Source organism: Streptomyces sp. (genome assembly GCF_031181705.1).
Lineage (GTDB): Bacteria > Actinomycetota > Actinomycetes > Streptomycetales > Streptomycetaceae > Streptomyces.
In genome coordinates this window covers 55,611-137,900 of record NZ_JAPSKN010000001.1, presented here as the reverse complement: position 1 = coordinate 137,900, position 82,290 = coordinate 55,611, and the positions used below count along the sequence as shown (strand labels likewise).

At 73.2% G+C, this 82,290-nt stretch carries 71 protein-coding genes and 3 tRNA genes (1 of these 74 cut by a window edge); 39 read left to right on the top strand and 35 right to left on the bottom strand.

The features are described from left to right. Positions 1–514, top strand: a 514-nt coding sequence (locus RIN80_RS00630) for a shikimate kinase (protein ID WP_309093443.1), incomplete at its 5' end; no start/stop codon positions are given. A 61-nt stretch (positions 515–575) separates the two neighbouring features. On the opposite strand, the gene RIN80_RS00625 is transcribed toward RIN80_RS00630, so the two are convergent. From RIN80_RS00625 to RIN80_RS00575, 11 genes are all read right to left on the bottom strand, one after another. After that, the gene (locus RIN80_RS00625) at positions 576–1,433 is read right to left on the bottom strand and encodes an arylamine N-acetyltransferase (RefSeq protein WP_309093442.1); all 858 of its coding nucleotides are present in this window, start codon (positions 1,431–1,433) and stop codon (positions 576–578) included. A 101-nt stretch (positions 1,434–1,534) separates the two neighbouring features. Beyond that, positions 1,535–3,388, bottom strand: a complete 1,854-nt coding sequence (gene asnB / locus RIN80_RS00620) for an asparagine synthase (glutamine-hydrolyzing) (RefSeq protein ID WP_309093441.1) — start codon at positions 3,386–3,388, stop codon at positions 1,535–1,537. Between the two features lie 48 nt (positions 3,389–3,436). Next, positions 3,437–5,002: a carboxylesterase family protein gene (locus tag RIN80_RS00615; protein ID WP_309093440.1), complete on the bottom strand. Its 1,566-nt coding sequence runs from the start codon at positions 5,000–5,002 to the stop codon at positions 3,437–3,439. Positions 5,003–5,122: 120 nt separating this feature from the next. Continuing rightward, on the bottom strand, positions 5,123–6,385 hold the full coding sequence (locus RIN80_RS00610) for an FAD-dependent oxidoreductase (protein ID WP_309093439.1): 1,263 nt from the start codon (positions 6,383–6,385) through the stop codon (positions 5,123–5,125). After that, the gene (locus RIN80_RS00605) at positions 6,382–7,773 is read right to left on the bottom strand and encodes an FAD-dependent oxidoreductase (RefSeq protein ID WP_309093438.1); all 1,392 of its coding nucleotides are present in this window, start codon (positions 7,771–7,773) and stop codon (positions 6,382–6,384) included. The genes RIN80_RS00610 and RIN80_RS00605 overlap by 4 nt, the downstream gene beginning before the upstream one ends. An 8-nt stretch (positions 7,774–7,781) precedes the next feature. Further along, on the bottom strand, positions 7,782–9,875 hold the full coding sequence (locus RIN80_RS00600) for a molybdopterin oxidoreductase family protein (protein WP_309093437.1): 2,094 nt from the start codon (positions 9,873–9,875) through the stop codon (positions 7,782–7,784). Then, entirely contained in the window at positions 9,868–11,271 is a 1,404-nt protein-coding gene (locus tag RIN80_RS00595) for a nitrate/nitrite transporter (RefSeq protein ID WP_309093436.1), read from the bottom strand. The genes RIN80_RS00600 and RIN80_RS00595 overlap by 8 nt, the downstream gene beginning before the upstream one ends. Before the next feature lie 185 nt (positions 11,272–11,456). Further along, positions 11,457–13,025, bottom strand: a complete 1,569-nt coding sequence (locus RIN80_RS00590; protein WP_309093435.1) for a class I adenylate-forming enzyme family protein — start codon at positions 13,023–13,025, stop codon at positions 11,457–11,459. A 91-nt stretch (positions 13,026–13,116) separates the two neighbouring features. Continuing rightward, entirely contained in the window at positions 13,117–13,659 is a 543-nt protein-coding gene (locus RIN80_RS00585) for an SRPBCC family protein (protein ID WP_309093434.1), read from the bottom strand. A gap of 103 nt (positions 13,660–13,762) precedes the next feature. Further along, on the bottom strand, positions 13,763–14,746 hold the full coding sequence (locus tag RIN80_RS00580) for an NADPH:quinone reductase (RefSeq protein WP_309093449.1): 984 nt from the start codon (positions 14,744–14,746) through the stop codon (positions 13,763–13,765). Positions 14,747–14,851: 105 nt separating this feature from the next. After that, positions 14,852–17,485: an AAA family ATPase gene (locus RIN80_RS00575; RefSeq protein ID WP_309093433.1), complete on the bottom strand. Its 2,634-nt coding sequence runs from the start codon at positions 17,483–17,485 to the stop codon at positions 14,852–14,854. A 134-nt stretch (positions 17,486–17,619) separates the two neighbouring features. Between RIN80_RS00575 and RIN80_RS00570 the strand changes: the two genes are divergently transcribed. From RIN80_RS00570 to RIN80_RS00560, 3 genes are all read left to right on the top strand, one after another. Continuing rightward, positions 17,620–18,705: an alkene reductase gene (locus RIN80_RS00570; RefSeq protein ID WP_309093432.1), complete on the top strand. Its 1,086-nt coding sequence runs from the start codon at positions 17,620–17,622 to the stop codon at positions 18,703–18,705. Positions 18,706–18,879: 174 nt separating this feature from the next. Then, on the top strand, positions 18,880–20,130 hold the full coding sequence (locus tag RIN80_RS00565) for an MFS transporter (RefSeq protein ID WP_309093431.1): 1,251 nt from the start codon (positions 18,880–18,882) through the stop codon (positions 20,128–20,130). Between the two features lie 336 nt (positions 20,131–20,466). Continuing rightward, positions 20,467–22,425 (top strand): helix-turn-helix domain-containing protein, encoded by a 1,959-nt coding sequence (locus RIN80_RS00560; protein WP_309093430.1) that lies wholly within the window; start codon positions 20,467–20,469, stop codon positions 22,423–22,425. On the opposite strand, the gene RIN80_RS00555 is transcribed toward RIN80_RS00560, so the two are convergent. Further along, on the bottom strand, positions 22,413–23,582 hold the full coding sequence (locus tag RIN80_RS00555) for a transposase (protein WP_309093429.1): 1,170 nt from the start codon (positions 23,580–23,582) through the stop codon (positions 22,413–22,415). The genes RIN80_RS00560 and RIN80_RS00555 overlap by 13 nt on opposite strands. Before the next feature lie 401 nt (positions 23,583–23,983). On the opposite strand from RIN80_RS00555, the gene RIN80_RS00550 reads away from it, so the two are divergent. Beyond that, positions 23,984–24,691 carry a DsbA family protein gene (locus tag RIN80_RS00550; RefSeq protein ID WP_309093428.1) on the top strand — a complete coding sequence of 236 codons (708 nt, stop codon included), beginning with the start codon at positions 23,984–23,986 and terminating at the stop codon, positions 24,689–24,691. After that, positions 24,684–24,917 carry a hypothetical protein gene (locus RIN80_RS00545; protein WP_309093427.1) on the top strand — a complete coding sequence of 78 codons (234 nt, stop codon included), beginning with the start codon at positions 24,684–24,686 and terminating at the stop codon, positions 24,915–24,917. The genes RIN80_RS00550 and RIN80_RS00545 overlap by 8 nt, the downstream gene beginning before the upstream one ends. Before the next feature lie 57 nt (positions 24,918–24,974). Here RIN80_RS00545 and RIN80_RS00540 read toward each other — a convergent pair. From RIN80_RS00540 to RIN80_RS00530, 3 genes are all read right to left on the bottom strand, one after another. Beyond that, positions 24,975–25,048 (bottom strand) — tRNA-Pro (locus RIN80_RS00540). 44 nt (positions 25,049–25,092) lie between these two features. After that, positions 25,093–25,413 (bottom strand): hypothetical protein, encoded by a 321-nt coding sequence (locus RIN80_RS00535; protein WP_309093426.1) that lies wholly within the window; start codon positions 25,411–25,413, stop codon positions 25,093–25,095. Between the two features lie 695 nt (positions 25,414–26,108). Beyond that, a complete protein-coding gene (locus tag RIN80_RS00530; RefSeq protein WP_309093425.1) occupies positions 26,109–27,125 on the bottom strand; it encodes a LacI family DNA-binding transcriptional regulator in 1,017 nt (338 codons plus the stop codon). 111 nt (positions 27,126–27,236) lie between these two features. On the opposite strand from RIN80_RS00530, the gene RIN80_RS00525 reads away from it, so the two are divergent. Further along, positions 27,237–28,400, top strand: coding sequence for a Gfo/Idh/MocA family oxidoreductase (locus RIN80_RS00525; protein ID WP_309093424.1), 1,164 nt, complete (start codon positions 27,237–27,239; stop codon positions 28,398–28,400). Positions 28,401–28,694: 294 nt separating this feature from the next. Here RIN80_RS00525 and RIN80_RS00520 read toward each other — a convergent pair whose 3' ends face one another. Beyond that, positions 28,695–29,726, bottom strand: coding sequence for a LacI family DNA-binding transcriptional regulator (locus RIN80_RS00520; RefSeq protein WP_309093423.1), 1,032 nt, complete (start codon positions 29,724–29,726; stop codon positions 28,695–28,697). Between the two features lie 109 nt (positions 29,727–29,835). Here RIN80_RS00520 and RIN80_RS00515 point away from each other — a divergent pair, with 109 nt between their 5' ends. From RIN80_RS00515 to RIN80_RS00500, 4 genes are read left to right on the top strand one after another with little or no spacing between them, the layout of a single operon-like run. Further along, positions 29,836–30,993, top strand: a complete 1,158-nt coding sequence (locus tag RIN80_RS00515) for a phytanoyl-CoA dioxygenase family protein (protein WP_309093422.1) — start codon at positions 29,836–29,838, stop codon at positions 30,991–30,993. An 8-nt stretch (positions 30,994–31,001) separates the two neighbouring features. Further along, positions 31,002–31,778: an SDR family oxidoreductase gene (locus RIN80_RS00510; protein WP_309093421.1), complete on the top strand. Its 777-nt coding sequence runs from the start codon at positions 31,002–31,004 to the stop codon at positions 31,776–31,778. 41 nt (positions 31,779–31,819) lie between these two features. Next, complete coding sequence (locus RIN80_RS00505) at positions 31,820–32,824, top strand: Gfo/Idh/MocA family oxidoreductase (RefSeq protein ID WP_309093420.1); 1,005 nt, start codon at positions 31,820–31,822, stop codon at positions 32,822–32,824. Continuing rightward, a complete protein-coding gene (locus RIN80_RS00500) occupies positions 32,821–33,837 on the top strand; it encodes a Gfo/Idh/MocA family oxidoreductase (protein WP_309093419.1) in 1,017 nt (338 codons plus the stop codon). Before RIN80_RS00505 ends, RIN80_RS00500 begins: the two co-directional genes overlap by 4 nt. A gap of 47 nt (positions 33,838–33,884) precedes the next feature. On the opposite strand, the gene RIN80_RS00495 is transcribed toward RIN80_RS00500, so the two are convergent. The 5 genes from RIN80_RS00495 to RIN80_RS00475 are packed head-to-tail and all read right to left on the bottom strand — an operon-like array spanning position 33,885 to position 38,839. Then, entirely contained in the window at positions 33,885–34,904 is a 1,020-nt protein-coding gene (locus RIN80_RS00495) for a Gfo/Idh/MocA family oxidoreductase (RefSeq protein ID WP_309093418.1), read from the bottom strand. An 18-nt stretch (positions 34,905–34,922) separates the two neighbouring features. After that, the gene (locus RIN80_RS00490) at positions 34,923–35,825 is read right to left on the bottom strand and encodes a sugar phosphate isomerase/epimerase (RefSeq protein WP_309093417.1); all 903 of its coding nucleotides are present in this window, start codon (positions 35,823–35,825) and stop codon (positions 34,923–34,925) included. A gap of 1 nt (position 35,826) precedes the next feature. Beyond that, positions 35,827–36,738, bottom strand: coding sequence for an ATP-binding cassette domain-containing protein (locus tag RIN80_RS00485; RefSeq protein WP_309093416.1), 912 nt, complete (start codon positions 36,736–36,738; stop codon positions 35,827–35,829). A gap of 5 nt (positions 36,739–36,743) precedes the next feature. After that, entirely contained in the window at positions 36,744–37,820 is a 1,077-nt protein-coding gene (locus RIN80_RS00480) for an ABC transporter permease (RefSeq protein ID WP_309093415.1), read from the bottom strand. Then, positions 37,820–38,839: a sugar ABC transporter substrate-binding protein gene (locus tag RIN80_RS00475; RefSeq protein WP_309093414.1), complete on the bottom strand. Its 1,020-nt coding sequence runs from the start codon at positions 38,837–38,839 to the stop codon at positions 37,820–37,822. Before RIN80_RS00475 ends, RIN80_RS00480 begins: the two co-directional genes overlap by 1 nt. A 322-nt stretch (positions 38,840–39,161) precedes the next feature. Here RIN80_RS00475 and iolC point away from each other — a divergent pair, with 322 nt between their 5' ends. The 8 genes from iolC to RIN80_RS00435 all read left to right on the top strand — a co-directional run bounded on the left by iolC (position 39,162) and on the right by RIN80_RS00435 (position 50,607). Next, positions 39,162–40,139: a 5-dehydro-2-deoxygluconokinase gene (iolC, locus tag RIN80_RS00470; protein WP_309093413.1), complete on the top strand. Its 978-nt coding sequence runs from the start codon at positions 39,162–39,164 to the stop codon at positions 40,137–40,139. Positions 40,140–40,151: 12 nt separating this feature from the next. Further along, positions 40,152–41,030: a deoxyribose-phosphate aldolase gene (locus tag RIN80_RS00465; RefSeq protein ID WP_309093412.1), complete on the top strand. Its 879-nt coding sequence runs from the start codon at positions 40,152–40,154 to the stop codon at positions 41,028–41,030. Between the two features lie 14 nt (positions 41,031–41,044). After that, positions 41,045–41,938 (top strand): 5-deoxy-glucuronate isomerase, encoded by an 894-nt coding sequence (gene iolB, locus RIN80_RS00460; protein ID WP_309093411.1) that lies wholly within the window; start codon positions 41,045–41,047, stop codon positions 41,936–41,938. Beyond that, the gene (gene iolD, locus RIN80_RS00455) at positions 41,935–43,806 is read left to right on the top strand and encodes a 3D-(3,5/4)-trihydroxycyclohexane-1,2-dione acylhydrolase (decyclizing) (RefSeq protein WP_309093410.1); all 1,872 of its coding nucleotides are present in this window, start codon (positions 41,935–41,937) and stop codon (positions 43,804–43,806) included. Before iolB ends, iolD begins: the two co-directional genes overlap by 4 nt. 44 nt (positions 43,807–43,850) lie before the next feature. Beyond that, on the top strand, positions 43,851–45,344 hold the full coding sequence (locus RIN80_RS00450) for a CoA-acylating methylmalonate-semialdehyde dehydrogenase (protein WP_309093409.1): 1,494 nt from the start codon (positions 43,851–43,853) through the stop codon (positions 45,342–45,344). Between the two features lie 21 nt (positions 45,345–45,365). After that, positions 45,366–46,151 (top strand): GntR family transcriptional regulator, encoded by a 786-nt coding sequence (locus RIN80_RS00445; protein WP_309093408.1) that lies wholly within the window; start codon positions 45,366–45,368, stop codon positions 46,149–46,151. A gap of 83 nt (positions 46,152–46,234) precedes the next feature. Continuing rightward, a complete protein-coding gene (gene galE / locus RIN80_RS00440; protein WP_309093407.1) occupies positions 46,235–47,335 on the top strand; it encodes a UDP-glucose 4-epimerase GalE in 1,101 nt (366 codons plus the stop codon). A 188-nt stretch (positions 47,336–47,523) separates the two neighbouring features. Then, positions 47,524–50,607, top strand: a complete 3,084-nt coding sequence (locus tag RIN80_RS00435; RefSeq protein ID WP_309093406.1) for an EAL domain-containing protein — start codon at positions 47,524–47,526, stop codon at positions 50,605–50,607. 89 nt (positions 50,608–50,696) lie between these two features. Here the strand turns inward: RIN80_RS00435 and RIN80_RS00430 are convergent, their stop codons facing one another. Then, the gene (locus RIN80_RS00430) at positions 50,697–52,511 is read right to left on the bottom strand and encodes a glycoside hydrolase family 15 protein (protein ID WP_309093405.1); all 1,815 of its coding nucleotides are present in this window, start codon (positions 52,509–52,511) and stop codon (positions 50,697–50,699) included. Positions 52,512–52,701: 190 nt separating this feature from the next. On the opposite strand from RIN80_RS00430, the gene RIN80_RS00425 reads away from it, so the two are divergent. From RIN80_RS00425 to RIN80_RS00405, 5 genes are read left to right on the top strand one after another with little or no spacing between them, the layout of a single operon-like run. Beyond that, on the top strand, positions 52,702–53,526 hold the full coding sequence (locus RIN80_RS00425) for a glycosyltransferase family 2 protein (RefSeq protein WP_309093404.1): 825 nt from the start codon (positions 52,702–52,704) through the stop codon (positions 53,524–53,526). Beyond that, positions 53,523–54,797, top strand: a complete 1,275-nt coding sequence (locus RIN80_RS00420; protein ID WP_309093403.1) for a glycosyltransferase — start codon at positions 53,523–53,525, stop codon at positions 54,795–54,797. Before RIN80_RS00425 ends, RIN80_RS00420 begins: the two co-directional genes overlap by 4 nt. A gap of 9 nt (positions 54,798–54,806) precedes the next feature. Then, a complete protein-coding gene (locus RIN80_RS00415) occupies positions 54,807–56,156 on the top strand; it encodes a hypothetical protein (RefSeq protein ID WP_309093402.1) in 1,350 nt (449 codons plus the stop codon). A gap of 16 nt (positions 56,157–56,172) precedes the next feature. Next, a complete protein-coding gene (locus tag RIN80_RS00410) occupies positions 56,173–57,162 on the top strand; it encodes a glycosyltransferase family 2 protein (RefSeq protein ID WP_309093401.1) in 990 nt (329 codons plus the stop codon). Beyond that, positions 57,159–57,980: a polysaccharide deacetylase family protein gene (locus RIN80_RS00405; RefSeq protein ID WP_309093400.1), complete on the top strand. Its 822-nt coding sequence runs from the start codon at positions 57,159–57,161 to the stop codon at positions 57,978–57,980. The genes RIN80_RS00410 and RIN80_RS00405 overlap by 4 nt, the downstream gene beginning before the upstream one ends. A gap of 27 nt (positions 57,981–58,007) precedes the next feature. Here RIN80_RS00405 and RIN80_RS00400 read toward each other — a convergent pair whose 3' ends face one another. Genes RIN80_RS00400 through RIN80_RS00390 form a run of 3 tightly spaced genes read right to left on the bottom strand, consistent with a single transcriptional unit; the run spans position 58,008 to position 61,436 of the window. Further along, a complete protein-coding gene (locus tag RIN80_RS00400) occupies positions 58,008–58,832 on the bottom strand; it encodes a glycoside hydrolase family 16 protein (protein WP_309093399.1) in 825 nt (274 codons plus the stop codon). Between the two features lie 4 nt (positions 58,833–58,836). Then, on the bottom strand, positions 58,837–59,607 hold the full coding sequence (locus tag RIN80_RS00395) for a hypothetical protein (protein WP_309093398.1): 771 nt from the start codon (positions 59,605–59,607) through the stop codon (positions 58,837–58,839). Then, positions 59,604–61,436, bottom strand: a complete 1,833-nt coding sequence (locus tag RIN80_RS00390; RefSeq protein ID WP_309093397.1) for a glycosyltransferase — start codon at positions 61,434–61,436, stop codon at positions 59,604–59,606. Before RIN80_RS00390 ends, RIN80_RS00395 begins: the two co-directional genes overlap by 4 nt. Positions 61,437–61,626: 190 nt before the next feature. Here RIN80_RS00390 and RIN80_RS00385 point away from each other — a divergent pair, with 190 nt between their 5' ends. Further along, on the top strand, positions 61,627–62,502 hold the full coding sequence (locus RIN80_RS00385) for an alkaline phosphatase family protein (RefSeq protein ID WP_309093396.1): 876 nt from the start codon (positions 61,627–61,629) through the stop codon (positions 62,500–62,502). Positions 62,503–62,513: 11 nt separating this feature from the next. Here RIN80_RS00385 and RIN80_RS00380 read toward each other — a convergent pair whose 3' ends face one another. Both RIN80_RS00380 and RIN80_RS00375 read right to left on the bottom strand, forming a co-directional pair. After that, positions 62,514–63,599 (bottom strand): GNAT family N-acetyltransferase, encoded by a 1,086-nt coding sequence (locus RIN80_RS00380; protein WP_309093395.1) that lies wholly within the window; start codon positions 63,597–63,599, stop codon positions 62,514–62,516. After that, positions 63,596–64,675, bottom strand: coding sequence for an aminoglycoside phosphotransferase family protein (locus RIN80_RS00375; protein ID WP_309093394.1), 1,080 nt, complete (start codon positions 64,673–64,675; stop codon positions 63,596–63,598). Before RIN80_RS00375 ends, RIN80_RS00380 begins: the two co-directional genes overlap by 4 nt. A gap of 149 nt (positions 64,676–64,824) precedes the next feature. Between RIN80_RS00375 and RIN80_RS00370 the strand changes: the two genes are divergently transcribed. Beyond that, the gene (locus RIN80_RS00370) at positions 64,825–65,556 is read left to right on the top strand and encodes a TetR/AcrR family transcriptional regulator C-terminal domain-containing protein (RefSeq protein WP_309093393.1); all 732 of its coding nucleotides are present in this window, start codon (positions 64,825–64,827) and stop codon (positions 65,554–65,556) included. Here RIN80_RS00370 and RIN80_RS00365 read toward each other — a convergent pair. The 4 genes from RIN80_RS00365 to RIN80_RS00350 all read right to left on the bottom strand — a co-directional run bounded on the left by RIN80_RS00365 (position 65,519) and on the right by RIN80_RS00350 (position 68,851). Further along, positions 65,519–66,346, bottom strand: coding sequence for a DUF427 domain-containing protein (locus tag RIN80_RS00365; protein ID WP_309093392.1), 828 nt, complete (start codon positions 66,344–66,346; stop codon positions 65,519–65,521). The two genes, RIN80_RS00370 and RIN80_RS00365, sit on opposite strands and share 38 nt — an antisense overlap. A 115-nt stretch (positions 66,347–66,461) precedes the next feature. After that, on the bottom strand, positions 66,462–67,445 hold the full coding sequence (locus tag RIN80_RS00360) for an aldo/keto reductase (RefSeq protein ID WP_309093391.1): 984 nt from the start codon (positions 67,443–67,445) through the stop codon (positions 66,462–66,464). Positions 67,446–67,518: 73 nt separating this feature from the next. After that, the gene (locus RIN80_RS00355) at positions 67,519–68,196 is read right to left on the bottom strand and encodes an NUDIX domain-containing protein (protein WP_309093390.1); all 678 of its coding nucleotides are present in this window, start codon (positions 68,194–68,196) and stop codon (positions 67,519–67,521) included. 581 nt (positions 68,197–68,777) lie between these two features. After that, positions 68,778–68,851, bottom strand: a tRNA-Pro gene (locus tag RIN80_RS00350). Between the two features lie 98 nt (positions 68,852–68,949). Between RIN80_RS00350 and RIN80_RS00345 the strand changes: the two genes are divergently transcribed. The 3 genes from RIN80_RS00345 to RIN80_RS00335 all read left to right on the top strand — a co-directional run bounded on the left by RIN80_RS00345 (position 68,950) and on the right by RIN80_RS00335 (position 72,610). Further along, positions 68,950–69,483, top strand: a complete 534-nt coding sequence (locus tag RIN80_RS00345) for a DUF309 domain-containing protein (RefSeq protein ID WP_309093389.1) — start codon at positions 68,950–68,952, stop codon at positions 69,481–69,483. 199 nt (positions 69,484–69,682) lie between these two features. Continuing rightward, positions 69,683–70,453 (top strand): precorrin-6A synthase (deacetylating), encoded by a 771-nt coding sequence (cobF, locus tag RIN80_RS00340; RefSeq protein ID WP_309093388.1) that lies wholly within the window; start codon positions 69,683–69,685, stop codon positions 70,451–70,453. An 81-nt stretch (positions 70,454–70,534) separates the two neighbouring features. Further along, the gene (locus tag RIN80_RS00335; protein WP_309093387.1) at positions 70,535–72,610 is read left to right on the top strand and encodes an MDR family MFS transporter; all 2,076 of its coding nucleotides are present in this window, start codon (positions 70,535–70,537) and stop codon (positions 72,608–72,610) included. A gap of 110 nt (positions 72,611–72,720) precedes the next feature. Here RIN80_RS00335 and RIN80_RS00330 read toward each other — a convergent pair whose 3' ends face one another. Continuing rightward, entirely contained in the window at positions 72,721–73,470 is a 750-nt protein-coding gene (locus RIN80_RS00330; protein ID WP_309093386.1) for a cobalt-precorrin-6A reductase, read from the bottom strand. An 85-nt stretch (positions 73,471–73,555) separates the two neighbouring features. On the opposite strand from RIN80_RS00330, the gene RIN80_RS00325 reads away from it, so the two are divergent. After that, complete coding sequence (locus RIN80_RS00325; protein ID WP_309093385.1) at positions 73,556–74,359, top strand: HAD-IIA family hydrolase; 804 nt, start codon at positions 73,556–73,558, stop codon at positions 74,357–74,359. Between the two features lie 8 nt (positions 74,360–74,367). Here the strand turns inward: RIN80_RS00325 and RIN80_RS00320 are convergent, their stop codons facing one another. Together RIN80_RS00320 and RIN80_RS00315 are read right to left on the bottom strand one after the other, a co-directional pair. Further along, entirely contained in the window at positions 74,368–75,141 is a 774-nt protein-coding gene (locus tag RIN80_RS00320; RefSeq protein WP_309093384.1) for a sulfite exporter TauE/SafE family protein, read from the bottom strand. Positions 75,142–75,219: 78 nt separating this feature from the next. Beyond that, positions 75,220–76,407: a thiolase family protein gene (locus tag RIN80_RS00315; RefSeq protein WP_309093383.1), complete on the bottom strand. Its 1,188-nt coding sequence runs from the start codon at positions 76,405–76,407 to the stop codon at positions 75,220–75,222. 182 nt (positions 76,408–76,589) lie between these two features. On the opposite strand from RIN80_RS00315, the gene RIN80_RS00310 reads away from it, so the two are divergent. The 7 genes from RIN80_RS00310 to RIN80_RS00280 all read left to right on the top strand — a co-directional run bounded on the left by RIN80_RS00310 (position 76,590) and on the right by RIN80_RS00280 (position 81,080). Continuing rightward, positions 76,590–76,847 (top strand): WhiB family transcriptional regulator, encoded by a 258-nt coding sequence (locus RIN80_RS00310; protein WP_309093382.1) that lies wholly within the window; start codon positions 76,590–76,592, stop codon positions 76,845–76,847. After that, complete coding sequence (locus RIN80_RS00305; RefSeq protein WP_309093381.1) at positions 76,844–77,326, top strand: DNA starvation/stationary phase protection protein; 483 nt, start codon at positions 76,844–76,846, stop codon at positions 77,324–77,326. Before RIN80_RS00310 ends, RIN80_RS00305 begins: the two co-directional genes overlap by 4 nt. 53 nt (positions 77,327–77,379) lie before the next feature. After that, the gene (locus tag RIN80_RS00300; RefSeq protein WP_309093380.1) at positions 77,380–77,724 is read left to right on the top strand and encodes a DUF3140 domain-containing protein; all 345 of its coding nucleotides are present in this window, start codon (positions 77,380–77,382) and stop codon (positions 77,722–77,724) included. 2 nt (positions 77,725–77,726) lie between these two features. Further along, complete coding sequence (locus tag RIN80_RS00295; RefSeq protein ID WP_309093379.1) at positions 77,727–78,374, top strand: endonuclease; 648 nt, start codon at positions 77,727–77,729, stop codon at positions 78,372–78,374. A gap of 293 nt (positions 78,375–78,667) precedes the next feature. Continuing rightward, positions 78,668–79,492 (top strand): hypothetical protein, encoded by an 825-nt coding sequence (locus RIN80_RS00290; protein WP_309093378.1) that lies wholly within the window; start codon positions 78,668–78,670, stop codon positions 79,490–79,492. A 135-nt stretch (positions 79,493–79,627) separates the two neighbouring features. Then, positions 79,628–80,440: an SAM-dependent methyltransferase gene (locus tag RIN80_RS00285; protein ID WP_309093377.1), complete on the top strand. Its 813-nt coding sequence runs from the start codon at positions 79,628–79,630 to the stop codon at positions 80,438–80,440. A 112-nt stretch (positions 80,441–80,552) separates the two neighbouring features. Further along, positions 80,553–81,080 (top strand): NUDIX hydrolase family protein, encoded by a 528-nt coding sequence (locus RIN80_RS00280; protein ID WP_309093448.1) that lies wholly within the window; start codon positions 80,553–80,555, stop codon positions 81,078–81,080. 131 nt (positions 81,081–81,211) lie between these two features. On the opposite strand, the gene RIN80_RS00275 is transcribed toward RIN80_RS00280, so the two are convergent. After that, positions 81,212–81,285 (bottom strand) — tRNA-Pro (locus RIN80_RS00275). A 135-nt stretch (positions 81,286–81,420) separates the two neighbouring features. Here RIN80_RS00275 and RIN80_RS00270 point away from each other — a divergent pair. Beyond that, the gene (locus RIN80_RS00270; protein WP_309093376.1) at positions 81,421–82,119 is read left to right on the top strand and encodes a transketolase; all 699 of its coding nucleotides are present in this window, start codon (positions 81,421–81,423) and stop codon (positions 82,117–82,119) included. A gap of 32 nt (positions 82,120–82,151) precedes the next feature. Further along, on the top strand, positions 82,152–82,290 hold the beginning of the coding sequence (locus RIN80_RS00265) for a transketolase C-terminal domain-containing protein (protein ID WP_309093375.1). Its footprint extends 773 nt past the window's final position; the window shows 139 of its 912 coding nt (coding positions 1–139); it begins with the start codon at positions 82,152–82,154; the stop codon falls past the right edge of the window.

Genomic DNA, 82,290 nt, shown 5'->3' with positions numbered 1-82,290 from the left:
CCCGCTGGTCGTCCTGGTCGGCCCGATGGGCGTGGGCAAGTCCACCGTCGGGCAGCTGCTCGCCGAGCGGCTCGGGGTCTCCTACCGGGACACCGACGACGACATCGTCGCCGAACAGGGCCGGACCATCGCCGAGATCTTCGCCGACGAGGGAGAGGCCGCCTTCCGCGCGATCGAGGCGCGGGCGGTGGCCCGCGCCCTCGCCGGGCACGACGGTGTGCTCGCGCTGGGCGGCGGAGCGGTCGTCGAAGTGCGGACCCGGGCGCTGCTGTCCGGGCTGCCGGTGGTCTTCCTCGACGTCGACGCCGGCGAGGCGGTCCGGCGGATCGGCCGGGACCCGGGCCGGCCGCTGCTGGCCGGCGATCCGCACCGGCGCTGGCGCGCGCTGGCCGCGGCCCGCCGCCCTCTCTACGCGGAGGTCGCCCGGGCGGTGGTCGACACCACCGGGCGCGCTCCGGAGGGTGTCGTGGAGGCCGTGCTGGCCGCGCTGGCTCCGCACGCGGCGCGGGCCTGAAGGCCCGTATACGAGAATTCCCCGCCACTCGGCGGGGATTTCTCGTGTGGCCGGGCGGCGGTCACTGCCGGGCGGCGAGGAAGTCGTGCAGCAGCCGTTCCTCCTCGGCGGTGAGCGGGAGCCCGAAGGTGGTGCGCACCACGTCCACGGTCTCGTGCGGGCGCAGCACGCGCAGGCGCTGCTCACCGCTGCGGTACTCGGTGATGAACTCGTTGTTCTTCAGCCGGTACCGTTCCTCGTCGTTGGCCCGCTGGACCACGAGCTGCCCCACGAAGGGCGAGCCCGGGCGGGTGGAGCTGACGTAGTGGGCGGCCTGGAAGTCGACGGCGTACTGGGGTTCGGTGCGGAAGGCGTAGATGTCGAACCAGCCTTCGGGCCGCCGGTACTGCAGGAGCCAGTGGCCGTCCTCGGTCGTCAGCCGCCACGACCAGCCGGCGACGGTGCTCTCCGCTTCGGGCTGCAATGCGAGGGGTTCGATGAGCGCGGCGTAGCCGTAGCCGGGGTCGGCCAGCCACACGGTGTCGTCCGCCCGCACCAGCAGGGCCGTGTGGGAGCGGAACCGGCGCTTGTCGCTGCCCTCGCGGATGCGGACCAGGAGCCGGGTGACCGGGAAGCCGAAGCGGTCGAGCGCGGCGGCGAACAGCAGGTTCGTCTCGTAGCAGTACCCGCCGCGGCCCGCCTGGACGATCTTGCGCTGGACGGCGTCGATGTCGAGGGAGATCGTGCGCCCCAGGGCGATGTCGACGTTCTCGAAGCAGACGGAGTCCCGGTGGGCGCGGTGCAGGGCACGCAGCGTCGCGAGCGAGGCGTCGCGCGGCCCGCGGTAGCCGATGCGGGCGAGGTAGGCGTCGAGGTCGAGGTGTTTGCTGCCCCACTCCGGGGAGTCGTCGACCACGAGGGGCAGACCTGAGGTGTCCATGAGCGTCCTTCCGCCGGTGCGAAGGGTGGGCCGGGTCGCACGGCGGTGCGGCGCGCGGCCCGTCCGGGTGCCGCACGCCGCGCGCCGCGCCGGGGGGAGTGTCACCACTCCACGCGGACGTCGTACTCCTTCACCCACGCGTCGAACTCGACCAGCCGCTCCATCACGGCCCGCATGCCCCACAGGCCGCCGAGACCCGCGTAGGACTCGACGGGCCTGTCCAGCAGCTTGCGGATGCCCTCGGCCGGCACGAGGTCGAGCACGGGCGAACCGTCGAGCAGGGCCTCGACCTTGGCGCGCAGGGCCCGCACGTACTCCACGTCCTGGGTGGACGGGTAGGGGCTCTTCTTGCGTTCCAGTACCGACTCGGGCAGGACGTGGGCGGCGGCGGCGCGCAGCAGGCTCTTCTCGCGGCCGTCGAAGGTCTTCATCGCCCACGGCACGTTGAAGACGTACTCCACCAGCCGGTGGTCCGTGAACGGCACCCGGACCTCCAGGCTGGCGGCCATGCTGATGCGGTCCTTGCGGTCGAGGAGGAAGTTCTCCCAGCGGCTGATGTTGAGGTACGACAGCTCCCGCATCCGCGCCTCCTGGGCGGACTCGCCCTCCAGGCGCGGCACTTCGGCGAGCGCCTCGGCGTACCGCTTGGCGACGTACTCGTCGAGGCCGAGCCGGTCCCAGAGGCCGATCTCCTTCATGGTGTCCAGGCCGCCGAGCCGGCGCCAGGCGTCGTACCAGGGGAAGGTGTCGCCCTCCACGGCCTCCTTGTCGAAGAACCAGTTGTAGCCGCCGAAGAGCTCGTCCGCGGTCTCGCCGGACAGGGCGACCGTCACCTGCTCCTTGAGGGCCTTGCACAGGTGGTAGAGGGAGTGCTCCATGTCGCCGGTGGAGATGGGCAGGTCCTGGGCGCGCAGCACCCGCATGCGCACGTCCTCGTCGAGGACGTGGTGGTTCTCCAGCTCGACGATGACGTGCTCGGCGCCGGACTGCCGGGCCACGTCGACGGCGTACGGCGTGTCCGGGTCCATCCAGATGCCGTTGCCGCGGAAGTTCTCCTCGTTGTTCTTGAAGTCGATGGAGAAGGCCTTGATGCGTTCCTGCTTGCCCTGGTCGCGGAAGACCTTGGCGGCCAGGGCGGTGATGGCGCTGGAGTCGAGGCCGCCGGAGAGCAGGGTGCCCACCTTGACGTCGGCGATGAGCTGGCGTTCGACGATGTCCTCGAGGAGTTCGCGGACGCGGGTGACGGTGGTGTCGAGGTCGTCGGTGTGCGGGCGGGCCTCAAGCTGCCAGTAGGTGCGGGTGGTGTGGCCGCCGCGGTGGAAGCGCACGACGGTGCCGGGCACGACTTCGTGCATGCCCTTGAAGACGGCGTGGCCGGGGGTGTTGATGATGGCGAAGATCTCCGCCAGGCCCTCGCGGTCCACGACCGCCTCGGCGTCGGGGTGGGCCAGGATGGCCTTGGCCTCGGAACCGAACAGCACGCCGTCGCGTGTCGGGTAGTAGAAGAGGGGCTTGACGCCCATGCGGTCGCGGACCAGGAGCAGTTCCTCGGTGCGCGGGTCCCACAGCGCGAGGGCGTACATGCCGTTGAGGCGTTCGGCGAAGTGCTCGCCCCACTCCAGGTAGGCGTGCAGGACGACCTCGGTGTCGCTGGAGGTGCGGAAGGCGTGGCCGAGGCCGGCGAGTTCCTCCTTCAGCTCGCGGTAGTTGTACACCTCGCCGGTGTAGGCGAGGACGGGCAGGCCGTCGGTCTCGCCGGTGACGTGCATGGGCTGGCGGCCGCCCTCCAGGTCGATGATGGAGAGCCGGCGGTGGCCGAGGACCGCGTGCGGTGACATCCACACGCCGCGGTCGTCGGGTCCCCGGCACGCCAGCGTCTCCGTCATGGCCGACGCCGTCGCGCCGTGTGCCGTCAGGTCGTGGTCGTAGGCGACCCAGCCTGCGAGTCCGCACATCGAAGTCCCAGTCCTTTCGTTGCTGTGGTGGTGTATGGCCGGGGGTGTTCAGGGCCGCGGCACCCAGCCGGCGCGGTCCCAGTACGCCAGGTGGGCCTGGGCCGACACCGTGCCGATCCGTGCCACCCGCTCGCCGCCGAGGACCATCACGGTGGGCCGGTCGGGGGTGAACACCGGCCAGTCGGGAGCGTGTTCACTGCTCGGGGTCCTGCCGCGGGCGAAGGAGGCCACCAGGTCGATCAGCGCGTTCGAGATCCGCCGCTCCAGCGGTCCGTTCCCGTAGAAAGGTGCGTTGACCGGCAGCGCGAACGTCCCGAAGAGGAACTTCGCGACGGCCTCGTGCGGGGTGGTGCCGGCGTACGGCGGCCTGAGCGGGTGGGCGAACTCCATCAGGTACTGCGGGGAGGCGGCCGGGTCCCGCTCGCGGGCGTGCCGTTCGGCCAGCCGCACGATCTGGTAGCGGAACAGTCCGTCGCCCCACACCTGCGTCCACACCGACACCGGGTCGACGGGCAGGCCCTCCGCCCGCGACGCCCGGCGGTAGTGGGCGATGCAGTCCGCCACCTGCTCGTCGGTGACCTTGGCGGCGCCCTTCTCGAGCACCTCGCGGACGGCCGCGCGCAGTCCGGCCTCGTCGGCCGGGTGCGGGCCGGGGTAGGGGTAGCCGGGGCCGGTGGTGAAGAAGGAGCCCTCGGTGCGGCAGTAAATCGGCATCATGGGGACGCCGGGCGTGGGCAGCGCGTGGTCGTAGCCGCGCATCCACCGCCCGTCGACGACCGGGCCCCGGTACTCCCGGCCGCCCTCCACGAACCGCTCGGTGGGGCGGCCCGCGTACACCTCCTCCCAGGCGTCCCGCAGTTCGGCGGCCGGTACGCCGCGCAGCCCCGGGACGGTCGTGCCGAAGCGGCGTGCGAGGTGTTCGTAGACCCGGCGGGACTCCTCGGGGGTGGTCGAACTGGCGGGCTCCCAGACGTGTTTGACGCTGATCGGGATGATCCTGCGGATGATGTCGCGCAGTTCGGGCAGCAGGGCCAGCTGCCAGGTGCTGGAGCCGCCCGCCGAGGTGCCGGCGACGGTGATGTTCCCGGGGTCGCCGCCGAACGCGCCGGCGTTGTCCCGGACCCAGCGCACGAGCGCGGCCTGGTCCTGCAGGCCCCAGTTGGCGCAGGAGCCCGTGCGCGGGTCGGTGAGCTCCTCGTGCAGTCCCCAGCCGAACGCGCCCAGACGGTAGTTGAAGGTGATGACGACCATCCGGCCGTGGACGGCGGTGCGCGCACCGTCGTAGTCGGGCTCGCTGCCCGATCCGAGCATCCAGCCGCCGCCGTGGATGTAGACCAGGACCGGCAGACGGCCGTCCACGTCCGGGGTCCACACGTTGGCGTACAGGCTGTCCTCGCTGCTGTCGGGCAGGTAGTCGCCCTGGAGCGAGGGGGCGGCGAAGACGGTGGCGTCCCGTACGCCCTGCCACGGCTCGGGCGGCCGGGGCGAGGAGAACCGCAGCGGGCCCACCGGCGGAGCCGCGTAGGGCACGCCCCGGAAGACGGTGAGTCCGTCGGTCCGCTCCCCCGCCACTCGTCCCGCCGTCGTCCGGACGACCACTGTGCGACTGGGCATTGGTGAACCTCACTTCCCGCCTCGGCGTTGTCGGGGGCGGCGCGGCGCGCACCATGGAGCACAGGGATCGTCGCTCCGGTGCCGGGCCGGCCGCCAACCGCCGGTCACTACTCCGTCAAGTCAGGCCGCGTCCGCCGCGCGGGTGCGGTGCGGCGGGGCGACGGGGCCGGGCGCGGACAGCAACCGGTCGGGCGGAGCGGTCAGTTCGCGGCCGGTCAGGGCGCGCAGGGTGCGGTAGGCGGAGGCGTCGCCGGCGAGCACACCGCCGCGCAGGATCCGCCCCTCCGGGTCGAGTACGAGCTTGGCGTACGTGCCGGCGCCGTCGTCGCGCAGGACGTACTCCAGGGCGCCCTCGCTCTCGGCGTGGGCGTCGCCGAAGCTGGCCACGTCGACACCGAGGAGTTTCAGTTTGGTGGCGGTGTCGGGGTCGGTGAAGGGGGTCGTGGGGCGGCCGAGCAGCTGGTCGGCAACCAGTTCGGCCATCCGGTAGCCGGGGGCGACCAGCCCGTAGGCGCGGCCCCCCACGGCCGCGCACTCGCCGACGGCCCAGACGGCCGGGTCGGCGGTGCGGCACAGGTCGTCGACGAGGAAGCCGCCGCGTTCGCCCGTGGCGAGCCCGGCGGGTCCGGCCAGGTCGTCGCGGGGACGCACGCCGGCGGAGAACACCACCAGCCGGGCGTCGAGCGCGGTCCCGTCGGTGAGGCGGACCCCTTCGACCCGGCCGTCGCCGCCGGCGCGGATCTCGCGGACGGCGAGCCCGCAGTGCACCCGCAGACCCAGTCCGGTGACGAGCCGGGCGAGCACGCGCGCTCCCCCGTCGTCGAGTTGCACCGGCATCAGGCGGGGCGCCAGCTCCACGACGTGCGGCCGTACGCCGAGCAGCCGCAGCGCGTTGGCGGCCTCCAGGCCGAGAAGGCCGCCGCCCACCACGATTCCGGGCCCCTTCGCGCGTGCCGCCTCGCGGAGGGCGTCGAGGTCGTCGAAGGTGCGGTAGACGAAGCAGCCGGGCAGGTCGTGCCCCGGGACGGGCGGTACGAACGGACGCGAGCCGGTGGCGAGCACCAGGGCGTCGTAGCGGGTGCGCGTGCCGTCGGCGGTGGTGACCGTGCGGGCCCGCCGGTCGATGCCGGTCACCGGGGTGGCCGTGCGCAGCTCCACCAGGGGGTCGGTGAGGAGGTCGGGGCCGGCGAGGGTGAGGTCGGCGGCGGTCTTCCCCTCCAGGTAGGACGACAGGGCGACCCGGTTGTAGGCGGGACGGGGTTCCTCGGCCAGGACGACGACGCGCCAGGCGCCGTGCCGGTCGTGGGCCCGCAGGTGCTCGACGAGGCGGTGGCCGGTCATGCCGTGTCCGACGACCACCAGGGTGCGCGGGGTGCGGGTCATGGGTCGCTGTTCCCTCCGGTCGCGGATGCGAGCACCAGGCGCACGTCGTCCGCGCAGCCTCCGCAGCCGGTGGTGGCCCGGGTCGCGGCGGCGATCTCGGCCAGGCCGCGGGCGCCGTCGCGCCAGGCGCGCAGCAGATCGGCCTTGGTGACGTGGTTGCAGTGGCAGAGCACCGCCGCGTCCGGCAGTTCGACGCGGGCGGGTCCCTCGCCTGTCGCGGTGCCCAGCAGGAGCCCGAACCGGTCGGACGGCACCGGCAGGTCGCGCGCGTACAGCTGGGCGAGGGCGGCGGTGGCGCGCGGCAGTCCCACGAGGACCGCGCTCGCGACGCGCTCCCCGGACAGGGCGAGAGCGGCGTAGCGGCCCCGGGCGGGGTCGGACAGGGTGATGTGCCGGTCGGCCTCCGGCGGTTCGGGCGGGCCGAGGCAGGCCAGGTCGAAGCCGGGCGTCCTCGGTCGCAGCACGGGACGGCCGGCGTGGTGGTGCCTGTCGTGGCCGACGAGGACGTGGGCGAGGGTGTCGGCCTGTTCCCAGGCGGTCGTGGCGAGTCCGGGGACCTCGCCGCCGAACTCCGCGCAGTCCCCGACGGCGTGGATGTGCGGATCGCTGGTGCGCAGGTGCCGGTCGACGACCACCCCCGTGCGCACGGCCAGTCCGGCCCGCCGGGCGAGCGCGGTCTCGGGTGCCACACCGGTGCACAGCGCGAGCACGTCGGCGCACAGGATCTCGCCGTCGTCGAGGACCAGCTTGCCCGGCCGGTACTCCACGGCGGTGCACCCGAGGTGGAGGCGGGCACCGGCGGAGCGGAGGTGGCCGGCGAGCAGGGCACCGGCCGTGTGGTCGAGCCGGTCGTCCATGGGGTGCGGCCCGGGGTGCACGAGGGTGACGTCGCGGCCGGAGCGCAGCAGCGCGAGCGCGGTCTCGGTGCCGAGGATCCCGCCGCCGAGCACCACCACCGGCCCGCTCGTGAGCCGTTCGGCGTCCTCGGGGGTGCGCAGGGTGGTGGCGCCCTCGGTGAGCCGGCCGTCCTCGGTGAGCACGCCGGGCAGGCGCGGGATCCGCGGCCGGGCGCCGGTGGCCAGCACCAGCCGGTCGTAGTGGAGTGTCTCCCCGGTGCCGGTGCGCACCAGGCGGCGGGCGCGGTCGACGGCGGTGGCGGTGACGCCGGGCCGGACGCGCACCCCGTCGGGCGGGGCGGGCAGGTGCAGGTCCTGGTCGGTGAGGGTGCCGTCGAGGAGGGAGGTGAGCAGGGCCCGGTTGTAGGCCGGTCGCGGTTCGGCGCCGAGGACGGTGACCGGGCCCGGGTGGCCGAGCCGGGACAGACGCTCGACGAGCCGGTGCGCCGCGGGGCCGTGGCCCACGACGAGGACGTGCTGCGAGTCGGGCATGGCGGGCCTCACGACGCGTCGGTGCCGGGTTCGATCCGCACGGCGCAGACCTTGAACTCGGGCATCTTGCTGCGGGGGTCGAGGGCGGTGCTGGTGATCAGGTTGGCCCGGCCGGTGCCGGGATGGTGGAAGGGCAGGAACACCGTGTCCGTGCGCATGCTGCCGACCAGCCTGACCCGCGCGACCGTGGTGCCGCGGGCCGAGGTGACGCGGGCCGTGTCGCCCTCGCGCAGGCCCGCGCGTTCGGCGGTGTCGGGGTGGATCTCGACGAACGGCTCGGGGACGGCGTCGTTGAGTTCGGGCACGCGGCGGGTCTGCGCGCCGGACTGGTAGTGGGCGAGGACCCGGCCGGTCGTGGCGTACAGGGGGTGGCCGGCGTCGGGTGTCTCGGCCGGGTCGCGGTGGTCGACCTCGGCGAACCGGGCGCGTCCGTCCGGGGTCGCGAAGCCGTCGAGGAAGAGGCGGGGCGTGCCGGGGTGCGCTTGTCCGTCCGGGAGTTCGGGGCAGGGCCAGTGCAGGCTCTCCCCCGCGTCCAGCCGCTCGTAGGTGATGCCGGAGTAGTCGGCCTTGCCGCCGCGGGAGGCGCGCCGCAGCTCGTCGAAGACCTGGCGCGGCGAGGTCGGGTAGCGGTGGGCCGGCTCGCCGAGCCTGACGGCGAGGCCGTGCAGGACCTCCAGGTCGGTGCGCACGCCCTCGGGCGGCGGGTGCAGCCGGCGGCGGCGCAGCACCCGGCCCTCCAGGCTGGTCAGGGTGCCCTCCTCCTCGGCCCACTGGGCGACCGGGAGGACCACGTCGGCCGTCCGCGCGGTCTCCGAGGGCACGAAGTCGGCCACCACCAGCAGGTCGAGGGCCGCCAGCCGGTCGGCGACGTGGGCGGAGTGGGGCGCGGACACCAGGGGGTTGGAGCCGAACACCAGCAGGGCGCGGGGGCCGCCTTCGGTGCCGAGCGCGTCGAGCAGCTCGTAGGCGCTGCGGCCGGGGCCGGGCAGGGTGTCCGGGGTGGTGCCCCAGACGCGTGCCACGTGGGCCCGTGCCTCCGGGTCGGTGATCATGCGGTAGCCGGGGAGCTGGTCGGCCTTCTGCCCGTGCTCGCGGCCGCCCTGCCCGTTGCCCTGCCCGGTCAGGCAGCCGTAGCCGCTTCCGGCGACCCCGGGCAGGCCCAGGGCGAGGGCGAGGTTGATGAAGGCCGCGGCGGTGTCGGCGCCCTTGCTGTGCTGCTCGGCGCCCCGGCCGGTGAGCACGTAGGCCCGGCGCGCCTCACCCAGCAGTTCCACGGCGGCGCGCTGTTCGGCGACGGGGACGCCGGTGACCTGTTCCACGCGCTCGGGCCACCAGGTGACGGCGCGTCGCCAGGCCGCGTCGAAGCCGGTGGTGCGCTCCTGGACGTACTCCTTGTCGCACCAGCCGTCGCTCACGGCGATGTGCAGCAGGCCCAGTGCCAGGGCGAGGTCGGTGCCGGGCACCGGTTGCAGGTGCAGGGCGGCCCGCTCGGCGGTCCGGGTGCGGCGCGGGTCGATGACGATCAGCTCCGCCTTGCGCAGGTGCCGCATCAGCGGGGGCATGGTCTCGGCGGGGTTGGCGCCGGCGAGCAGGATCGTGTCCGCCGCGCCGAGGTCGGCGACGGGGAACGGCAGTCCGCGGTCCAGGCCGAAGGCGGCGTTCCCGGCCGCGGCGGCCGAGGACATGCAGAACCGGCCGTTGTAGTCGATCTGGCTGGTGCCGAGGGCGAGCCGGGCGAACTTGCCCAGCAGGTAGGCCTTCTCGTTGGTCAGGCCGCCCCCGCCGAACACGGCGAGCGCGTCCGGGCCGTGCGTGTCGCGGATCCGCCGCAGGCGCGCGGCGACCGTGTCCAGGGCGGTGTCCCAGTCGACCGGGGCGTGGCGGCCGTCCGCGCCGCGCACCAGTGGTCGGCGCAGCCGGTCCGGGACGCCGAGCAGCGCGGGCGCGGTCCAGCCCTTCTGGCACAGGTGGCCGTCGTTGACGGGGAAGTCGGAGGGCTCCACCACGGTCCCCGAGGCGTCGTGGCCGAGGCGGGTGCCGCACTGCAGGGCGCAGTACGGGCAGTGCGTGGCCACGCCGGAGCGCGGCGCCGTGTCAGGCACGGGTGACCTCCGAGGACTCGGCGGCCCCGCGCCCGGCCCGGCGGGGGTCCCGTGCCTCGCCCGGCACGGTGCCGTGCGGGGCGCGCAGGTACACCAGGCGGGTGACGGTCACGCACACCGCGTAGAAGGCGAGGAAGAACCAGAAGGCGGGCTCGCCCGTGCCCTGGCTGCCGTAGGAGGCCCGGAAGGCCAGGTTGACGACGACGCCGCCGAGCGCGCCGACGGCACCGGCGATGCCGATGACCGCGCCGGTCAGGCGGCGGGCGCGGGCGAAGGCCTCGGTCGCGTCGTGGCCGGCGGTGACGGCGGCCTCCGCCTGCCCGGCGAAGACGACCGGGATCAGCTTGTACGTGGACCCGTTGCCCAGGCCGCTGAGCACGAACAGCACCGTGAACACGGCGACGAACAGGGCGAGGGAGTGGTGGGCCGAGGCCACCAGCAGCAACAGCGTGCCGGCGCCCATGGCGAGGAAGTTCCAGAACGTGACCCGGGCTCCGCCGAAGCGGTCGGCGAGCCTGCCGCCGAGCGGCCGGGACAGCGAGCCGAGCAGCGGCCCGAGGAAGGTGTAGCCGACGGCCTCCAGCGGGGTGGAGCCGAACTGGTTCTGCAGCACCAGGCCGAAGGCGAAGCCGTAGCCGATGAACGAGCCGAACGTGCCGAGGTACAGCAGCGAGATCCACCAGGTGTGCGGGTTGCCCGCCGCCTCGCGCAGCGTGCCGGATCCGGCCGGGCCGGTGTCGACGTTGTCCATGCCGAGCGCCGCGAGCACGGCGGCCAGCGCGATCAGCGGCAGGTAGGCGGCGATGACGTAGGCGGGGTGGGTGTCGCCCGCGGTGGCGATGACCAGCAGTCCGACGAGCTGGATGACGGCGACGCCCAGGTTGCCGCCGCCGGCGTTGAGGCCGAGCGCCCAGCCCTGGTGCCGCCGGGGGAAGAAGTGGGCGATGTTGGTGGTGGAGGAGGCGAAGTTGCCGCCGCCGACGCCCGCGGTGGCGGCGATGAGCAGGAACACCCACAGGGGCGTGCCGGGCCGCTGGACGAAGTACAGCGCCAGCAGTGCCGGTACGAACAGCAGGGCCGAGCTGAAGACGGTCCAGTCGCGCCCGCCGAACCGGGTCACGGCGTGGCTGTAGGGCAGGCGCAGCAGCGCGCCCACCAGGGTGGGGGTGACCACCAGCAGGAACTTCTCGCTCGGGGCGAAGCCCAGGCCGATGGCCGGGGACATGAACAGCACCAGGACCGACCACATGCTCCAGATCGAGAAGCCGATGTGCTCGGAGAGGACGGACAGGACGAGGTTGCGTCGTGCGACGTGCTTGCCGGTGCGCTCCCAGAACTCCTCGTCCTCCGGATCCCAGTGCTCGATCCGGCGTCGGGAGGCGCGCAGTGCCGTCATCGGGGCAACTCCTCGGCTGGGGACGGCGGCCCGGCGCGTGGCGCACGGGCCGGACCGCCGTACGGGGGGTGACGGGCCGCCGTGCGGGGGGTGACGGGCCGCCGTGCGGGGGGCGTGACAGGGGCGCGGGCCCACGGGGGGGGATGGGCCCGCGCCCCGGGAGGGGGCGGCGCGGGGGCCGGGACTTACGCTCCGGTCCGCTCCGCCTTCAGCAGCCGGGCCAGCTCCAGCCGCTTGATCTTGGTGGTGGCGGTCTGCGGCAGGTCGTCGAGCTTCCACTGCACGGGCTCCGCCATCGCGGGCAGGCCGGCCACGGCCCGCTTCCAGGCCGCGAGGTCGAGCGGCTTGTCGTCGCGGGTGCACACCACGGGCAGGGGCTTGCCGTCCTCGTCCGGGACGATGATGACCTCGACGAGTTCCGGTATCCGGGCGAAGAGGGTGTCCTCGATCTCCAGGGTGCTGTCGATGCCCTCGATCTCGTCGACCTCCCGGTCGAGCAGGTGCAGGCAGCCCCACTTGGTGCGGTAGCCCAGGTCGCCCATGCGCCACCACTCGCCGTCGGCCTGCTTCTCCCACCGCTCGTGCTCGCCGAGGTAGGTGACGATCCGTCCGTCGGAACGGACCTCGATGTAACCGGGGTTGGACTTGGTGGGACGCTTGCCGTCCCGGCTGACGACCCGCACGCCCGTCATGCCGGGGAACGGGGAGCCCACGCAGCGGCCGTCGGCGTCCGCGCCACGCTTCTTCGAGTAGGTGCGCCCGGCGATCGGGCCGACCTCGCTCTGGCCGTACATCTGGACGAACTGCGGCTTCTCGCGGCGGGACGCGGTGAGCATCAGGTGCACGGTGCGCGGGTGGATGGCGTCGAAGGTGCTGCTGAAGTACTTCACGTTCGCCAGCGGCCGGCGCGGGTCGTCGACCAGCACCTCCCAGCGCAGGAACGTGTTCGGGTGCGCCTCGATCAGGCCCGGCGGGGCCTGCCCGAACACCTCGGCCACGACCTCCGGGTCGTCGTCCCGGAGGATGATCATCGGGTGTCCCTGGAGGATCGTGATGGGCATGGCGGTGAACATCCGCGAGTGCACGAACGACACGTGGATGGCCACCGGCTCGCTGCGGCCCACCAGGGACGCCACCGTGCCCTGGGGGCGGTAGCGCGCCTCGAAGGTGCGCCCGGTGTGCACCGCCAGCTTCGGCGTCCCGGTGGTGCCGGAAGTGTGGGTGACCAGCGTCGGGTGGTCCGGGGGCATGGTCACCGGCGCGACCCGGGTGGAGCCGGCCAGCGACGCGAGGGTGACGGCCTCGTCGTGGCTGCCGGAGGCGAGGAGCACCTGCCGGGTCAGGCCGAAGATCTCGGCGGGCAGGTGGTGGTCCAGCTTGTCCTGGTCGGTCACCAGGTACGGCCGGTCCACGCGGCGCACCAGCTCGCACACGGTCGCGCCGTCGAGCTTCGGGGACAGCAGGACCGGCACGGCGCCGATCCTGGCCGTGGAGCAGGCCAGGAGCGTGATGTCGAACCCGTTGGTCTTGTGGACGACCACGCGTTCCCCGGGCCGGACGCCCGCCGCCCACAGCCGCGAGGCCAGGTCGTCGACGAGGTCGGCGACCTCCGTCAGCGTCATGCGGCGCCCGCGCTCCGGAGCGACGTCGAGATCATGGTCGAGGATCACGGGATTCGCCGGGTGCCGAGCCGCGGCCCGGTCGAAAAGCGTACCCAGCCGAATTCCCTTGTTTCCGATGCGCTGGAGAAACATCTGCCCACCCTCTCATCCGCCGCGACTGTTCCTCAGCCGTGCGGCAGGCCGTTTCGAATTTCAGGCTCCCGTACGGATCGCCGGGGAAATGTCACCGCTTTTCGATGACATCCTTGATGCGCTTCAGCGTGGCGTCGAGGTCCTGTTCGAGCTTGGCGGTCCAGTCGGCGACGAAACGCTTGCGGTCGTTCTCGTCCAGGTCGGCGACGATCTTGTGGATGCCGGCCGTGGCGCGGCCCATGCGGAAGTGGTGGGTGAGCACGCAGCCCTCGTCGGCGGGCGCCATGTCGAAGCCCCAGATGCTCTCCTGGTCCTCGCGGGCGTGGGTGAGCATCATCCACTGGAAGGTGCGTCCGGGGTCGGCCGCGGTGATGCGGCACTCGGTGTGCCAGACGCCGCGCACCAGGGGCGCCCAGGCGACGACGTCCTCGCTGCGGAGGTTCTCGCCCCGGAAGACGGCGCCGACGGTGGAGGGTTCACCGGAGACCCACGTGCCGCCCCGGCATTCGGGGCTCCACTCGGAACTGCGCGGCAGATCACTGACGACGGAGTAGACCTCCAGCGGGGTCGCGGAAATGTGAATGTCGGCCTTGAGCTCGAAGAGCGGCGAGGTGTCGATGATTGACTGAGTCATGTGCAGAATTCTGTCGAGGCCGTCGGGCGCCGGTCAAAGGGCGGCTTTCTCATTTGTCAGGTCCGAATTCCCGCATTTCACCGGCGCCGCGCGCGGGGGTTCCTCAGCCCTCGGCGCCCACGCTCAGCACGAGTTTTCCGTGCACCTTGCCCTCCTCCAGCCGGCGGTGCGCCTCGGCGGCGTCGCTCAGGTGCAGCCGCTCGATCGCCCGGGGCCCGAGACGGCCGTCGGCGACCAGCCGGTTGATGGCGCCGGCGGCCTCGGCGAGCTCCCCGGCGGTGGCGTGCGAGATGGCGAACCCGTGGATCGAACGGTCCCGCAGGTACAGCGGCCCCACCGGCAGCACGGGCCTGGTGCGCAGTCCGGCGAGCAGCACGATCCGTCCCCGCCCGGCGAGCAGGTCCACCGCGGTCTCCAGGTCGTTGGTGCCGGAGGCGTCGAGGTAGAGGTCGGCGCCCCCGGGGGCGGCGGCCCGGATGCGCCCGGGCACGTCGGGGTCCCGGTAGTCGACGACGTGGTCGGCGCCGAGACCGCGGCAGTACCCGGCGTCCCGCGCGGAGGCGACGGCGACGACCCGGGCGCCCGCGGCGGCGGCCATCACCACCATGGCGCTTCCCACGTTCCCGCCCGCGCCGACCACGACGACGGTCTCGCCGGGGCGCAGCCGCCCGTGGGTGAACAGGCCGAGGTAGGCGGTCGCGGCCGGATGGGCCAGCGCCACGGTCTCGTACGGGTCGGCGCCCTCCGGCAGGTGGTAGAGCCGGTCGACGGGCACCACCACCCGCTCGGCGGCGGCCCCTTGGCGGCCGTCGTGGCCGAGGCTGTTGCACCACACCCGGTCGCCGGGGCGGAACCGGTGGACGCCGGCGCCGACCGCGGCGACGGTACCGGTGAGGTCCCGGCCTATGACGAAGGGGAAGGTGAGCGGGGTGCGCCAGGCGCCCGAGCGCACGAAGGTGTCGACGTGGTTGACGGAGACGGCCGTGACGTCCACCAGGACGTCGGTCGGCCCGGGTTCCGGCGTGGGCTGATCACCGTAACGGATGACGTCCGGAGATCCGAGCTGTTCAATGTAGGCAGCACGCATCATGGTCACGGATTCTGGCAAAGGGGCCCCGCCCCCGTCCGCGAGCGGCCCGGACACCGTCGCGGATCTGTCAGATCGGGACCGGGTCTGTCAGATCCGCCCCGCTCAGGCCAGGTTCAGCCGGGCCAGCTCCCGCCGCGAGCCGACGCCCAGCTTGGGATAGGCCTTGTACAGGTGGTGCTCGACGGTCCTGCGGCTGAGGAACAGCTGCGCGGCGATCTCCCGGCTGCTGTTGCCGTCGGCCGCCAGCCGGACCACCTGCAGTTCCTGCGGGGTCAGCCGGTCGAGGACGTTCTCCGCGGTCGCCTTCGCGCCCGTCGTCGCGTCGCCCGCCGCCCGCAGTTCCGCCCGGGCCCGCTCCGCCCAGGGCGCGGCACGCAGCCGTTCGAAGTGCTCCAGGGCCGACCGGAGCGACGCGCGGGCCTCGCTGCGCCGCCGGGCCCTGCGCAGCCACTCCCCGTACAGCAGCTCGGTGCGGGCCCGCTCGAAGGGCCGCCGGCCCTGTTCGTGCAGCCGGACCGCCTGCCGGTAGTCCTCCTCGCGCCCCTCGACCAGGGCCCGGCAGCGGTGCGCCACCGCCCGCGCCCACGGCTGGTCTCCGGCCCGCGCCCAGGCCTCGAAGGCGCGCATCGGCCGCACCGCCCGCTCGTGCCGCCCGAGCCGTACCGCGGCCTCCACCTGGTCGGCGACGGTGGCCATGGCCATCGCCGTGTGGCGCTGCGGCCCCGGGCCGACGGCGCTCTCCAGCCGGCCGAGCGCCGCCTCGTAGTCGCCGCGCGCCAGTTCGAGCAGGCTCAGGGCGCTCTCGCCGGCCACCCGGCCGGCGTCGGGCACGTCCCGCGTGAGGTCGCGGCAGCGCTGTTCGTCGCCCTCGATGGCCGCGATCCGCGCCGGAACGCCGTTCAGCCAGGCGACGCGCTCGCGCAGGCCGGTGTCGCGGGCGATCTCCACGGCCTCGGCCACCGCCGCCTCGGCGTCCCGGTGCGCCCCGGCCAGCACCTGGCGTTCCGCCAGCAGGTGCAGGGCCTGCGGCAGGGCGCCGATGAGGCCCTGCGCGCGGCAGCGGGCCACCTCCGCCGCGGCCAGTTCCATGGCCGCGGCGTCGTCCCCGAGCAGGACCGCGCTGTGCAGGGCGTGGGTGCGCGCCGCGTCCGAGCCGTCCCGGCCGGCGGCGACGGCGCGCTGCAGCAGGGGCAGTCCGCGGGCGTAGTCGTCGTCGACGAGGTGCGCCATGCCCTCCACCATCGGGTCGGCCTCCCCCAGGGACGCCAGCCGCTCGGCGGCCTCCCGCACCGAGTCCGCGTCACCGGCGAACCAGCCGTACGTGGCGCCCGTGCGGAGCATGACCGGGGCCAGGCCGGCGCCGGCCGCGTGCGTCCGCCGCAGCAGCAGGCGGGCGGCCTCCCGCTGGTGACCCGACTCGAACATCACGGCGGCCCGCACGGGGGCGAGCCGGGCCAGGTCCTCCGGTGCGGCGGCCGACTGCTCGGCCTGCTCGGCCAGGTCCCGGGCCTGGCCGGCGTGCCCGGCGTTGAGTGCGCAGGTCGCGGCGTCCGTGAGCCGGTGGACCTGGGCGCGGCGGTCGGGAGTGAGGCGGGCGGCCTGCTGGTGCAGGAGCGAGGCGGCGGCGTAGGCGCTGCGGTCGGCGGCCCGCTCGGCGGCGGCGACCAGTTCGGCCGCGACTCCGTCGTCGGGTGACGTGGTGGCCAGCGGCAGGTGCCGGGCCCGGCAGTCGGGGTCCTCCGCCGCCTCGGCCAGCGCCTGGTGGACGGCGATCCGCCGGGCCAGCACGGCCCCCTGGTAGGCGGCGGTCCCGATCAGCGGGTGGCGGAACACCACGGTGCTCTCGGTCACCTGGATCAGCCCCGCCCGCTCCGCGTCCTCCAGATCCTCCAGGCCCACGCCCAGCGACCGGGCCGCCTTCATCTGCAGCGGCAGGTCGCCCCGCCCCTCGGCCGCGGCGAACAACAGCGCCAGCCGCGTCTTCTCGGGGAGTCCGGCGATCTGGGTGCGGTACGACGACAGCACCCGGTCGGCGACCGTCACGGGCGTGAACCGGCCCGGGTCGTCGCGGCGGGCGGCCCCGAACTCGATGAGCGCCAGCGGGTTCCCCGCGGACTCGGCGATGACCTGGTCCCGCAGGGCGGGGGTCAGCCCCAGGTCGGCGAGGAGGCTCACCGCGTCGCCGGTGTCCAGCCGGGAGGGCCGCAGTTCGGCGAGCCCGGGCGCGGCGAAGCCCTCGTCCCGGGTCGCGAACACCATGGCCACCTGCTCGGCGGCGAGCCGGCGGGCGGCGAACAGCAACGCGTCGGAGGTGGCTTGATCCAGCCACTGCGCGTCGTCCACCAGGCAGAGCAACGGTCCCTGTTCGGCCAGGTCCGCCAGGAGCGTGAGCACGGCCAGCCCGGTCAGGAACCGGTCCTGGGTCCGGGTGCTGCCCATGCCGAGCACCGCCCGCAGCGCCTGTGCCTGCGGCTCGGGCAGGGCGTCCAGCCGGTCCTGCACGGGCCACAGCAACTGCACCAGCCCGCCGAAGGCGAGGTCCGCCTCCGGCTCGACCCCGGTGACCCGCAGGACGCGCATGCCGGCCGCCGAGGCCGACTTCGCCGCCCGGTCGAGCAGGGCGGTCTTGCCGATGCCCGCCTCACCCCGCAGCACCAGGGCACCGCTGCGTCCCTCGCGGGCTCCCGCGGCCAGATCCTCAAGCGCCGCCAGCTCGGTGGACCTGCCGTACAGCACGTCGGTGCCCCCACTCCCCGTGACGCGGCCCATCGGTAGGCAGGCCGTGCCGAAGTACGTATCCGGTTTCAGAAATCTTACTGATTCGGCCGGGCCGCCCCCCTTCCTACGGTGTGGAACAAGCCGGTTCCCCGATGGAGGAGATCGTGAGCCACCTTTTCGAACCGCTGCCCCTGGGAAAGCTGACGCTGCCCAACCGGCTCGTCATGGCGCCGATGACGCGCAGCCGGGCCAAGGACGGCGTGCAGACCCCGCTGGCGGCCGAGTACTACGCCCAGCGCGCCGGAGCGGGTCTCATCATCACCGAGGGCACGCAGCCCTGCGTGATCGGGCAGGGATACATCGACACCCCGGGTGTGCACACGCCCGAGCAGGCGGAGGCGTGGCGCCGGGTGACCGACGCGGTGCACGGCAGGCAGGGCCGGATCTTCGTGCAGGTCATGCACTCCGGCCGGATCGGGCACCCGAGCCTCTACCCGGACGGCGCGCTGCCGCTGGCCCCGTCGGCGGTGGCCTCGGGCGGGCAGATGTACACGCCGGAGGGCATGCTGGACCACCCCACGCCCAAGGCCATGGACCTGGAGGACATCGCCCGGGCCGTCGAGGACCACATCTCCGCCGCCAAGTACGCGATGGACGCCGGGTTCGACGGTGTGGAGCTGCACGGCGCCAACGGCTACCTGATCCACCAGTTCCTCGCCGACAACACCAACCTGCGCACCGACGCCTACGGCGGCAGCGTCGACAACCGCATCCGCTTCGCCGTCGAGGTCGCCCAGGCGGTCTCCGACGCCATCGGCCCCGAGCGGGTCGGCATCCGCCTCTCCCCCGCCAACACGAGCAACGGCATCGCGGAGAGCGACCCCGCCACGCTGTACCGGGCCCTGATCCGGGCCCTGGCACCGCTCAACCTGGCCTACGTCCACCTGATGGAGTTCGGCAGCCGTGACGTCACGAAGCTGATCCGGCAGGAATGGCCCGGAGTGCTGATCCTCAACCCGCACGCCACGGGCGAGGAGGAGGCGGTGACGCCCGAGGCCGCCCGGGCGGTGCTGGAGGAGGGCCTGTGCGACGCGGTGAGCATCGGCTCGCTGTGGCTCGCCAACCCCGACCTGCCCGAGCGGATCAAGGCCGGCGGCCCGTTCAACACCCCCGACCCGGAGACCTTCTACGGAGGCGACCACCGGGGTTACACCGACTACCCGACGCTGGACGCCTGACCGACCGGGCAGGCGGCAGCGGGGCACGCGGTCGGCGCCCGGCCCGGCCCGCCCCGCTTCCGTCCCGCCCGTTCCCCGGCTCCCTGGCCCGGCCGGCGCCTTCTCCCCCGAAGGGCTGCACGCCGGACCGGGCCAGGGTGGTCCAGCGACGAACGACCGCTCAGGGAGCAGCAGATGAGCAACTCACTCGCCGAGTCCGGCGCCCCGGGTCCCGCCGCGCCGGGCAGGAAACCTCACGAAACCGAAGCCCGCGGCCCGTTCCACGGAGCCGCGGCCCTCTGGCTTGCCCTCATGGCGGGCCCGCTGTCCTTCGGCATCGCGGGCCCGGCCCTGGTCCTGGACGACGCCGCGAGGGACCTCGGCGTCTCGACCGGCGCCGCCACCTGGACCGTGACCGCGTTCGGCTGGGGCATAGCGGTCGGGACGCCCCTGCTGGCCGGGCTGCTGGACCGCCGGGGCGCGCGCGCCGCGCTCACCGTCTGCGGTGTGCTCGTCCTGCTGGGGGCGGGCCTGGTCGCCGGGATACCCGTGCTGCCGGTCCTCGTCCTGGGCACCGCCCTGATGGGTCTGGGCACGGCCGGTCTCACGGCGACGGCCATGAGCCTCGCCGGCTCGCCGCGCGCCATGGGGCTGGTCACCGCCTCGCTCGCCGTGGTGGGTTCGACGGCCCCGCTGGCCGGTTCCCTCGTCAACGACGTGCTGTCCTGGCAGGCCACCCTCGCGCTGCCGGTGCTCAGCACGGTGGCCGTGCCCTTCGCCGTGGCCCGGTGCGCGAACGGCGCCCCGGTCACCCGGGAGCCGTTCGACCCGCTGGGCGCGGTGCTGCTGACCGCGCTGGTCACCGCGTTGGTGTTCGTGCCCCACCAGCCACTGGTGGCCGGTGTGTGCTCCGTCCTCGCCGCGGGACTGCTGGCGGCCCACGTGCGCGCGCGGCCGCGGGGCTTCGTGCCCGCGGTCCTGGTCCGCAACCCGGGCTTCCTGGTCTCCGCGGGCCTCGCGCTGTGCCTGGCGGTGGTCAACTTCGGCATGATGTACGCGATTCCGGAGCGGCTGGAGGACCACACATCGTGGTCCACCAGTGAGATCGGCGTCGCCATGGTGTGGCCGCTGCTGCTGGGCGGCGCCCTGTCCTGGTTCGTCGTGGCGGTGTCGGCGCGGACGGGACGCCGGACCGTGATCAGCGCGCTGGTCACCCTCGCCGCGCTCGGAGCGGTGCTGGCCTTCGTCGGCACGTCCGCCGCGGTCCTGCTGGCCGCTCAGGCCCTGACGTCGATCGCGGCGGCCTCGGGCCAGGGAGCGTTCGCGGTGCACGCCACCTCGGCCGTCCCCGACGACCAACGCCCCCCGGCCATCGGCATGTTCAACCTGTCCTATCTGCTGGGTGCGGCGTTCGGGCCCGCCATCGTCTCGCTCCTGGCGCTCTGACCGCCGGCGTCCGGTCCGGGTGCGCCGTCACACCCCGTGAGTGTGACGGCGCACACCGCGTTTCCCAGAGCACCTCCACATGCGTCAACTGGCATAATCGCCACAGGGGTTCGCGAAAGGACAGTGCGTCTGCCCGGTTGTCGGCCGGCACCGGTCCGGGCCGCAGGCCACCAGGTGACCATGTGGGGGGAGAGGCTGCGGCTCCCGGTTCGCGGGCACGGCTCGCGGAATGCACGCGGGAGTCCTCCCGTTGCGCCGGTAGGCCGCGGTCCGTGCGACTCGGCCGTCGTGCACCGTCACTGCCGGCGGTTGGGGAACGAGACACCGGAGGGCCTCGTGTCGCAGAAGAAGGACGCATCGGTGGCGGCCGTGCTGGCGCTGCTGGACCTCCTGGCGGGTGAGGGGCCGGCGAACCGCTTCGAAGCGGTGGTCGAGGAGGCCCGCAGACAGGGCGTGACCGGCGCGGACCTGCGCATGGTGGAACAGACCAGACGGCTGGCCCTGGGCATCCAGGCACGGCTGGAGCGCCGTCAGCAGTGGAGCGCCGCCCTCGCCACGCTCGTCGACACCGCGGCCGATCTGGCCAGTCCGCACACCGTCGAGGACACCCTCAAGATCATCACCCGCCGGGCGCGGCTGCTGCTCGGCGCCGACGTCTCCTGGGTCACCCTGCCCGCCGCCGAGGACGACGGGGGGCGGCTGCACTCGCTCGACGGCCACGTCACGATGCTCAACGCCCGGCTGCGATTACCGAAGGGAGCGGGACTCGCGGCCGCCGTACTGGCGCATCGCGCGCCGCTGTGGACCTCCGACTACCTGACGGACGACAGTTTCCGGCACGCCGACGAGCTCGATCAGTGGATCAGCGCCGAGGGGCTGCACGCCGTTCTCGCCGTGCCGTTGAGCCGCGCGGCCACCGCCGGGGCCCTGCACGTGGCGGACCGCAGTGTGCGCCATTTCTCCGCCGACGAGATAGCGCTGGTGAACATGCTCGCCGAGATCGGCGGTGTGGCGCTGGACCGGGCCGTGTACCTGGACGAGACGGTCGCGGAGATGTCGGCCCTGCGCGAGCGGGTGCTGCGCGCGGAGGCCGCGCGGGACGAGGCGCGCGCGCTGGCCGCGGCGCAGGGGGCGCTGCTGGACCTGGTGCTCGGTGGCTGTGATCCGCAGCTGCTGGTCGAGGAGTGCCGCCGCAGACTGGGTGCGCCGGTGCTGCTGTGCGGTCCGCACGGCACGGCGATCGCCGCCTCCGGGGCCCTGTGCGGGCGCACTCGCGAGGAGCTCGCACGCGCCGCGGAGGACACCGGGACCCTGCTGGATCCCTCACCCGCCCTCCTGGACGACGGCATCTGGTCCGTGCCGGTCCTGGCCGGCAGTCACCACCTGGGCGCCCTGTACGTGCAGGCCGGTCCCGCGCTCTCCGCCGACGCCACGGAACTGCTGCGGCACGCGGCCCGGGCCGCCGCCGTGCTGCTGTCCTTGCAGGAGGGCGGTGGCACGGTCGTGGAGGGGCAGTTCCGCGACGAACTGCTCGGGGACCTGCTGATCAGTGTGCCCCGGCCCCGGGACGTGCTGGAGCGGCGCGCCCGCCGGCTCGGCATCGGCCTGGATCAGCCGCACGTGGTCGTCGTCGCCCGCGCCGAGGGGGACCCGCAGGCGCATGCGGTGACCCGGGCGTCGTCGTGCGCGCTCCGCATGAACGGGCTCCAGACGACGCACGAGGGCGACATCGTGCTGCTGCTGCCGGGCACCGACCCGGGCGCCGCCGCCCGGACGGTGCACGACGAGCTGTCGTCCCTGCCCGGCGGTCCGCCCACGGTCAGCGGCTCCGGACCCGTGTCGGACCCCGGTGCGGTCCTCCACGGGTACCGGGAAGCGGCACGCTGCCTGGACGCGATGACCGCCCTCGGCGCCACCGGCACCTCGGCCTCGACCCACGAGATGGGGTTCGTGGGTCTGCTGCTGTCGGAACAGGTGGACGCCGAAAGGTTCATTCAGAGCACCATAGGAGCGGTGCTCGACTACGACGAGCAGCGCCTGACGGAGCTGGTCCGCACGCTGGACGCCTACTTCGACACCGGGGGGAGCCCCACGTACGCGGCCGAGAAGCTCCACGTGCACCCCAACACCGTGGCCCGCCGGCTGGAGCGCATCGGTGACCTGATCGGTTCCGACTGGCAGCGGCCCGAACGTGCCCTGGAGATCCAGCTGGCGCTGAGGATGTCCCGGATACGGCGGGTGCTGCGGGAGCGCGGGGAGCCGGCCGGGGACGCGGCCGGGGATCAGGACGCATAGTCGAGAGCGCCGTCGTCGGTGTCGCCCAGGGCCGCCAGGGCGTGCGCGGCCGACGCGAGGGTGACGTGCCGGTGCCAGCCGCGGTAGGAGCGTCCGGCGAAGTCGCGGATCCCGACCTGGTCGGCGCCCCGGGCGAAGTCCTGGTCGACCCGGCGGACCATCCCTCGCAGCCGCATCGGGAACGCGGGCGGAACCGACGTCAGGTCCGTCAGCCACACCTCCCGCGGCCGGCTCCGGTCGTTGTTCCCCACCCCGAGCAGGAGCAGGTCACACGGCCCCGTTCCGGTCCGCCGGCGCGACGGCCCGGGCAGCGCCACCCGTACGGCGGTGACGAGCCCGGAGCGCCTGACCGTCCCCATGCTGTCGTCAGGCCACACCACCGGCCGCTGCAGGCCCCGGCTCGCGCCCATGATCTGGCGTACCGGCCGGGGGACGGCGTCGAAGCCCTTGAGCGCGGGGTCCGTGACCGACAGCCGCAGGGCGTCGTCCACCCTGAGCATCATCGGCATGCCCCGGTCCAGGAGCCGCGACACGGTCGAGGCGACGTCAGCGCCGCGGGCGTCCATCACCACGGGGCGGGGAGGCAGCCGCCACGCGGCCGCCTCCAGGAAGGCCTGGAGTGCGCATTCGCCGAGGGTCTCGGCCGACGCGTCGTCCGGGATGGAGGCACGGCGCCGACGGTCCTCGGCGAACCAGGACGGGGAGAGCTGCAGGCGCCAGTTGACCGGCACGCTCGTCTCCTCGCAGACCGCCCATACGCCCACGGCCTGCTGGGCGTTGAGCATCTGGCCGTGTTCCGGGAAGAAGCGGCGCTCCACTCCGACGGAGTGCCGCCCGGCCTTGGGGATCACCATGGGGCGCACCACCCACGCCTGTGGCGGGGCCACACTCACCACGTACCGGGCCAGTGCCCGGCGCACCGGGCCCCACTCCCAACTCGAATCGCTGATGAAGTGGTGCAGGCTCTGTTCCGTCGCCTGCCCTCCGACAAGCGCGGCGATGTTGCGTATCGACTTGCGTCCCCTCACCTCCAGCAAACCACGTATGTACTCCATGCCCTTGCGACGTTGGTCGCTGCGGGGCAGGGAGGCGAACAGCAGTGAACACATCTCCGGCAGTGACACGGCGCACGGAGAGGCGTACGACGGCTCGTGCATGGTCGGACTCTGTGCTTGGTCAGGGCTCAGCACGACCACACTCATGAACGGACCCTCCATCGGGAGTAGACGAAGACGATCCGAAGGGCTGCCCGTCCACTGTGCGGGCAGGTGGGGCACGGGTCCCAGGTACACGGAGCACAGGACTTGTGACGGGCGGCGGTGGCCGGGCCACCATCGCGTCCCTCCGCCCCGGCGGCCCCATCCGGAACAGTCCGTTCAGGATGTGTCCAGACCACCGTCCGGTCCGCGGTGACCGTGTCCGGGGCCCCTTCCGGGGGGAGTTGACAGAGTGACACCGGCATCGGGCGCCGGGCGCCGCAGGCGCGTCACCATGGAATTCCGTGCCGCGGCACACACGACGGGGACCCCGGTGTGGTCCCGCTACCAAGGAGGACACCATGAGCGCTGCCCCGGAGCCACGACCCGTCACCGTCTGGTCGGATCTGGGGTGTCCCTGGGCCTCCCTCGCCCTGCACACACTGCGCACCACGGCCCGGGACCGCGGGCAGGACCTCCTGATCGACCACCGGGCGTTCCCCCTGGAGCTGTTCAACCACCAGCCGACGCCCAAGTTCATCGTGGAGCCCGAGATCGTGGTGATCTCCGCGCACCGTCCCGACCTCGGCTGGCGCCTGTGGTCGGGGCGGGAGTACGACTACCCGTCGACGATGCTGCCGGCGATGGAGGCGGTCCAGGCCGCGAAGGACCCGTCCGTCGGCGGCCTGCGCGGCAGCGACGAACTGGACGCCGGCCTGCGGCACGCGTTCTACGTCGAGAGCCGGTGCGTCAGCATCCCCTCGGAGATCCTCGACGTCGCCGCGCGGTGCGAGCACGTGGACGAGCAGGCGCTGGCCCGCGCCCTGGAGCGCGGCGCCGGCCGCGCCGAGGTCCACGAGCAGTTCCGCGTCGCCCAGGGACCGGATGTCCAGGGCAGCCCTCACCTGTTCGCGCCGGGAGGGTACGCGGCCCACAACCCGGGTGCGCACGTCGCGTGGACGAAGGACCCGAACGAGGGTGGCGTGCCGCGCCTGGACCGCTACGACCCATCGTGGGCCGGGGAGTTGCTCGACCTGCTGGCGGAGGGGAGGCAGCCCACCGGTGCCTGAGACGAGGGACCTGACCATCTCGGCGTCCGCGTACGACCGCCTGGCGGCGGTGGCCGCGGCCGAGGGCCTGTCCGTGCGCGCCTACGTGGAACGCATCGCGGAACGGACCGCGCACGAGCCGCCCGGGCTCGTGGCACGAGGGGCCGCGGCCGGGCCGGAGCCGGATCGGCGGCTGGTGGCGCTGGGGGTCGACGACTCATGGCCGGAAGCGTCTGACCGGCCATGAGCGCAAGGCCGTACCGGCAACACCCGGTACGGCCTTGCGACCCGCTGTCTCAGCAAGTCGGGACGACAGGATTTGAACCTGCGACCCCTTGACCCCCAGTCAAGTGCGCTACCAAGCTGCGCCACGTCCCGATGCGTCTCGCGCGGGGTGAACCGCGTGATCGCGCAGGTCAACCCTACCGCATACGGGAAGGGGGGTTCAGCCGCGCGGGCCCCGGGGCGGTGAGGTGCTCCGGGCGGGCGGCGCCGGGCCCGGGGTGGGCCGGCACGTGCTCGGCGGAGGGCAGGGGTTCGTCGCGGGGGCCGCGGCGGCCGCCCATCCGCGCGCCGGTCCAACCGGCCAGCCCCGCCGTCGACACGGCGACCGCGAGGACGGCCCACCAGGGCAGTTCCGCCTTGGTGGCGTGTCCGGCGCAGGCCGCCACCGCGAGGAGCGCCGTGACGGCACCCCCGGCCGCGTCGGCCCGCCGGACACGCCGGTCCCCAGCCTCGTCCACCCCGTGGCCCCCTTCGCACTCGGACGCCCGGGCATCCGCTGCCGGGCATATGCCGCACACCATAAGCGGGCTCCACAGGCGCGTCCGACCAGGGCGTACGGGGGGACGGGACACCGGCCGCGCGCTGACGCGCCGGCCGATGTCCGTGCGCGCCCTGTGTGGCGGCGCACGCCATCCCTTGCGCGCCGATCAGTGTCCGCTCCGCGCTGTCCTCGGCCGTCCGCCGCGCGCCGCGGACCGTGGCCAGGCCGACGGAGCCCAGGGAACTCACGCTCGCCGGCGCGAAGACGGTGAGGCGCCCTTCGCCCCGGTCCGCGGCGGGCAACCGCCCGCCGTGCCACGGCCGGAGACGGCGCCGAAGCGGCCCGTGCCGGAGGTCGAGCCGACGGCGGTGGCGCGGCTGCCGGGCGCCGGGCGTGATCGAGACGGTCGCGTAGATCGTCATACGGGGTGGGCCGCCGGACGCTTCACCACCGCGGTACGGGGTCGCACTGTCCCCCGGTCGTGCCGTGCGGCACGACCGCCGCACCCCGGTCCGGGCACGACCGCCGCACCCCGGTCCGGCGGCGCCTGCGTCCCGCTCGCCGCGGCCCGGGTCCGGCATGCCCCGCACGGCGGTCGGGCCGCGCCCGCGTCCTGCTCGCCGTGAGCCGGGGCCGGCGTGCAGCGCCACGGCGGTCGGGCCGCTCGCGCCCTCAGCCGCCGGGCGCCGTGCCGGCCGGCGGCCCGGTCGTCCCGCGGACCTGGAGCGTCGGCGCGGCCAGCTGGAGCCGCCCCTCTCCCCCGGGCCGTTCCAGCCGGTCGAGGAGGAAGCGGGCCGCCCGGCGGCCGACGTCGTACCCGGCGTTGTCGACCGTGGTGAGCCACAGGTGACGCAGCCGGGACAGGCTCGTGTCGTCGTAGCCGACGAGGGAGAGGTCGCGCGGTACGCGCAGTCCGAGTTCCTCGGCGGCGGAGAGGGCGCCCACGCAGGTGATGTCGTTGACGGCGAAGACGGCGGTGGGCCGGTCGGGGCGGCTGAGCAGGCGGACGGTCGCGCGGTAGCCGCCCTCCTCGGTCATGTCGCCGGCCTCGACGACGGCCCGGTCCGCCAGGCCGTGCGCCCGCATCGTCGCCTCGAAGCTGCGACGGCGCAGTTCGCCCACAGCGCCGAAGCCCGCGAGGTGCGCGATGCGGCGGTGGCCGAGGCCGATGAGGTGCTCGGTGACCAGCCGGGCGCCCCGCTCGTCGTCACCGGCGACCTGGTCCACGCCGGGCGGCACCGGCTCGCGGGCACCGGCCAGCACGACCGGCATCCGCTCGGCGACCGTGCCGAGGGCCGCCGGGTCGGGCAGGGTGCCGACCACGACCAGGCCGTCGACGCGCAGGTCGAGCAGCGGGTCGGCCGCATCCTGCCCGGTGCGGCGGTTCAGGCGGGCGTCGGCCAGCAGCATGTGCAGGCCGTGTGCGCGCAGGAGGGAGTTCAGGCCGTCGAGGAGGTCCACGAACCAGGGGTTGCGCAGGTCGTTGAGGAGGACGCCGACGGTGCGGGTGCGCCGTTCGCTGAGGGAGCGCGCGGCGGCGTTGGGCCGGTAGCCCAGCTCCCGGGCGGCCCGCAGGACGGCGTCCCGCTTCTCGGGGCGCACCTGCTCGGAGCCGCGCAGCACGAGGGAGACCAGCGACTTGGAGACGCCTGCCCGTTCGGCGACGTCTCGGATGGTCGGTGGTCTCATGCCGTGGACCGTTCCATGACCCCCGTGTGCTTGTCAAAGGGTTGACAGCGCCGGGAACGCGCACCGAGGGTGGCCCGGACAGGTTCTGGAACGGTCCAAAGAGGGGCTCTCATGGTGGACACGCTCGGCGTCGCCGTCGTCGGATTCGGCTGGATGGGGCGGGTGCACACCCAGGCGTACGCGCGTGTGCGGCACCACTATCCGCAACTGCCCCTCGTCCCGGAGCTGGTGACGGTCGCCGAGGAGGTGCCGGGCCGGGCGGAGGAGGCCGCCGCGCAGTTCGGGTTCGCCTCCACCACCCGCGACTGGCGCGAGGTGGCCGCCGACCCGCGGGTGCGGGCGGTCAGCATCACCGCGCCGAACTTCCTGCACCGCGAGATCGGCGTCGCCATGGCCCGGGCGGGCAAGCACATCTGGATCGAGAAGCCGGTCGGCCTGACCGCCGGGGACGCCCGCGCGGTGGCCGACGCGGTGGCCGAGGCGGGTGTGCAGGGCACGGTCGGCTTCAACTACCGCAACGCGCCGGCCGTCGAGGCGGCCCGGGAGCTGATCGCCTCCGGGGAGCTCGGCACGGTCACGCATGTGCGCGTGCGGCTGTTCAGCGACTACGCGGCCCACCCCGAGGGCGCGCTGACCTGGCGCTACGAACGGGAGCGCGGGGGCAGCGGGGTGCTGGGCGACCTGGCCTCGCACGGGGCGGACCTGGCCCGGTTCCTGCTCGGCGACATCACGTCCCTCACGGCCGACACGGCGATCTTCCTCCCGGAGCGGGCCCGCCCGGCCGGCGCGACGGCGGGCCACAGCCGGGCCGCGGGCGGTGAGCTCGGCCCGGTCGAGAACGAGGACTACGTCGGCTGTCTGCTCCGCTTCGCCTCCGGTGCGCGCGGCGTGCTGGAGGCCTGCCGGGTCTCGGTCGGCGAGCAGAACAACTACGGCTTCGAGGTGCACGGCACCGAGGGAGCGGTCTTCTGGGACTTCCGGCGCATGAACGAGCTGGGGATCAGCCGCGGCACGACGTACCAGGACCAGTCGGTCAGCACGGTCTACGTGGGCCCGGGCCACGGTGAGTTCGGCGCGTTCCAGCCGGGCGCGGCGAACGCCATGGGGTACGACGACCTGAAGGTCATCGAGGCGTACCGCTTCCTGCGGTCGGTCGCCGAGGGCACCCCCCACGGGGCGACGCTCGCCGACGCCGTGCACAGCGCGGCCGCGCTGGACGCCATGGCGCGGTCGGCGCACAGCGGTGCCTGGGAGCGGGTGGACGGGCCGGCGTGATCCCCGCCGCCAGGCCCGGGTCCGGAGCCGCCGGCCCAGCAGACCTTCGCCTGGAGCGGGACGAGCCACCTCCCCATGATCCCGGGGGCGGCCGTGGCGCGGCCGGGGGCGCCTGGCCAGGACGGCGGCACCGCCAGGTGGGAGGCGCCGAGAGCGGCGACCGCCCTCGCCCACCCGGCAGGGAGCGGCTCGCGCAGGGCCGCGCGGCAGGCGGCGGGGCGAGGTCCACATGGGCCCGACGGCCGGGGCCGGGGCGGGCCCTGCCCCGGCCCCGCGCCCGGTCCCGTCCCCGGATCACACGGCCGTCTGCGGTGGCATGTTGTACGGCGTCACCACCTGGATCGCCGACGGAAGCGTCGGGCCGGCCGGGGGCAGGGCGCCGTGCGCGCGCATGACGGTGTGGCAGGCCTCGCGCACGTCCTGGCGCAGGTCGTGGTGGAGGACGGCCGACAGCCGGTGCTCGCGCAGCAGCCGGGTGTTGTCGTGGTCCAGGTCGTGCGCGACGAACACGGCGCACTCGCGGCCGAGGTCGTCGAAGGCCCGCAGCGTGGCGATGTTGCCGCCGCCGATCGAGTAGACGGCGCGGATGTCCGGGTCGCGTTCCAGGGCGGCCCGGACCAGGTCGTACTGGGTGGCGTCCAGGCCCTGTCCCTCGGCGATCTCGACCAGCGTGCGCTCGGGGTGCCGGGCGCGCATGGCGCTGCGGAAGCCCATCTCGCGCTCCTCCTCGTTGCGGAAGAAGCCGCTGCTGAGGCTGGTGAGGATGTTGCCCGGCCGCTCCCCCAGCCACTGCCCCATGAGGTACGCGGCCGTCGCCCCGGCCGCCCGGTCGTCGATGCCCACGTAGGCGAGGCGGGCGCTGGACGGCAGGTCGGTCACCAGGGTCACGACCGGTATCCCGGCGGCGGCGAGCCGGCCGACCGCGGCGGTGACCTCGGGGACGTCCGGCGCCTTGAGGATCACTCCCTGCGAGCCACGCCGGGCGATCCGGTCCAGGGTCCGCACCAGCTCTCCGACCGGGCCGGTCTGGCGGAAGTGGAAGCGGGAGCGCAGCACCGCCGGGTGCAGCGCCGGCAGCTCGGCCTCCAGGGCGGCCCGGATGGCGGTGGTGAAGCGTTCGGGCGCCTGCATCACGAGGTCGACCATGAACGTCCGGCCGACGAGGCGGACCTGGGTGCGCTGCCGGTCCAGGTCCGCGATGGCCTGGTGGACCTCGCGCGCGGTGTTCTCGCGCACGCCTCCCCTGCCGTTCAGGACCCGGTCCACGGTCGCCTCGCTCAGACCCGCCTGACGTGCGATCTCGCGGATCGGGAAGGGGTGTCCCACGCCTCGGCTCCTTGAGGGGTTTTTGATGGCTCGCTGCTGGTTGTTCGAGGGGTTTGTACTGACAAGAATGACAGGGCTGCGTCGCTCCGTGACCCCTGAAGGGACGACGATGTCCTTCACTTCCGTACACCACCGTGCCTGGCTGTCCGAGCAGGACTGCGACCTCGACGCGTTCCGCGCGCTGGTCGAGCAGGCGACCGATCCCGCCGACTACCCGCACGCCGTGGCCGTCGAGCGGAACGTGCCGGTCTACGACTGCGGCCTCCTCGAAGGCGACCGCGTGGTCCAGGCCGAACTGGTGCGGGCCCTCGCCGACGGTCCCGGCATCGTCGTCTTCCGCGGTGCCTTCCCCGACCCGCAGGTCGTGGACCGGGCCACCGCGGTGTTCGAGGGGCTCATCGCCGAACAGCGTGCCTCGGGCGCCACGGCCGGCGATCACTTCGCCAAGCCGGGCGCCAACGACCGGGTGTGGAACGCGCTGGAGAAGGCGGCCCTGTACGACGCGGAGGTGTTCGCCGACTACTACGCCAACGACATCCTCGCCCTGGTCTCCACGGCCTGGCTGGGCCCCGGCTACCAGGTCACCTCCCAGCTCAACGTGGTCAACCCGGGCGGCGCCGCGCAGACGGTGCACCGCGACTACCACCTCGGCTTCCTGTCGAACGACGGCGCCGCCGCCTACCCCGCGCATGTGCACCGCCTCTCCCCGGTGCTGACCCTCCAGGGCGCGGTCGCCCACTGCGACATGCCCGTGGAGTCCGGGCCGACGATGTACCTGCCGCACTCGCAGAAGTACGCGCCGGGCTACCTCGCCTGGCGGCTGCCGGAGTTCCGGTCGTACTTCGAGGCACGGTACGTGCAGCTGCCGCTGGCCAAGGGCGACGCGGTGTTCTTCAACCCCGCGCTGTTCCACGCGGCCGGCACCAACCGCTCGGCGGACATCCGCCGCATGGCCAACCTGCTGCAGGTGTCGTCGGCGTTCGGCCGCGCGATGGAGACGGTGGACCGGCAGGCCGTGGCGAACGCCGTGTATCCCGTACTGCTCAGGCGCAAGGCCGAGGGCGCCGACCAGGCGTGGCTCGACAACGTGGTCGCGGCGAGCGCCGAGGGCTACCCCTTCCCGACCAACCTCGACAGCGACCCGCCGCTCGACGGACTGGCCCCGCTCTCCCAGGCGGACCTGATGCGGCGGGCGCTGCGCGAGGGGTGGACGCCGCAGGCGTTCCGGGCGGAGCTGCGGGCCGCCGCCGAACGACGAGAGAGCTGAGGAACGCCATGGGACTTCTCGACGACAAGGTCGTTCTGGTCAACGGCGGCAGCCAGGGGGTGGGTGCCGCGATCGCGCGGGCCGCGGCCCGCGAGGGGGCGGTCGTGGCCGTCACCGGGCGGCGTGTGGAGCCGGGCGAGGCGCTGGTGGCGGAGCTGACGGCCGCCGGGGCCAAGGCGATGTTCGTCCGCGCCGACCTCGCCGACGCCGGGCAGGCGAAGGCGGCCGTGGCCCAGGTGGTCGACGCGTACGGCCGGGTCGACTGCCTGGTCAACTCCGCGGGGCTGACGTCCCGGGGGACGCTGCTCGACACCACGCCGGAACTGTTCGACCAGCACATCGCGATCAACCTGAAGGCGCCGTTCTTCGCGATGCAGGCGGCGGTCGCGGACATGGTGGCGCGCCGGGCGCCCGGCACGGTCGTCAACATCATCACGTCGTCGGCGCACGGCGGGCAGCCCTTCCTCGCGCCGTACGTCGCGGCCAAGGCCGGCCTGATCGGCCTGACCCGCAACGCGGCGCACGCGCACCGCTGGGACCGGGTGCGGATCAACGGCCTCAACATCGGCTGGACGGCGACCGAGGGCGAGGACGCCACGCAGAAGACGTTCCACGGCGCCGGGGACGACTGGCGCGAGGAGGCCGCCGCGAAGCTGCCCATGGGCAAGCTGGGACAGCCCGACGAGATCGCCGACTTCGTGGTCTTCCTGCTGTCCGACCGGTCCGGCGTGGTCACCGGGTCGGTCATCGACTGGGACCAGAACGTCCTCGGCGGACTCGACTGAACACCCCCGCACGACACCCACCCTCTCCAGGAGCAACACCCATGCGTATCGGAATCCTCGGCCTCGGCCGCATCGGCGCCTTCCACGCCGAGACCCTCTCCGGCCTCGACGCGGTCGACTCCCTCGTCGTGACCGACCCGTTCGCCGACGCCGCCAAGGCCGCCGCCGAGCGGTTCGGGGCCGATGTCGTCGACTCGCCGGAGGCGCTGCTGGCCGCCGGGGTCGACGGGATCGTCGTCGCGGCCGCCACGGACGCCCACCCCGCGCTGATCCTGGCCGGGGTCGAGGCCGGGGTCCCGGTCTTCTGCGAGAAGCCCGTCGCCCGGACCATGGCCGAGGGCGTCGAGGTGCTCAAGGCCGTCCAGGGCACGGACGTGCCGATCCAGATCGGGTACAACCGCCGCTTCGACGCCGGTTTCGTCAACGCCCGTGCCGCCGTGCGCAGCGGTGAGCTGGGCACCCTGCACACGGTCCGCTCGACCACGCTGGACCCGGCGCCGCCGCCGGCCGCGTACATCGCCGCCTCCGGCGGCATCTTCCGCGACTGCTCGGTGCACGACTTCGACATCATCCGCTGGGTGACCGGGCGCGAGGTGAGCGAGGTGTACGCCGTGGGCGGCAACCGCGGCGCCGGGTACATCAAGGAGGCGGGCGACGCCGACACCACCGGCGCGATCCTCACCCTCGACGACGGCACGCTCGCGGTGGTCTCCAACTCCCGTCACAACGGCAGGGGTTACGACGTGCGCATGGAGATCCACGGCTTCGAGGACTCCATCGCCGTCGGCCTGGAGGACAAACTGCCGCTGCGCTCGGTCGAGCCGGGCGTGACCTTCCCCGCGGGCACCCCGCACGACTTCTTCATGGACCGCTTCACCGCGGCCTACCGCGCCGAACTGACCGCGTTCACCGAGGTCGTGGCCGGCACCCGCCCCTCCCCCTGCACCATCGAGGACGCCCTGGAGGCGGGCTGGATCGCCGACGCGTGCACCCTGTCGCTGCACGAGCGCCGCCCCGTGACGATCGCGGAGGTGCGCCAGGCATGAGCGGCCCGGGCCCGGATCCCCTGCGCATCGGTGTGCTGGGAGCCGCGCGCATCACCGAACGCTCCCTGATCGACCCGGCCCGGGCGACCGGCCACCGCCTCGTCGCGGTGGCCGCCCGCGACCGCTCCCGGGCCGAGGAGTTCGCCGCCCGGCACGGCGTGGAACGGGTGGCGTCCTCGTACGCCGAGCTGGTGGCCGATCCGGAGATCGACGTCGTCTACAACCCGCTCGCCAACGGTCTGCACGGCCCGTGGAACCTCGCCGCCCTCGCGGCGGGCAAGCACGTGCTGTCGGAGAAGCCCTCGGCGAGCAACGCCGAGGAGGCGGCGGAGGTGCGAGCCGCCGCCGAGCGGGCCGGGACGGTCTTCATGGAGGCCTTCCACTACCTCTTCCACCCGGTCACCCGCCGGCTGCACGAGCTGCTGGCCGCGGGCGAACTCGGCGAACTGCGCCGCGTCGAGGCGATGGTCGCGATCGCCGCGCCGCCGGAGGGCGACCCGCGCTGGTCGCTGCCGCTGGCCGGCGGCGCCCTGATGGACCTCGGCTGCTACAGCCTGCACGCCCTGCGCATGCTGGCCCCCTGGGCGGGCGGCGCGCCCAGGCTGACGGCGTCCCGGGCCGGGGAACGCGCGGGTGCCCCCGGTGTCGACGAGTGGCTGGACGCCGACCTGGAGTTCCCCGGCGGGGCGACCGGTGCGGCCCGCTGCCACATGGCGTACGGCGGGCTCGACATGAGCATCCGGATCGTCGGCTCCCGGGGCGAGGCGACGGCCCCGAACTTCGTCCTGCCCCAGCTGGACGACCGCGTCGTGGTCCGCACGGCGCGGGGCGAGCGCACCGAGCACCTCGGCACCCGCTCCTCGTACGCGTACCAGCTTCAGGCGTTCGCCGCCCGGGTGCGCAACGGGGCGTCCCTGCCGCTGGACGCCGACGACGCGGTGGCGACGATGCGGCTCGTCGACGCCTGCTACCGAAAGGCCGGGTTCGATCCCCGGCCGCGCACCCGGATCTGACGCGCCGCAGCCCGAAGGAGCCCCGGGGACGGCCCCGGGGCCCTTTCTCACGCGTACAGTTCGGGCCTTGCCACCAGGTCGACCTCCACCCGGCCGCCGTCCCGCAGCGCCCGCGCCCCCGCCTCGCACACCGCCGTCGCGGCGTAGCCGTCCCAGGCGCTCGGGCCGGTGACCACGCCGCGGCGGGTGGCGTCGATCCAGGCCTGGACCTCGCGGTCGTAGGCCGTCTCGAAGCGTTCCGTCCAGTCCTGGGCGATGGTGCCGCCCCAGCGGCCGGCCATGTGGGTGACCAGGGCGTGCCCGTCGCCGATGCGGGCGGTGCCGCGTTCGCAGACCAGCTCGGCCTGGACCTGGTAGCCGAAGCCGCAGTTGACGAAGATCTCGACGTCGCTGAGGGCGCCGCCGTCGGTCTCGAAGACGACGAACTGCGGGTCCTGCAAGCCGTCCGGGGCGCTGGCGGAGGGGGTGGGGCGCAGCACCGTGACGGCGGTGATCTCGTGGCCCAGCAGCCAGCGCGTCGCGTCGGCCTCGTGGGCGACGGAGTCGGTGACGAGCATGGAGCTGGTGAAGAAGGGCGGGCTGGCGACGTTGCGGTGCCGGTTGTGCAGCATCAGCGGACGGCCCAGCTGTCCGGTCGCCAGCAGGGCCTTCAGCTTGGCGTACTCGGGGTCGTAGCGGCGCATGAAGCCGACCTGGACGCGGCGGTGGCCGAGGCGCTGTTCGGCTTCGACGACGCGCAGGGCGGAGGCCGCGTCGGGGGTGAGCGGCTTCTCGCACAGCACGGGCAGATCGCGCTCGAAGGCGGCGAGCAGGGTGGCTTCGTGGGCCGGGCCCGGGGAGGCGATCAGGACGGCGTCGACGCCGTCCGCCGCCAGCGCCGCGGCCGGGTCGGTGTGGGCGGTGCAGCCGTCGACGCGGGCGGCGACGGCCTTCGCGCGCTCCGCGTCGACGTCGGCGACGGCCACCACCCGGGCCCCGCTGGTGACTTCGTGGATGCGGCGCACATGGTCGGCGCCCATCCTGCCCGTACCGACGACTGCGACTCCTACGGTGGCGCGCTCGGTCATGGCCGTCCTTTCGGGTCGTCAGGCGCCGCAGGACCTCAGGAACTTGCGGGTGCGCACCGCGATCGGCAGCGGCTTGTCCGGCTCGCAGGGGTACATGTCCTGCTCGACGATGGCGAAGAGGTCCACGCCGAGCTTCTGGGCGGCCGCGAGGACCGGGCCCAGCTCGGGGACGCCGGCGGGCGGTTCGCACATCACACCGCGTGCGACGGCCGGTCCGAACGGGATCTCGTTCTTGACGACGTCGGCGAGGATCTCCGGGTCGACCTGCTTGAGGTGCAGGTAGCCGATGCGCTCGCCGTAGGTCTCGATGAGCTTGACGCTGTCGCCGCCGCAGTAGGCGTAGTGCCCGGTGTCCAGGCAGAGGTTGACGTGGTCGGAGTCGGTCGAGTCGAGGAACCGCTCGACGTGCTCCTCGGTGTCGATGTGGGTGTCGGCGTGCGGGTGGACGACGATGTCCAGGCCGTAGCGGTCCTTCACCTCGCGGCCGAGGCGCTCCATGCCGGTGGTGAGGTTGCGCCACTGCTCGACGGTGAGCTCCGGGGGCTCCAGGATCTCGGCGGTCTTGTCGTCCCGCCAGAAGGACGGGATGACGACCAGGTGCTTGGCGTCCATGGCCTGGGTCAGGGCGGCGACCCGGCTGACCTGCTCCCAGGTGGAGTCCCACTCGGAGGGGCCGCGGTGCAGTCCGCAGAAGATCGTGCCGGCGGAGACCTTCAGATTCCGCCTGGCGACCTCCTCGGTGAGCCGGGCCGGGTCGGTGGGCAGGTAGCCGTAGGGGCCGAGTTCTATCCAGGAGTAACCGGCCTCGGCGACCTCGTCGAGGAAGCGTTCCCAGGGCACCTGCTGAGGGTCGTCGGGGAACCAGACGCCCCAGGAGTCGGGAGCGGAGCCGACCCGGATGCGGTCGAGCGCGAGCGCCATGTCAGGACTTTCCTTCCGAGGACGTGACTACGGGAGCGGAGAGGTCCCCCTCCTCGGGGAGCCCTTCGACGTCGACGCCGCGGACCTGCGCCAACTCGTGCTTGAGGGAGGCCAGTTCGGCGCCGCCGGCCATGTGGTTGGTCAGCTCTTCGAGGCTGACCTCGCTGCGGGAGGCGGACAGCTCCATCGTGCCCAGGCGCAGGACGCTGAAGTGGTCGCCGACCATGTAGGCGTGGTGGGGGTTGTGGGTGATGAAGATGACGCCGAGGCCCTTCTCGCGGGCGGCGGCGATGTACTTCAGCACCACACCGGACTGCTTGACGCCGAGGGCGGCGGTCGGCTCGTCCAGGATGAGGACGCGGGCGCCGAAGTAGACGGCGCGGGCGATGGCGACGCACTGGCGCTGGCCGCCGGAGAGCGTGCCGATGGGCTGCTCCAGGTCGTCCAGGACGATGCCCATGTTGCGCAGTTCCTCGTCCGCGGTCTTCTTCATCCTCTCGATGTCGAGCCGGCGCACGGGCCAGGGGCCCTTGGTCATCTCGGAGCCGAGGAAGAAGTTGCGCCACACCGGCATCAGCGGGACGACCGCGAGGTCCTGGTAGACCGTGGCGATGCCCTTGTCGAGGGCCTCGCGCGGGGTGGAGAAGCGCACCGGCTCGCCGTCGACGAGGAACTCGCCCTCGGTGTGCTGGTGCAGCCCCGAGACGATCTTGATGAGGGTGGACTTGCCGGCGCCGTTGTCGCCGAGGACGCAGGTGACCTTGCCGGGGTACACCTCCAGGTCGACGCCGTGCAGGGCGCGGATGTTGCCGTAGGACTTGCCCGCGCCGCGCAGTTCGACCAGGGGGCGGTCCCCCTCGGGCGGGGTGTCCTTCAGGACGGCACCGTGGGTGCCGGTTTCGTTGCTGGTCATCGCGGTCACCTCCGGGTCGCCGTGCGCTGGACCCACAGATTGATGAGGACGGCGCCGAGGAGCATCACGCCGAGGAAGGCCTTGAACCAGTCGGGGTTCCAGCCGGCGTAGACGATGCCCTGCTGCACCATGCCGAACATGAAGGCGCCGAAGACCGGGCCGATCGCGGAGCCGTAGCCACCGGTGAGCAGGCAGCCGCCGATGACGGCCGCGGCGATGTAGATGAGCTCCTGGCCCACGCCCTCGCCGGACTGCACGGTGTTGAAGGAGAACAGCTGGTGCATGCCGACGAACCAGGCGCCGAAGCCGACCAGCATGAACAGGGAGATCTTGGTGAAGGTGACGGGCACGCCGACGGCCCGGGCGGAGTCCTTGTTGCCGCCGACGGCGAAGATCCAGTTGCCGTACCTGGTGCGCAGCAGCACCCAGGTGGCCAGGGCCGCGAAGACCAGCCACCACACCACGGTGATCTTGACGTTGACGCCGCCGACCTCGAACGTCGAGGCGAACAGCTTCTGCGCCTGGGCGAAGCCGTCCATGTCGCTGATGTCGTCGGTGGCGACGTTGCCCGTGACGAGCTTGGTGATCGCCAGGTTCACGCCCTGGAGGATCAGGAAGGTGCCCAGGGTGACCAGGAAGCTCGGCAGGCCGGTCTTGACCAGCAGCCAGCCGTTGAAGGCGCCGATCGCGAGGGACACCAGCAGGGCGACGATGACCCCGACCCAGACGTTCATGGTCAGCTGGTAGCTGAGCATCGACGCGGTCAGCGCCGAGGTGACCACGGCGACACCGGCGGACAGGTCGAACTCGCCGCCGATCATCAGCAGGGCCACGGGCAGCGCCATGATCCCGATGGTCGACGACTGGTAGAGGATGTTCGCCATCGAGCTTCCGTCGCGCACCGGCGGCGCGGCGAACAGGAAGAACACGAGCACGGCGACGGCGCCGAGGAAGACGCCGACCTCGGGCCGGGCGAGCAGCCGCAGCGCCAGCGGGCGCTGGCGGGTCCGGCCGTCGGACTGCTTGGGGCCGGGGGCCGGCGGTGTGTCCACCGCCGGCGTGGCCTGCTGGGTCATGCTCATCACCGGGTGCCCTTCGCGGCGAACTCCCCGATCCGGTCGACGTTGGACTTGTCGACGAAGGCCGGGCCGGTCAGCACGGGCTGCTCGCCGCCGCCGCTGTAGTTGCCGTTGTTCTTGTAGAGCCACAGGCCGTCGACGGCCAGGTAGCCCTGCAGGTAGGGCTGCTGGTCGACGGCGAACTGGATGTCGCCGGCCTTGATCGACTTGATCAGGTCCTTGTTGAGGTCGAAGGTGGCGATCTTCGCCTTGCTGCCGGCGTCGGAGACCGACTGCACCGCGGTCAGCGCGAAGGGGGCGCCGAGGGTGACGACGTAGTCGATCGACGGGTCCTGCTTGAGCTTGGCGGTGATCGTCGACTTCACGGACGGCATGTCGGTGCCGTTGACGTTCTGCGGGTCGACCGTGCCCTCGAAGGTCTTGGCCACGCCGTCGCAGCGCTGCGTCAGGCCGACGTTGCCCTGCTCCTGCATGACGCAGAGGACCTTCTTGGCGCCGACCTCGTTCAGCTTCTTGCCGAAGGCCTCGCCCGCGACGGACTCGTCCTGGCCGAAGAACTCCAGCAGGTTGAGGTTCTTCCAGTCGCTCAGGCCGGAGTTGAGTCCGACCACGGGTATGCCGGCTTTCTCCGCCTTGCCGACGACGCCCCTGAGCGCGTCCGGCTTGGCGAGGGTGACCGCGATGCCGTCGACCTTCTGGTCGATGGCGTTCTGGACCAGGTTGGCCTGGTTGCCCGCGTTGGGGTCGGCGGAGTAGACGAGCTTGATGTTGTCCTTGGCGGCCGCGGCCTCGGCGCCCTTGCGGACGGTGTCCCAGAAGGTGTCGCCGGGCGCCTGGTGGGTGACCAGGGCGACGGTCATGCGCGGCGTGGTGGCCTTGCCGGCCGAGGCGTTCGCGCCGCCTTCCTCGGACTTCTTGCCCCCCGAACTGCTGGAGCAGCCGGCGAGGGTCAGGGCCGCTGCCGCGGCGACGGCGACGACGGGCGCGAACCTGCGGGAGCGGGGGTGAGAAGAGCGGTCCATCTTTCCTGGCACCTCACTGTGCTACTGCGGGGAAAGGAAGGGATCACGAAGGGATCCGTGGTCCCGGAGCCTTACGGAGTCCGGATCATGATGCCGCAAACCGACTGTTGCGATGGCACGGGATACAAGTCCCTGCCGCGCCCGCTGTCAATACTTTGTTAAGACATCATTTCACAAGCAGGTCAGAATGTAAGTACAAAGTATTGACAGCGCCGCCCTCCGGGACCTACACCTTGGGAGGCGTCAGGTCCCGTTCCGCCACGCCCCCACCGTGTCAGGGCGTCCCGGGACCCGCATCCCCAGCTTCCCCAGGAGGTCGCGCATGGCCGGGCCGGCACAGTATTTCGATGTGATCACGATGGGCCGCGTCGGAGTCGACCTGTATCCCCTGCAGACCGGCGTCCCGCTGGCCGACGTGGAGACCTTCGGCAAATTCCTGGGAGGTTCCGCGGCCAACGTGGCGGTCGCCGCAGCCCGGCTCGGACGCCGTACGGCGGTGATCACACGCACCGGCGACGACCCCTTCGGCACGTACCTGCACCAGGAGCTGAAGGGCTTCGGCGTCGACGACCGCTGGGTCACCCCGGTCGCCGCGTATCCGACGCCGGTCACCTTCTGCGAGATCTTCCCGCCGGACGACTTCCCGCTGTACTTCTACCGCCGCCCCAAGGCCCCGGACCTGGAGATCCACACCGACGAGCTGGACTTCTCCGCCATCCGCGGGGCCCGCGTCTTCTGGATCACCGGCACGGGCCTGAGCGAGGAGCCCAGCCGCTCCGCCACGCTCGCCGCCCTCGAGGCCCGTGACAAGGCCGGCACCACCGTCTTCGACCTTGACTGGCGCCCCATGTTCTGGCGCGATCCGGAACAGGCCCGCCCCTACTACCGCGAGGCCCTGCGCCACGCCACGGTCGCCGTCGGCAACCTCGACGAGTGCGAGATCGCCACCGGCGTGCGCGAACCGCAGGCCTGCGCGGACGCCCTGCTGGAGGCGGGCGTGGAGCTGGCCGTCGTCAAACAGGGCCCCAAGGGCGTGCTGGCCGTCCACCGGGACGGCGCCCGGGCCGAGGTGCCGCCGGTGCCGGTCGAGGTCGTGAACGGACTGGGGGCGGGCGACGCCTTCGGCGGCTCCCTCTGCCACGGCCTGCTCGCCGGCTGGGACCTGGAGCGGACCATGCGCCACGCCAACGCCGCCGGTGCCCTCGTCGCCTCCCGCCTCGCCTGCTCCTCCGCGATGCCCACCGAGTCCGAGGTCGAAGACCTCCTCGCCGGGGTGCCCGCGCCGAGCCCGAGCCACTGAACGGAGTCTTCCTTGAACATCGGCATCCCCGACCTCGCCCCGGTGCGAGCCCGGCACCCCGAGGCCGTCGCCGAGGCGGCCGCCCGCCGGGCGCGCCGCCCGCTGATCGGCGACAGCGGCCGGCTGATGATCGTGGCCGCCGACCACCCGGCGCGCGGCGCCCTGGGCGTGGGCGACCGGCGCCTTGCCATGGCCAACCGCGCGGACCTGCTCCAGCGCCTGTGCACCGCGCTGTCGCGGCCCGGCGTCGACGGGGTGCTCGCCACCGCCGACATCCTGGAGGACCTGCTCCTGCTCGGCGTGCTGGAGAACAAGGTCGTCATGGGCTCGATGAACCGCGGCGGCCTCGCCGGGGCCGCCTTCGAGATGGACGACCGCTTCACCGGCCACCGCGCCGAGGACATCGCCCGGCTCCGCTTCGACGCGGGCAAGCTGCTGGTCCGCATCGACTACGACGACCCGGGCTCGCTGACCACGCTGGAGTCCGCCGCGCGGGCCATCGACGCCATGGCGGCCCTGCGCCTGCCGCTGTTCGTCGAGCCGTTCCTCTCCCGGCGCGTCGACGGCAGGGTCCGCAACGACCTGTCCGCCGAGGCCGTCACCAAGTCGATCGCCATCGCCTCGGGCCTGGGCGGCACGTCCGCCTACACCTGGCTGAAGCTCCCCGTCACCGACGACCCGGACGACATGGCCGAGGTCCTGGAGACCTCCACACTGCCCGTCGTGCTGCTCGGCGGCGAGGTCGGCGACGACCAGGAGGGCGCCTACGAACGCTGGCGCAAGGCCCTGCGCCTGCCCACCGTCCAGGGCATGGTCGTCGGGAGGTCGCTGCTCTACCCGGCCGAGGGCAGTGTGGAGCAAGCGGTGGACACGGCCGTCGGCCTGCTGTGATCCCGGAGGATGCCATGACGTACCACCTTCCCGCCGGCAAGGCGCTCGGCGGCCCCTACACCGTCGACGTCACGCCCGAGAAGGCAGGCTGGGGCCATTCCGCCCTGCGCGTGCTGGAGCTGCCGCCGGGCGGCTCCCACACCTTCGACACCGGTGACAGCGAGTGGATCGTCGTCCCGCTGAGCGGTGCCTGCACGGTCGTGTCCGCCGACCACCTCGGCCAGGACACCTTCGACCTGCACGGCCGCCCCGACGTGTTCAGTGCGGTGAGCGACTTCGCCTACGTGCCGCGCGACGCCCGCACGACCGTGACCTCGGCGGGCGGCGGCCGGTTCGCGCTGACCGGCGCGCGCTGCACCCGCCGTCTGCCCGCCCGCTACGGCCCGGCCTCCGAGGTCCCCGTCGAGCTGCGCGGCACCGGGAACTGCTCGCGGCAGGTCAACAACTTCGGCGCGGCCGGGGTCTTCGAGTGCGACAAGCTCATCGCGGTCGAGGTGATCACCCCCGGTGGCAACTGGTCGTCGTTCCCGCCGCACAAGCACGACGAGCACCGGCCGGGCGAGGAGTCCGTGCTGGAGGAGATCTACTACTTCGAGTTCGCCGGGCACGACGGCGTCCCCGGCCTCGGCTACCAGCGCGTGACCCCCTCCGGCCCCGGCCGCGACACCGACGTGCTGGCCGAGGTCCGCGACGGGGACGTCGTCCTCATCCCGGACGGCTGGCACGGCCCCTCGATGGCCACCCCCGGCCACCACATGTACTACCTCAACGTCATGGCCGGCCCGGAGGCCGAGCGCGCCTGGCTGATCTGCGACCACCCCGACCACGCCTGGGTCCGCGACACCTGGCCCCACCAGCCGGTCGACCCCCGCCTCCCCCTCTACACCGCCCCGGAGACCTCCGCATGAGCGCCCGCACCCGCCGACTGACCACCGCCCAGGCCCTGGTGCGGTTCCTGTCCGCCCAGTACACCGAGCGCGACGGCGTGCGCCGCCGGCTGATCGCGGGCACCTGGGGCATCTTCGGCCACGGCAACGTCGCCGGGGTCGGCCAGGCGCTGGTCGAGTACGCCGAGGTGATGCCGTTCCACCAGGGCCGCAACGAGCAGTCGATGGTGCACGCGGCGGTCGGCTACGCCCGGCAGCTCAACCGCCTGTCCGCGCAGGCCGTGACGACCTCCATCGGCCCGGGCGCCACCAACCTGGTCACCGGTGCCGCCCTGGCCACGATCAACCGCCTGCCGGTGCTGCTCCTGCCCGGCGACTACTTCGCCTCGCACTCCGCCGACCCGCTGCTGCAGCAGCTGGAGCACCCGGTCGAGGCGGACGTCTCGGTCAACGACACGCTGCGCCCGGTCTCGCGCTACTTCGACCGCATCACCCGCCCCGAGGCGCTGATCCCCTCGGCGCTCCAGGCGATGCGCGTGCTGGCCGACCCGGCCGAGACCGGCGCCGTCACCCTCGCCCTCCCCCAGGACGTGCAGGCGGAGGCGTACGACTGGCCGGAGGAGTTCTTCACCGAGCGCGTGTGGCCCGTACGGCGTCCCGCGCCCGACCCGGTGGAGCTGTCGGCGGCCGTGGAGGCGATCCGGTCGGCCGCGCGGCCGCTGATCGTGGCGGGCGGCGGCGTCCACCACAGCGAGGCCGAGGAGGCGCTGCAGGCGTTCGCGGACGCCACCGGCATCCCCGTCGCCTCGACCCAGGCGGGCAAGGGGTCGCTGCGCCACGACCACCCCGCCGACCTCGGCGGCATCGGCCACACCGGCACGGCCGTCAGCGACGACCTCGCCCGCACGGCCGACCTCGTGATCGGCGTCGGCACCCGCTACACCGACTTCACCACCGCCTCCGGCACGCTCTTCCAGAACCCGGACGTGCGGTTCCTGAACCTCAACATCACCGGCTTCGACGCCCACAAGCTGGCGGCGCGCACGCTGGTCTGCGACGCGAGGACGGGTCTCGAACGGCTCCTTGAGGCACTCGCCGGTCACCGGGTGGGCCAGGAGTACGTGGCCGAGTACCGCGCCGGCAAGGACCGCTGGGACGAGGTCGTCGAGGCCGCCTACCGCGCCGGCGGCGACAGCGCCGTCCCGACCCAGACGCAGGTGCTCGGCGCGCTGGACGCCGTCGTCGGCGACGACGACGTGGTGATCAACGCGGCCGGTTCGCTCCCCGGCGACCTGCACAAGCTGTGGCGCGCGCGCAGCCCGCGCCAGTACCACCTGGAGTACGGCTACTCCTGCATGGGCTACGAGATCCCGGCCGCCATCGGCGTCCAGCAGGCGGCGCCGGGCACGCCGGTGTGGGCGCTGGTCGGCGACGGCACCTACCTGATGATGCCGACGGAGATCGTCACGGCCGTCCAGGAGGGCCTGCCGCTCAACATCGTCCTCATCCAGAACCACGGCTACGCCTCCATCGGCGGCCTGTCTCAGGAGACGGGCGGCGAGCGCTTCGGCACCGCCTACCGCTTCCGGGCCGCCGACGGCACCTTCACCGGCGCCCCGCTCCCCGTCGACCTGGCCGCGAACGCCGCGAGCCTCGGCATGGACGTGCTGCGCGCCAAGACGGTGCGCGAGCTGCGCGAGGCCCTGGCGACGGCCCGCGCCTCCGGCCGGCCGACGTGCGTGTACGTCGAGACCGACCCGGCGCCGACCGCTCCCCCGGCCGAGGCCTGGTGGGACGTGCCGGTGGCCGAGACCGCCGCCCGCGAGGCCGCCGTCGAGGCCCGCGAGCGCTACGACCGCCAGGTGGCCGGCCGCCGCCGCCACCTGTGACCCCCTTCGTTGCTCCCTGGCTCCCCGAAAGGCCCATGCGCACCATGAAGACCATCACCCACTGGATCGACGGCAGGCCCGTCGAAGGCACCTCCGGCCGGTTCGGCCCCGTCTACAACCCGGCCACCGGCGCCCAGGAGAAGCAGGTCGCCTTCGCGACCGCCGCCGAGGTGGACGCCGCGGTCGCCTCCGCCAGGGCCGCCTTCGACAGCTGGGGCCAGTCCTCCCTGGCCAAGCGCACGGCGGTGCTGTTCAAGTACCGCGAGCTGCTGGACGCCCACCGCGACGAGATCGCCGCGCTGATCACCGCCGAGCACGGCAAGGTGCACTCCGACGCCCTCGGCGAGGTCGCGCGCGGCATGGAGATCGTGGAACTGGCCTGCGGCATCTCCGTCCAGCTGAAGGGCGAGCTGTCCACCCAGGTGTCCTCCCGGGTCGACGTCGCCTCGATCCGCCAGCCGCTGGGCGTGGTCGCGGGCATCACGCCGTTCAACTTCCCGGCGATGGTGCCGATGTGGATGTTCCCGCTCGCCATCGCGTGCGGCAACACGTTCGTGCTGAAGCCGTCCGAGAAGGACCCGTCGGCCTCCTTCCGCCTGGCCGAACTGGCCGCCGAGGCGGGCCTGCCGGACGGTGTGCTGAACATCGTGCAGGGCGACAAGACGGCCGTGGACCGCATCCTGGAGCACCCGGACATCGAGGCGGTCTCCTTCGTCGGCTCGACGCCGATCGCGAAGTACATCCAGCTCAAGGCCGTCGAGCACGGCAAGCGCGTACAGGCGCTCGGCGGTGCCAAGAACCACATGCTGGTGCTGCCCGACGCCGACCTGGACCTCGCCGCCGACCAGGCGATCAACGCGGCGTACGGCTCGGCGGGCGAGCGCTGCATGGCCGTGTCGGTCGTGGTCGCGGTCGGCGACACGGGTGACGAACTGGTCGGCAGGATCGCCGAGCGGGCGAAGAACCTGAAGATCGGCCCCGGCACCGACCCGGCGTCCGAGATGGGCCCGCTGATCACCCGCGAGCACCGCGACAAGGTGGCCTCCTACGTGGCGTCGGCCGCCGAGCAGGGCGCCGAGGTCGTCGTCGACGGCACGGGCTTCTCGGTGGACGGCCACGAGGACGGCTTCTTCCTCGGCGTCTCCCTGCTGGACCGGGTGCCGCTGACCGCGGACGCCTACCGGGACGAGATCTTCGGCCCGGTGCTGTGCGTGGTCCGGGCCGAGACCTACGACGACGCCATCAAGCTGATCAACGACTCCCGCTGGGGCAACGGCACCGCGATCTTCACCCGGGACGGCGGCGCGGCCCGCCGCTTCCAGCTGGAGGTCAAGGCCGGCATGGTCGGCGTCAACGTGCCCATCCCGGTCCCCGTCGGCTACCACTCCTTCGGCGGCTGGAAGGACTCCCTCTTCGGGGACCTGCACATCTACGGCAACGACGGCGTCGCCTTCTACACCCAGGGCAAGGTCGTCACCACGCGCTGGCCGGACCCGTCCGACGGCGGCATCAACCTCGGTTTCCCGAGCAACTCCTGACGCCCCGAGGGGGATGCATCCATGGCGAAGACCGGTGACCGGACCCGGACGGCGACCGCCCCCGCGCCGGCCGGACTGGACTTCGCCCTGGACCGGACCACTCCCGTGCCGCTGTACCACCAGCTCGCGCAGCAGCTCCAGGCCGCGATCGAGCACGGCGCCCTCGCCCCGGGCGACCTGCTGGGCAACGAGGTCGGCCTCTCCGCGCGCCTCGGCCTGTCCCGCCCCACCGTCCGCCAGGCCATCCAGTGCCTGGTCGACAAGGGACTGCTGGTGCGGCGGCGCGGGGTGGGCACCCAGGTGGTGCACAGCCGGGTCAGACGCCCCCTGGAGCTGAGCAGCCTCTACGACGACCTGGAGGCGGCCGGGCAGGGACCGACCACACAGGTCGTGCGCAACGAGGTCGTCCCGGCCCCCTGCGACGTGGCGGCGGCGCTCGGCGTGCCCGAGGGCAGCGAGGTCGCGGCCCTGGAACGCCTGCGCCGCGCCCGCGGCCGCCCCGTGGCCCTGCTCCGCAACTACCTCCCGCCGTCCCAGCTCCGCCTCGACACCGCCCGTCTGGAGTCGACGGGCCTGTACCGGATGCTGCGCTCGGCGGGCATCACCCTGCACAGCGCCCGCCAGACGGTCGGCGCCCGCGCGGCCACCCGCGAGGAGGCGGCCCGCCTGGAGGAGACCGCGGGGGCGGCACTGCTCACGATGGAGCGGACGGCGTTCGACGACAGCGGGCGGGCGGTGGAGTACGGCAGCCACATCTATCCGGCGTCGCGGTACACGTTCGACTTCCAGTTGCTGGTGAGGCCTTGACCCCGCCCCGGACCCGGGTACAAGGTCGTACATATACACCGTAAACATACGGTACCCGGACCCATCCGAAGCGGGAGTCTGGCATGGCCCGCAGGAACCCGTCGCCGACCGCCCGAGGAGCGGGTGCCGCATGGGCGCCCTCGACCGTCCTCGTCACCGGCGGCGCCGGTTTCATGGGCAGTCACACCTGCGTCGAGCTGCTGGACCATGGCTACGAGGTGATCGTGGTCGACGACTACTCCAACAGCACGCCGCACGTCTTCGACCGGGTGGAACGGATCGCCGGCCGCTTCGTCGGCGCCGTCTACGAACTGGACATCCGTGATCGGCACGCCCTCTCGGCCGTCTTCGACCGACACTCCGTGGACGCCGTCGTGCACTTTGCCTCGCACAAGGCGGGGGGCTTGTCGACACGGATGCCCGCCACGTACTACGACACCAACGTCGGCGGCACCACCGCGCTGCTGCGGATCATGCACGAGCACGGGGTGCACCGGCTGGTCTACGCCTCCTCCTGCTCGGTCTACGGCGACGCCGGGAGCGGCCCGCACGACGAGACCACACCGGTCCGGCCCGGCACGCCCTACGCCTTCTCGAAGTGGATCTGCGAGGAGGTGTGCGCGGACGTGTGCCGCCGCCATCCCGAGTACACGGTGCTGTGCCTGCGCTACCCCGTCCCGGCCGGGGCCCACCCGAGCGGACTCCTCGGCGAGGTCCCGCGCCACGCCCCGGAGAACCTGCTGCCCTGCCTCGCACAGGTGGCCGTCGGCCGACGCGACAAGCTGTCGGTCTACGGTGCCGACTACCCCACCCACGACGGCACCGGGGTCCGGGACTACCTGCACGTCATGGACGCCGTCGAGGCGCACCGGGTCGCACTGGACCACCTGGCCGACGAGCCGGGCATGCAGGTCTACAACCTGGGGGCGGGTGCCGGCAGTTCGGTCCTGGACGTCGTCGACGCGTTCTCCCGGGCCTGTGGCAGGCCCATCCCGTACGACGTCGCGCCCCGCCGCCCCGGGGACGTCGCCGAGCTCATCGCCGACGCCTCGGCGGTGGGGCGTGCCTGGGGATGGCATCCCACCCGGGACCTGGCCGACGTGTGCCGGGACTCCTGGCGGTTCCAGCGGCTCAACCCGCACGGGTACGAGGACAGCGCGCCGCGGCCGGAGACGAAGGGGTAGGCCCCGTGCGGCCCCCCTCCGGCGGCACCCGTGCGGCGAGCCCCGCCCGGCGCCCGGGCCCGGCCTCCCGCCGGTTCTCCCGGTTCCGGCGCCCGGTGGCCGGACCCGGCGCGACGCCCGCCGTGCCGTCGCCCCCTGACGGCGGGACGGCCGGGTGGCCGGCCCGCCGGCTGATGGGGGGCCACCTCGTGGCGGTCGGCGTGCTCGCCGCTCTCGCCACGGCCGTTGTGGTGCCGCGCACACCGCTGTGGGCCGTCATGGGGCTGACGGGAGCGGCCGCCGTCGTCGCCGGCGTGTGCGTCCACCGGCCCGCGCACCACCGGCCCTGGCTGCTGCTCGCGGCCGGGCTGCTGGCCCTCGCCGCGGGCGACACCTTCTCCGCCCAGGAGATCCGCTTCCCCGCGCCCAACGCGTTCCCCGCCCCGGCGGACGTCTGCCGTTGGCTGGCCTACCCCCTGTTCGCCATGGGGCTGGCCGGGCTGGCGCACTACCGCCTGAGAGCCCGTGACCTGGCGGGCCTGCTCGACACCGTGGTCATCACCGCCGGGCTGGCCCTGCCCGTGTGGGTGTACCTGATGCAGCCGCTGGCCCGGACGGAGGGGCTGAGCTGGCAGCAGCGCGCGATCAGCATCGCCTGTCCGATCGGGGACGTCCTGATGCTGACGCTGCTGGTCCCGCTCCTCTTCCGTGACCGCGCAGCCGGGACGGACCGCTCCCTCCAGCTGCTCGCCCTGGGCGCGCTCGCCCTGCTCGGCTTGGACGTCGCCCACAGTGTCCTGCAGCTCAACGGCGCCTGGCAGCCGGGCACCCTGCCGGACTCCGGCCGGATCGTGTTCTACACGGCCTGGGGACTCGCCGCGCTGCACCCCTCCATGGCACGGCCGGCCGTCCGGGAGCCCCCGCCGCCGGCCCTGCTGCCGCCCCGGCACCGGCTGCTGCTGCTCGCCACCGGCACCCTCGTCCCGCCCGCGATCCTCGTCCACGAGGAGAGCCTGGGCCTGGCCTACGACGCGACCGTGCTGGCGGCGTTCTCCGGTGTGCTGTTCCTGCTGGTGATCCTCCGGCTGACGTTGATGGTCGTCGCGCACCGCCGGGCCATGACGCGGGAGCTGGCCCTGCGCACCGCAGCCGCGTCCCTGGTCGGCACGGTCTGGCCGGCGGAGATCGAACGGGTCTGCGACGAGGCGGTCACCGCCCTGTTCAGGCCGCCGGGCCGGCACATGACCCTGCTGCTGACGTCCGGGGAGGCCCGGGAGCTGTACGCGCGTCTGGCGCGCTGTCCCACCTGGGCCGAACGGCCCGGCGCCACGCGCCGCGGGTCCGCCGAGGCGGCCCGGGGCCGCACCGTCATGGTTCCCGTCGACGCGCTCGGGCCCGCAATCGCCGCCCGGCTCGGTGAGCTGCCGGCCGCCCTGCTCTGCCCCATGGTCCCGCCCGAGCACCCGGCCGGCAGCGAGCTCCCGGGCGCACTGCTGGCGGCGGGCTCAAAACGGCAGCTCGATGAGATGCGCGGCTCCCTGGAGCTGCTCGCCTCGCACGCGGGGCTCGCGACGGAACGCATCGCGCTGCGGCGGGAGGTCATCCGCAAGGAGAGCGAGGCGTACTTCCGCACGCTCGTGCACAACGCCTCGGACATCATCCTCATCGTCGACGACGACACCACCGTCCGCTACGCCAGCCCGTCCGCGCCGAGCGTGTTCGGCAGCGCCGAACTCACCGGCCTTCGCCTGCCGGACCTGGTGGATCCCCGGGAGCGCGAGCGGGTCGTGCAAACCCTGCACACCGTGCTGCACCACGGCCCGCAGGAGGCGCACGACAGTTGGCGGGTCCTGCGCGAGACGGGCGGCATCGAAGTGGAGGTGCGCTGCCGCGACCTGCGCCGGGAACCCACCGTGGGCGGGCTGGTCGTCACCCTGCGGGACGTCACGGAGCAGCGGCAGCTGGAGCGTGAACTCACCCGCAGGGCCTTCCACGACCCTCTGACCGGCCTGCCCAACCGCGCCCTGCTGCTGGAGCGGACCGAACGGGCGCTGCGCCGGGGCCTGAGGGAGTCGACGACGACCTGCCTGCTCTTCATCGACCTGGACGACTTCAAGATCGTCAACGACACGCTCGGACACTCGGCCGGCGACCGACTGCTGTGCGCCGTCGCCGAGCGGCTGTCGGGATCGCTGCGCCGCACCGACACCGCGGCGCGCCTCGGCGGCGACGAGTTCGCCGTGCTGATGGAGGGGGCGCAACAGCCCCTCGACGCGGAGGTGCTGGCCGACCACGTGGTCCGCACGCTGAGCCGGCCCTTCCGTCTGGACGCGGAGACGGTGAGCGTCTCGGCCAGCGTGGGCGTGGCCACGGCGCAGGACAGCGCGGACGCCGGTGGCCTGCTGGCACTGGCCGATCTGGCCCTCTACGCGGCCAAGTCGTCCGGCAAGCGCACCTGGCGCCGGTTCCGGCCCCAGCAGCGGATGCGGGCCGTGGAGCGCCACGAGTTGCAGGTGCGGCTCGACCGGGCCGTCAGCGAGGAGCAGTTCGGCGTGCGCTACCAGCCGGTGGTGGACATCGCGTCCGGTGCGGTCGTGGGCTTCGAGGCCCTGGTCCGCTGGCCGGAACTCGGCCCCGATCCGGTCCCGCCGGGGCAGTTCATCCCGCTCGCCGAGGAGACCGGCCACATCTTCGCGCTGGGCGCCTGGGTGCTGCGCAGGGCGACGGCCGACCTCGCCCGGCTCCAGCACCGCACGCCGGGGTTCGAGCCGCCGTACCTCAGCGTCAACGTGTCCGCGCGGCAGTGGCGGGACACCAGCTTCGTGGACGAGGTGTGCACCGCCCTGGACACGACCGGCCTGGCCGCGGGCACCCTGCAGGTGGAACTCACCGAGTCGGTGCTCATGCGGCGGACCGAGCAGATCGACGCGCAGATCCGGGCCCTGACGGATCGTCAGGTGCGCATCGCGGTGGACGACTTCGGCACCGGTTTCTCCTCGCTGCGCTATCTCCGCGACTTCCCCATCGACGTCCTGAAGATCGACAAGTCGTTCATCGACGGCATACCGCAGGACCCCCAGCAGGTGGCCCTGGTCGAGGGCATCGTCCGTCTCGCGGGCACGCTGGACCTCCAGGTGATCGCGGAGGGCATCGAGGAGGAGCCGCAGCGGGAACTGCTGGCGGGCCTCGGGTGCCGCTACGGGCAGGGCTTCCTGTTCGCCCGGCCGATGACGCTGGAGCAGGGCGAGGCCGCGCTGCGGCGGCGGAACGAAGGCCGAAGGCCGGCGGGCTGACACCGGGTACCGCCCGGCGGTGCGCCGCTGAGCGAACAGCTCGCCGTGTACCGCCCACCGTCCGGCCGTGTGCGCAAGGGCCGCCGGCTTCACTCCCGGGCGGCTCCCGGACCGCATCGGCTCCACGCGGACGCCGGTGACAGGCCGAACGCCGTCTCCACCAGGGCGACATGGCTGAACGCCTTGGGTGCGTTGCCCAGTTGGCGGCCGGCGTCCGGGTCCCACTGCTCGGACAGCAGGCCGACGTCGTTGCGCACGGCGAGCACCCGGTCGAAGACCTCCCGGGCCTGCTGCCTGCGCCCCGTGGCGGCGAGGGCGTCGGCGTACCACAGGGAGCAGGAGACGAACGCGCCGTCGGAGCCGGCCGGCCGGCCCGGCCCGGAGCCGTCCTCGTCGAACCGCCGGAGGAATCCGCCGTGCCCGAGCCGGGCCAGGGCCCGTACCGTGCCGCGCACCCGCTCGTCCCGGCCGGGCAGGAAGCCGACCCGGGGTATGAGCAGCGCCGAGGAGTCGAGGCCGGAGGCACCGTAGGACTGCACGAAGGACCGCTGGGCCGTGTCCCAGCCCTCCCGGCAGATCTGCCGGTGCACCTCGTCGCGCAGCGCCCGCCACTGCCCCGAGGAGCCGTTGCGTCCGAGCAGCTCGCCCATGCGCACGGCCCGGTCGGCGGCCACCCACACCATGACCTTGGAATGGACGAACTGGCGGCGCGGGCCGCTCGTCTGCCACAGCCCCTGGTCCGGCTCCCGCCAGTGCCGCAGCAGGAATCCCATGAGCGAGTCGACCAGTTCCCAGACATGGGCGGGCATCGGGATCCCCGCGCGCAGCGACAGCCACAGCGTGTCCATGACCTCGCCGTACACGTCCAGCTGGAAGAAGCCCACGGCCGAGGTGCCGAACCGCACGGGGCGCGAGCCGTCGTAACCCGTAAGCCAGGGCGCCTCGGTCTCGGGCAGCAGCCGCTGGCCCTTCACGCCGTAGACGGACTGCAGGCCGGCGGGGTCGCCGGCGACGGTACGCACCAGCCAGTCCAGCCAGGCGGTGGCCTCGTCCCGGTAGCCGCTGCGCAGCAGGCACGACAGGGTCTGGGTGGAGTCGCGCAGCCAGCAGAACCGGTAGTCCCAGTTGTGCTCGCCGCCGATGGTGCCGGGCAGGGAGGTGGTGGGGGCGGCGACGATGGCGCCCGTGGGGGCGTAGGTGAGGGCTTTGAGCGTGATGAGGGACCGCACCACGGCCTCCCGCCACGGCCCCCGGTAGCGGCACCTTCCGGCCCAGCGGCGCCAGAAGTCGACGGTCTCCTTCAGGGCGGTCTCCGCCGGGACGGACAGGGGTGGGGGTGGCGCGGGCCGGTGGGAGGGGGTCCACCCCAGGGTGAGAGCCAGCCGGCGCCCGGCCGTGACGGTGAACTCCCAGACGGTGGCGTCCTCGTCGCCCCGGTCCCGTACCGGGCCGTCACCGCCGAGCCAGACGGCGTCGGGGCCGGCGACCGCGACGGTGCAGTGGCCGACGTCCCGGACCCAGGGCACGATCCGGCCCTGGTGGAAGCGGAGTCGCAGTTCGCTGCGCAGGTCCACGGTGCCCGACACGCCCTCGACCAGACGGACGATGCAGGGCACGTCGGCCCGTGGCGGCATGAAGTCGGTGACGCGCACGATCCCGGTGGGCGTCCGCCACAGGGAGTCCATGACCAGCGTGTCGGCCCGGTAGGAGCGGTGCGCGCAGGTGCCGCCCGCAACCGGAGCGAGACGCCAGCGGCCGTTGTCCGGCGAGCCCAGCAGGGCCGCGAGGCAGGCCGGGGAGTCGAAGCGGGGCAGACAGAGCCAGTCGACCGACCCGTCCCGGCCGACCATGGCGGCCGTCTCCAGATCGCTGATGAGGGCGTAATCCTCGATGGGTGCGTTCATGATCGCGGGCTACGCCACCGTGCACTTTGCCGTTCCCACGCTACGCCGGTCGCAGCGTCCGGGACAGGGGCCCGGACGCGGACAGCACAGAGCCCTTGACCTGGGGAGCAAAAAGGGCAATATGTACGTATACGCCGTAAACGTATGGCGCCTTCTCTCCGGAGACGCTCCACCGGAGGACACCGGCATCATGAAGATCAAGCACTACCCGCCCGAGCGCCCCTCCCCCGCCACGCAGTCCGACGACCACGGCGCCTCCCCGGACCGGGCCACCCACCCCCTGCGCCGGGCCGGGGACCGCCCCCCGCCCCGGGCCACGGTGAGTCTGGTCGTTCCCGCCCGCAACGAGGCACGCAACATCCCCTGGGTCTTCGAGCAGATCCCGGACTGCGTCGACGAGGTCATCCTGGTCGACGGGGACTCCGTCGACTGCACGGTGCACATGGCGATCCGGTGCCTGCCGACGGTCCGCCACGTCGAGCAGAGCGGCCCCGGCAAGGGGAACGCCCTGCGCACCGGCTTCCTCTCCGCGACCGGCGACCACATCGTCATGATGGACGCGGACGGCAGCATGCTGCCCGGGGAGATTCCGCACTACCTGCACTTCCTCGACAACGGCTTCGACTTCGTCAAGGGCTCCAGGTTCATCGCCGGCGGCGGCTCGCTCGACATCACCCCCGTTCGCCGGCTCGGCAACCTGGTGCTCCTGGCCGCCGTCAACCACCTCTACGACGCCACACTGACGGACCTGTGCTACGGGTTCTGCGCCTTTCGCCGTGACTTCCTCGACGATCTCGACCTGCACTCGTCCGGCTTCGAGATCGAGACCGAGATGATCGCCCACGCCCTGCGCTCGGGCCTGCGCATCGCCGAGGTTCCGAGTCTGGAACTGCCGCGGCGCAGCGGCCATTCCCATCTGCACGCGATATCCGACGGCCGCCGGGTGCTGCGGACGCTCCTGTCCGAACGGCCCGGGGCCCGGACCGCCGCGCCGGCCGGACGGCGCCCGGCATGAGTGTCGCCCGCAGAGCTCCGGCCGGACCTCGCGCGGCGGCGGATCCGGTCCTGCCGGAGAGGGCACACACCCCCGTCGGGGTCGTCGACGTGGATCTCGCGCGGCCGTACGAGTTCCGTCCCCCCGCAGGGCCCGGACCGATCCGCCCCACGGCGCCGGTGCTGGCCCTGGTGCGACTGCACGGCCGCCCCCTGGGCCTGGTCGGCGCGGCCGGCGGGTCCCCCGAGGACCTGTGGCGGTCGGTGGCCGACACCGCCCGGCGGCGGTTTTCGCTGTCGCGTGACCCCTCTCCCGCCCGGGCGTCCGCGCCGGCCTCGCCGTCCATCAGCGTGATCGTCGCGACACACGACCGGCCCGGGATGCTCCGCGCGTGCCTGGAGTCCCTGCTGCGGGTGGAGTACCGGAACTTCGAAGTGATCGTCGTGGACAACGCCCCGGGCGACGACGCGGCCGAGCGACTGGTCCGCGGCACCTACGGGGGACGGGTGCGCTACGTACGGGAACCGGTGGCGGGCCTGGCCCGCGCGCACAACCGGGGCCTGGCCGCCGCCCGCGGCGAGATCGCCGCCTTCACCGACGACGACACCCTGGTCGACCCGGGCTGGCTCGCAGCGCTCGCGGAGGGCTTCGCCCAGGACCCCCGCGTCGGGTGCGTGACCGGGCTCATCGTCCCGGCCGAACTGGAGACGCCCGCCCAGGCCGCCCTGGAGCGACACGGCGGCTTCGCCAAGGGGTACACGCCGCGCGTGTGGTCCCTGCACCACCCGCCGCGGGACCCGTTGTTCCCCTTCACGACGGGGCGCTTCGGTTCGGGCACCAACATGGCCTTCCGGATCGCCACCCTGCGGGCGCTGGGCGGCTTCGACCCGGCCACGGGCACCGGGACCCCCGCGCGCGGCGGGGACGACCTGCTCGCCTTCTTCCGGGTCCTGGCCACCGGGCAGGCACTTGCCTACCGGCCGCAGGCCCTCGTCTGGCATCGCCACCGCCGCACGCAGGACGCCCTGCGCGCACAGGCGTTCGGCTACGGAGCCGGGCTCGGCGCGTACCTCACCGGCGCCCTGGTCAACGAACCCCGGATGCTTCCGGCCCTGTTGCGCAGGCTGCCCCGGGGCATCCGGTACGCCCTGGTCCAGGCGCGCGGCAAGGCGGAGGCGGCGACGAACACCGCGCGGTCCCGAGAGCTGTCCCGCCTGGAACTGTGCGGGCTGCTGTACGGGCCGGTCGGCTATCTGCGCAGTCGCCGCCGCAACCGCAGCAGCCGGCCCTGAGGAGAGAGCGTGCACACGGCCCAGGAGACGGCCGACCGGCCCGAGGACACGGCTACGCCGGATCGGGGACGGTCGCTGACCACGGTGGTGCGCGCCGGGATCGCCCGCGTCCTGCCCAGCGAGCCCCTGGTGCGCAACGGCCACCTGCTGGCGGTCGGTTCCCTGGTCAACGCGGGAGTCGGCGCGGTCTTCTGGCTGTTCGCCGCCCACTGGTACGACGACGAGGTCGTGGGCGTGAGCTACTCCGCGCTGTCCGCGTCCCTGCTCCTGGCCAACATCGGCCAGCTCAACCTCAACGACTTCCTGATCCGGTTTCTGCCGTGCTCCGGACGGCAGACCCGGAAGCTGCTGCTCACCTGCTACGCGGTGACCGCCTCGTGGAGCGCCCTGGTCTGCCTCGTCTTCGTCCTCCTCGTCCCCGCGCTCTCACCCGAACTGGCCTTCCTGCGGGATCCCCTGGTCGCCGTCTGGTTCGTGGCGGCGACCGCCGCGTACACCATCTTCGTCCTGCAGGACGGGGCGCTGACGGCGATGCGCCGCCCCGGCTGGGTCGTGGCCGAGAACATGGTCTTCGCGTTCGTCAAGATCCTGCTTTTGGCCGGCGGCGCCTTCCTGGCCCTGCGGACCGGGATCCTGCTGTCCTGGGCGGGAGCTCTGCTCGTCTCCCTCCTCGTCGCCAACTGCCTTCTGCTGCGGTGGGCGGTGCCGCGCCACGAGCGGGAGCACCCCGACGCCGTGCGCCCGCCGCGGCTGCTGAGCTACGCGGCGGCCGACTACGCCGGCAGCCTGTTCCGCATGGCCGCCTACACGCTCGTGCCCCTGATGGTGCTGAACGCCCTCGGGGCGAAGCAGAGCGCCTACTTCTCGCTCGCCTGGATCATCGGCTACGTGCTGTTCCTCGTCGTGCGCAACATGGGCAGCTCGCTGGTCGTCGAGGTGGTGCGCCGCCCCGAACGGCTCGCGGAGCACGGGGCGCGGGTGCTGCGCCACTCCGGGATGATGCTGGCCGCCGGTGTCGCCGTGATCGTCGCGGGGGCCCCGTGGATCCTGGAGCTGTTCGGGCCCGGCTACGCCGAGCACGGCACCACCCCGCTGCGGCTGCTGGCCCTCGCCGCACTGCCCAACCTGGTGTTCAGCGTGGCCGTCGACGTACTGCGGGCCGGGCGCCGCATGCGCCCGGTGGTCGGACTCCAGATCGCCCTGTGCGTGCTGGTTCTCGGACTGGTCCAGCTGCTGCTGCCGGTCCTCGGGGTGTCGGGCGCCGGAGTCGCCTGGCTGGCTGCGGAGTGCCTGATCGCCGCCCCCCTGCTGATCTGGCGGTCCCGCTGGCTGGTGCCCGCCTCCGGGAGCACGCCATGATCTCCGGGAGAACGTCGTGAACACCGCCTTGAGCCTCTCTGTCGTCGTGTGCGCCTACACGCTCGATCGCTGGGAGGAGCTGCAGGCCGCTGTCGTCTCCGTCCAGTCCCAGCGCCGTCCGCCGGAGGACATCGTGCTGGTCGTCGACCACTGCCCCGAGCTCCAGCGGCTGGCCGGCCGTATGCTGCACGGCGTCCGGGTGCTGCCCAACCGGCAGCGCAAGGGCCTGTCCGGCGCCCGGAACACCGGCGTCGAGGCGGCCGTCGGGGACGTGGTGGCCTTCCTCGACGACGACGCGACCGCCCACCCCTCATGGACGCAACGCCTGCTGAGGGACTACCGCGACCCGCGGGTCGCCGGAGTGGGCGGGCTCGTCCTCCCGTGGTGGGAGACCGACCGTCCCGCCTGGTTCCCCCCGGAGTTCGACTGGGTGGTCGGCTGCTCGTACCGCGGCCTGCCGGAAGAGCTGGCGCCGGTGCGCAACTTCATCGGGGCCAACATGTCGTTCCGCAAGGACGTGCTCCGCACGGCCGGTGGCTTCCGGACGGACCTGGGACGGGTGGGTACCCGGCCCCTGGGCTGCGAGGAGACCGAACTGTGCCTGCGCATCACCTCCCGCCGCCCGGACGCCGTCCTGCTCCACGACCCCTCGGCCGCCGTCCGGCACCGGGTCCCCGCCGCACGCGCCACATGGTCGTACTTCCGGGCGCGCTGTTACGCCGAGGGCCTGTCCAAGGCCCTGGTGGCCCGGTACGGCGACGGCTCCGCCGCCCTGTCCAGCGAGCGCGCCTACCTCACGACGACCATCCCGCGCGCCTTCCGGGACGCCCTGCGCCCGGGCCGGCCCGCTCCGGCCCGTACCGCCCTCGCCCTGGCTCTCGGCGTCGGTGCCACGTTCCTGGGATACGCCGTGGGCTCGGTGCGCGCCCGGCGCTCCGCCGTCCGCCCGCCCCGCCGAACCGCCGAACCGCCCTGCCGCGCGCCGGGGAAGGAGAGCCCGGTATGACGTACCAGCCCGTCCCCGTCTTCGTGTACCACTCGGTGTCCGTCGACCCGCCCCCGTGGATCGCCCCGTTCACGGTGAGCCCGCGCGTCTTCGCCGGACAGCTCGACCTCATGGCGGACAACGGTCTGCAGGTCGTCCCGCTGCGGCGGCTGGTCGCCGCGCTGCGCGGCGGTCCGCCGCTGCCGGCCCGGTCGGCCGTGCTGACCTTCGACGACGGGTTCGCCGACTTCCACACCACCGTGGCACCGCTGCTCGCCGCCCGGGGCCTGCCCGCGACCCTCTACGTCACCACGGGCACGCTGGGCGGGGCGTCCCGGGCGGCGGAGAGCGGCAGTCTCCTCCCGCCCGCGCCCATGCTGACCTGGCGACAGGTCCGGGAACTGGACCCGTGCGTCGAGATCGGCGGGCACACCCGGACCCATCCGCAGCTGGACGCCCTCCCCCGGCAGGCCGCCCGGGAGGAGATCGAGGACTGCAAGGCCCTGCTGGAGGACGTCCTCGGGCATCGCGTCGGCGCCTTCGCCTACCCCCACGGCTACAACGACCGCGCGGTGCGTCGCCTGGTGGAGGAAGCGGGCTGGACCTCGGCGACCGCCGTCCGGTACGGCTTCAGCTCCGTCGCGGACGAAGTGCTGCGCATCGCCCGGCTGATGGTGCGCGCCGACACTCCGCCGGACCGGTTCCTGGCCTGGGTGCGGGGCACGGGCGCACCGGTGGCGCCGTTCCCGGAGCGGACCCGTACCCGGGCCTGGCGGGGCTACCGGCGGCTGCGAGCCGGCCTCGACCGTCCCCACCCGGCGCCGACGCCCGCCCGATGACCGGCCCGTCCTCGTCCCCGGCCGGCCCTACCGCTGCCAGACGCGCACCCAGTCCACCGTCATCACGGCGGAGTCGACGGACGGGGGCGGCGACCGGGGCACTCCCACGGCCAGGTTGATCAGGACCTCCATGGGCACGTGCGGGATCCGCTCGGGCTCGGTCACGCGGAACCTGCGCACGCCGTCGACGTACCAGCTCACCTCGTCGGGGGTCCACAGCATGCCGAAGACGTGGTGCCTCTCGGGGAACGGGACGGGCCCGAACGTCCCCCGCTCCCGCTGGTCGCCCTCCGGGCTGCGCCAGTGCGTGTACATCATGACCTGGTCGGTGCGCTCGAAGAACTCCATGATGTCCAGCTCGGGCGGTGTGAACCTGGACGCCGGCATCATCCAGAACGCGGGGAACATCCCCTCCTGGGAGGGGATCCGGACGGACGCCTCGAAGTATCCGTACGTGAACACGTGACGGGGCTCGCCGTACCAGTCGTCCCGGCCGGTCGAGATCATGCCGGACCGCCACGGGTAGGTCTCGCCGTCGCTGCCGCGGGTGGAGCGCCGCTCGGCGTCCAGCCTCAGATGCCCGTCGCCGACGGAGACCTGACCGGGCAGGTACCACTGCTTCTCGTCGTTGCCGCTGTTGGTGCACCCGTCCTCGTTCCAGTCGTAACAGGTGGTCCAGCGCTCCGTGTCGAGTTCGGAGCCGTCGAACTCGTCACGGAAGGCCAGATCCCACTCCTGCGGAACGGGTTTCGGCCTGGGCGGTGTCTCCGTTTCGGTGGCACCGCAGCCGGCGGCCAGCACCAGCGTCGTCGCCAGAGCGGCCAGGGCGGCACGAAGCCGTCGCGCCGGCACGGGGCTACCGCCGTTTCCCGGCCGCGACGGCGGCGGTGAGGCGGCGGACGGCGGACGCGGTGCCGGAGACGGACCGCAACAGCGGCCCCAGGCCGGGGGCCGTGGTGAAGCCGGTGAAGTACAGACCGGCCGTGGAGGACTCGAACCCGGAGAACAGCGGGCCGCCGGGGCGGCCGCCCGCTCGCCCGCGCGGCGGCGCGGCTCCGTGCGCCCGCCGTGGGCCGCCCTCGACGCGGCCGTCCGGCCGGCCCGGGTCCCACGGGGCGCCGGGCCGTTCACGGGACGGCGACCGGACCGTGACGCCCGGACCGTACCCGGTGTCCGCCGTGGGACCGGGCCGGGTGAGGGACGGCGGAGGTGTGTCGTCGGGGCCGGCGCGCCGGGCCGGAGGCCGGCGGCGGCCCCGTGCGGGCAGCAGGGCCAGGACCGATGTCATGGCCGCCAGCGTCATGATCACGCGCGTGGTGGTGAAGGAGCCGCTGAGGTAGAACGGCTCCGCCGCCAGGACCGCCAGGCACAGGCTGAGCGCCACGGACAGGAACGCGGTCTCCACGACGAACGTCCGGCCGCGGTCGTGCCAGGGCGTGGGCCCGGCCCACCGCGTGGCGGCGGCCCCCGGGCACAGCAGCAGGAACACGCACACGATCAGCAGGCGCGCAACGCCCGCGTCCGGCAGCGCCAGGGTCGCGGCGAGAGCGAGCCAGCCGGACAGGGCGAGCGCGATGCGCAGTGGCCATCTCCAGCGCGCCGGAAGACCGGTGGGAGACGTGCTCATGGCGCCTCCTTCGCCTCGGGGTTCTGGTACCGGTAGACCACGGCGTCCTTGCTGCGGAACACCTGCACGAACCCCGCGGTATCGGCCATCGCGGTGTCCATCCGTCGCATGGTGTCGGCGGGAAGGGTGCCGTTGAGGTAGCACTCGGCGGCCTGGGCGCGGCTGAGCACGATGTAGGCGGGTTCGCGGACGGTGGCACCGTCGATGAACGGCTCCAGCCCTTCGATCGGGTCGTTCACCAGCCGCTGCCTGACCGCGACTTCCTGTTCGTTGAGCTGGACCCGCGGATGTCTGTCGTAGTTCATCTCCAGGCCGGGCACGTCCGAGGTGAGGGAGACGATCAGGGATCCGGGGGGCGTGGTGGCCGTGACGAAGTGGGTGGCGGCCACCTCGTCCCTGGTGAACCGGTTCGCCGACTCCTTGCCGTAGTAGCCGAACAGCATGGCGCCGAGCATCGCCAGCAGCAGCGGGGTGGCGACGAGCACACGCAACCGCGGACGCCCGCGAGACTCGAACAACAGTGCGGCGATGAGGAAGGCGGCGGCGGGCAGCGCGAACAGGTAGGCGCGGAAGATCATCTCGCCGCCGTAGGAGTTCGCGATCAGGACCGGCATCGGGGCGAGGACGAGCAGCGGCATGCCGGTACGGCGGGTCCAGCGCCGCACGACGAATCCCAGGGCCGCCAGCAGGAACACCGCGGCTGACAGGCCCCGGTCGACCCAGGAGACCACCACCTGCCCAGGGGCGGCGGAGCCCAGCGCCGCCAGCCCGGAGACCACGTTGGAGTCCGGCTTCAGCAGCGCGCCCACGAACTCGCCCAGGTGGGCGGAGACGAACGGCCGTGCCACCGTGGCGTCCCAGACCACGGTGAGCAGGACCCCGGCGCCCAGAACGGGCAGCAGCACGCGCCGGTTGCGGCGCGGCAGCGACAGCGCGACCAGGGCGCTGACCATCATCAGCGGGGTCAGCGGGTGCGAGCAGACGATCACCGCCATGACCAGCACGACGAGCAGGTACCGGCCGACGGGCCATGCCCTGGCCCGCGGGCCCGGCGGTTGCTCCGCCGCGGCCTTCAACTGCCCCGTGACGAGCGCGATCAGCGTGACGAAGAGCAGGAAAGCGAACGCCTGGGGCGCGAAGTAGTCCTGCCCCACCCACGAGCAGGAGTAGAAGATCCAGGCCGCTCCCCAGACGAGTCTGCGATCGGCGGTCACGGCCCGGTAGATCAGCAGGAGCGGCGCGAGCAGCAGGACGTTGTTGACGGGCGGGGCCCACACCGCGTAGCCGAGGGACGACTCCAGACCCGTGGCCTGTACCACCAGCGCGTTCAGCTGGAAGAAGCCCGGCCACTGGTCGTAGACGTCGAGTTGTGGCGCCCCGGGCACACTGCCGCCGTTGCGGATCATGGCGTCGACGACGGCGACGTGCTTCCACGCCCAGCCGTAGCGGAGGGTCGGATACAGCAGGGCCGGTGTGGCGTGCAGGATCGCGATCAGTCCGAGGACGTAGGCGGCGAACCACCGGCTTCGGGTCCGCCGGTCGGACAGGGCCACGCAGAAACCGACCGCGAGCAGGCCGAGGGCGACCCAGAAGAGCACCGGCAGAACCTGGAGGAGGCCCAGGTCGGTCATGGCGCCCAGGTTCACGTGGCGCAGGGACAGCAGCCAGAGGACGAGCGCGACGGGCAGGGCGGCCCGCGCCACCCACTGCGGTGCGGTGGCGCCCCGCCGGCCGGGCGGTGCGGCGAGCGGCGCACCACCGGGGCGCCGCGTCCCGCCGGTGGCACGCGGCGCCCACTGACCCGTCATCAGCGGGGAACGCTTGCCCATGAAGATGCCCTCCGCACAACGGGTGCGACGACCAGGCCCGGCAGCGCCCTCCGCGCCGCTCCCCCGCACCGGCGTACCAGCACTCCGAACCGGACAACATGCGGCATAAATGCTAAATATTACGTTACTGCCGTTTTGTTCGACCGGCAGCAGCGGGACCACGCGGCGGAGGAGAACAGTGACACCACGGGTGAGGGCACCGTTCCGAACGCGGCACAGCGCGCGGAAACCGCTCGTCGCCGCGTTCGCCGCGCTGGCGATGCTCCTGCCCGTGGCCGCCTGCGGTTCCCCGGGCCGGAGCGACGGTGTCCCCAGGCCGGACCACATCGTGGTGGTCATCGAGGAGAACCGCGGCTACGACGACATCATCGGCTCGCCCGATGCCCCGTACATCAACGAACTGGCCCGCAAGGGCGCCAATCTCACCCAGTTCTTCGCCATCACCTATCCGAGCCAGCCGAACTACCTGGCCCTGTTCTCGGGGTCGACCCAGGGCGTCGACAACGACTGCCCGAACGACTTCTCGTCCCGCAACCTCGCTTCCCAGCTGATCCAGGCCGACCTGACGTTCATCGGGTACGCGGAGAGCCTGCCGAGGGTCGGTTTCAAGGACTGCACCAGCGGCCCGTACGTCCGCCGGCACGCTCCGTGGGTGAACTTCACCAACCTGCCGGACTCCGTCAACCGCCCGTGGACGGACTTCCCCGAGGACTTCTCGGACCTGCCGCACGTCTCCTTCGTGGTGCCGAACCTCGACAACGACATGCACGACGGTGGCGTCGCACGCGCCGACACCTGGCTGCGGGAGAACCTCGGCGACTACGCCCGCTGGGCCATGACCAACAACAGCCTCCTCGTGGTCACCTGGGACGAGGACGAGGGCGGCGAGGAGGAGGACAACCACATCCCGACCGTCGTCGTGGGCGAGCAGGTGAGACCGGGCGAACACGACCAGCCGAACAACCTGTACGGCCTGTTGCGCACGATCCTGGACGCGTACGACCTCGACCCGATCGGGCACAGCGCCGAGGCGGAGCCCCTGGACATCTGGAAGGGCGACGACTGACCCGGCGTCCGTCAGGCGTCCCGGAACCGGATGACGCGCTTGACGGCCGTCCGCAGCCCGAGCTCGACCGCGGAGACGGGCAGCCGCTCCCGCCGGTAACGCGGAGACGGGCGGCCCACCGCTCCGAAGCCCGCCTTGAAGTGCTCCAGTGACGAGCCCGGCGCGGACTCACCCAGGTCGAAGGCCCGGCAGCCCTGCGCGCACGCCTCCTCGATGGCCAGCCGGTACAGCAGCGGGACGGCCCGGACCGGATGGGCCCGGTCCCGGTCCATCGCCGCCCGCCAGAACTTGGCGTGCGGGCCGTGCCGCAGGACGACGATGGCCGCCACGGGCTCCCCGGCGTGCCGTGCGAGCCAGATCGTGCAGCCCTCACCGAACCGGGCGGCCACAGCGGCCAGCCGTTCCCTGGGGAACTCGCGCCGCCTGCGCCACCGGGCCAGCACACGCGGTTCGTGCTGCTGTGCCGCCCAGCGCTCGATGGACCGGTCGTACAGTTCCTCGAAGACGGGCGCGAGCCGGCCGGTGCGGTCGGCCTCGACGTCGAGGTGTGCCTTCTCGGCGCGCCTGACGTCACGGCGGACCCGGGTGTGGAAGCGGTGCTGCCAGACCGCTTCGAAGCCGCCGTCGAGATCCACCGCCTGGTTCATATGGGGTTCCAGGCGGAAACCGCCCGGCGCGGTCCGCTGCCACAGCTCGGCGCCCTGGGGCCGGAAGCGGACGGCGACGCGCAGGGCGGGCCGGCGCTCCAGGTCGGCGAAGAGCGCCCGCGCCTGCTCGGCACCCACGGCCCCGGACGTAACCGGTCCGCCGATTCCCCAGCCGGCCGGCCAGGACTCCTCGGCGTCCAGCCGGCGGGGACGCCGCCCCCTGCCGGCGAGCGGCAGCACGATCCGGCTGCCGTCGGCGAACGCGTAGAGCCTGCTGGCGTCCCGGTACGACCCGGTCTCGCACAGGCAATCCAGCCAGGTCGGTGTCTGGGTGACGCTGATGTCCGCGTCCCGGTCGGCCAGCTCCCACCAGACGGCCCGCGGGGCGGGGGTCGTGACCTGCGCGGGACCGGCCGCGGTGCCGATCGGCGCTGCGGCGTGCGTGTTCACCCCGTCCTCCCGCGGGACGGTGCGCCGCGAACCGGCGCCGTGCCCTCGTCGGCCAGCAGCTCGCCCAGGACGGACACCACGTTGTCCGCCACCCAGCGGTGACTGCGCGCGTACCGGGCCGACTTCTCCAGGTTCCCCGCGACGTGCCACAGCCAGGTCAGCAGCGTCACAGCCGTTTCCGCCCGGGGTCCGGCCTCCAGCGCCCGCGCACCGGCGAGCAGCCGCCGGTCCTCGGACCTGAGGGAGGCGCGCCGCACGACATCGGCGACGACTGCGCCGAACTCCCGTCCGGCGAGCTGGTGCCGCATGGTCAGCACGAAGGTGTGGCAGTCGAGCAGTGAGGGGCCGTCCGGTACGGCACCCGCCCAGTCGATCACTCCGGACAGCGTCTGCCGGCCCTCCGACACCAGCACGTTGCCGGGGTGGAAGTCCGCGTGCGTCCACGCCACCAGCAGCCGGTGCCCGGCCAGCCCGCCCTCCACCCGCTCGCGTACGGCGGCCAGCGCCCTGGCGCCCTCACCCCGGCGGCACCACCGGACCTCCCCGGCGAGCACGGCCAGCCGGGGTTCGACCCAGTCGTCCAGCAGGGGTGTCACCTCCCGCGTCCGGCCGGTGGCACGGTGCAGTTCGCGGATCGCCGCGAGGGCGGACTCGGCCACCCGGCGGGCCAGCGCGGGGGAGCGCCGCAACAGGGCGTCGGCCTCGACGCCCGGCAGGCAGGACTCCACCAGCACCGGCAGCGGCCCCTCCAGGCGGCGCTCCCTCACGACGGGCAGCAGCCGCCGCCACGAGCCGAGCCGCTCGTCCCGGGCCAGCCGCCGCACGGCCTCGCACTCGTGCTCCAGCGAGGCGGCCGCCCGTGGGCTACGGGGATGCTTGACCACGGCGGGTTCCGTGCCGTTGCCGTCGAGCCGGAAGACCAGCAGGTCGGAGAAGGTGCGCCGGGGCCTGTGCGGCGCACCGCCGAGCGGCAGCGAGTCAGCGAGTCTGCGCGCCGCCAGTGCGTCGGCCGGGCGCGTCAGGAGACCGGCGGGACGCAGCGGCAGGAACCCTCTCAGCTCCGCGGTGAACGCCATCCGCCCCTCCCTTCACACACCTCAGCCAAATGCCGCAAACCACCTCTTTTCATCATCGACGCAGCTGGGACGAGGTGCGACTCGGCCCCGGATCATGTATGTGTACGTCGTCAGGACGGCTCCGTCCTTCTGCACCCCGAGGAGTCAGCATGGCCAACGGCCGTGGGCCCAGCCAGTCCCGCCGCGCCAGCGACCGCGGCCGCTACGGCCGGCTCAGCCGGGAGCGCGTCCTGGCCAGCGCCCTTGCCCTGGTCGACCGTGAGGGTCTCTCGGCACTCAGCATGCGCCGCCTCGGCGCCGAACTCGGTGTCGAGGCGATGGCGCTCTACCGGTACGCGCCGAACAAGGACGCCCTGCTCGACGGGCTGGTCGAGGCGCTGTATCTGAGCCTGGAGGAGCGGCTGGAGGCCGAGGGCGGCGAGGACTCCGACTGGCGGGCCGGGCTGCACCGCATCGCCCGTACGACCTACGACGTGTGCCTGGCTCACCCCCAGGCGGTGCCGTTGATCGCCACCCGGCTGCTCGCCGTCCCGCTGGCCCGGCGGCCCGCCGCCGTGCTGCGGGATCACGAGCGGGTGCTCGCGTTGCTGCGGCAGGCCGGGTTCGACGAGGCCACCGCCTCCACCGTGTTCCGTGCCTTCACCGCCTGGCTGCTGGGCTACGTGTCCGTGGAGCTGCGCCCCACGGTGGACAATCCTGACGAGACCGATCCGGCCTTCCGTCTCGGTCTGCACCGGCTGTCGCCCAAGGATCTGCCGACCCTGCGGGAGACGGCGGCCTCGCTCGCCGAGCGGGGCGGTCCCGAGGGTCTCGCGGCCGGTCTCGACGCCCTGTTCGACGGCCTCACCGGTGGCGCGTCCCCTTCCGCAGCATCCCGCTGAACGGCGTCTCCGGGCGCTCCAGGCGCTCCCCGTCCAGCGTGATGTCCACGACTTCGTCGAAGAAGGCGAGGCGTCCGCGGATCGCCGCCACGGCGGGCAGCGGGTCGGGGTAGCTCCAGAGGACGTCGGGCGGCACGTCGCCCTCGCCGCGCCAGGACCAGTACGAGGCGGTGCCCTTGTAGGGGCAGCCGGTGCTGTGGTCGGTGGCTTGGAACAGGTCGAGGCGGACGTCCTCGCGGGGGAGGTAGTACCGGGTCGGCAGGGACGTCTCGAAGAGCAGGACCGGGGTGTGGGTGTCCGCGACGAGCCGGCCCTCGATCTCGACTCGGACATGGCGGCTGCTGGACAGCGCGTCCACCCGTTTGTGCGGGTCACGGGGGTGGACGAAGATCTCTTCCTCCTCCTCGTACCAGTGGTCGAGGCCGGTGTCGGCGCGCCGGAACCACTCGAAGGCGATGTGGCCGGCCAGGTCCTCGGCGGGGAAGGTCCAGGCCGCGTTCGCGCGCACCTCGCCGTCGGCGGCCAGGTCGTAGAAGACCCGGGAGCCGGTGTGGGTGCCGGCGGGCGGGTCGGCCGCGGGACGCAGGAGGTCGGTGCGGACGTCCGCACGCGGGAAGGCGTACTGGGGCACGGGCAGGCCGGGCTCCCACACGAGCACCGGGTGGCGGCTGTCGACGACGGTGACGTCGCCCGTGCGGCCGCGCACCCAGCGCTCGCTGGGCTCCCAGGTGAGGCCTTCGGGGGTGGTCCTGAGGGACCGGGCGGCGGGGTGGGCGGGGTGGGTGGCCATGGCCGGTGTCTCCTTCACGCGCAGGAGGTCCGCGAGGGTCCGTGGCCCCGGAGTGGACCGGAGCCCGCACCAGTCGGGGTCCGCAGGTCCGTTCCCCTCCACCGTCCCACGGCTTTCAGTGCGCCGCGTCGAGCCTGGCCCGCTGCTCCTCGGTCAGTTCCAGGTCCACGGCGGCCAGGTTCTCCTCCAGCTGGGCCGGTGTGGAGACCCCGGCGAGCGGGACGATCGGCAGGGCGCCGCCGATCTGCCGGGCGAGGACGACCTGGTTGACCGTCGCGCCGGTCTCGCGGGCCACGTCGCGCAGGGCCGCCAGGCGGGGCGGGGTGCCGGGGTGGTCGAAGTCCGCGGGCAGGCGCTCGGGGCGGCTGTAGGCCCCCCTCAGCAGGGGCGAGTAGGCGACCAGGGTCAGGCCGGGTTCGGCCCGCAGGTAGCTCAGGAGGTCGGGGCCGGCGTGGCCGAGGCTGCCGTCCGGGAAGAGCCCGTCGGGCACGTCGGTGCGGGGGCGCAGGTGGGTGTGCGCGTACTGGAGCACCTCGTAGCCGGGCAGTCCGGCCGCTGCGGCCAGGGCCCGGGCCCGCTCGACGCGCCAGGTGGCGTGGTTGCTGACGCCGAGCAGTCCCACCGTGCCTTCGGCGACGAGGGCGCCGAAGGCCTCGACGGTCTCCTGGAGCGGGACGGTGTGGTCCTCGATGTGCGCGTAGAGCAGGTCGAGCCTCTCCGTGCCGAGCCGCTCGCGGCTGCGCTCCGCCGACTCGCGGATCGCCTTCGCCGACAGGCCCTCGGCGTTGTCGGTGTAGCTGGTGCCCGGGGCGAGGGGGCGGGCGCCGAGTTTGGTCGCGATGACGATCTCGCCGCCGATGCCGCGGCTGCGCCGCCAGCGCCCGAGGAGTTCCTCGCTCTGGCCACCCTGGCCGCCGTCGGCCCAGAAGGCGTAGTTGTCGGACGTGTCGATGAAGGTGCCCCCGGCCTCGGCGTAGCGGTCGAGCAGGGCGAAGGACGTCGCCTCGTCCGTCACGGAGCCGAACAGCATGGCGCCGAGCGCGAGCACGCTCACCTCGCGGCGGGTGTGTGGGTCCGTGCCGATCGTGCGGTACTTCATGGCTGCTCCTCCCGTGCGCGCCCCGGGCCTCGGGGCACGGCACGGGAGTCTTCCTGCTGAAGTGCGCTCCAGGTCAAGGACGCGGGGCGCCCGGGGCGAACGGCCCCTCCAGTGCCGCCCACTGCAGCAGCATGATCGTCTTGGCGTCGGCGATCTCACCGGTGCGGATCATCTCCAGGGCCCGGCGGAAGGGCAGTTCGAGGATCTCGATGTCCTCGCCCTCCTCGCCGAGGCCGCCGCCCTCGTGGGTGCGGGTCGACGGGCCGTAGGCGGCGGCGTAGAAGCTGACGCGTTCGGTGACCGAGCCGGGGCTCATGTAGACGTCGAAGAGGTGCCGGACCTCGCCGATGGTGTGGCCGGTCTCCTCCACGACCTCGCGCCGGACCGCCACCTCCGGGTGCTCGTCCTCCTCGTCGAGCAGACCGCCCGGCGTCTCCACGAGCATGCCGTCGGGGTGCCCGTTGACGTACGCGGGGAAGCGGAACTGGCGGGTGAGCAGGACGGTTTCGCGGGCGGCGTCGTAGAGGAGCATGGTGGCCCCGTTGCCCCGGTCGTGCGTCTCGCGTTCCTGGGTGCTCCAAGTGCCGTCGGCGTGCCGGAAGTCGAAGGTCGTGGTCCGTTCGACGTACCAGTGGCTGGACAGGAGTTTCACGTCGCGGACTCTGACACGGGGGTTGCCGGTGAGGTCCCGGCCGGTGCGGTCGAGTCCGGTGCGGCCCCTGCGGTCGGGCGTGTCGATACCGGCGGTCATCGGGCACCGGCCGGACGGCGGGGCGGAAAGATCGAAAGGGTCATGCCCGCTTCTACCATCCCGGGGCGGCCGGCGGGGGGCGGGGTACCGAGCATGACCTGTCCGGGACCGCCTCTCGCCCCATGAGAAGGGAGACAGTGGGAGCCGCTTCCCGCGCCTGGTGGCGACGGGCCGCGGGGCAGTGGAGGGCGGACAGCGGACGGCGATGATCCGACGCGCCTCACGGGGGGGGGAGGACTCATGGAAGCGGGCCGGGACGCACGCGCCACGCGCTCGTGGCCGGGGCCGGGATCGGCGGGCCGGCCGCCGCTCGCCCTCGGGCGCAACGGGTGTCGCGTGACGGTGCTGGAGCAGGTGGCGGCCCTCGGGGAGGTCGGCGCGGGCATCCAGCTCAGCCTGGACATCACGCTGCGCACCGGGTCGGCGGCGCGGGGCTGCGAGCAGGGGGTGACGCGGGGGGGGACGGCCTCGCCCACGTGCCCCTGTGGTTCCTCGGGAAACCGGCTCCCGGCGTGTACCACCGCCGGCTGGACCAGAAAAAGGCCCTCGCGGGCATCCGCCTGCGAGGACCTTCCGCACCGTCGGGACGACAGGATTTGAACCTGCGACCCCTTGACCCCCAGTCAAGTGCGCTACCAAGCTGCGCCACGTCCCGGTGCGCGCCACCCGCGGTGAGCCGCGTGATCGCGCGAACAGCACTTTACCCCACACCCCTGGCCGCGCCGAAAGCGGCCCGGGCGGGACAATCGGCGTATGGGCAGCACAGGAGAGACGTACTCGGACCGGCCGGGCGGCGCGCGGGACCGCGACACGGAGGGCCGGGCCCGCAACGCCCGGCCGCGGGACGGTCTCGGCCGGCCCCTGCCGTACGGGGCGGACGGTGTGCCCCGGCAGCCGGAGGGCGTGGTCCGCGCGCCCGAGGAGACCGTGACCGAGGCGCAGCGGCTGCTGGACGAGGGGAAACCGTTCCACGCGCACGAGGTCTTCGAGGACGCGTGGAAGGCGGGTCCCGAGGAGGAACGGGAGCTGTGGCGCGGCCTGGCCCAGCTCGCGGTGGGCCTGACGCACGCCGCCCGCGGCAACCTCACCGGGGGCGCCCGGCTGCTGCGGCGCGGTGCGGGCGCGGCCGTGGCGTGGGTCTCGGACTCCGGGCGGGACCGGCCGCACGGCATCGACGTCGAGACCGTCGCCGCCTGGGCTCGGGAACTGGCCGGGGAGGTCGAGCGGGAGGGCCGGGCCGTGGACGCGGCAGCGCGGGCACCCCGACTGCGCGGCGCGGGCGGTTGAACCGGCCGGGACCGGGGGCGGACGGCTGAACCGACCGGTACCGGCAGGGGCGGACGACCGAGCCGACCGGGGCGGGGCGGGGGCCGGGGCCTCTCGGGACACGGCGCGGGACCACCCGCTCGCCCGCGCACCACCCGGGACCTTGACCGACCCGGGACGCGGTGGAGGGCCGCCCCGGCCCGTGCGGCAGACTCGGGGCGTGCGAAAGATTCATGTCATCGGTATCGGCGCGGGCGACCCCGACCAGCTCACCCTCCAGGCGGTCAGGGCGATGCGGAGCACGGACGTGTTCTTCATCCTCGACAAGGGCGAGGTGAAGGCGGACCTCACCGGACTGCGGCGGGACATGCTCGACACGCACGTTCCGCACGGCACCTACCGGGTCGTCGAGGCGCGGGACCCGGAGCGCGACCGGCGCGCCGGCGGTGCCGCCTACTCCCCCGCCGTCGGGGACTGGCGCAGCGCCCGGGCCGACATCTACGAGCGGCTGATCGCCGGGGAACTCGGCGAGGACCAGACCGGCGCGTTCCTGGTGTGGGGCGACCCCTCGCTGTACGACAGCACCCTGGCGATCCTGGAGGAGGTGCTGGAGCGCGGCGCCGTCGCGTTCGCCTACGACGTCGTGCCCGGCATCAGCAGTGTCTCGGCGCTCGTGGCGCGGCACCGCACGGGCCTCAACCGCGTCGCCCGCCCGGTGCAGATCACCACGGGACGGCGGCTCGCGGAGGGCTTCCCGCGGGACGTGGACGACGTGGTGGTGATGCTCGACGCGCACCAGACGTTCCGCCGGTACGCGGACGAGGACGTCGAGATCTACTGGGGCGCCTACATCGGCACCCCGGACGAGATCCTGGTCTCCGGCCCGATCGCCGAGGCCGCTCCCCGCATCGAGCGGCTGCGCGCCGAGGCCCGGGAGCGCAAGGGCTGGATCATGGACACGTATCTGCTGCGCCGCCACCCCCGGGACTGACCCGACCGGGGCGCACGACACCGGGCACCCGTGCGGACGTTCTGGCATGCGCACGTAGCCCACAGGTGTGAAGGTGACGACGTGACCGTCGTGGAGGAAACCGCACCGCCCGCCTCCCAGCCCCCGGTGCTGGACACCCGGCGCCGCAACGTCGTCTTCGTGACGATCACGCTGGGCATGCTGCTCGCGGCGCTCGACCAGACCATCGTCGGCACCGCCCTGCCGACCATCGTGTCGGACCTCGGCGGCGCGGAGCACATGTCGTGGGTGGTCACCTCGTACCTCCTCGCGGAGACCGTCGCGACCGTGCTGGTCGGCAAGTTCGGCGATCTGTTCGGCCGCAAGCTGGTCTTCCAGGTCTCGGCGATCGTGTTCATCACGGGCTCGTTCCTGTGCGGTCTGGCCACGAACATGTCGCTGCTGATCGCCTGGCGGGCGATGCAGGGCATCGGCGCGGGCGGGCTCATGGTCACGTCCATGGCGCTGATCGCGGACGTGATCCCGCTGCGGGAGCGCGGCAAGTACCAGGGCGCGATCGGCGCGGTGTTCGGGGTCGCCACCGTCGTGGGGCCGCTGCTGGGCGGGCTGTTCACCGACCATCTGACCTGGCGCTGGGCGTTCTACGTCAACGTGCCCATCGCGATCGCGGTCGTCGCGGCGGCGGCCCGGACCATTCCGGTGGTCAAGGCGGCAAGCCGGCCCGTCATCGACTACCTGGGCATCGCGCTGGTCGCGGTCGGCGCCGGCGCGCTGATCCTGGCGACGAGTTGGGGCGGCAACGAGTACGCCTGGGGCTCGGGCGTGATCATCGGGCTGTTCGTGGGCGGTGTCGTCGCGCTCGCGCTGTTCTGCCGGGTGGAGGCCCGGGCGCGCGAACCGATGCTGCCCCTGCGGCTGTTCGCCAACCCGGTGTTCACTGTCTGCTCGGTGCTGAGCTTCGTCGTCGGGTTCGCGATGCTCGGCGCGCTGACGTACCTGCCGACCTACCTGCAGTACGTCGACGGCGACTCGGCCACGGTGTCCGGCGTGCGGACGCTGCCGATGGTGGCGGGGCTGCTCATCGCGTCGGTGTTCAGCGGCACCGTGGTCGGCAGGACCGGCCGCTACCGTCTCTTCCCGATCGTCGGCTCGCTGGTGATGGGCCTCGGCCTGTACCTGATGTCCCTGATGGGTCCGGGCACGGGCGCGGGCCTTGAGTCCCTCTACATGTTCGTGCTGGGCACCGGCATCGGGCTGAGCATGCAGGTGCTGACGATCGCGGTGCAGAACACCGTCGACTACGCCGACCTCGGGACCGCCACCTCCGGCGTCACCTTCTTCCGTACGCTGGGCAGTTCGTTCGGCACGGCCGTGTTCGGCACGATCTACACCAACGCGCTGGCGTCCAACCTGCGCGAGGGCCTCGCGGGCGCCGCGCGGGCCGGTGAGGTGGACCCGGCCACCGTCGGCCGGGCGGCGACCAGCCCCGAGGGCGTGCACGAGCTGCCGTCGGCCACGGCGGCGCCGATCGTCGACGCCTACGCGGACACGCTGCAGACCGTGTTCCTGTGGACCGTGCCGGTCGCCGTCCTGGGCTTTGTCGTCGCCCTGTTCCTCAAGCAGGTCCGGCTGCGCGACACCGCGCGGACCGGGTCGACCGATCTGGGCGAGGGGTTCGCCTCGCCGCACGGCGCGGACTCCCGGCGGGTGCTGGAGGCCGCCGTCGGGAAGATCATCGGCGGTACGGACCTGGACACCACGCGCCGGATCGTCGTGGAGTCCGACACCCGGCTGGACGTGGCCGGGGCGTGGGCCGTGATGCAGGTGGAGCTGTTCACGCGCATGGTCGGGCACGCCAGCCTCGGGTTGATCGCCGCGCGGCGCCGGATGCCGCCGGAGGTGCTGCTGCCGGTCTTCGAGCGGATGGTGGAGGAGGGGTTCCTCACCCGCAGCGGCGCGCTGTTCTCCCACACGGAGGCGGGCGCCCGGGAGGCCGCGGTGATCAGCAGGGCCTGGGCGGCGTGGCTGGAGGACCGGCTGGGACGGGACGTCGGCCGCCCCTCGGACAGCGACCTGCGCATCGCGGTCGACGCGATCGCGAAACGGCTGCTGGTGGAGGACCTGAGCCGAGGCCTGCCGGCCAGGCCGGCGAAGTCCCCGGCGACGAGCGCGGCCTGACGCCCCCCAGCGCGCCCCGGACAGCCGAACTGCCGGACAGCCGTACTGCCGGACAGCCGTACTGCCGTACTGCCGGACAGTTGTGCTGCCGTACTGCCGTCACACGGTCCTCAGACCGCCCCGCCGTACCCCAGCCGCTCCAGCACGCTCTCCACGTCGGGGACCGCCGGCACGCCGTCCGGCAGGGGTGGCCGGCCGACCACCACCACCGGCAGCCCGAGGCCCCGCGCCGCGGTCAGCTTGGCCGCCGTGGCCGCTCCCCCGCTGTCCTTGGTCACCAGGACGTCGACGCGGTGTTCCCGCAGCAGGGCCGTCTCGCCGGGCACCGTGAACGGGCCCCGGGCCAGCAGTACGCGCGTGTCGGGCGGCATCGGCGGCTCGGGGGGATCCACCGACCGCACCACGAAGCGCAGTTGGGTCAGGTGCGCGAACGAGGCGAGGCCGAGGCGCCCGGTGGTGAGGAACACCCGGCGGCCCAGACCGGGCAGCAGGTTTGCCGCCGCGTCCAGTGAGGGGACCGGGTGCCAGCGGTCGCCCGGGCCGGGCCGCCACCCCGGGCGGCGCAGCACCACCGTCGGCACCCCGGTGGAAGCCGCGGCCCGTACCGCGTTGGCCGTGATCGACTCCGCGAAGGGATGCGTGGCGTCGACCAGCGCGCTCACCCCTTCCCGCCGCAGCCACCCGGCGAGCCCCTCGGCCCCGCCGAAGCCGCCGAAGCGCACCTCGCCGTCCACCGCGCCCGGCCGTGCCACGCGCCCCGCGAGCGACGTGGTGACGCGGACACCGGGGCGGGCGGACAACGCGGCGGCAAGGGCACGGGCCTCGGCCGTGCCGCCGAGGATCAGGACGTGAGGGGACACGCGTCGAGCGTACGAGGTCCCGTGCGGCGGACGGCGGGGCGGGTGCGGACCCGCGGGCGCGGCCCTGGGTGGTTATGGTCCTGGCATGGAGTCCGTGCGTGCCGTGCTGGTGGACATCGACGGGGTGCTGACCGTCTCGTGGCGGCCGCTGCCCGGCGCCGTCGAGGCGTTGCGGGAGATCCGGGAGGCCGGATACGCGGTCCTGCTGGTGACGAACACGACGTCCCGGACGCGGGCGTCGATCGCCGGGACGCTGGCGGACACGGGGTTCCCGGTGTCCGCCGAGGACGTCCTGACCGCGCCCGCGGCCACCGCCGCCCATCTCGCCGCGCACGCCCCCGGTGCCCGGTGCGCGCTGCTGAACAGCGGTGACATCGCGGCGGACCTGGAGGGGGTGCCGCTCGTCGACCCCGCGGACGGCGATGCCGTGCCGGATGTGGTGCTGCTCGGCGGGGCCGGCCCCGAGTTCGGCTACGAGGCGCTCGACCGGGCCTTCGGGCAGGTGCAGCGCGGGGCGCGGCTGGTGGCGATGCACCGCAACCTGTACTGGCGTACGGCCGAGGGGCTGCGGCTGGACTCGGGCGCCTTCCTGGCGGGTCTGGAGCGGGCGGCGCGGGTGGAGGCCGAGATCACGGGCAAACCGGCCCGGGCGTTCTTCGAGGCGGCCCTCTCCCGGCTCGGCGTCGGCGCGGGCGAGGCCGTGATGGTCGGGGACGACGTCGAGTCCGACGTCCTGGCGGCCCAGCGGGCCGGCATCACCGGGGTCCTCGTGCGGACCGGCAAGTTCCAGCCGGAGGCGCTGGACGCCGCCGACGGTACGCCCGACCACGTGGTCGACTCGTTCGCGGACGTGCCGGCGCTGCTGCGGGACTGGGCGCGAAGGCGGTAGCGCGGGGCTCAGCGCAGCAGGAGCTGCAGTCCACCGACGACGGTCGCGGCGATGACCAGCTGCTCGAACAGCCGTTGGTCGATCTTGCCGACGGCCCACTTGCCGAGCAGCGCGCCGGGCACGACGAACGCCACGAGCGCCAGGTCGAGCAGGAGGGAGCGGCCGTCGATCAGGCCGAGGCCGGCGCTGAAGGGCAGCTTGGAGACGTTGACGATCAGGAAGAAGAACGCCGAGGTGCCGAGGAAGCCGAGCTTGCGGAAGCCGGCCGACAGCAGGTACATCGACATCACGGGCCCGCCCGCATTGGCGACCATGGTGGTGAAGCCGCCCAGCACACCGTAGGAGCGGGCCTTGAGGCGGCCCGGCCGGGTGGTGACCGCCTCCGGCTCCTCCTCCGCGTCCGCCGTACGCCTGCGGTACACCGTCACGGCCGCCATCAGCAGCAGGATCACGCCGATGGAGGTCCGTACGATCGCGTCGTCCGCCCACATCAGGAACACGGTGCCGACGACGACGCCGGCGGCGACCGCGGGGAACAGCCGCCACAGCGTGGGCCAGTGCGCGTGCCGCCGGTAGGTGGCGACCGCGAGCAGGTCCCCGGCGATCAGGACCGGCAGCAGCACGCCGGTGGAGGCCCGGGCCGGCAGCACCGCGGCGAAGATGGCGAGGCTGACGGTGTTGGCCCCGCTCACGGCGGTCTTGGAGAAGCCGACGAGCAGGGCCGCGAAGGCCAGGGCGGCGAACTCCCAGCCGGTGATGTGCCAGAGCGTCATGGTGTTCATGCGAACACCGATGCTATGGGCAACGAACCGGTGCGGTAAGCGGCGTCTCGCCTGATGGGCCCGCCGGTCCGGAGCGGCTCAGGGCCGTTCGACCAGCACCGCGCTGCCCTGCCCGACGCCGACGCACATCGTGGCCAGCCCTCGGGCGGCCCCCGTGCGTCGCATGCGGTGCAGCAGCGTGGTGAGGATGCGGGCGCCGGAGCAGCCCAGGGGGTGGCCGAGGGCGATGGCGCCGCCGCTGGGGTTGACCAGGCCGGGGTCGATGCCGAGCTGGTCGACGCAGGCCAGGGCCTGGGCGGCGAACGCCTCGTTGAACTCGGCCTCCTGCAGGTCGGCGATGTCCCAGCCGGCCCGGGCCAGGACCTTGCGGGTGGCGGGGACCGGGCCGATGCCCATGACGTCGGGGTGGACGCCGGCGGACGCGCCGGCGACGTAGCGGCCGAGGGACTCCAGGCCCAGGTCGTTCAGCGCCTCCTCGCTGACCAGCAGCAGTCCGGCGGCGCCGTCGTTCATCGGGGAGGCGTTGCCGGCGGTGACCGTGCCACCCTGCCGGAAGACCGGCTTCAGCCGGGACAGCTTCTCGTACGAGGTGTCCTCGCGGACGCACTCGTCGGTGTCGACGACCACGCCGTCGGGGCGCTCGACGGGCAGCAGTTCGTCGTCGAAGTGGCCGTTCTTGCGGGCCTCGGCGGCGCGCTGGTGACTGCGCAGGGCGAACTCGTCCTGGCGTTCGCGCGGGATGCCGTACCGGGTGGCGACCTCCTCGGCGGTCTCGCCCATGGACAGCAGGCCGTGCAGGTCCTTCATCGCCGGGTTGACCAGGCGCCAGCCCAGGCGGGTGTCGACGGTCTCGATGCGGTGCGGCAGGGCCTCGTCGGGGCGGGGCAGCACGAAGGGCGCGCGGCTCATCGACTCGGAGCCGCCCGCGACGACGACGTCCGCCTCACCGGCGGCGATGGTGCGGGCGGCCGTGGTCACGGCCTCCAGGCCGGAGGCGCACAGGCGGTTGACGGTGGCGCCGGGGACGGACTCGGGCAGGCCGGCGAGCAGGGCGGCCATGCGGGCGACGTTGCGGTTGTCCTCGCCGGCCTGGTTGGCGGCGCCCCAGTAGACGTCGTCGACGCGGGCCGGGTCCAGCGCGGGCACGTCGGCGACCAGGCCGCGGACGACGGCCGCGGCCAGGTCGTCGGGCCGCACCGAGGAGAGGGATCCCCGCAGTTTGCCGATGGGGGTGCGGCGGGCGGCCGCGAAGTGGACGGGACGCACGAGAGGGCTCCTCACACCGCCAGTTAATTAGCACTGCTAGTTTCGGATAATAGCCCCTTCACCTCCCTCTGGGAAGATTCGGTGGCCGAAAGGGCTCCCGTACGGTGTTCTCGCAGGCCGGGAGCCGGCTGAGCCGGTCTGTCGCGCGTTTGCACCCGTGGGCCCTGGGCACCCGCCCGTTCATGGAGTGGTTGCGGAGCGCCGCCTGCGTGGATGAGGACCCCGAGTTGTTCTTTCCCGTGGCCACCGCGGGCCCGGCCCTGCGCGACGTGACGGCCGCCAAGCGGATCTGCGCGCGCTGCCCGGTGACCGACGACTGCCTGAGCTTCGCGCTCGGCAGTGGTCAGGCATCGGGCGTGTGGGGCGGCACCTGCGAGGAGGAGCGCGACGCACTGCTCCGGACCACGAGGAACGACGCGACAAGGAGAAGCGCCCTATGACGGCTGTGAGGAGCACCCTGCCCGACGACGCCCGCAAGGTCGCCTGCGAGGCACTCCAGGACACCCTGGTCGATCTGCTCGGACTCTCGCTCACCGGGAAGCAGGCGCACTGGAACATCGTCGGACCGCGGTTCCGGTCCATCCACCTGCAGCTGGACGAGGTGGTCGCGGCCGCGCGGAACTTCGCCGACACGGTCGCTGAGCGTTCCGCCGCGCTCGGCGTGCCGCCGGACGGCCGCCCGGAGACCGTCGCCAAGGCCTTCACGCTGCCCGCCCCGAAGGAGGGCTGGGTCCGCGACGAGGACGCCGTGCAGGTGATGGTGGAGGCGCTGCAGGAGGCGATCGGCCGGCTGCGCGGGCGCATCGAGGCGACCGAGACGGCCGACCCGGTCACCCAGGACCTGCTGATCGCCGTCACGGCGGAGCTGGAGAAGCAGCGCTGGATGTTCGACGCCGAGAACTTCCCCCGCGAGAGCTGACCTCCGCGGATCTGGCGCAGAGCACCCGAGGTACGTACGGAAAGGGGCAGGCGATGACCGACGCCCTCGAACGCGACGCGCTGTGGGAGGACTTCCGCCGCGTGGTGAACATGACCTCCCAGGAACTCGCGGCCTGGCTGCGGGTGCGGGACGCCGACGAGGCGACGGAACCGCTTCCAAAGCGGGCGGGGACGCCCACCGGGCAGCACGTCCTGGCGATCCTGCGCAAGCGGCGCACGGACCTGACCGGGGACGACCTGCGCGTGATGCGCGAGGTCGTGGACACCGTCACGGAGCGGGCCGACCTGGAGAACGAGCCGGAGCCCGAGACGACGGCCGGCGACACCCGCCGCCGGCACCGGCTGATGACGCTCGGCCACGATCCGCTGAAGGGCTAGGCGTGGACCGCCGGGAGCGCGTCGCGCACGCGCTCCTCGAGGCGCACGGCAGGACCTTCGCGGACGAGGCGGGCATCCGGCTGAAGGACACGCCGCAGCCCCTGTACCGGCTGCTGGTGCTGTCCCACCTGCTCAGTGCCCGCATTCGCGGTTCCCTCGCGCTGGCCACCGCCCGTGCCCTGCACGAGGCGGGGCTGCGCGATCCGCGCCGCATGGCCCGGTCACCCCGGCGGGACCGGGTGGAAGCACTCGGCCGCGGCGGCTACCGGCGCTACGACGAACGCACCGCCACCCAACTCGGCGACGCCGCCGCACTGCTGAACGAGCGGTGGGGCGGCGATCTGCGGCGCCTGCGCCGGGAGGCGGACGGCGACCCGCCCGAACTGAGGCGTCTGCTGCGGCAGTTCCCCGGCATCGGGCCCGCCGGTGCCGACATCTTCCTGCGCGAGGCGCAGGAGGTCTGGCCGGAGCTGGTCCCCTACCTGGACGCCAAGGCCCTGCAGGGCGCCGAGCGGCTGAACCTGCCGGTGGAACCGGAGCGGCTCGCGGCGCTGGCCGGGAACACCGGCACGGCCGTGCTAGCCGCCGCGCTGGTGCGCGCGGCGGTGGACAGGAAGGTGGCCGAGGACACCCTGCGCCGCACCGGCTGACCGGCCCACGCCGTGCCGGCCCCGGCACCCGGCAACCACCGGCCGCCCACGGTCGGTTCGACGGCGTCGACCGACCCGACGCACAGCAGGAAGCCGACCGCGTCCACCACGTCCGCCACGGTGGCGAGCCGGCCGCGCCCGGGTGCGCCGTCGCTGTCAAGCCCGTGCGGTGTGCCGCGCCGGACCGGTCGGGGACCGGAGGCGGCTCACCCGAACGGTCCGGTGCCGGTGGTGGGGCCCCGGCGCGGGTGATGCGCTGGGGGCACGCGTCCCGCTCCCAGGAGGCACCCCCGATGACCCGTCGTCCGTCCCGCCTCGTCCGCGTCCTCCCCTGTGCCCTCGCGGCGGGCACACTGCTGGCCACCACCGCCTGTTCGGACGACGGCGGCACGGACGGCGCGCGCGTCTCGGGTGTCACGGCCTCGCAGGCCGCCGGGAAGAAGCAGACCCCCTCACCCGGCGCGACCCTCTCCACCGACGCCGCGCGGGCCGCGCTGATCACCGAGGCGGACATCGAGGACGCCTGGACCCAGGTCAAGGACACCGAGGCCCAGAACTGGCACGACAGCCTGCTCATCGGCAGGGTCGACGTCTCCGACTTCCTCTCCGCCAAGGCCCAGGCCGCCGACTGTCAGCGGCTGCTCGACTCCCTCTTCGACGACGACCTGCTGGGCAGGCCCTCGGGCGCGTCCGTCCTGCGCGGCTTCGCAGAGGGCGACTCGCGCCTGCTGTACCAGGTGGCCTCCTACGACCGGACCGACCCGCAGGACTCCCTGAGGTGGATGGCGACCCTGCCGCAGAAGTGCGACCAGTTCACCGTGACCGACGGGGGCGAGCGGCGCACGGTCCAGGTGGTCGACACCTCGCTGCCCGCCATGGGCGACGCCCGCGAGGGCGTGCGCGTGTCCGTGAAGGGCTCGGCGGGCGGCACGGACGCCACGCTCACCCTGGACGTCGCCGCCGTACGCGTCGGCGACGACGCGATCACCGTCACGGCGGGCGGCATCGACGGCGGCGAGAACGACTCCGTCGAGCAGGCGGCGAAGCTCGGCACCCAGCGTCTGAAGGACGTGCTGGCCGGCAGGACGCCCGCGCCGGACCCCAGCGAGGTCGAGTAGGGCGGCCGGCTCCTCCTCCCCCCGGCCGCTCCACGGTTGCCCCGGCCCGCCGATTCCCGGGACAACGTGATCAACGGAGCGGCACAATGGCGGCGGCGGCCGGTCGCGGCCGTACGGGCGAGGAGAGGAAGAGACGTGAGTGAGAGCCACACCCCGCCGAGCGGCTCGGCGAGGCTGAACACCGGTGTGGCGCACAACGCGCGCGTGTGGAACTACTGGATCGGCGGCAAGGACAACTACGAGGTCGACCAGCAGGTCGGCGAGCACGTCGCCGGTATGTTCCCGATCATCCGGGACATCGCCCGGGCGGACCGGGACTTCCTGGGCCGTGCCGTGTCGTTCCTGGCCGGCGAGCGCGGAGTGCGGCAGTTCCTCGACATCGGCACGGGTCTGCCGACGGCGGACAACACCCATGAGATCGCCCAGCGGATCGCGCCCGACTCGCGCATCGTCTACGTCGACAACGACCCGATCGTCCTGGTGCACGCCCGCACGCTGCTGACCGGCACCCAGGACGGCGTCACCGCCTACATCGACGCCGACGTGCACGACCCGGACGCCATCCTGGAACGGGCCGCGGGCACCCTGGACTTCACCGAGCCGGTCGCCGTGATGATGCTGGGCATCCTCAACTTCGTCCTGGACACCGCCAAGGCCCGGGACATCGCGCACCGCGTGATGGCCGCGGTCCCCTCCGGCAGCTACCTGGTCCTCACCCACCCGACCTTCGACGACGCGCTGGGCGGCGCGGGCCAGATCCCCGCGATGAAGTTCTGGAACGAGAACGCCACTCCCCCGATCACCGCCCGCAGCGGCGCGGACATCGCGGAGTTCTTCGACGGTCTCGAACTGCTCGAACCCGGCATGGTGTCGTGCGGCCAGTGGCGCGCCGCGCCCGGCGCGGCGGTCCTGGTGCCCCAGTACGGAGCGGTGGCCGTGAAGCCCTGACGGGTCCGCTCGCGCGGGGACGGTTGAACGGGCGTGTGGCCGGTCACAGTTCTTCTGGAACGGCTGCCCAGGAAGTCCGAACGGCTGAAAGTATGATCAAGCGATGTCTGACATGACCGAAACCACGCCCGGCTGGCTGTCCTCCGACGAACTGGAGTCGACGCGCGCCCGCATGCCGATCCTGTACGTCGAGGCCGTCCCGGTCCGCGTCGACGACAGCGGCGAAGTCACCAGTGTCGGCCTGCTGCTGCGCATCGGGCCCGACGGCACGGTCAGCCGGACGCTGGTATCCGGCCGCGTACTGCACCACGAGCGCGTCCGGGACGCCCTGCTGCGCCACCTGGAGAAGGACCTCGGCCCGGTCGCGCTGCCCCGGGTCCCGGCCTCGCTCCAGCCGTTCACGGTCGCGGAGTACTTCCCGACGCAGGGCGTCACGCCGTACCACGACCCCCGCCAGCACGCGGTGTCCCTCGCCTACATCGTGCCGGTGACGGGCGACTGCCGGCCCCGCCAGGACGCGCTCGACCTGGTGTGGTTCAGCCCGCAGGAGGCCGTCTCGGCCGCGGTGCAGAGTGAGATGCCGGGCGGGCACGGGGTGCTGCTGAAGCAGGCGCTGGCGCACGCGGGCTGTGTGATCTGACGGGCGCCGGACGGGAGGGCCCGGGCGTCGGCCGGCGCGCGGGCTCCCGACCCCGGCCGGCGCGCGGCCATCCGGGAGACAGACCAGCGGGTCTGCCGATATCGGCAGACCCGCTGGTCGTATCCGTACTGTCGGGACGACAGGATTTGAACCTGCGACCCCTTGACCCCCAGTCAAGTGCGCTACCAAGCTGCGCCACGTCCCGTTGCCCGCCTGACCTGGGGTTTCCCCCGGCCGAACGCGCAGGGAAACAATACCGCACTCGTACCGGTGATCGCGCATCGGTTTCCCGGGCCCACCGCTTGACCTCAAGAATGGTTGAGGTTGCACGCTCGTGTCCATGACCACCACGACACGCACGTACACCTACGCCGACCTGCCGGAACTCATGGGCCTGATGACCGGCGACGAGAAACACGGCCCGGCCGCGACGTCCACGCTGGACGTGCTCTGGGTGCTCTACGACCGTGTGCTCCGGGTCGGCCCGGAGCGGATGAGCGACCCGGAGCGGGACCGGTTCCTGCTGTCGAAGGGGCACGGGCCGATGGCGTACTACGCCGTCCTGGCCGCCAAGGGCTTCGTGCCGGTGGAGTGGCTGCCCGGCTTCGGCTCCTACGACTCCCCGCTCGGCCACCACCCCGACCGCACGCTCGTCCCCGGGGCCGAGATCGGCAGCGGTTCGCTCGGGCACGGGCTGCCCCTCGCCGTCGGCACGGCGCTGGGGTTGCGCGCCCAGGGGCTGCACGAGCCGCGGGTGTGGACGCTGATCGGGGACGCCGAGCTGGACGAGGGCAGCAACCACGAGGCGATCGCCTTCGCGGGACCCGTCGGACTGGAGCGGCTGCACACCGTCGTCGTCGACAACTCCTCCGCGAGCCACGCGCGGCCGGGCGGGATCGCCGCCCGTTTCGAGGCGGCCGGCTGGTCCGCGCTGACCGTCGACGGCCGTGACCACGAGGCGCTGTACGCCGCCTTCACCGCGCCGCACCCGGGCCGCCCGCACGTGGTGGTGGCCCGGGTCGAGCCGAAGCACGCCTGATCTGCGACCGACCGGAAAGGAACCCTTACCCCATGGACACCATGCGTGACCGTTTCGCCCCCGTCGTCTCCCGGCTGCTCGACGAGGATCCCCGGGTCGCGGTGGTCCTCGCCGAGATCGGCGCGGACGGCTTCGCCGAGGCGGCCCGCCGGCACCCCGACCGGGTCGTCA

Bases quoted from the DNA above. Each gene is read 5' to 3' on its own strand.
- RIN80_RS00300 (WP_309093380.1), top strand. From the start codon at position 77,380: ATGACCGACGCCCTCGAACGCGACGCGCTGTGGGAGGACTTCCGCCGC.
- RIN80_RS00510 (WP_309093421.1), top strand. From the start codon at position 31,002: ATGGGACTTCTCGACGACAAGGTCGTTCTGGTCAACGGCGGCAGCCAG.
- RIN80_RS00450 (WP_309093409.1), top strand. From the start codon at position 43,851: ATGAAGACCATCACCCACTGGATCGACGGCAGGCCCGTCGAAGGCACC.
- RIN80_RS00355 (WP_309093390.1), bottom strand. From the start codon at position 68,196: ATGACCGCCGGTATCGACACGCCCGACCGCAGGGGCCGCACCGGACTC.
- RIN80_RS00270 (WP_309093376.1), top strand. From the start codon at position 81,421: ATGACCACCACGACACGCACGTACACCTACGCCGACCTGCCGGAACTC.
- RIN80_RS00555 (WP_309093429.1), bottom strand. From the start codon at position 23,582: ATGCACGAGCCGTCGTACGCCTCTCCGTGCGCCGTGTCACTGCCGGAG.
- asnB (WP_309093441.1), bottom strand. From the start codon at position 3,388: ATGTGCGGACTCGCAGGCTGGGTCGCCTACGACCACGACCTGACGGCA.
- RIN80_RS00585 (WP_309093434.1), bottom strand. From the start codon at position 13,659: ATGACTCAGTCAATCATCGACACCTCGCCGCTCTTCGAGCTCAAGGCC.
- RIN80_RS00375 (WP_309093394.1), bottom strand. From the start codon at position 64,675: ATGGCGTTCACCGCGGAGCTGAGAGGGTTCCTGCCGCTGCGTCCCGCC.
- RIN80_RS00500 (WP_309093419.1), top strand. From the start codon at position 32,821: ATGAGCGGCCCGGGCCCGGATCCCCTGCGCATCGGTGTGCTGGGAGCC.
- RIN80_RS00345 (WP_309093389.1), top strand. From the start codon at position 68,950: ATGGGCAGCACAGGAGAGACGTACTCGGACCGGCCGGGCGGCGCGCGG.
- RIN80_RS00430 (WP_309093405.1), bottom strand. From the start codon at position 52,511: ATGAACGCACCCATCGAGGATTACGCCCTCATCAGCGATCTGGAGACG.
- RIN80_RS00405 (WP_309093400.1), top strand. From the start codon at position 57,159: ATGACGTACCAGCCCGTCCCCGTCTTCGTGTACCACTCGGTGTCCGTC.
- RIN80_RS00610 (WP_309093439.1), bottom strand. From the start codon at position 6,385: ATGACCCGCACCCCGCGCACCCTGGTGGTCGTCGGACACGGCATGACC.
- RIN80_RS00395 (WP_309093398.1), bottom strand. From the start codon at position 59,607: ATGAGCACGTCTCCCACCGGTCTTCCGGCGCGCTGGAGATGGCCACTG.
- galE (WP_309093407.1), top strand. From the start codon at position 46,235: ATGGCCCGCAGGAACCCGTCGCCGACCGCCCGAGGAGCGGGTGCCGCA.
- RIN80_RS00365 (WP_309093392.1), bottom strand. From the start codon at position 66,346: ATGGCCACCCACCCCGCCCACCCCGCCGCCCGGTCCCTCAGGACCACC.
- RIN80_RS00305 (WP_309093381.1), top strand. From the start codon at position 76,844: ATGACGGCTGTGAGGAGCACCCTGCCCGACGACGCCCGCAAGGTCGCC.
- RIN80_RS00290 (WP_309093378.1), top strand. From the start codon at position 78,668: ATGACCCGTCGTCCGTCCCGCCTCGTCCGCGTCCTCCCCTGTGCCCTC.
- RIN80_RS00505 (WP_309093420.1), top strand. From the start codon at position 31,820: ATGCGTATCGGAATCCTCGGCCTCGGCCGCATCGGCGCCTTCCACGCC.
- RIN80_RS00280 (WP_309093448.1), top strand. From the start codon at position 80,553: ATGACCGAAACCACGCCCGGCTGGCTGTCCTCCGACGAACTGGAGTCG.
- RIN80_RS00390 (WP_309093397.1), bottom strand. From the start codon at position 61,436: ATGGGCAAGCGTTCCCCGCTGATGACGGGTCAGTGGGCGCCGCGTGCC.
- RIN80_RS00325 (WP_309093385.1), top strand. From the start codon at position 73,556: ATGGAGTCCGTGCGTGCCGTGCTGGTGGACATCGACGGGGTGCTGACC.
- RIN80_RS00550 (WP_309093428.1), top strand. From the start codon at position 23,984: ATGAGCGCTGCCCCGGAGCCACGACCCGTCACCGTCTGGTCGGATCTG.
- iolB (WP_309093411.1), top strand. From the start codon at position 41,045: ATGACGTACCACCTTCCCGCCGGCAAGGCGCTCGGCGGCCCCTACACC.
- RIN80_RS00320 (WP_309093384.1), bottom strand. From the start codon at position 75,141: ATGAACACCATGACGCTCTGGCACATCACCGGCTGGGAGTTCGCCGCC.
- RIN80_RS00570 (WP_309093432.1), top strand. From the start codon at position 17,620: ATGGAGGAGATCGTGAGCCACCTTTTCGAACCGCTGCCCCTGGGAAAG.
- RIN80_RS00485 (WP_309093416.1), bottom strand. From the start codon at position 36,738: ATGACCAGCAACGAAACCGGCACCCACGGTGCCGTCCTGAAGGACACC.
- RIN80_RS00310 (WP_309093382.1), top strand. From the start codon at position 76,590: ATGGAGTGGTTGCGGAGCGCCGCCTGCGTGGATGAGGACCCCGAGTTG.
- RIN80_RS00605 (WP_309093438.1), bottom strand. From the start codon at position 7,773: ATGCCCGACTCGCAGCACGTCCTCGTCGTGGGCCACGGCCCCGCGGCG.
- RIN80_RS00370 (WP_309093393.1), top strand. From the start codon at position 64,825: ATGGCCAACGGCCGTGGGCCCAGCCAGTCCCGCCGCGCCAGCGACCGC.
- RIN80_RS00425 (WP_309093404.1), top strand. From the start codon at position 52,702: ATGAAGATCAAGCACTACCCGCCCGAGCGCCCCTCCCCCGCCACGCAG.
- RIN80_RS00515 (WP_309093422.1), top strand. From the start codon at position 29,836: ATGTCCTTCACTTCCGTACACCACCGTGCCTGGCTGTCCGAGCAGGAC.
- RIN80_RS00625 (WP_309093442.1), bottom strand. From the start codon at position 1,433: ATGGACACCTCAGGTCTGCCCCTCGTGGTCGACGACTCCCCGGAGTGG.
- RIN80_RS00565 (WP_309093431.1), top strand. From the start codon at position 18,880: ATGAGCAACTCACTCGCCGAGTCCGGCGCCCCGGGTCCCGCCGCGCCG.
- RIN80_RS00360 (WP_309093391.1), bottom strand. From the start codon at position 67,445: ATGAAGTACCGCACGATCGGCACGGACCCACACACCCGCCGCGAGGTG.
- RIN80_RS00615 (WP_309093440.1), bottom strand. From the start codon at position 5,002: ATGCCCAGTCGCACAGTGGTCGTCCGGACGACGGCGGGACGAGTGGCG.
- RIN80_RS00480 (WP_309093415.1), bottom strand. From the start codon at position 37,820: ATGAGCATGACCCAGCAGGCCACGCCGGCGGTGGACACACCGCCGGCC.
- RIN80_RS00525 (WP_309093424.1), top strand. From the start codon at position 27,237: ATGGTGGACACGCTCGGCGTCGCCGTCGTCGGATTCGGCTGGATGGGG.
- RIN80_RS00445 (WP_309093408.1), top strand. From the start codon at position 45,366: ATGGCGAAGACCGGTGACCGGACCCGGACGGCGACCGCCCCCGCGCCG.
- RIN80_RS00420 (WP_309093403.1), top strand. From the start codon at position 53,523: ATGAGTGTCGCCCGCAGAGCTCCGGCCGGACCTCGCGCGGCGGCGGAT.
- RIN80_RS00495 (WP_309093418.1), bottom strand. From the start codon at position 34,904: ATGACCGAGCGCGCCACCGTAGGAGTCGCAGTCGTCGGTACGGGCAGG.
- RIN80_RS00590 (WP_309093435.1), bottom strand. From the start codon at position 13,025: ATGTTTCTCCAGCGCATCGGAAACAAGGGAATTCGGCTGGGTACGCTT.
- iolD (WP_309093410.1), top strand. From the start codon at position 41,935: ATGAGCGCCCGCACCCGCCGACTGACCACCGCCCAGGCCCTGGTGCGG.
- RIN80_RS00530 (WP_309093425.1), bottom strand. From the start codon at position 27,125: ATGAGACCACCGACCATCCGAGACGTCGCCGAACGGGCAGGCGTCTCC.
- RIN80_RS00475 (WP_309093414.1), bottom strand. From the start codon at position 38,839: ATGGACCGCTCTTCTCACCCCCGCTCCCGCAGGTTCGCGCCCGTCGTC.
- RIN80_RS00490 (WP_309093417.1), bottom strand. From the start codon at position 35,825: ATGGCGCTCGCGCTCGACCGCATCCGGGTCGGCTCCGCTCCCGACTCC.
- RIN80_RS00595 (WP_309093436.1), bottom strand. From the start codon at position 11,271: ATGACGGCACTGCGCGCCTCCCGACGCCGGATCGAGCACTGGGATCCG.
- iolC (WP_309093413.1), top strand. From the start codon at position 39,162: ATGGCCGGGCCGGCACAGTATTTCGATGTGATCACGATGGGCCGCGTC.
- RIN80_RS00580 (WP_309093449.1), bottom strand. From the start codon at position 14,746: ATGCGTGCTGCCTACATTGAACAGCTCGGATCTCCGGACGTCATCCGT.